This window comes from Rhizobium sp. BK181, from assembly GCF_014193305.1.
Taxonomy (GTDB): domain Bacteria; phylum Pseudomonadota; class Alphaproteobacteria; order Rhizobiales; family Rhizobiaceae; genus Rhizobium.
The window spans coordinates 57,672-173,014 of record NZ_JACHZA010000006.1 but is presented as its reverse complement, the minus strand read 5'-3'; the positions used below and the strand labels follow the sequence as shown (position 1 = coordinate 173,014).

At 59.3% G+C, this 115,343-nt stretch carries 96 protein-coding genes, 1 tRNA gene and 7 pseudogenes (1 of these 104 only partly in view); 36 read left to right on the top strand and 68 right to left on the bottom strand.

Features of this window, described 5'->3' with window-relative positions; all coding sequences use genetic code 11:
• Window positions 1-543: 543 nt before the first annotated feature.
• Both FHT77_RS16945 and FHT77_RS16940 read right to left on the bottom strand, forming a co-directional pair.
• A complete protein-coding gene (locus FHT77_RS16945; RefSeq protein WP_183756103.1) occupies window positions 544-798 on the bottom strand; it encodes a hypothetical protein in 255 nt (84 codons plus the stop codon).
• Between the two features lie 458 nt (window positions 799-1,256).
• Window positions 1,257-1,433 (bottom strand): hypothetical protein, encoded by a 177-nt coding sequence (locus FHT77_RS16940; RefSeq protein WP_183756102.1) that lies wholly within the window; start codon window positions 1,431-1,433, stop codon window positions 1,257-1,259.
• 22 nt (window positions 1,434-1,455) lie between these two features.
• Between FHT77_RS16940 and FHT77_RS16935 the strand changes: the two genes are divergently transcribed.
• Both FHT77_RS16935 and FHT77_RS16930 read left to right on the top strand, forming a co-directional pair.
• Window positions 1,456-1,647 carry a hypothetical protein gene (locus FHT77_RS16935; RefSeq protein ID WP_183756101.1) on the top strand — a complete coding sequence of 64 codons (192 nt, stop codon included), beginning with the start codon at window positions 1,456-1,458 and terminating at the stop codon, window positions 1,645-1,647.
• Window positions 1,631-2,238 (top strand): annotated as a pseudogene (locus tag FHT77_RS16930) (IS5 family transposase); the annotation flags it as partial. The gene FHT77_RS16935 and the pseudogene FHT77_RS16930, both read left to right, overlap by 17 nt.
• Window positions 2,239-2,681: 443 nt before the next feature.
• Here the strand turns inward: FHT77_RS16930 and repC are convergent.
• The 6 genes from repC to FHT77_RS16900 all read right to left on the bottom strand — a co-directional run bounded on the left by repC (window position 2,682) and on the right by FHT77_RS16900 (window position 7,926).
• A complete protein-coding gene (repC, locus tag FHT77_RS16925; protein WP_183756100.1) occupies window positions 2,682-3,914 on the bottom strand; it encodes a plasmid replication protein RepC in 1,233 nt (410 codons plus the stop codon).
• Between the two features lie 155 nt (window positions 3,915-4,069).
• On the bottom strand, window positions 4,070-5,083 hold the full coding sequence (repB, locus tag FHT77_RS16920; RefSeq protein WP_183756099.1) for a plasmid partitioning protein RepB: 1,014 nt from the start codon (window positions 5,081-5,083) through the stop codon (window positions 4,070-4,072).
• Between the two features lie 75 nt (window positions 5,084-5,158).
• Entirely contained in the window at window positions 5,159-6,364 is a 1,206-nt protein-coding gene (gene repA / locus FHT77_RS16915; protein WP_183756098.1) for a plasmid partitioning protein RepA, read from the bottom strand.
• A 446-nt stretch (window positions 6,365-6,810) separates the two neighbouring features.
• Entirely contained in the window at window positions 6,811-7,107 is a 297-nt protein-coding gene (locus FHT77_RS16910; RefSeq protein WP_183756097.1) for a hypothetical protein, read from the bottom strand.
• A gap of 318 nt (window positions 7,108-7,425) precedes the next feature.
• Window positions 7,426-7,701 carry a hypothetical protein gene (locus FHT77_RS31350; protein ID WP_246719884.1) on the bottom strand — a complete coding sequence of 92 codons (276 nt, stop codon included), beginning with the start codon at window positions 7,699-7,701 and terminating at the stop codon, window positions 7,426-7,428.
• A 3-nt stretch (window positions 7,702-7,704) separates the two neighbouring features.
• On the bottom strand, window positions 7,705-7,926 hold the full coding sequence (locus tag FHT77_RS16900; protein WP_183756096.1) for a hypothetical protein: 222 nt from the start codon (window positions 7,924-7,926) through the stop codon (window positions 7,705-7,707).
• An 857-nt stretch (window positions 7,927-8,783) separates the two neighbouring features.
• Between FHT77_RS16900 and FHT77_RS31345 the strand changes: the two genes are divergently transcribed.
• Both FHT77_RS31345 and FHT77_RS31340 read left to right on the top strand, forming a co-directional pair.
• Window positions 8,784-8,969: a hypothetical protein gene (locus FHT77_RS31345; protein ID WP_246719882.1), complete on the top strand. Its 186-nt coding sequence runs from the start codon at window positions 8,784-8,786 to the stop codon at window positions 8,967-8,969.
• Entirely contained in the window at window positions 8,966-9,175 is a 210-nt protein-coding gene (locus FHT77_RS31340; protein WP_246719880.1) for a hypothetical protein, read from the top strand. The genes FHT77_RS31345 and FHT77_RS31340 overlap by 4 nt, the downstream gene beginning before the upstream one ends.
• Before the next feature lie 544 nt (window positions 9,176-9,719).
• Here the strand turns inward: FHT77_RS31340 and FHT77_RS16890 are convergent.
• Window positions 9,720-10,733, bottom strand: a complete 1,014-nt coding sequence (locus FHT77_RS16890) for a methyltransferase (protein WP_183756095.1) — start codon at window positions 10,731-10,733, stop codon at window positions 9,720-9,722.
• A 1,008-nt stretch (window positions 10,734-11,741) separates the two neighbouring features.
• Here FHT77_RS16890 and FHT77_RS16885 point away from each other — a divergent pair.
• Together FHT77_RS16885 and FHT77_RS16880 are read left to right on the top strand one after the other, a co-directional pair.
• Window positions 11,742-12,722, top strand: a complete 981-nt coding sequence (locus tag FHT77_RS16885) for a L,D-transpeptidase (protein WP_183756094.1) — start codon at window positions 11,742-11,744, stop codon at window positions 12,720-12,722.
• A gap of 475 nt (window positions 12,723-13,197) precedes the next feature.
• Complete coding sequence (locus tag FHT77_RS16880) at window positions 13,198-13,611, top strand: response regulator (RefSeq protein WP_183756093.1); 414 nt, start codon at window positions 13,198-13,200, stop codon at window positions 13,609-13,611.
• Between the two features lie 499 nt (window positions 13,612-14,110).
• Here the strand turns inward: FHT77_RS16880 and FHT77_RS16875 are convergent, their stop codons facing one another.
• On the bottom strand, window positions 14,111-14,440 hold the full coding sequence (locus FHT77_RS16875; protein ID WP_183756092.1) for a helix-turn-helix domain-containing protein: 330 nt from the start codon (window positions 14,438-14,440) through the stop codon (window positions 14,111-14,113).
• Between the two features lie 511 nt (window positions 14,441-14,951).
• On the opposite strand from FHT77_RS16875, the pseudogene FHT77_RS16870 reads away from it, so the two are divergent.
• From FHT77_RS16870 to FHT77_RS16860, 3 genes and pseudogenes are all read left to right on the top strand, one after another.
• Window positions 14,952-15,197, top strand: a pseudogene (locus FHT77_RS16870) (amidohydrolase); the annotation flags it as partial.
• 365 nt (window positions 15,198-15,562) lie between these two features.
• Window positions 15,563-16,399, top strand: a complete 837-nt coding sequence (locus tag FHT77_RS16865; RefSeq protein ID WP_183756091.1) for an alpha/beta fold hydrolase — start codon at window positions 15,563-15,565, stop codon at window positions 16,397-16,399.
• Window positions 16,400-16,475: 76 nt separating this feature from the next.
• Window positions 16,476-17,153, top strand: a complete 678-nt coding sequence (locus FHT77_RS16860; protein WP_183756090.1) for a YoaK family protein — start codon at window positions 16,476-16,478, stop codon at window positions 17,151-17,153.
• An 87-nt stretch (window positions 17,154-17,240) separates the two neighbouring features.
• Here the strand turns inward: FHT77_RS16860 and FHT77_RS16855 are convergent, their stop codons facing one another.
• Together FHT77_RS16855 and FHT77_RS16850 are read right to left on the bottom strand one after the other, a co-directional pair.
• Entirely contained in the window at window positions 17,241-17,546 is a 306-nt protein-coding gene (locus tag FHT77_RS16855; protein ID WP_183756089.1) for a BA14K family protein, read from the bottom strand.
• A gap of 1,359 nt (window positions 17,547-18,905) precedes the next feature.
• Window positions 18,906-19,442: a response regulator gene (locus FHT77_RS16850; protein WP_183756088.1), complete on the bottom strand. Its 537-nt coding sequence runs from the start codon at window positions 19,440-19,442 to the stop codon at window positions 18,906-18,908.
• A 281-nt stretch (window positions 19,443-19,723) separates the two neighbouring features.
• Here FHT77_RS16850 and treZ point away from each other — a divergent pair, with 281 nt between their 5' ends.
• The 10 genes from treZ (at window position 19,724) to FHT77_RS16800 (ending at window position 31,120) form a co-directional block, all read left to right on the top strand.
• Window positions 19,724-21,499 carry a malto-oligosyltrehalose trehalohydrolase gene (treZ, locus tag FHT77_RS16845; protein ID WP_183756087.1) on the top strand — a complete coding sequence of 592 codons (1,776 nt, stop codon included), beginning with the start codon at window positions 19,724-19,726 and terminating at the stop codon, window positions 21,497-21,499.
• Entirely contained in the window at window positions 21,496-23,946 is a 2,451-nt protein-coding gene (gene treY, locus FHT77_RS16840; RefSeq protein ID WP_183756086.1) for a malto-oligosyltrehalose synthase, read from the top strand. The genes treZ and treY overlap by 4 nt, the downstream gene beginning before the upstream one ends.
• A gap of 213 nt (window positions 23,947-24,159) precedes the next feature.
• Entirely contained in the window at window positions 24,160-24,306 is a 147-nt protein-coding gene (locus FHT77_RS16835) for a DUF1127 domain-containing protein (RefSeq protein WP_183756085.1), read from the top strand.
• A 271-nt stretch (window positions 24,307-24,577) separates the two neighbouring features.
• The gene (locus FHT77_RS16830; protein WP_183756084.1) at window positions 24,578-25,576 is read left to right on the top strand and encodes an alpha/beta hydrolase family esterase; all 999 of its coding nucleotides are present in this window, start codon (window positions 24,578-24,580) and stop codon (window positions 25,574-25,576) included.
• Between the two features lie 165 nt (window positions 25,577-25,741).
• Window positions 25,742-26,224, top strand: a complete 483-nt coding sequence (msrB, locus tag FHT77_RS16825; RefSeq protein WP_183756083.1) for a peptide-methionine (R)-S-oxide reductase MsrB — start codon at window positions 25,742-25,744, stop codon at window positions 26,222-26,224.
• Window positions 26,225-26,394: 170 nt separating this feature from the next.
• Window positions 26,395-27,114: a peptide-methionine (S)-S-oxide reductase MsrA gene (msrA, locus tag FHT77_RS16820; RefSeq protein ID WP_409527460.1), complete on the top strand. Its 720-nt coding sequence runs from the start codon at window positions 26,395-26,397 to the stop codon at window positions 27,112-27,114.
• A gap of 209 nt (window positions 27,115-27,323) precedes the next feature.
• Window positions 27,324-28,964, top strand: coding sequence for a phosphoethanolamine--lipid A transferase (locus FHT77_RS16815; RefSeq protein ID WP_312859755.1), 1,641 nt, complete (start codon window positions 27,324-27,326; stop codon window positions 28,962-28,964).
• 46 nt (window positions 28,965-29,010) lie between these two features.
• Window positions 29,011-29,364 (top strand): response regulator, encoded by a 354-nt coding sequence (locus FHT77_RS16810; protein ID WP_183756081.1) that lies wholly within the window; start codon window positions 29,011-29,013, stop codon window positions 29,362-29,364.
• 232 nt (window positions 29,365-29,596) lie between these two features.
• Window positions 29,597-30,358 carry a carboxy-S-adenosyl-L-methionine synthase CmoA gene (cmoA, locus tag FHT77_RS16805; protein ID WP_183756080.1) on the top strand — a complete coding sequence of 254 codons (762 nt, stop codon included), beginning with the start codon at window positions 29,597-29,599 and terminating at the stop codon, window positions 30,356-30,358.
• A gap of 12 nt (window positions 30,359-30,370) precedes the next feature.
• Complete coding sequence (locus FHT77_RS16800; protein ID WP_183756079.1) at window positions 30,371-31,120, top strand: isoprenylcysteine carboxylmethyltransferase family protein; 750 nt, start codon at window positions 30,371-30,373, stop codon at window positions 31,118-31,120.
• A 70-nt stretch (window positions 31,121-31,190) separates the two neighbouring features.
• Here FHT77_RS16800 and FHT77_RS16795 read toward each other — a convergent pair whose 3' ends face one another.
• Window positions 31,191-31,715 (bottom strand): dual specificity protein phosphatase family protein, encoded by a 525-nt coding sequence (locus FHT77_RS16795; RefSeq protein ID WP_210280941.1) that lies wholly within the window; start codon window positions 31,713-31,715, stop codon window positions 31,191-31,193.
• A 211-nt stretch (window positions 31,716-31,926) separates the two neighbouring features.
• On the opposite strand from FHT77_RS16795, the pseudogene FHT77_RS16790 reads away from it, so the two are divergent.
• Window positions 31,927-32,467, top strand: a pseudogene (locus tag FHT77_RS16790) (sensor histidine kinase); the annotation flags it as partial.
• A 479-nt stretch (window positions 32,468-32,946) separates the two neighbouring features.
• Here FHT77_RS16790 and FHT77_RS16785 read toward each other — a convergent pair.
• Window positions 32,947-33,210: a GreA/GreB family elongation factor gene (locus FHT77_RS16785; protein WP_246712689.1), complete on the bottom strand. Its 264-nt coding sequence runs from the start codon at window positions 33,208-33,210 to the stop codon at window positions 32,947-32,949.
• A gap of 451 nt (window positions 33,211-33,661) precedes the next feature.
• Window positions 33,662-33,988 (bottom strand): hypothetical protein, encoded by a 327-nt coding sequence (locus FHT77_RS16780; RefSeq protein WP_183756078.1) that lies wholly within the window; start codon window positions 33,986-33,988, stop codon window positions 33,662-33,664.
• A 339-nt stretch (window positions 33,989-34,327) separates the two neighbouring features.
• Here FHT77_RS16780 and FHT77_RS16775 point away from each other — a divergent pair, with 339 nt between their 5' ends.
• The 3 genes and pseudogenes from FHT77_RS16775 to FHT77_RS16765 form a co-directional block, all read left to right on the top strand.
• Window positions 34,328-35,125 (top strand): glycosyltransferase family 25 protein, encoded by a 798-nt coding sequence (locus FHT77_RS16775; RefSeq protein WP_183756077.1) that lies wholly within the window; start codon window positions 34,328-34,330, stop codon window positions 35,123-35,125.
• 1,568 nt (window positions 35,126-36,693) lie between these two features.
• Window positions 36,694-36,919, top strand: a pseudogene (locus FHT77_RS16770) (L-idonate 5-dehydrogenase); the annotation flags it as partial.
• Window positions 36,920-37,003: 84 nt separating this feature from the next.
• Window positions 37,004-37,227 (top strand): annotated as a pseudogene (locus tag FHT77_RS16765) (NAD(P)-binding domain-containing protein); the annotation flags it as partial.
• A 15-nt stretch (window positions 37,228-37,242) separates the two neighbouring features.
• Here the strand turns inward: FHT77_RS16765 and FHT77_RS16760 are convergent.
• The 7 genes from FHT77_RS16760 to ugpB form a co-directional block, all read right to left on the bottom strand.
• Window positions 37,243-38,028: an HAD-IIB family hydrolase gene (locus FHT77_RS16760; RefSeq protein WP_183756194.1), complete on the bottom strand. Its 786-nt coding sequence runs from the start codon at window positions 38,026-38,028 to the stop codon at window positions 37,243-37,245.
• Window positions 38,025-38,798 carry a DeoR/GlpR family DNA-binding transcription regulator gene (locus FHT77_RS16755; RefSeq protein ID WP_183756076.1) on the bottom strand — a complete coding sequence of 258 codons (774 nt, stop codon included), beginning with the start codon at window positions 38,796-38,798 and terminating at the stop codon, window positions 38,025-38,027. The genes FHT77_RS16760 and FHT77_RS16755 overlap by 4 nt, the downstream gene beginning before the upstream one ends.
• 19 nt (window positions 38,799-38,817) lie before the next feature.
• Window positions 38,818-39,567: a glycerophosphodiester phosphodiesterase family protein gene (locus FHT77_RS16750; RefSeq protein ID WP_183756075.1), complete on the bottom strand. Its 750-nt coding sequence runs from the start codon at window positions 39,565-39,567 to the stop codon at window positions 38,818-38,820.
• 32 nt (window positions 39,568-39,599) lie between these two features.
• Complete coding sequence (gene ugpC / locus FHT77_RS16745; RefSeq protein WP_183756074.1) at window positions 39,600-40,661, bottom strand: sn-glycerol-3-phosphate ABC transporter ATP-binding protein UgpC; 1,062 nt, start codon at window positions 40,659-40,661, stop codon at window positions 39,600-39,602.
• A 2-nt stretch (window positions 40,662-40,663) separates the two neighbouring features.
• Entirely contained in the window at window positions 40,664-41,512 is an 849-nt protein-coding gene (gene ugpE / locus FHT77_RS16740) for a sn-glycerol-3-phosphate ABC transporter permease UgpE (protein ID WP_183756073.1), read from the bottom strand.
• 13 nt (window positions 41,513-41,525) lie between these two features.
• Complete coding sequence (gene ugpA / locus FHT77_RS16735; protein WP_183756072.1) at window positions 41,526-42,410, bottom strand: sn-glycerol-3-phosphate ABC transporter permease UgpA; 885 nt, start codon at window positions 42,408-42,410, stop codon at window positions 41,526-41,528.
• Between the two features lie 65 nt (window positions 42,411-42,475).
• Window positions 42,476-43,804 (bottom strand): sn-glycerol-3-phosphate ABC transporter substrate-binding protein UgpB, encoded by a 1,329-nt coding sequence (gene ugpB, locus FHT77_RS16730; protein ID WP_183756071.1) that lies wholly within the window; start codon window positions 43,802-43,804, stop codon window positions 42,476-42,478.
• 305 nt (window positions 43,805-44,109) lie between these two features.
• Here ugpB and FHT77_RS16725 point away from each other — a divergent pair, with 305 nt between their 5' ends.
• Entirely contained in the window at window positions 44,110-44,568 is a 459-nt protein-coding gene (locus FHT77_RS16725) for a hypothetical protein (protein ID WP_183756070.1), read from the top strand.
• Window positions 44,569-44,640: 72 nt separating this feature from the next.
• On the opposite strand, the gene FHT77_RS16720 is transcribed toward FHT77_RS16725, so the two are convergent.
• The 5 genes from FHT77_RS16720 to FHT77_RS16700 form a co-directional block, all read right to left on the bottom strand.
• Entirely contained in the window at window positions 44,641-46,275 is a 1,635-nt protein-coding gene (locus tag FHT77_RS16720; protein ID WP_183756069.1) for an FGGY-family carbohydrate kinase, read from the bottom strand.
• 59 nt (window positions 46,276-46,334) lie between these two features.
• Complete coding sequence (locus FHT77_RS16715) at window positions 46,335-47,063, bottom strand: SDR family oxidoreductase (RefSeq protein WP_183756068.1); 729 nt, start codon at window positions 47,061-47,063, stop codon at window positions 46,335-46,337.
• 18 nt (window positions 47,064-47,081) lie between these two features.
• Window positions 47,082-48,344: a sugar ABC transporter permease gene (locus FHT77_RS16710; RefSeq protein ID WP_183756067.1), complete on the bottom strand. Its 1,263-nt coding sequence runs from the start codon at window positions 48,342-48,344 to the stop codon at window positions 47,082-47,084.
• Window positions 48,341-49,162 carry an ATP-binding cassette domain-containing protein gene (locus tag FHT77_RS16705; RefSeq protein ID WP_210280939.1) on the bottom strand — a complete coding sequence of 274 codons (822 nt, stop codon included), beginning with the start codon at window positions 49,160-49,162 and terminating at the stop codon, window positions 48,341-48,343. Before FHT77_RS16705 ends, FHT77_RS16710 begins: the two co-directional genes overlap by 4 nt.
• Window positions 49,163-49,231: 69 nt before the next feature.
• Entirely contained in the window at window positions 49,232-50,278 is a 1,047-nt protein-coding gene (locus FHT77_RS16700) for a sugar ABC transporter substrate-binding protein (protein ID WP_183756066.1), read from the bottom strand.
• A 261-nt stretch (window positions 50,279-50,539) separates the two neighbouring features.
• Here FHT77_RS16700 and FHT77_RS16695 point away from each other — a divergent pair, with 261 nt between their 5' ends.
• Together FHT77_RS16695 and FHT77_RS16690 are read left to right on the top strand one after the other, a co-directional pair.
• On the top strand, window positions 50,540-51,619 hold the full coding sequence (locus FHT77_RS16695) for a LacI family DNA-binding transcriptional regulator (protein ID WP_183756065.1): 1,080 nt from the start codon (window positions 50,540-50,542) through the stop codon (window positions 51,617-51,619).
• A 187-nt stretch (window positions 51,620-51,806) separates the two neighbouring features.
• Window positions 51,807-51,995 (top strand): annotated as a pseudogene (locus tag FHT77_RS16690) (AIR synthase related protein); the annotation flags it as partial.
• A gap of 335 nt (window positions 51,996-52,330) precedes the next feature.
• On the opposite strand, the gene FHT77_RS16685 reads toward FHT77_RS16690, so the two are convergent.
• Both FHT77_RS16685 and FHT77_RS16680 read right to left on the bottom strand, forming a co-directional pair.
• Window positions 52,331-54,244: a hypothetical protein gene (locus tag FHT77_RS16685; protein WP_183756192.1), complete on the bottom strand. Its 1,914-nt coding sequence runs from the start codon at window positions 54,242-54,244 to the stop codon at window positions 52,331-52,333.
• A gap of 128 nt (window positions 54,245-54,372) precedes the next feature.
• Window positions 54,373-54,467, bottom strand: a tRNA-Sec gene (locus FHT77_RS16680).
• A 233-nt stretch (window positions 54,468-54,700) separates the two neighbouring features.
• On the opposite strand from FHT77_RS16680, the gene FHT77_RS16675 reads away from it, so the two are divergent.
• Window positions 54,701-54,967, top strand: coding sequence for a hypothetical protein (locus tag FHT77_RS16675; protein ID WP_183756064.1), 267 nt, complete (start codon window positions 54,701-54,703; stop codon window positions 54,965-54,967).
• Between the two features lie 209 nt (window positions 54,968-55,176).
• Here the strand turns inward: FHT77_RS16675 and FHT77_RS31330 are convergent.
• The 9 genes and pseudogenes from FHT77_RS31330 to FHT77_RS16635 form a co-directional block, all read right to left on the bottom strand.
• A pseudogene (locus FHT77_RS31330) lies at window positions 55,177-55,547 on the bottom strand (hypothetical protein).
• 127 nt (window positions 55,548-55,674) lie between these two features.
• Window positions 55,675-57,780, bottom strand: a complete 2,106-nt coding sequence (locus FHT77_RS16670) for a beta-galactosidase (RefSeq protein ID WP_183756063.1) — start codon at window positions 57,778-57,780, stop codon at window positions 55,675-55,677.
• Window positions 57,781-57,880: 100 nt separating this feature from the next.
• On the bottom strand, window positions 57,881-58,756 hold the full coding sequence (locus FHT77_RS16665; protein ID WP_183756062.1) for a 2-hydroxy-3-oxopropionate reductase: 876 nt from the start codon (window positions 58,754-58,756) through the stop codon (window positions 57,881-57,883).
• A 7-nt stretch (window positions 58,757-58,763) separates the two neighbouring features.
• Window positions 58,764-59,543: a 2-oxo-tetronate isomerase gene (otnI, locus tag FHT77_RS16660; RefSeq protein ID WP_183756061.1), complete on the bottom strand. Its 780-nt coding sequence runs from the start codon at window positions 59,541-59,543 to the stop codon at window positions 58,764-58,766.
• 28 nt (window positions 59,544-59,571) lie between these two features.
• Complete coding sequence (locus tag FHT77_RS16655; protein ID WP_183756060.1) at window positions 59,572-61,281, bottom strand: ABC transporter ATP-binding protein; 1,710 nt, start codon at window positions 61,279-61,281, stop codon at window positions 59,572-59,574.
• 10 nt (window positions 61,282-61,291) lie between these two features.
• A complete protein-coding gene (locus FHT77_RS16650; protein ID WP_183756059.1) occupies window positions 61,292-62,482 on the bottom strand; it encodes an ABC transporter permease in 1,191 nt (396 codons plus the stop codon).
• A 10-nt stretch (window positions 62,483-62,492) separates the two neighbouring features.
• Window positions 62,493-63,479, bottom strand: a complete 987-nt coding sequence (locus FHT77_RS16645) for an ABC transporter permease (protein ID WP_183756058.1) — start codon at window positions 63,477-63,479, stop codon at window positions 62,493-62,495.
• Window positions 63,480-63,583: 104 nt separating this feature from the next.
• Window positions 63,584-65,692, bottom strand: coding sequence for a family 10 glycosylhydrolase (locus tag FHT77_RS16640; protein WP_183756057.1), 2,109 nt, complete (start codon window positions 65,690-65,692; stop codon window positions 63,584-63,586).
• 84 nt (window positions 65,693-65,776) lie between these two features.
• The gene (locus FHT77_RS16635) at window positions 65,777-67,702 is read right to left on the bottom strand and encodes an ABC transporter substrate-binding protein (protein WP_183756056.1); all 1,926 of its coding nucleotides are present in this window, start codon (window positions 67,700-67,702) and stop codon (window positions 65,777-65,779) included.
• A 144-nt stretch (window positions 67,703-67,846) separates the two neighbouring features.
• On the opposite strand from FHT77_RS16635, the gene FHT77_RS16630 reads away from it, so the two are divergent.
• The gene (locus tag FHT77_RS16630; RefSeq protein WP_183756055.1) at window positions 67,847-68,851 is read left to right on the top strand and encodes a LacI family DNA-binding transcriptional regulator; all 1,005 of its coding nucleotides are present in this window, start codon (window positions 67,847-67,849) and stop codon (window positions 68,849-68,851) included.
• Between the two features lie 977 nt (window positions 68,852-69,828).
• Here FHT77_RS16630 and FHT77_RS16625 read toward each other — a convergent pair.
• From FHT77_RS16625 to FHT77_RS16530, 20 genes are read right to left on the bottom strand one after another with little or no spacing between them, the layout of a single operon-like run.
• Entirely contained in the window at window positions 69,829-70,146 is a 318-nt protein-coding gene (locus FHT77_RS16625) for a hypothetical protein (RefSeq protein WP_183756054.1), read from the bottom strand.
• 10 nt (window positions 70,147-70,156) lie between these two features.
• Window positions 70,157-73,396, bottom strand: coding sequence for a DUF6519 domain-containing protein (locus tag FHT77_RS16620; RefSeq protein ID WP_183756053.1), 3,240 nt, complete (start codon window positions 73,394-73,396; stop codon window positions 70,157-70,159).
• Window positions 73,397-73,408: 12 nt separating this feature from the next.
• Window positions 73,409-75,649, bottom strand: a complete 2,241-nt coding sequence (locus FHT77_RS16615; protein WP_183756052.1) for a hypothetical protein — start codon at window positions 75,647-75,649, stop codon at window positions 73,409-73,411.
• Window positions 75,649-79,143: a baseplate J/gp47 family protein gene (locus tag FHT77_RS16610; protein ID WP_183770323.1), complete on the bottom strand. Its 3,495-nt coding sequence runs from the start codon at window positions 79,141-79,143 to the stop codon at window positions 75,649-75,651. The genes FHT77_RS16615 and FHT77_RS16610 overlap by 1 nt, the downstream gene beginning before the upstream one ends.
• Window positions 79,140-81,563: a hypothetical protein gene (locus tag FHT77_RS16605; RefSeq protein WP_183756050.1), complete on the bottom strand. Its 2,424-nt coding sequence runs from the start codon at window positions 81,561-81,563 to the stop codon at window positions 79,140-79,142. The genes FHT77_RS16610 and FHT77_RS16605 overlap by 4 nt, the downstream gene beginning before the upstream one ends.
• 10 nt (window positions 81,564-81,573) lie before the next feature.
• A complete protein-coding gene (locus tag FHT77_RS16600; RefSeq protein WP_183756049.1) occupies window positions 81,574-81,948 on the bottom strand; it encodes a GPW/gp25 family protein in 375 nt (124 codons plus the stop codon).
• Between the two features lie 2 nt (window positions 81,949-81,950).
• A complete protein-coding gene (locus tag FHT77_RS16595) occupies window positions 81,951-82,238 on the bottom strand; it encodes a hypothetical protein (RefSeq protein ID WP_183756048.1) in 288 nt (95 codons plus the stop codon).
• Between the two features lie 9 nt (window positions 82,239-82,247).
• Window positions 82,248-82,961, bottom strand: coding sequence for a phage baseplate assembly protein V (locus FHT77_RS16590; RefSeq protein WP_183756047.1), 714 nt, complete (start codon window positions 82,959-82,961; stop codon window positions 82,248-82,250).
• A gap of 12 nt (window positions 82,962-82,973) precedes the next feature.
• Entirely contained in the window at window positions 82,974-84,107 is a 1,134-nt protein-coding gene (locus tag FHT77_RS16585; RefSeq protein ID WP_183756046.1) for a hypothetical protein, read from the bottom strand.
• Complete coding sequence (locus FHT77_RS16580) at window positions 84,104-84,391, bottom strand: hypothetical protein (protein ID WP_183756045.1); 288 nt, start codon at window positions 84,389-84,391, stop codon at window positions 84,104-84,106. The genes FHT77_RS16585 and FHT77_RS16580 overlap by 4 nt, the downstream gene beginning before the upstream one ends.
• Window positions 84,392-84,400: 9 nt before the next feature.
• The gene (locus FHT77_RS16575; RefSeq protein WP_183756044.1) at window positions 84,401-85,048 is read right to left on the bottom strand and encodes a hypothetical protein; all 648 of its coding nucleotides are present in this window, start codon (window positions 85,046-85,048) and stop codon (window positions 84,401-84,403) included.
• A gap of 10 nt (window positions 85,049-85,058) precedes the next feature.
• On the bottom strand, window positions 85,059-86,645 hold the full coding sequence (locus FHT77_RS16570) for a DUF4157 domain-containing protein (protein WP_183756043.1): 1,587 nt from the start codon (window positions 86,643-86,645) through the stop codon (window positions 85,059-85,061).
• A gap of 43 nt (window positions 86,646-86,688) precedes the next feature.
• Window positions 86,689-88,518, bottom strand: a complete 1,830-nt coding sequence (locus tag FHT77_RS16565) for a DUF4157 domain-containing protein (RefSeq protein WP_183756042.1) — start codon at window positions 88,516-88,518, stop codon at window positions 86,689-86,691.
• A complete protein-coding gene (locus FHT77_RS16560) occupies window positions 88,515-88,763 on the bottom strand; it encodes a hypothetical protein (protein WP_183756041.1) in 249 nt (82 codons plus the stop codon). The genes FHT77_RS16565 and FHT77_RS16560 overlap by 4 nt, the downstream gene beginning before the upstream one ends.
• The gene (locus FHT77_RS16555; protein WP_183756040.1) at window positions 88,760-90,667 is read right to left on the bottom strand and encodes an ATP-binding protein; all 1,908 of its coding nucleotides are present in this window, start codon (window positions 90,665-90,667) and stop codon (window positions 88,760-88,762) included. The genes FHT77_RS16560 and FHT77_RS16555 overlap by 4 nt, the downstream gene beginning before the upstream one ends.
• Window positions 90,668-90,675: 8 nt before the next feature.
• Window positions 90,676-91,932: a DUF4255 domain-containing protein gene (locus FHT77_RS16550; protein ID WP_183756039.1), complete on the bottom strand. Its 1,257-nt coding sequence runs from the start codon at window positions 91,930-91,932 to the stop codon at window positions 90,676-90,678.
• 2 nt (window positions 91,933-91,934) lie between these two features.
• Window positions 91,935-92,654: a hypothetical protein gene (locus FHT77_RS16545; protein WP_183756038.1), complete on the bottom strand. Its 720-nt coding sequence runs from the start codon at window positions 92,652-92,654 to the stop codon at window positions 91,935-91,937.
• Entirely contained in the window at window positions 92,651-93,499 is an 849-nt protein-coding gene (locus tag FHT77_RS16540) for a hypothetical protein (protein WP_183756037.1), read from the bottom strand. Before FHT77_RS16540 ends, FHT77_RS16545 begins: the two co-directional genes overlap by 4 nt.
• A gap of 29 nt (window positions 93,500-93,528) precedes the next feature.
• Window positions 93,529-94,056, bottom strand: a complete 528-nt coding sequence (locus tag FHT77_RS16535; protein WP_183756036.1) for a phage tail protein — start codon at window positions 94,054-94,056, stop codon at window positions 93,529-93,531.
• 11 nt (window positions 94,057-94,067) lie between these two features.
• Window positions 94,068-96,119, bottom strand: coding sequence for a phage tail sheath C-terminal domain-containing protein (locus FHT77_RS16530; RefSeq protein WP_183756035.1), 2,052 nt, complete (start codon window positions 96,117-96,119; stop codon window positions 94,068-94,070).
• Between the two features lie 1,212 nt (window positions 96,120-97,331).
• On the opposite strand from FHT77_RS16530, the gene FHT77_RS16525 reads away from it, so the two are divergent.
• Complete coding sequence (locus FHT77_RS16525; protein WP_183756034.1) at window positions 97,332-98,624, top strand: NCS2 family permease; 1,293 nt, start codon at window positions 97,332-97,334, stop codon at window positions 98,622-98,624.
• 452 nt (window positions 98,625-99,076) lie between these two features.
• Here FHT77_RS16525 and FHT77_RS16520 read toward each other — a convergent pair whose 3' ends face one another.
• The 7 genes from FHT77_RS16520 to FHT77_RS16490 form a co-directional block, all read right to left on the bottom strand.
• A complete protein-coding gene (locus tag FHT77_RS16520; RefSeq protein WP_183756033.1) occupies window positions 99,077-99,409 on the bottom strand; it encodes a hypothetical protein in 333 nt (110 codons plus the stop codon).
• Window positions 99,410-99,699: 290 nt separating this feature from the next.
• Complete coding sequence (locus tag FHT77_RS31135) at window positions 99,700-99,852, bottom strand: hypothetical protein (protein WP_210280937.1); 153 nt, start codon at window positions 99,850-99,852, stop codon at window positions 99,700-99,702.
• A gap of 63 nt (window positions 99,853-99,915) precedes the next feature.
• Window positions 99,916-100,677: an SDR family NAD(P)-dependent oxidoreductase gene (locus FHT77_RS16510; RefSeq protein ID WP_183756032.1), complete on the bottom strand. Its 762-nt coding sequence runs from the start codon at window positions 100,675-100,677 to the stop codon at window positions 99,916-99,918.
• 19 nt (window positions 100,678-100,696) lie between these two features.
• The gene (locus tag FHT77_RS16505; protein WP_183756031.1) at window positions 100,697-101,503 is read right to left on the bottom strand and encodes an ABC transporter permease; all 807 of its coding nucleotides are present in this window, start codon (window positions 101,501-101,503) and stop codon (window positions 100,697-100,699) included.
• Window positions 101,503-102,369 (bottom strand): ABC transporter permease, encoded by an 867-nt coding sequence (locus FHT77_RS16500; RefSeq protein WP_183756030.1) that lies wholly within the window; start codon window positions 102,367-102,369, stop codon window positions 101,503-101,505. Before FHT77_RS16500 ends, FHT77_RS16505 begins: the two co-directional genes overlap by 1 nt.
• Window positions 102,370-102,443: 74 nt before the next feature.
• On the bottom strand, window positions 102,444-103,607 hold the full coding sequence (locus FHT77_RS16495) for a spermidine/putrescine ABC transporter substrate-binding protein (protein WP_183756029.1): 1,164 nt from the start codon (window positions 103,605-103,607) through the stop codon (window positions 102,444-102,446).
• 22 nt (window positions 103,608-103,629) lie between these two features.
• Window positions 103,630-104,721, bottom strand: a complete 1,092-nt coding sequence (locus FHT77_RS16490; protein WP_183756028.1) for an ABC transporter ATP-binding protein — start codon at window positions 104,719-104,721, stop codon at window positions 103,630-103,632.
• Between the two features lie 191 nt (window positions 104,722-104,912).
• On the opposite strand from FHT77_RS16490, the gene FHT77_RS16485 reads away from it, so the two are divergent.
• The gene (locus FHT77_RS16485) at window positions 104,913-105,725 is read left to right on the top strand and encodes a helix-turn-helix transcriptional regulator (RefSeq protein WP_183756027.1); all 813 of its coding nucleotides are present in this window, start codon (window positions 104,913-104,915) and stop codon (window positions 105,723-105,725) included.
• Between the two features lie 84 nt (window positions 105,726-105,809).
• Here the strand turns inward: FHT77_RS16485 and FHT77_RS16480 are convergent, their stop codons facing one another.
• A complete protein-coding gene (locus tag FHT77_RS16480; RefSeq protein ID WP_183756026.1) occupies window positions 105,810-106,295 on the bottom strand; it encodes an ureidoglycolate lyase in 486 nt (161 codons plus the stop codon).
• A 263-nt stretch (window positions 106,296-106,558) separates the two neighbouring features.
• On the opposite strand from FHT77_RS16480, the gene uraH reads away from it, so the two are divergent.
• From uraH to xdhC, 4 genes are read left to right on the top strand one after another with little or no spacing between them, the layout of a single operon-like run.
• A complete protein-coding gene (gene uraH / locus FHT77_RS16475) occupies window positions 106,559-106,924 on the top strand; it encodes a hydroxyisourate hydrolase (protein WP_183756025.1) in 366 nt (121 codons plus the stop codon).
• Between the two features lie 3 nt (window positions 106,925-106,927).
• Window positions 106,928-108,412, top strand: a complete 1,485-nt coding sequence (xdhA, locus tag FHT77_RS16470) for a xanthine dehydrogenase small subunit (RefSeq protein ID WP_183756024.1) — start codon at window positions 106,928-106,930, stop codon at window positions 108,410-108,412.
• A 4-nt stretch (window positions 108,413-108,416) separates the two neighbouring features.
• Window positions 108,417-110,771 (top strand): xanthine dehydrogenase molybdopterin binding subunit, encoded by a 2,355-nt coding sequence (gene xdhB / locus FHT77_RS16465; protein ID WP_183756023.1) that lies wholly within the window; start codon window positions 108,417-108,419, stop codon window positions 110,769-110,771.
• Window positions 110,772-110,776: 5 nt separating this feature from the next.
• Window positions 110,777-111,658, top strand: coding sequence for a xanthine dehydrogenase accessory protein XdhC (xdhC, locus tag FHT77_RS16460; RefSeq protein ID WP_183756022.1), 882 nt, complete (start codon window positions 110,777-110,779; stop codon window positions 111,656-111,658).
• On the opposite strand, the gene FHT77_RS16455 is transcribed toward xdhC, so the two are convergent.
• Entirely contained in the window at window positions 111,598-112,542 is a 945-nt protein-coding gene (locus FHT77_RS16455) for a LysR family transcriptional regulator (protein ID WP_183756021.1), read from the bottom strand. The two genes, xdhC and FHT77_RS16455, sit on opposite strands and share 61 nt — an antisense overlap.
• A gap of 137 nt (window positions 112,543-112,679) precedes the next feature.
• Here FHT77_RS16455 and FHT77_RS16450 point away from each other — a divergent pair, with 137 nt between their 5' ends.
• Window positions 112,680-113,921 (top strand): urate hydroxylase PuuD, encoded by a 1,242-nt coding sequence (locus FHT77_RS16450; protein WP_183756020.1) that lies wholly within the window; start codon window positions 112,680-112,682, stop codon window positions 113,919-113,921.
• Complete coding sequence (gene guaD / locus FHT77_RS16445; protein WP_183756019.1) at window positions 113,918-115,264, top strand: guanine deaminase; 1,347 nt, start codon at window positions 113,918-113,920, stop codon at window positions 115,262-115,264. The genes FHT77_RS16450 and guaD overlap by 4 nt, the downstream gene beginning before the upstream one ends.
• Before the next feature lie 15 nt (window positions 115,265-115,279).
• On the opposite strand, the gene bhcR is transcribed toward guaD, so the two are convergent.
• A protein-coding gene (bhcR, locus tag FHT77_RS16440) for an HTH-type transcriptional regulator BhcR (RefSeq protein ID WP_183756018.1) crosses the window boundary here: on the bottom strand, window positions 115,280-115,343 show its end. 791 nt of this gene lie beyond the right edge of the window; the window shows 64 of its 855 coding nt (coding positions 792-855); its start codon lies beyond the right edge, outside the window; the stop codon is at window positions 115,280-115,282.

Below are 115,343 nucleotides of genomic sequence, written 5' to 3'. Positions count from 1 at the left end.
GCCTCCAATGTAAGCGCTTACAAAACTGCTAACACGCTATTTTACGAAACGTCAAGGCATCGATTGAAGAAAATTTCGAGGATGACGCCACACTCCCTCTGCGCTTTGTTCGCGGGACTTTGCCTCACTGTAAGCGCTTACATATTCGTAAGCACGCTGTTTGACGGCACGTCAAGGCAAGGCCGAGGGATATCGCCTTTGAATTTCCCGCGTTGGTAAGGTCGTCGAAGGGCTTCACGAGCAAATGCGGAAGTGCGGGAGCATCAAGGTGCCGGCCGCTGCCCATCCACTCGAATAGTGACCAGGAAAGGACGGCAACAGCCGCAAGCGAAAGAAGCGCGACAGGAAGCATGCTGTGCCAAATGGAGGGCTTGTTGGCTGTCTCGGCCAATTTCGGCAGATCCCCATTTTCGAACTTCGGAACATAGCCACCCTTGGGGACAGGAATGACGATTGCATCATACGCCGGCGGTGAGATAGTATCTGTCTAGCGCACGGCGCAGATGTCCGGCCTCGATGCAAACGATTGGGTCCGAGTGGGCGTCAAATGCGGTCCTTTCCGAAGACGGCGGTCGCAATGGCGTAAGCCTTAATGCGGTCGGCACGGCCGGCGATGGCTTCTTCGACGATATAGGTCAGGAAGTCGCGCGTTCGATCTGTCGCGTCGAAATCCTGACTTTCAAGGATGCGACTTATCCGTATGACGTTCAGCGCATACAGGTTTCCCCGCCGAGCAAACGGGTTGGCGGCTGAAGCTAGTCGGCGAAAGGATTGCGAAGAATCCAAGGCACCCGCCATTCGCACGATCCTCCTCGCGCAGCACGCTGTGGGAAACATACGCTAGGCGGGCAATACAATTCGATAGTAGGGAAACTGTGTGATACTGCCCGCCAACCTGCAAGGGAGCGACGCTGTGTTCTCATGCATCACTCAACAAGATGCAAGCGTTAGCGCGAAAGGGCGACCGCTTCTGGACAACTGCGACCCGTGTTGTCACTGCGTCATGTCCGTTTTGCAGTGACAGCGACCGGTGGCCCGATGACCATTATTGGGGCGCTATTCCGACGACAGCCATCGTACGCTGTCGGCCCAAAGTGGCCTTCGTGATGACTTCTATATGGCGAAATGTCTGAGTAAACGGCGAACGATGCTAAGGCGGCGGCACGAACGGCACGACTGGCCGAACACTCCGACGCGACCTGCTCGTGTCCCAAATCAAGGAAGATCACGCTGGTACCGATCGTGTCGCCGGCGTGTCAAGCTGCGGAATCGGACTGATCGGCCGGCAGCGGCTTGACTAATTCCAAGGCCTTCTGCGCCACTGCCGCCGCCGTATCGCCCCCGCCCGCGACCATGACGGTAGGAAAGGCGAACTTTATACCGTTGGCGTCGAACGATTTCTTAATCAATCCATAGGCCTTGCGGCGGATCATTGACTGCTCTCCAGGCGTTGTCATGATGTTCAAGCGGATCTGGATAGCGAAATCGCCGAACTGCTCGACGCCCCTGCATCTTCAGCGTTTCCATTATGTTCTGCGCGAGTTCTTCGTCGGCTACAAGCTCCTTGCCGATTTCCTTGATCCGCTTCAATGGGTTTGCGATCGCAACCAGCGTGATGGATCCGCACACCATGCCGCCGAAGCATAACGCCGCCCGCCGTCATCGTATTGGCAAGATGAATTCAAGGTGACGAACTGGCGGGAACATGAGGCGGGCCTTCGCCGTCGCGGCAGTCTGACGCTGTGGACGCCGGAAGCACTTGCCGGATGGGTTGCGCCAAGACGCACGACACGCGGTGGTCAGCGGCGCTATCCGGATCTCGCCATCGAAACTACCTTGACGCTGAGCATGGTGTTTGCCCTGATGGGATTGGAGCTTCCCGTGCCCGACCACACCACCCTCAGCCGGCGGGCAAGAACCTGGAGGCCACCTGCCAAAGGCAATGACCGTCAGCCCATCGCGGATGGAGCTCTTCACGTTCTGGTCGATAGCACCGGGCTGAAGATCTACGGCGCGGGCCAATGGTTGGAAGAAAAGCATGGCGCAAAATCCCGCCTTGGCTGGCGCAAACTGCATCTGGCGCTTGACGCCGGTAGTGGCGAGATCATTGCGCATGCGCTCACGGATCAGGGCACCGGCGACGCCTCCCAGGTCGAGCCGTTGCTCGATCAGATCGACGCTGCGATCGGGCAGTTCATCGCCGATGGCGCCTATGACGCCGTCCTGCGCTACAGTGCGGCCCAAGAGCGGTATGAAATGTTGCGACGAACTGATGCTCCTGCGTTGGAACCTGCTGCGCCTTTGTTGGCGAAAACAGATCGGATCCGCGCCGGTCTTCTACCTCGCGCGCAGGTGAGTGTGGCCAGTCGCATTCGCTAGCCACTGCTCCGTGGGCACCGATGTTGGCCGAGTTGCGCAATCCGTAACCGCTTCGCTCCGTTGAAGCCGGAAGCGATAACGGAAGTAAACCGGCCGTTCCCTTCCGCTCGTTCGTATAGGCGCTTCTATCGCCTGCAGAACCGTTTGTGAAGATAGTGTTGAGAAGGGCCGCCACCTGGCTTCGGAATGTCGAATCGGGTCAGCAGCTTCCGGCGTTCGACGTGACATTGTTATACGCATTGTGGTCAGAAACGTCCATGGAATTTCGCCGGGATCGCTGAAACAGTGGGTTTAGAGAGACGCTATTCCTCATCAGGTGATGGAGAGATTATCCGTGTTCCGGTCATGCTTTTTCGAACCAGGGCCATGAGCATCGGTCCTGGTGAAAACTGCTTTCGCTGGGCACGGCGTGTCAGATCCCGCAGGTATCCGCCAGCCGAGTTGATACACCGACCTCGCTCCAGGATGCAGGCCACGGCAATAGCCGCGTTCTCCGGGCCCATTGCGTGGCAGGCGTCTTCAAACGTCGCTGAACTCACGCCGAGCATCGATCTGACGACAACAGCCGCATTCATCAGGTCCCTCCAGCTGTTAATCACACCGCGCGGGCCATAGGCGGCGATATCAGGGCATGCTTTCAAAACAAGACTGAGCGGCAGTGCCTGGCTGGACGTGGATGGTGGAGGCTCCTCCCCGATCGAGCTGACCCGAACTGGCCGTTCCGCGGATGCTTCAGATTCAAGATAAGATTCGGTATTAGAACTCTGTGTGTGGTGCTCATTGTGAGCGTCATTGGAGCTCGAATTATCCAAATCTTGGTGGAATTTCAGGATATTGATGATCCTTGCCTGCAAACGGCGCATACCGTCGAGAATGACATGGATACCATCGAGCGATTGTGAGCGGGAAATCCTATCCACGAGGTCCTGATAGGCCACCTCGATCATCTGCCAGTCGCCTTCAATGCCTTCTTCCTTGGCGACGCCGAAGAGCTTTCGCACATCGCGCCGGCAGATGGTCAAACTCTCCCTTGCCCTGCGCGTGGCTGTGCGCTCCGCAACGACCTGCTTGGCAATGCCCGCGAACTCCTCAGCGCGCGACAGCAGGGGCGACAGATCGAAACCATAGGCGCTTTCGATCTCCCCTCCCCTGCCCCTATGGGCGTATCGCTTGCCATTGGCACTGTCCCGACGCAGGATCACGCCCGCCTCAACGAGAAACGCGAGATGCCTGCGAAGTGTGGCGCCCGCTATGCCGTGGGCACGGAGCGAAAGCTGCGCATTTGACGGGAAGACGACGAGTTGGGCGTCTTGGCGAAGCTCATTCTCGGGATAGAAGCTCAACAGCGCGTCAAGCACAGCCAGACTGCGGTCTTTCAGGCCGAGCGACTGCATAGCTTCAGAGACGTCACGAAAGACGCTCCATTTGTTTACCGATTTGCCCTGGCTGATTTCGGATACGGCGGTGTGCCGTTTCACCAGCGCAAGCGTCATCGGCCGCCGCCCAAAGGGCGTCGTCACATGTTCACCTTGCATTTTCCTTCACCTTTCAGAAGGCAAAAGAAATCTGCTCACCAAAACGGTGCCAAAGACTCTTGACTGTGATTCGAGGAAGTGCGATTCTCTGGTTGTCTAGATCAGAGGAAGGCTTCCACGGCGGCAACGTTGAGGGGGCCTTTTTCTTTTGCTGTTCAATCTCCCGTTTGCTGTTTCTCTTCAGAATGCGAATACTGCTCGAATAGGCTTTCTAGGTTGCTGGAGAGCCATTGCCCGAAGGATTTGCCCTTCGGATTTCCAAATTCCATAACGAGGCCGTTGCCCTTTGGCGTTGCCAGGACACTCACGGACTGGTCCGACGGTGTCCATGCGGTACCTGCCCGTGTCTGCTTGCTACGGCGATTCGATTTTCCGGCTGATTTCAATGCGGAAAGAAGAAAGAGAAACTTCGCTTCATCTGTTTCACATGCGAGGAATGCTTGGTCCTGCACAGCCTCGCGCGCGCGCGCGTTGATCGAAGGGTTCAATACCAGCTTTTTCAGCTCTTCCCAGCGGTCTCGTCCAACACCCTTGGCTGCTCCGAGGGCGTCAAGAACTGTGTCCGGAACGATCTCGGCGACAGAAAGCATTCGCGACAACAGGCTGTCATCGACCGTGAGGGCCGTCTTCAAAACCTCCCTCGACATGCCACTTCTCTGGAGCCGGCTCGCAAAAATCGCCTTCTCAATGAAGGTCAGATCTGCGCGAGCCGTGTTCTCCTGGCCCTGGGCGATCACATGTTCGATATCGGCGAGCGGTTTGACGACTGCTCTCACCTTCAACCCCAGCTCCCGGGCTGCACGGGCTCGGCGGTGGCCAAATACGATCATGTATCGGCCCTCATCGCTCGGATGCGGCCGCACCAGGATAGGGGTCGATTGCCCGGACTGACGGATGGCCTCCTTCAGGTTCTCAAAGGCCTCATCGTCGTCACCAATTCGATCGGCAACGAAAGACCCATCGAGATCGCCGGGATCGAGCGAAATGACCGCCTCGCCATCAAGGACGCGCATGGACGTCTCGGCGAGCTCATCCAGCGACTGGATCATCGACCTGGAGGCCCCTCGCCGTGTATAGGACGCCCGGGCCTCGGACGCAGACGGGGCGCCGCGGTCGACATCGTCGCCCAACGTCGCCGTCACGCTCGCAAGAAGGTTTTTTCTAGCCATTTCCGTCTCCGTTGTGAGTGCCCATCCCTCTGAAAGAAAACAATTTTTCCGCGGTTTGCACGGCTGTCAAAAACCTCACTTCCGTCCCCACGCATTATGGATCAAGGAAACAATCTCGCCATTGACCGCATTCAGGCTTTCGACGGCACGTTCATAGGTTGACCGGGTGAACTGAGACTTCTCGATCTCGTACAAGGTCTGCTTGGTGATCCCGGCATCTGAAATTGCCGTCGATTTCAGCATCTGGTTCTTCAGCATGCGCTTGTTGAAAAGGGCTTGAAGGAACCCGACCATCTGCGCCTGCGGCTGATCGGTAGGCTCGTAGCGTGTCACGAGGTAGCGGAACCATTTCAGCTTCACCGAAGCGCCGGCGCTCTTGATCGATTCAAGGATGCCACCAAGCATCAGGAGGAACTGGCTCATCGACATGACGTCAAGCATTTGGGGATGGACGGTGATCAGAACGGCCGTTGACGCCGTGAGTGCCGTCAGGGTGAGGTAGCCAAGCTGCGGGGGGCAGTCGATCACCACAACGTCATAGCGATCGTCGACTTCCTTCAAGGCATTCGAGATCCGCGTGAAAAAGAGCTTGCCTTCCTGAAGGTTCTTGCTGGATGCCGCAAGCGGTGTCTCATACTCGTATTCCTGAAGCTCCAGATTGGCGGGAACAATATCAAGCCCCGGGAAATTGGTAGGACGAATGAGTTCCGTGATCGACTTGCGATCGCTGTCGTAACGCAGTGCTTCGTAAAGTGAGGGATTTCGATCGAGTTCCGGCTGAATCCCATGGAGGGCTGTCATCGATGCCTGCGGGTCAAGATCGATGGCGAGGACACGGTGACCAGTCAGAGCCAGATACTGGGCAAGATGCGCTGCCGAAGTCGTCTTTCCGGAGCCGCCCTTGAAGTTCACGACGGAAATGACCTGCAAGCCTTCACCATTGCGGCGGTGAGGAACATACTTTTTGAAATCCGAACGGCCATGCCTGTCGAGATAGCGGCGCAAATCCATCATCTGTTCGGCAGTGTAAGACCGACGTCCCGAGCCAGAGACCTGGGGAGCAGGGCCCTTGCCTTCGAGGTGAAGCTTCTTGATGTGGTTTTGCGTAACGCCGAGATACTCGGCGACCTCGGCCAACGAAAACTGCCGAAGCCCTTTCATCGCGTTAGGAGGGTACTGCTCTAGCCGAAGCATGTTCAGCTTGTCAGAAATCAGCTCGCCCTGCTCAAGGATTTCCTTGTCAAAATCAAGGTCTTCGATGAAGACTGGTGCCATGTTCATATCTTGCCATCTTCCGGAATAACGCTTTTCTCAAGCGATCTGCATCATAAGCGTGATTTAGATGCGATTCTCTAACGGGCGCAAGAAGTTTTTAGTTAACAAAGGCTTAATATGCCGATTCTTTATCATAGGCTGGCTTCGGACGCTGGCAGGTGTGCCGCGATCCGGCAAATGCGAATCAACTCAATGATTTTCAACGATAATTTTGATGTTTGCACGGCTGTCAAAAATATTAGCCTGTGAATTGCGTCGCCTGGAGCGAAAAAGGCTTCGAAGAGCTTTGCAAAGCGAACCGCAGGTGCGGTGAAGTTGTTGGAAGAACTCCTGAGACATTCAGCATCTCAGTCGCCGGGACGCATAGGTTGTCGCTTGCCCCTGTGAATGAAGAGGAGTGGCAGATGACGGCCCATGGTTCGAGCCGTCACCCGGCGCGAAACAACGAGCTGTCAGTTGTTGTTATCGGCGCACGTATTCTCAACATTCTCGGTGTTGCTGTTGCCGCCCTGCGTCTGCAGCGAGTTCTTGCCCTTCAGCGACTTGCAGTTCTCCTTGTTGACATTCTGAGTCGTGCTGTGGGTCTTCATCGGGTCGACCTTTTTCATCTTCATGGGTTTGGTCGTTTGAGTGGCGGCCCCATGATTCTTGTCCATGGTGGATCCAGCAGGAGCGGGGTTCGACTGCCCGAATGCTGAGCCTGAAAGGCCGATGATCAGAAGTGACGTCGTAACAAGCTTGATGGACATTTCGTCCTCCTTGGTAGCGTTGCGTGATTGCAACCAAATTGGAAACGATGCCGTGGTGCTCTTGTTCCCGGAGCGGTCTGGGGCGGGTCACTGTGTTTGCGCGGCAGGAGGCGGCCGTTGCCTTCTTCGGGCGGGGAGGGCTCCTCGGCCACCAGACCGTTGGGTAGCCGGGGTTCGGACCGCCGAACCTTGGCGGGGTGGCAAACCGCCCGCGCGATTGCATCCGGCATTGGTCTCGTGTGGGCGGACCCGAGTGTGTGCTTCTGCCGGAACTAGGACTTTATATCCCGGAGAACCGAAGAACCGGCGCAGCTTCCCTCAACATTGCCTATGCGGGTCATATGCTGCGACCTGGTAGTGAATGACCGGACGAACATGTTTGGCAATTCTTGCATTCTCCAAAAGAATCTGGGGAGCAAAAAGCAGACCTGAACGGTTCGGCAGCTGAAAGGCGATGTGCTCGATCTCGCCGCTTACTCCCATAATCAGCGAAGCCAGATTGCTTAGCGTGATGAAAGGAAGACTTCCTAGCCGGCCGTCCGGTTCTTCCCAGCCAAGTTTGGGCCAACCCGTCAGGGCAGGCGGCATTTGCATTGGCTAGTCTTCGTCCGCAGGAGTCAATCCGTCATAGACCTCCAGCAAGGCTTGCGTGATCGCGGCACCGAGTGCATTGCCAGTTTCCGCAATTGCCTTTTCGTCCATGTCACGCGCCGCTATCGCCAGATCGCCGCCTTGTTCAGCGACGATTGCCCGAGCCTTTTCGATCGCCCAGAGGGCAAAGTCATTGCGGCTTTCAATTGTTACGGTGTCCGGTTCCATTCGCAGGTCCTTTGAAGAGCGGCTAGTGCGGGGGGTATATGGGGGCTTACGCGCTAGCTCATTCCAGACTCCCGATCAACTCCAATGCCAAAAAGTACCGCCATATATCTGCCTCCAGGTGGCTTGGGTCGACTGAGCAACGTGGAAGCGCAGCGCCGCTTGCACAGTCCGTCACCTGTCTGTCCTCCATCTTTCGTGATGATGTGGAACGCGGTTTGTGGCGACCTTCATCATCAATCTGATGGCGAAGTTCGAGCAATGGCGTATTGATCGGGCTGCTCTATGGGCGCTGCCAGCCTTCAAGGCGCGGGTCTGCGCCGCGCGAAAGACCCCAGGCACAAGATGACGACTGACGTCGTCAGACGCTGCGACGTGACGTATCTCGAAAACCTCAAGATCGGGAGCATGACCGTGTCGGCACGGGGAACCGTGGAGGGGCCAGTTCCGGCGTCGCGACGAAGGCGGGACTGAACCGATCCTCGACGTCTCGCCAGGCAAGGCCCGCATCTAGATCGATACAAGACGCGCCGCTCCGGCGGTAGCCGCACGAATGCCGTGTGGTCAAGAACAGAAGCCGGTTCGTCAGGGCCCGACGAGGTGATATGCTGGCGCGTAGTAACTTGATCTTGCAAAGGGCTTCATTTCTCTCCGCGGCATTCATCCAGACCCATAAAGGGCGAGATTTGGCGGTTATCCACTAACGGAAGAAAATGCTCTAGTGGCTTCCGTTGAGCAGTTTGAGTTCGTTCTTTCAGTAGGTTACAGATTGATGCCCTGCCGGGTTTGTTGAGCACTTCGGGGCAAGCGGGGTAAATTCGGAGGCACCGCCGTACGACAGGGCAAATCGGAGACTGGGGTTGCGTCCTGTCACCGCTCCCTGGCAGGATAGCCTCGTCGACAAAAGCGAGGGGCTGACAATGCGGCGTATCGAAATTGATAGCCTGGACGAGGCGGCGCTCGTCGAACTCAACGCCCGTATCGTCGAGAGGCTGCAGGACATCCGTGTTGGAAGCGGCGTGACCTTCAAGGGCCGGGCGGGGTGACGATCCGGGGCGTTGTCATTCGCCGCAACAAGAAGACAGTGACGGTGCATGCCGATGATGAGCGGCAATGGAATGTGTCGCCGACTTTGCTGACGCTCACCGGCTCCCATGTGCTCGATACGCTGGATGATGTCGTGACGGGCAAGCCAGACAGGACTGGTGCGTCGGACAGGATCGTTGCGTTCCCCAATCCTGATCGCCGTTGATGTGCCGAGGTTCTGGCAGCGACTATCGTGGCCAGCAGAGGAGCGGCCCGCCCGGGTGTGCCTGTGCCTAGCCGACCGCCAAGATAGTGCCAGAACGACAGGCCCAACTTCTGGCAGGTATCGTCTTGAAGCTTTTGGTTTTCGGTCTCGAGTTTTTCGATCCGGATGTCTGCCCGGTCGGCCCGTTCTACCAGACCAGTCACAAGCTCCCGCAGCGCCTTCAGCGGCAGCGTATCGCCATGCTCGGTCATGGGCAGGCGGCGCTTCGTCATGAAAGGAGTGAATGGTGGCTTCCAGAAAACAGGAATGCCCGCTGCCACCGGATTTGCTCCAGTTACACTTCGGGGCAACTTCGCCGAGTGCGGCCGAGCCAAGCGGCTGCGGGGTTCATTGCTGCGCGCTGGCAGCCTGCTTGGTATCTCATCGTCGAGAAGCTTGTTCAGTTCAAGAGCGACGCGAGGCCATCGACCACGTCAGCGCCAGGCGATCGACATCGCATCCTTGGTCGAGATTGCGGAACACCGGCCGCGGTCGCGGTTTCCGCTCAGTCGGGCTTGAAGCCTATCACCATCGAGTCAGGCCCCAGCAACGGCTCGACGTGCGTGGCCACGAAACCGGCGTCGCGCATCCAGGCCTGGCAGTCGCAGCCGGTGTAGTCGAACCCGCCACGGGTCTCGATCAGCATGTTGAGGCTCATCAGCAGGCCGAAAGCGTTCAAGCGGCGCTCGTCATCGATGACGGCATCGTAGACGATCACGGCCCCGCCGTTCGGCAGTGCGGCAAAGGCCTTTTCCAAGAGCATCCTCTTCTCGGCAAGATCCCAGTCGTGCAGGATGTGCCCCATCAAGATCACATCCGCATTCGGCATCGGGCCGTCAAAGAAGTTTCCGCTTTGGAAGCGGATACGGTCAGCGAGACCATGCCGGGCGACGAACTCGTCGAATATAGGCTGCACGGCGGGCAGGTCGAAGCCGATGGCCTGAAGATGCGGATGCGCTTGCGCGATCACCACCGGCACCATGCCCTGCGCCGCGCCCACATCGACGAAGGTCTTGTATTTCGACCAGTCGAACCGGGCGGCGATCGCCTGGGCCGCACCGGCGCTGATTCCACTCATCGCCTCCAGGAACCCGCGCAGCCGCGACGGCTCGGCATAGATCGCGGCGAAGAAGTCTTCGCTTTGCTTGGCTTCATTCTGCGGCTCGCCGGTGCGCAGGGCTTCGGTCAACGAGCCCCAGAAACCGTAGAGCCGGGCATTGGCCATTTCGAGGATGCCGCCGATATAGGAGGACTTGCCCTTGTCGAGGAAGAGGTCTGTATCAGGGGCATTGCGATAGCGGCCATCCTCGCGTTCGAGCAGCTTCAGGGCCACTAGGGTGTCGAAGAAGTCGCGGGCCGAGCGGGGATGCAGTTGCAGCCTGGCCTGCAGGTCGGGCAGGTTGGCCGGGCCGGCTGCGAGCGCGGTGAAGACGCCAAGCTCGACCGCGGTGAGCATGGCTTTGGAGGCCCAGAACCCCATCCCGAGCTGCATGATGTTGTCCGGCGTCATTTCGCCCATCGTACGTCTCCTCCTGGATCGTATCGTCGAGCGGCATCTGGGATTGGTGCGGAAACCGAGGCGGTCCGGCCTGGCAAGCCCGCTCCCGTCTCGTCGAGGCGCCCTGCAAGGGAAAATAGAGCGTTTTGCCATGTCCTGCAATTAATCAAGAAGCACTATGTGAGCAGACGAATGCTCGTGCATCCGACGAGCCAAGCCTCGACCACTTGCCGCCGTGTCTGTCACGTAGCCGCGGTTGCTAACATGTTTTTCTCCGCCGGTACGATTAGTTCGGATGTAGTGCATCCCAACAATCACACCGTCTTCAACGACAAACGTGCTGCCACCGATTTTGCCCCGCTTACACGGCGGTGGGTAAACGGGGCAGTTCTTGTGCCTTTGACCTGTCGATTTCAATTTAAGCTGTCAGCTGAAACCCCGACGCGAAGTTTTCACCTTACGAGGGGTGTAGCGGCAGGCGAGGGCCTTCAAAGGGGACCGACACAGATACTTGCCGGTCGAGCTGCTTCGGTACATAGCGCTCGTCGATCTAGGGCCGACGAGGCGATCTCGGCGCGGAACGAATGGCGGGTGCTGGCCACGCTCGACGCTCCGACATAGCCGCGCCGGATTGCAGTTGCTGGAGATGCGTCGCCGACATGAACGATCCCGTCTGCGTATTAGAGCAGCGGGCGCGACGCTGGCAGGATTGGCATTGATCGCCCCGGCGTCGGCAGGCGAAAAATTGGGCTCTGCATTTCCGACCCTTTCGCAGAATGGCTCATGCCGGCATGTCCCGCGGACCAGCGCCTAGCGCTGACCCCAGAGCGTTGCTCTAGTTGGAAGGTAGTACACGTAAAACTGTCTTGCATGTTTCGCTTGGCTCCAAGCACTAGCTTGTGCGCGACACGCTCTGAGAGCGTTCCCTCGCCAGGCCGTCCGACGGGCATCGTCGACGCGCGCTATCAGGTTGAAAGCGAAATCGCGCGAAGGCTTGGAACAAGTTGGTGCGATGTCAATTTTACTTCTATGATGAAGACTATCGCTCTCGCAACATCCATTGTTCTCATACTGTTTGGGACTGCGGCTGCGGATGAGCTTACGGCGGAGGCGATCAACTCCGCCTCGCTGCAGGCAATACCGCCTGAGCGCCCCGCGCAGAATGCTCCCTCTCAGCCGGACCCCGCCATTGTCCGCCTTCAGGTTCTCCTTGACCGCGCGGGATCGTCGCCCGGGGTCATTGACGGCCATTACGGTGAAAACGTTACAAAGGCGGTCGCCGGGTTCGAAACCTTGCAGAATCTTTCATCGGACGGAAAGCTCGATCCGGACGTCGTTCAACGGCTTTCAGACAAGGCGGCTGTCATCCAACCCTATCGGATTACCGAGGACGATGCCGCTGACTTGCTAGACAAAATTCCCAAGGACTACGCCAAGCAGGCAAAGATGAAACATCTTGGCTACACAAGCATCGCGGAAAAACTGTCCGAACGTTTCCATATGGACATAGACCTGCTGAAGGCACTGAATTCCGGTGTGGACTTTAAAGTCGGAGCGACGGTGCTCGTTGCGATGCCAGGTGGTCCCAAGGCTGGCTCCGTCAAAAAAATAGAAGTTCACAGAAAATCCGGACGGGTACTAGCCTTTGCGGCAGACGGTGCACTAATTGCTGCCTATCCGGCGACCATCGGAAGCGAAGAGACGCCATCACCTACCGGGACGCACAAGGTCAAGGGCGTCGCGCGGATGCCGCCGTATATCTACAATCCGAAAATCAACTTCCAGCAGGGCAAGAACAAGAAGATCCTGAAACTACCCGGCGGTCCCAATGGTCCCGTGGGATCAGTCTGGATTGATTTGACAGAGCCGACCTACGGAATTCACGGAACCCCCGAACCGTCACTCATCGACAAGGTCGGCTCACACGGTTGCGTGCGGCTTACCAACTGGGATGCGCAGGAACTGGCCGGCATGGTCAAGCCCGGCATTGTGGTCGAATTCACCGACTGAACGTGCGCCATTGGATTCTGTCTCGTAAATCGGCCAGGCATTGCCGAGCCACGTCACATCGCGGTTTGATTAGTTGACCTCGGTCTTCTCGTCACCGATAGACCTCGCCACATGATCGGCGACGTCTGAATCCTATATCACACCGAAAATCCCGATCCGACAACAATGACGCTATAGGATGCCTGGCTTCTGGTCGGAGGTCACTGTCTTGTCCTACATGCAAGGGCGGCTGCGGTGTCGTCCTTGTCTTCCGGCGACGGTCGTGGGGATTCCGCCGGTCGGACACCCATTGCAAATTTTCCATGCCATTGTTCACAATTAAACTGATCGCAAGAAGCGGAAAGCCAAAGACATGCCGATTGCTCACTCCGTCATTCGTTTTTTGTTAAGCATGAATCAAAATACTGATGGGGCTACGTGTACCAATTTGATCCACCTTGCGTTTAGCCATCGTCTGACAATGGAGACACCGAGAATGGCAAGAATCCTGATTGTGGAAGACGAACCCTTGATCCGCTTCGCACTCGCCGACGAACTGGCCGATGACGGCCATGTCGTCATCGAATGCCGTAATGTGCTCGAAGCGGTTGCAGCCCTGGGAACGAACGGATGCATCGAGGCTGTGGTCACTGATGTTGACATGCCCGGTGGGTTAAGCGGTCTGGACCTTGCCCGGATGCTGACCGTCACCCGACCGTCCCTTCCGGTCTGGATAACCTCCGGACGCGATGTGGACATTTCAGAATTCGGTGAAAGCGTTGTCTACCTGCCAAAGCCTTACGACCTTGCCGCACTTCGGGACAGGATCTCTGCGCGGTTCAAAGCGAACGAGAAACAGAAAAGCCAAACGCTTGCTCTCGTCCGTTCCCGCTCCACTTCGTTCTCATGAACGCAATATATTGACAAGGCTCGCTGGTTTTGGGGGCCATCTGCAGCAAGGGGCCAATGGAGAATCCTTTTAATCACCACACGAGAGACTGGGAGATGGACATTCCCAAGGGATGGCTCATCCCGGGCCTGAAATCGCACAAGGTGGCCGAACAGGAGGGTTGGGAAGAAGCGGGCGTCAAGGGAGGGCGCGAAAGCGAGTCTTCGGCAAATTCACATACCTGAAAACCCTTGCCGCGGGAGTGAAGTACGCGCGACGGTCGACGTCCATCTTGTGGATGTGCGGCAGACCAGGTCACTCTTTCCAGAGCGCGGCCAGCGAAAGCTTGAATGGTTCCGTCCGCTGGACGCAGCATCGATTGTCAAGGAGACTGAACTCAAGAGCCTCCTGTCGAAGGTCTCAAAGCTTTTTCGTGATACCATTCCAGGGCATGCGACGAACCTCGACGGCACCGACGCGCTGTTCGACGGGCAGGCTTGTATCTGGTGGTTTGTGTGGCTCAGGTGACGATCGACTTGATCTGCCCCAGCCTATCCTCGGCATCCTTCAAGCGCCTCATGAGCAGATCCATCGTGGCGAGACCGTCAACGCCATCGAAATAACCGCCGACGAATTCGAGCGGATGGATGTCCAGTGTCCTGCAGATGATGATCAGGGCCGAAACCGACAACCTGCTTATGCCGCGTTCATACTTCTGTATTTGCTGGAAAGTGACGCCTACTGCGGAGCCAAGCTCTGTCTGGCTGAGTGCCTTCATTTCCCTTAGGAACCTGAGGCGTTCGCCAATCTCCCTATCGATCTGCCCTGCGCGCCTTGCTGCGTGATTCATCAGCCACCCCCGTGGTCCTGACTCCGAGACTGAGCCAAAGCCCGACAGGAAGGCAAGGCCACCATTCGGCGTAGCAATGTCTGTCCTTTGGTACAGTCTATTACCCTCGCAGCAGCCAAATCCCGCCATCAACCTGGCCAAGCGGAAGCATAGGTGCCAAAGGCTCTCAGCCGTCCGGCATGATCGCTACCTGTTTATGGCGGAGCATGGAGAATTTCAAAAAGATGTCGGATCCGTGCCGTCAACGTTGACTGTGTGTCGACTCCGGGGACATGCCTTCGTTGAAAAGATGCTTATCGGTTTCGATCCTCCGCGACAGCAGGAGGCCAAGTTCATCGGCCAGGGGACGCGCTCCTGCATCACGCTCGCAAGCTGGCGCGACCCGAAGAGGATTACCAGTTATAAACTTGCCAGGACCGGCAAATGTCAGGCGCGAATGGTCGAGTTCTCGTGTGCCCCGTCGCGCCCGCATCCCTTGCGAACGCTGCGTCGGGCGTCGAATGACTTCCTTGACGAGATCCCGCCAGCCATGCCTGATTTGTTGCCCGTTCGCGGGTTCGGAGGCTACGCGGCCTGGGGAGAGCCAGATGGTGCAGGGAGGAAATCACTCAGAGAGACTACAATTGCTTCCTGTGGCTGCGCCCGCAATTGCGGCGTCCATGGCCATGACCATGCCGGCGCATGGACCGCAAAACTTCCGATAGCTGATCTGAAGGGTTTCTTTGGCGCCCTCGGCTGCTCTTGCTGGGCTGTCTAGCTCGAGGCGATACGCGGATAAAGGGCTGCTTGCGGTCTTTGTTCGGGACACGGCGCCGGCCGGGCGCCTTGCCGCCTTGCTGTTGCACATTCGGAACCTCACGCGGCAGGGACCGGGGTCATTGCAGAAATGGCAATGAAATGTGAATTATTCTTGCAATTGTATGATCAACCTTTTCCGGCCATTCTTCCTCCACCAAACCGACGAGAGCCGCCTGTCATGCCGCTCGGGAAAGCATAGTAGGAGAAGCGACCGCAGCAATTTCGATACCGGCCCTCTCGCAACGGGGGGCCGACCATTTCCAGCCCCTCCAGATTTCAACCTCTACTTCACCGAATTCCACTTTAAACGAAGGAAACAAGACAATGGGCTTTATCACCACGAAAGACGGTACCGAGATTTTCTACAAGGACTGGGGCGCAAAGGATGCGCAGCCAATCATGTTCCATCACGGCTGGCCGTTGTCATCAGACGACTGGGACGCGCAGATGCTGTTCTTCCTGTCAAATGGCTACCGTGTCATCGCTCACGACCGTCGCGGTCACGGCCGGTCTGGCCAGGTCGCCGATGGCCATGACATGGATCATTACGCCTCGGACGCATTCGCAGTGGTTGAAGCGCTCGATCTTAAAAATGTCGTTCACATCGGCCATTCGACAGGCGGCGGCGAGGTCGCTCGCTACGTGGCCAAATACGGAGAACCCGCTGGCCGCGTTGCCAAGGCGGTCCTGGTTTCGGCGGTACCGCCGTTGATGCTGAAGACTGAAGCCAATCCGGAGGGATTGCCGATCGAGGTCTTCGACGGCTTCCGTGCCGCTCTTGCCTCAAACCGCGCCCAGTTCTTCCGTGATGTACCGGCCGGACCGTTTTATGGTTTCAATCGCGACGGTGCCAAGGTGCAGGAAGGCATCATCCAGAACTGGTGGCGTCAGGGAATGATGGGTGGCGCCAAGGCGCACTATGACGGGATCAAGGCCTTCTCGGAAACCGACCAGACCGCTGACCTCACGGCAATTTCGGTCCCAACCCTTGTCCTGCATGGCGAGGACGATCAGATCGTTCCGATTGCAGACTCCGCTTTGAAAGCCGCGAAGCTTTTGAAAAATGCCACGCTCAAGACCTATCCTGGCCTTTCTCACGGCATGCTGACTGTCAACGCCGATGTGCTGAACGCCGACCTTCTTGCCTTCGTAAAGGCCTGACCAAGGCTCCCTGATCTGCCGACGACGCGTTGGCAGACCAGTCTCCCGAAAAGACTTAAACGGATTGGATAGACAGATGAAGTTCCCGGCTCTTCCGCTGCTCCTGAGTTTCAATGGCGGTTACGTCGACACACTCGGCTTTCTCGCGCTTTCGGGCCTGTTCACCGCACATGTTACCGGCAACTTCGTAACCTTTGGCGCGACCCTTGCCCTCGGCACGGCTGGTGCACTTCCAAAGCTGCTGGCATTGCCGGTCTTTTGTGTCGTGGTATTCTTGACGCGCTGGGCAGGCCTTTGCCTCGAACGTCGGAATTTGCCGGTGCTCAGACCGCTTCTGTTCATAAAGTTGCTCTTGCTGTCGGCGGTTGCTGCTTACGCACTTTGGCATGGTCCTTTCGCAGTAGCCGAGAGTGATGTGATGCTCGGGGTTGGCATGACGCTTGTTGCCGCAATGGCAATCCAGAACGCTGTCCACAGAGTTCATCTTCCCAAGGCACCGCCTTCGACGCTCATGACTGGAACGACGACGCAGATCATGCTCGATCTGGCCGATATCATGGCAGGAGAGAAAGGCGAGCAGAGCGCGGCAGCGTCCGCTCGAATCAAGCGCATGGTTGTCGCAGTGATTGCGTTTGCAGCCGGCTGTGGACTTGGCGCACTTGCTTTCGTTGTTGCACCAGCAGCCGCATTTGTCCTGCCCGCAATCATCGCCGCACTCGGACTGTTCTCGAACGCCGCCGCAACCGAGGCGTAGAAAAAAGGCGGGGAGGGGAGGGCATCATCTGCCGGATGCCGACCACGCGATCAGCAATTCGGTCAACGGCATGGATGGTTTAAGCCGTCAATACGGAGAGCGACATTCGGCTCTGGCCCCCTCGGGCATTTCGTAGGTGTTATCGGTTGCATGGTAGGACGGATAACGTCTGGCGCACCACCTGACGTGGGCGATTTCCTTGCTTGAAAGCAGAAAGCTGTCGCGAGGTTCTCTCTGACCGCTGGAGGCAAAAGCCGACAAAGTGTCTTGGTCATCGGATTTGACCTGCGTTGCTGGAGCAATGACGCTAAGAGCCTGCGCCGGTAGCAGCGATGATACATAAAGCCCGCAAGTAACGCCGAGCACCAGTGCAAGTTTAATCGCCTTGAACATCGAGAAACCCCGTTTGATCGAGATCAGGGCAACGAGTTCTCGATCGGTTTTGTTCCAGACACTTGCTTGAACGCTATGAAATCACGTCCGTTGTGACGTGCGTGGGCCTGGATTTATCGAATTCATCTGGCCGGCAATGCCCGGCTAAAGACTCAACCTTCGCGCAAGTCGGCATTGCAAGTCGATGATACCAACACGGCAGGATAATTATCAAGGATTGCGCCCTTTGGGTGTCGTGCACGTTGAGATTTATTGCCAAGGCTTTTTGAAACGGGCGAACGTGCTCGCATCCGTCTCTGTCGACCGTAACCCCTCGACCTTTGTTGGCCAGGCTCGGGCCGACAAAAAGGGCCGTGTGGCTTTGAACTGGCACGGGCCGGCCCCGCTCATACTTCACTTTCACCTCGACCTTGCCTGGGAGGGAGAGGGCAACGACTTCTCGCCGTACCAGCTTGACCGACTGCGACTCACGCACTATTCCGCTCCCGCCGTGCTCTGACGTGTTGAGGCGGTGCGGGAGGGTCCGGTCACCTGTGAAGACCGGGCCCTTGCCTGTCAGCTTACAGACAAACACGCATCCTGGTTCGATCTCAATTGGCACGACGAGCGTCGTCAGGCCGGAGCCTGTCATTTTAATCAGCTGCCAGTAGGCGGTTATACGTCTATTGAGGTAAGTGCACGCGTCGGCTGGTTGTGCTTATATGAGCTCGGCCCAGAACTGGCCTCTTCTGTCAACAGTGCTAAGGGTCCGCTCTAACACCCCTTGCGGACCCGCACTTTCTCCCCGCCCAATCTAAGTGATAAGCCACTCATCCAAACGACTGGATAACGTTTCCGCCGCAAACGGTTATGCTGTGGTGCGTCCTGAAATCCTCTGCGAGCAGGGCCGCACCGGACCCGGCATGCCCCAGTCGGGGCCTTTGCAACTCTGTTTACAGCCAGGCCGCTGCACATGCCGCGGCCTCGGCTTTTTCAACCCCACGGCTTGGTTCGTCGGGGTATGGGGAAACGCCCGCGATCCGGAAAGTCACCGTCTGTTCGGGTCCGAGAGAAAGGGACGCGTGAGGTCCACGCCTTTCAGTGCCGCCGCTGAAGCCTGGTCCAGAAAACGGGTTGGTAGACGGGTGTTAAGCTTTTCCAGGGTCAGCCGCCCACGACGATCCACCACCCGTGGTGAGGCGCTGGCATTAAGTTTGCAAGCCTCCGCTGCCCCTCATTTTGTGGGACGCAGGATCACACGCAAGGCCGAGTTCAATGCAATCACTGAGTGTCGCCGCTCACGGCATCCTCTGTGCTATCGATAACGCTGTGACCAAGCAGACAGTCGCCAAGCCTCCTTGGGGTTCGCCCTTTCTGCGCTCATACGATCAGCTTCAGCAACTCCCGGCTCGGTGCAGGTTTGGCGATAAAGTGAACGCCGCTCTCCAGGTCCCGATGTGAGAGTTTTATGAGGCCTGACGTGACGATCAATTTCGTGGACGGCCATTTCGACTGGACGGTCTTGACAAGGCCGAGCCCATCCATCGTGCCAGGCATGTCGATATCGGTGAAGAGCGTGTTGACGCAGTTTGTCTTGAGAAGAACCAGGGCCTCGTCGGCGTTGGCGGCCTCCAGGACCCGGTATCCGGCCTGCTCGAGAACATCCACAGTCTCGAAGCGAAGAAAATGCTCGTCCTCGACCACAAGAATGCTCGAAGCGTCCGTGCCTCGCGAACGAGCTGACCGAACACGGCTCATCACCTCCTGTCCATCGGCTGACGCGCGCGTCTGCTCCAGGAGATCGCGCTCAAGAACCGCCTGCTGCCAGTGAGCCTGATCTTGCCACAAGGGTTTTTCTGCCTGCTCCCACAACGCGTAAGCCCGCGCCGCGATCCACTCTTCCCTGTTATCGTTCATGAGCGCGCCTCCAATCTTTACCGCGGATCCCGATCTAAAGCCGGGGCTGATCAACGCAGCTGTTTGACCGCGCTTCGAAACGACAAATCGGCGTCACAGTTCCTGGCCGAGGCAAATATTTTGTGCGTGCCGTCCCCGCAGAAATGGCCGGCGCTCGGAACCAATCCGCGGCAAGGACATTAGGTTGGCTCTGCCTGCGATGAGCTGAAGGGACATGTTGTCAATTGCGTGAATGATGGAGCGTTAAGAAGCTGTCATCGCGGGGTCTCCAGGAGGCGGGATTGAGGGATTTCGATTTTGGTCCGTCCGTCCGGGGCGTTGGTTTGGTTGCCTTTCGGCTGTGGGCGCCACTGCAGGATGTTGTCCGGTTGGATGTGAAAGGAATGGATCGCTTCGAGATGGCGCGACGGGCGGATGGTTGGCACGAATGCGAGGTTGCCAATGTTACGCCCGGATCGCTCTACTCGTTCATCCTGTCGGACGGACTTGCCGTCCCCGATCCGGCATCCCGGTTTCAGCCAGAAGACGTTCATGAGGCCAGTGAGGTGGTCGACCTCGCATCCTACGAGTGGATCACGAAGGGCTGGCATGGCCGACCTTGGGAAGAAATCGTACTTTATGAGCTTCACGTGGGAACGTTCACCGAAGAAGGAACTTTCCTTGCCGCGATCGATCGGCTCGACCATCTGAGAGAGCTCGGCGTCACCGCGATCCAGATCATGCCGGTTGGTGACTTCCCCGGCCGATGGGGATGGGGCTACGATGGGGTGCTGCCCTACGCTCCTGACAGCAACTATGGTCGGCCCGAGGAACTCCAGAAGCTCGTCGATGAAGCACATCGACGCGGGCTCGCAGTCTTTCTTGATGTCGTCTACAACCATTTTGGCCCCGACGGGAACTACCAGGGTGCCTATGCGCCGCTGTTCACGGACCATCACCAAACCCCTTGGGGCAATGGCATCAATTATGATGGAGAACAATCGCGGCTGATCAGGGAGTTCGTAATTCAGAATGCAATCTACTGGATCACCTACTTCAGGCTCGATGGTCTTCGCCTCGACGCCGTCCATGCGATTAAGGACCATTCCGAAGAACACATTCTTGCGGAGTTGGCGCGGCGGGTCCGATTGGCCGCCGGCGAGCGACATATCCACCTGATTGGGGAGAACGAGAGCAATGACAGCGATCTTCTGACACGCGATACTGACGGGCGGGCGTTAATCTTCACCGCGCAATGGAACGACGACATTCATCACGTTCTGCATTCTGCAGCGACCGGTGAAGTGTCCGGCTATTATGCGGATTTCGCCGACGATCTGGAAAAGCTCGGCAGGGCGATCGCAGAAGGCTTTGTCTATCAGGGCGAGTACATGTCCTATCACAGGGCAGCGAGAGGCAAATCCGCGTTGGGGTTACCCCCAACCGCCTTCGTCTCGTTCATTCAAAATCACGATCAGATTGGCAACCGGGCCTTGGGTGACAGACGGATCGCCTCGCTTCCTGCCGATGCGCTCAAGGCCATCGCCGCAATCTATCTCGTTGCTCCGCAAATACCGATGCTTTTCATGGGCGAGGAATGGCGCGCGGTGGAGCCATTCCCCTACTTTTGCGACTTCAATGAAGACTTGAATGAGAAAGTCAGGGTTGGGCGCAGACACGAGCTTTCCAGGCTTCCCGGATTTGATGTCGACGACCTTCCGGATCCGACAGCGGAAGCCTCCTTCAGGTCAGCAAAGCTCGATTGGTTGACGGCTTGCATGCCGGCATCCATCGGGTGGCTTGAGTTCTACAAGGGAGCACTCAAGGCAAGGCGCGAGCATGTCATCCCGCGTCTGACGATGATTTCGAAAAACGGGACCTTCCTGAGATTGCCTGGCGATGCACTGTGCGTCGAATGGCGCGTGTCGGACGGGGAAATATTAAAGCTCCTCTGCAATCTGACCGATGAAAGGGTGTCGCTGGGCGATGTCGGACGGGACCCACCCTTCTTTTCAACCGGATCGCTGACACGCGGCGCACTCGCGCCCTGGTCCGTACTCTGGAGCATCAGTCAATGATTGTTCCGACGTCGACCTACCGCATACAGTTTCGCAACGGGATGACGTTTGACCGGGTGGTCGAGGCGTTGCCTTATCTACGCGATCTTGGCGTAAGCCATCTCTACGCATCGCCGATCTTCACCGCGACGAAAGGATCGTCCCACGGCTACGACGTGACGAACTGCAACGAGCTCGATCCCGATCTTGGCGGGAGACAGGGCTTCGAACGGCTATCGGAGGCCCTGAAACACCATGGTATTGGTCTCATCCTTGATATCGTTCCCAACCATATGGCCGCGTCGGTGAAAAACCCATGGTGGGCGCATGTCCTCAAATTCGGAGAGAGTAGCCGTTTTAGCGATTATTTCGATATCGACTGGAGCGAGCCGCTCACCCTTCCAATTCTCGGCAAAACGTTCGACGACACACTCGCTGACGGAGAGCTTGAGCTGCAGCGGGATCAATCGACCGGCGACTGGAACCTCGCCTATTTTGATACTCGCCTGCCGCTCAATCCGGCAAGCGTCGTCTCCGTTTCCAACCCTGCTGACCCTGCCGAGATCGCAGCCGTTCACAACGCCCAGGCCTGGCGGTTGATCCATTGGAAGGAGGCAGCCTCGCACCTCAGCTACCGCCGGTTCTTCGAGGTGACAGGTCTCGTCGGGCTGCGCGTGGAGGCCGACCATGTGTTCGACGCCAGCCACGCCCTTATCCTCGACCTCGTCCGTTCTGGTAAGGTTCAGGGTCTGCGGCTTGATCATATCGACGGACTGACCGATCCGACCTCATACCTTCACCGGCTTCGAAAGAAGATAGGGGCCGATGTCTTCGTCGTGGTGGAAAAAATCCTCGAAAAGGGGGAGAGCCTGCCCCGGAACTGGCCAGTCCAGGGAACGACTGGCTACGAATTCATCGCGGCTCTTTCAAACCTCTTCATCGATCCGGAGGGGGTGCGTTCGATTGGTGAGACCTACGCCACCATTGCCTCCGCGCCTTCGAACTACCAGCAGGATCTGCGCGAGGCTAAACGCCTGATGGTCGAGCACAATTTCAAAGGCGAAATGCAGAGATTGATAGGGCTCGCAAGCGGCGCGCGCACCGACCTGTCGGAAGCGGCGATTGGGGAGGCCATCAAGGAAATCCTGGTGGCATTTCGGGTCTATCGCACATACGGGCAAGAGGGCGCTCTCGATGAAGAGGATGCGATCGTCCTCCGAAAAGTCCTTGTCGAAGCAGCGCCACATCAAGAACAAAGAGATGCCCTGGATTGGGTCGGATCCGTGCTCCGCGACGGAAGCCAACCGGAGTTCCGTGCCCGTTTGCAGCAGTTAAGCGGCCCGATCATGGCCAAGGCTGTCGAAGACACCCTCTTCTACAGGTTCACCCTGCTTCTCGCGGCCAACGAGGTCGGGGGTGATCCGAGTTCCGTTCCAGGGGGGATCGAGGCGTTCCACGACCTGATGATGGAGAGGCAAAAGAGGCAACCAAAAGGATTGTCGGCGACCTCCACCCACGACACCAAAAGAGGCGAGGATGCACGCGCTCTGTTGTATACGCTGAGCGAAGCGCCCGTTGACTGGACAATCGCCTTCGCGCGCTGGCGCAGCTTGAACGCCAGGTATCTGACCGATCTTTCCGGCAAGACCGTGCCAGAGCCTGATGTCGAATGGATGCTCTATCAGGCTCTGGCCGGAATCTGGCCAGACTCTGACCGTGCTGACGACATCACGCGGCGATTCACCGCGTACGCCGAGAAGGCCGTCCGGGAGGCAAAGCTCACCACAAGTTGGACCGATGTGGACGAAGCCTACGAAGATGCCGTCAAGACTTACGCCGAGGCCCTGACATCGGCCGAAAATTCGGCTTTCCGGCAGGATCTTGTGGCGACGATCGGTCCGTTCGTCGCGGCAGGCGCCGTGAATTCCTTGTCCCAGACCCTTATAAAGCTTACCGCGCCGGGTATTCCCGACATCTACCAGGGAAGCGAGGCGTCCGACTTCAGCCTTGTCGATCCTGATAACAGGCGCCCGGCCGACTTTAAACGGCTGGCCGGGGCGGTCTACCAGGACGGTCGCAAAGATTGCGGCAACGAATTTCAACGTCGAAAGCAGCACATGATCAGAACGGTCCTGCAGTTGCGACGAGCTCATCCGCGCCTTTTCGAACGAGGCAACTACCTGCCAATCAGCGCAAAAGGTTGTCGTGCCAGGAATATTGTCACCTATGCCCGGTCTCTTGGAAATCTTACGCTCATCGTCGTCGCACCCCGTCTTATGCTGGGGCATGTCACGCCGAGGGCCTTCAGCGCTGGTCCCGACTTCTGGGACGATACGGTTCTCGAGCTGTCATCGATCAACGGCAAACTGACCGAGCTCCTGACTGGACGAGATTTTTCTCGAGAATGCCTCTACCTCAGGGAATTGCTTGAAAGCGAGCCGGTAGCCCTTCTGATGACAGGGCATTGACCACGTTTGGCCAAAAGGTGGACACAACGTCATGTGCGGAAAGGGAGGCGCGTGCCGAACGAGTAGCCAGGCGCTATGCACCTAAGGCAGGGCTGGGATCACCCCTTAGCGCTGCACATTCAGATCCAAGATCACTACATAAATTTCAACAAAGCGAACGAAGCGCCACGGACTGGCAGCTGAGCTTTGAAAGCCCAGGAAAGGGGAGTGATTATGAACGTAGCACGCTCTTTCAACAATTGGCGCAAGTACCAGCAGACGGTCTCAGAGCTCGGCCGCATGAGCAATCGCGAACTGCACGATCTCGGTATCGATCGCGCCGAAATTCGTAGCGTTGCCAAGGCAGCCTCGGGCCGTTAATCGGCGCCATCCAGACTTGGAATTTGAAAGCGCTCGTCACATCGTGACGGGCGTTTTTTTCATCTTTGTCTCCCGGGAGAAGCCATCAGCCGTGCGCCTGGTCCCTCCCCATTCCCCCTGCCTCAGTGTTGAGCAGGTATCGGCAGCCTGCGAGGTTTTTTCTCCTGCCGCTTGGATAGCGGTCATCGTCGCCTAGTTAAACTGGCGCATTGTCTATCGATGGCGGCGTGCCGCGGGAGAAGCGTCGAGGACGTCAAAACGGGGCCCGCCAATGACGTTGAAACTCTCCAGGTCACTCTCACGACTCCTGAAAAATCAAAAGAAGGTCCGGCGCCTCTTCGAGACGTCGTTCTTTCGCATACCCAAACAGCCGACCACACGTCGGCGCCGACCGGCAAGTCCAAAGCCCGTGCTCACTGAAGTAACGGATTTCGGCTCAAACCCCGGCCGCCTGAAAATGAAGCTGTTCGTGCCCAGAAGGCATCCCCCAAAGCCGGCGCTCGTCTTGTTCCTTCACGGCTGCCGACAGACACCGGAGAGCCTCGACCTTGCGAGCGGCTTTTCAAAGCTTGCAGCCCAGCGCGGTTTTATCCTTCTCTATCCCGAGCAGAGAGAAGCGAACAACCCGCAGCGTTGCTTCAACTGGTTTCGGCCGAGCGCCATCGCCCGTGACCGGGGCGAACTGATGTCGATCAGGCAAATGATCAATCATGCTGTCAGGCAATACCAAGTCGATCGCGCCCGCGTTTATGTGGCGGGACTTTCGGCCGGTGGTGCGATGACATCGGCTCTCCTTGTCACCTACCCTGATCTGTTCGCTGGCGGGGCGATCTTTGCCGGCATGCCCTATGGGGCGGCACGCGATGCAATTTCGGCGCTTCGAACGATGAAATCCGGTCATTCGCGCTCGCCTCGCGAATGGGGCGATCTGGCACGCACGATCTCCCCGGAGCGGAAGACGTGGCCGCCCATATCGATCTGGCAGGGGAGCGGCGATCGTACGGTCCATCCGGACAACGCTGTCGCAGCCGCCTCACAGTGGCTGGATATCGTTGGCATCGATGTGGCAACGGCAAAGCAATTGCACAAGCCCTGGGGGCACGTGGTGCGATGGGATGGGTTCCACAAGGGGCAGGTGTCGTTCTATTCGCTCAGAGGCTTCGGACACGGGCTACCGGTCAAAAGCCCTCTGAAATCAGACCCGTTCGTCATCGAAGCTGGTATTTCGGGACCGCTCGAGCTTTTGAAACTTTGGAATCTGCGAAGATAGGCCTGTTGTCGTGGATGCCGGTGTTGTTCGGCCTGAACAGGTCGGGAAAAAGGCGGTTTCACTTTTCAGTGTTGCCACTTCCATGTGTGCAACAAAAGGCAGATCTTCCGATACCGCAGCCCGAACACGTCGGACGCGGGTCAGGGAACCGAGGAGGAGAACAAGATGGTGGGCAGGCGTCAAGTTCTGATCGGCGCTGCACTGGGCGCGTTTGGGCTTTGCTTCGGAAGGCAGTCTGCGGTCGCCCGCGAGACCTTCGCCATATCGCATAGTGATGCCGAGTGGAGGAAGCTACTCACCCCGGATCAGTACACCGTCCTCAGGAGGGAAGGCACGGAGCGTCCTTTCTCGAGTGCATTGTTGAAGGAGCATAGAAAAGGCAATTTCGCTTGCGCGGGTTGCGACCAGAATGCCTTTTCGTCCACCACGAAATTTGACAGTGGGACAGGATGGCCGAGCTTCTGGGCGCCGCTCAAGGACGCGGTTGGGACCTCCACGGATGCGACACTTGGAATGGTGCGTACGGAAGTCCATTGCAGTCGTTGCGGCGGCCATCTCGGACATGTCTTCGATGATGGTCCAAAGCCTACCGGCCATCGGTATTGCATGAACGGCGTCGCCATGAAATTCCATCCACTCGCGGGCTGACAGGTCAGGGGTATTCGCATGATTCCGTTTCCGCTCGGCGACATCCTGACCCGGTCGGGCCCGACCGGCCCTCACGCGAAGGCGGCACCGATCAGCGACCTGCACTCGACATCACGTTCCCGAACCTTGGCGTCAGGCCTACCTGTTCCCATCAGACTAAGGAGATCGAAATGACGCGTCATCGGGGTCTTTTGAGACAATTGGCTCTCGTGCCAACCCTGGCCATGGCGGTTGCAGCCGGGTCTGCGTTTCAAATCGCCGTCCTCGCCGCGGAAGAGGCTCATGCCATTCCAGCACCGCTTCAGGATATGGCGTCCCAACAAAAGCTTGAGACCGCCGTCCTTGCCGGTGGCTGCTTCTGGGGAGTGCAGGGGGTCTTCCAGCATGTTGACGGTGTCGTCAGTGCAACGTCGGGCTACGCTGGTGGTGGCAGGTCGACGGCTCAATACGAAGCGGTCGGCACCGGAACGACAGGCCATGCCGAGTCAGTTCGCATCGTCTTTGATCCGAAGAAGGTGAGCTACGGCCATCTGCTCCAGATCTATTTTTCAGTCGCACACGATCCGACGGAGCTCAATCGGCAAGGTCCTGACACGGGGACCCAATACCGCTCGGCAATCTTTCCCACGAACGACATGCAGGCAAAAGTTGCGAGGGCCTATATCGGCCAACTCAATCAGGCGAAGGTTTACAATGAGGCGATCGTCACGACAATTGAACCTGGGAAGGCGTTCTACCCGGCAGAAGACTACCATCAGAACTTTCTGACGAACAATCCGACGTATCCGTATATCGTCATCAACGACCTGCCGAAGATCGAAAGCCTGAAACGGCTTTTCCCAAACGACTACCGGCCGGAAGCGGTGCGGGTATCGGTCGTTGGCCGGTGAACGCTTTGATTGAATGGCGATCGCCTCGGCCGAGAGGTCGATGACCCGTTGGTGTTGGTCCGCACGGCAGATTCGGGCGTGGTTCGACGCAATGTCTTGACAGAATCGACGTCCGGCCGGCGATGAATCTGGACGCCCTTCATTCTCGTCGCTTCAGGTTGGTGTCAGCAATCCTCTTCAAAAGGCCCGTTTGCGTTGGAGAAGTGAAAGTGAAGAACGAGCCCGCAAACGTGAGCGTGCCACGGCCCGTTATCGGCAGCATTCCGCTTTGCATTTTTGTATCTATCTATATTCTTGTCTTCTGCAACAACACGTTTTGGCAGAAGGCCAACGACTATCTCGGAAGTGGGACTGGTCCCCTGTGGGCGCTATATCTTGCAATGGTGGCTCTCTGCGTTGCCGCGATCACTCCCTTCTCGATGAAATACCTCATAAAGCCGTTCCTGATTTTTCTTGTCATCGTCGCTGCCGTGGCAAGCCATTTCATAGACAGATTTGGCGTGGTCGTGGACACCGACATGATCCGCAATGCGATGGAGACAACGCCTGCGGAGGCACAGCACCTGATCACCCGCGACCTCGCCTTTCATCTTGCGATTTTCGGTGTCCTACCGTCCTTGATCATTGCGTGGACGAAGGTCGATCACCGACCGTTCGTCAGCAAGGTCGTATGGAACCTGGCAGCGATCGTGATTTCGCTCGGAATTGTCGCGGTTTGCGGCATCACCTACTCGAAAGAGTATAGTGCCGCTGTCAGAGAACGACGCGACATCACCAAAAGCCTCAATCCCGTTACACCGATCGTAAGCACGGCGCGCTATTTCCTCAGCGCCCGAAAGGAAGCATTGATTGTTGTCCAGCCTGTCGGGACCGACGCTGTTGTGAAACCGCCTCTGGCGCGCATCAACAAGCCGAGAGTGACGATTATTGTTGCTGGGGAGACTGCCCGTGCCGAAAACTTCTCACTCGGGGGTTATGGCCGAGAAACGAACCCGCAGCTCAAGGCACGCAAGGTCGTCTATTTCCCTGATACCGAGAGCTGCGGTACGGCTACCGCAACATCAATTCCCTGCATGTTCTCGCGGTTCACGCGGGCGGAATTCACGCACGCAAAGGCACGCGCCAACGAAAACCTACTCGACGTGCTCTCCCATGCCGGGGTCAACGTTGCCTGGTTCGATAACAACACGGGCAGCAAGGGCGTTGCGGACCGGGTCCTGTACGTTGACCTGGCGAGCTCAAAGGATCCGCGTTTCTGCAAGCAAGGTGAATGTCTGGATGCCATCTTGCTGGAGAAGCTCGACGACTGGCTGGATCACGTCGAAGGCGACAGCGTCCTGGTGCTCCACCAGTTGGGCAGTCACGGTCCTGCTTACTACCTTCGATACCCTGAACACATGGGCGGATTTATTCCGGACTGTCGAACGGCAGAACTCGGGCGGTGCTCGGAAGGCGAAATCACCAACGCCTATGACAATTCCATCCTCTATACCGACTATTTCCTGTCCGCCGTTATCGATCGCCTCAAGGCCCGGTCCAGCCAGATGGCGGCTGGCGTGATCTATATGTCAGACCATGGAGAATCCCTGGGTGAAAAGGGGCTCTATCTGCACGGTGCGCCGTACACTTTCGCTCCATCGCAGCAAACGCACGTGCCTTTCCTGACGTGGCTTGACGACGACTTCACGAAATCAATGGAGCTGGACACCGCCTGCCTTCGCAAGGAGGCTACTCGTCCGACCTCCCACGACAACCTCTTTCACAGCGTGCTTGGAATGATGAACGTGCAGACCTCGGTCTACCAGCGCGAGCTGGACGTGTTTTCACCGTGTAGGGGCGGGAATTCCTGATGGGCGAGACCGCCGACGTTGAGAAGTGGATCAGGGGCCCCGGCCGGTGAATGTTCTTGTCGTCGAAGACAATATAGAGATCGGGGATGCTGTATCAGCTCATATGGTTGGTGAGGGGCACACGGTCGATTGGTGCAGGAACCTGAAGGTAGCCTCCCGTAGGCTCGTATCAGCGAACTACGACCTGGTACTGCTTGATCTGCGTCTGCCGGATGGGAACGGACTTTCACTCCTCCGCGACATTCGGGCGGCAAATAATACGGTTCGGGTCATCATCATGACCGCACAAGACCAGTACAGTGATCGTCTGGCAGGAATAAGGGGAGGAGCGGACGACTTTCTCGTCAAACCCTTCGATCTCCGTGAACTTTCAGCTCGAATGAAGCTCATCCGCCACTAAGTTGCTCTCGCGTGCTGAACGCGACTAGAATTCCGCACCGGTTGCTGACCGAGGAAGTCTCCTTTTTGGCCCATATTTGGCTGGATGAAGGACACCTTCGCCGCTTGTGAAGGCCCCCGGGGGCAGCCCGGTGTTCAGGTTCTCGTCAGGAACATATGGCCAAATCGCTATGCGCCGGGTGTGCCTTGGGGAACGAAGCCGCCCATTTACATTGCTGTGTATTGGAGCGGATATGACCGATCAGTCTAACCGACTTGTCCTGCATACGAATTTGCGTGACGAGGTTTTCGCCGACGAACGTGATGCGGTCGCAGACTTTTCATTCAACTCCACTGTCGCGAATGTTTTCGACGACATGGTCAGCCGCTCTGTACCGTTCTATGACGAGATGCAGCGAATGGTCTGCGAACTGGCAAAGGATTTCGCACAGCCTCAGTCCAATCTCTATGACATTGGCTGTTCGACAGCCACAACACTGCTTGCGCTGGATCATTTCGTTGACAATCAGGTGGATTTTGTCGGCATCGACAATGCCCCGGAGATGCTGAAGAAGGCCGCCGAGAAAATTGAAGCGTCGGGAACGAACCGTTCGATCGATTTGATCACCGGCGATCTCCATCGCGGTTTCTCCCTGGAGAATGCCAGCGTCGTGACCATGCTGCTGACATTGCAGTTCGTGCGACCGCTGTTTCGCGAACGTGTGATGAAGACCATCTACGACGGTATGAACGAACATGGTTGTCTGCTGCTCATCGAAAAGCTGACCAGCGAGGACACGACGTTCAACCGGCTCTTCATCGACCACTACTACGACTTCAAGCGGCGCAACGGATATTCGTCGATCGAGATCTCAAAGAAACGAGAAGCGCTGGAGAACGTGCTCATTCCCTATCGATTGGAGGAAAATATCCAGTTGCTCCGGGAGGTGGGCTTCAAGAGCACGGAGGTGTTCTTCCGTTGGTATAATTTCTGCGGCATCGTCGCGATCAAGTGAGAACCCATTGCCATGAAGTCCCTTATGCTGAAGATCGGAACGTTCTTCTTCAAATACCGAAACCAGGCATTTCCGCTGATTATTGTTGCCCTGTTCATCTCCACGCCGCCGACAACGACGGTGTTCGGAAGTGAAGCGCTCGAGGCGTGGAAGAATATCCTGGCGATTCTCGTCGTGCTTGCCGGATTGCTGTTGCGTGCAACAGTTATCGGATACGCATATATCAAACGGGGCGGCTTGAACAAGCGGGTCTACGCCAAGGATCTGGTCACAGAAGGCATGTTCGGGGTTTGCCGCAATCCATTGTATGTCGGGAATATGCTCGTCTATTCCGGGCTTTTCCTGTTTCACGGAAACCCAGTGGTCGTGGTTGTTGGATGCTTGCTTTTCGCCTTCATTTATCAGTGCATCATCCATGCCGAAGAGGAGTTCCTCGCCAACAAGTTCGGCGATGCCTATAGCGCCTATTGCCGTGACGTACCCCGATGGGCACTCAAGCTCAGTGCATTCTCGACATCGACGGATGGTATGAGCTTCAATATCAGGCGGGTCATCGCCAAAGACTATTCCACCATGTCCTCGACACTTATCGCGCTTCTGGCAACAGAGTTCTACCGGATCGCGGCGGACTCTATTTCAGACCAGGAACTGTCGTACGCGATTGCTCTCGTCGCTTTGTTCGTGGGGGTCATCGCTCTTACGGGGCTCGTCAGTTCCCTCAAGAAGCGTGGGGCTTTTGACAAGATGACCACCGCTCATTGAAGCGCTTTTGATTGAAATCTGGCCCGCGACAGAACCATGTCGCGGGACTGTCGTCGGTCCCTCCGCCCGATTAGCTGGAAGTTCGGGAGCTGTCTTCAAGATCCTCCCAGCTCTCATCCATTGCATATGCTGCGGAGAGGCGCGGGATGCCAACATGTCCGAAGTAGAAGGACAGCTGACGTTCAGCAGCTTCTTCATCCCGGCCTGCAATACGGGTGCTGTAAATCGCAGAGGCGAGACCCGTTCGATCCGCTCCTGCCTGGCAATGGACGAGGATTGGCTTCGGTAGCGAAGCCATCAGTTTCATAAGTTCATCAGCGCGATCCAGCGTCAGCACTTTCGATGCGGACATCGGGAAGTCCACATGTGTTACGCCCAGCCTCTCTGTGGTCCCCACCTCAGCTGCATACCAGCTGCCCTTATCACCCCGTGCCCTCAGATTGATGACCGTCTTGATTCCATAGTCCCGCACATAGGCTTCAAGCTGTTGCGGACTTGGCTGGGCTGATCGATAGAGTTCGCCATCGACAACCGTATGAAAGTTTTCTGACAGTTGCAGATAGGCAGGATACGCACCAGTCGCTATTCCGGTCAAAGCGAGGCATGCAGCGACGATGGCCGCCTTGCGCGTTGCAGTTGGCTCGCACTACGTTTCCGATGCACTCCTCGGCTGGTTGCTGGCCGTGATCGTGTTTATGGGAATGCTCATTGTCGAGAACCGGATCTCGGCGGGGTGGTCAAGCCGGTTGGCGTGATTTGTTGAGTTTTGGGCCTTTTCTTCGCGCACCAACGGCACCAATTCCCGTCGCTTTCAACGGACACAGATATCCAGGCTCGCAAGCCAGCTCTTGACCCTGTCGCGCGCGGAGCCGGGTAGCAGGCGGCTGCGCTGCGACGTCATTGACCTCGCAAAAGCGGCCGAAGACGTTCTCGGAGCCCAAGCCGAGGAAGCGCTTCGCCGCGGCATTGATATCGGATTGAAGGAAGCCAGTCCGATTAGGGTCGCAGGTGACGGCACGATGTTGGGAGAGATGCTTGTAAACCTCGTCGACAACGCAATCCGCTATACTCCCGTGGGCGGCAAGGTCAAGGTATCGGTGACCCGCCTCGACGGTAGGGCATTGTTTACCGTCGAGGACAATGGTCCCGGAATCCATCCGATGGAACGCAAGCACGTTTTCGAGCGATTTTACCGGGTCATGGGAACCCAGGAAGAGGGCGGCGGTCTGGGTCTCGCCATCGTGCGAGAAGTCATACAGGGAGCGGGAGGTACCGCGTATCTCAGCGATGCAGCCGGTGGTGGGCCTGTTGGTTACCCTGCGATTGCCGATCCTGGAGACGCTGTAAGGGCAAGAGAACGAATAGGGTGTCTCCCAGAAACCAGCCTTTGCGCCACGCGGCTGGCATGTAGCGAGCCTCCTCGGCAATGCAACCGTACGATAACGTACAAACAATTGCGCAGGCAGAACGTCGGACCAAAGTCCAGTTGTCGTTGGACTTCCTCGACCTAATCTTGTCATCGTTCTTCCGTCCGGGGGAAGGACATGGAGGCCACAAGGTGTCGCGGAAACCCCCTTGTGGCCTCCCATTACCGCTTGGGGAACAGAGCGCCCAAATTCTTGCGGGCGCCCTACGGAAAGGTATGCTTTCGATTTTAGCGGCGCGGCGCCGGCTGGGCAACGAAACCGATTATAGTCTTGCGCGGGAGCTAACCCCCCTCTCAAAGATCTCTGACCCCTTGGCATTGAATTACGCGCCAGAAGGTGGTGGTGCTCGAACTGCGTTCAGTTCCCCCGGACAGGGCGGGAGATGCCGTCAAACCAAGATCATATCGCCTCTGCTTCTACCGCCTTCACCGTGAGGCGATGAACTTGCCCATCGCGAGCCAGCCAGTCGATCGATTGTCCTTTTGAAACTCCGATGAGGGCCGTTCCAATCGGGGTCAGTATCGAAACCTTGCCCTTTGCGATGTTCGCCTCTCCAGGAAAGAGAGCGTGACCGCACGGTCTTCGCCGAGGTCGCTCACCAATCGCAGCGTGGAACCCATGTAGACGACATCCGTGGCGATAGCCTCGTCGGACACGATGCAAGCGCGTTCGAGTTCGGAAAGCAATTCCCGGCAATATCAGTGCTTTTCGAGCTATGGGTCTCCGCGAGTTTTGACAATCGCGTGTGGTCGGTCTGTGTGAGGGTGATCGAGGATTGTCGAAGCGTCGTCTGGGACGCCATTTCCTACGTCCTAAAAGACCGTGCTGGCAGTAAGGAGCTTATGTCGCGTCAGTGGCAGCGCCAGATCCGTCACGCGGTGCGTTGCCGTCGCCCCGCGGCACGGCGCGACGCACCAAGCCGGGGCAGGATTCTGCGATCGGAAATGCTCGTTCAAGAACGAGATCGTGGCGCGGGATAGGCATGGTCGAAACATGCTGATCGCGGAGGGATTTCAAGTCTTGCGGGCGAGTGTCAGGCAATTGAAACCCGCCAACGTTCGGGCTGACGGGCTAAAAAGTCTCTTTGTCCCACGTCTGTCCCGTAGGACTGTGACTAGAAATTAAAGTACAGGCTCACGCCCGGCCTACGCTGGTAGGAGTAGTAGTCGCGATAGCCGTACCGGGGATATCCATACCGTGGATAGCCGGAATACCGATGACGGTAGCATGAGCCGTAATACCGGCAGTCGCGGTAGGCGTAATTCCGGTTCTTGTAGTGGCCATAAGCATAGCCATTCCCGTGGCCCTTGTGCCTGACAAGCTCGACATCGGTGGTGTGTAATGGCGCTGCTTTCGGCACCGCGATCGGCGCAGCGCTCAGCGGCAGGGCGAACGATGCAGCCAGGACCATGGCTGCGAGAGGTGAAAAAAGCGTCTTCATCGGGGCATCCTTTCAGGCAGTGAGTCTCGGTTACCAAGCATTAACCTGCGATGAACGGCTGCGCGCATGCCGCGGCAATGATTGCAGATATAGCGATTGAATTAAAAAGCCTGCGTGATGAACGCATCAAAGTCTCCTCCGGTACGAGTTACGCATCGCCTTTCATCACGATACAGGTGCTTCCTCCACGATGCAGCTCGTTCGTAGCTTCTCGAAGCTTTCAACTAGCTTTCAGCCTTCCTGACAGATAGCGACCTTACAAAAACGTAAGCAAGCGGACAGAGCAGGGAGATATTCGGTGGGCAAGGTCTGGCAGATGTGATCATCCCCGGGCCTTCAATGAACTACCTTCCCGAGCACGACAATCTAATCGCCCGCCAGGCGCTGCCGCAGCTGCGGACCTTTCTCATCAACCTCGATCGGGCGCCCGATCGCGGAAGGCGCATGACGTTTCTGATCAAAACCTTCGGGTTGAATTTCGAAAGGATTTCGGCCGTGGATGGAGCTGACCTTCGACTGCCGATTTCGGACTTCGATGAGCGCGGCTACCTCCTTCGGCACGGGCGAAGACCAAATCCATACGAAATCGGCTGTTACCTCAGTCATGTCGACTGCGCCCGGCGTCTCATTGCATCACCTGATGAACATGCCCTGATCCTCGAGGACGATCTCAATTTCGACCCGAATTTCATGGCCGTCCTGAAGGAGGTGCTGGCTAATCGAAACCAATGGGACATCGTCAGGCTTTCGACGGTCAACAAGGGAAGGAAGTTCCGGTTTCGCCGGCTGACCTCTCAACATTCGATGGCGATTTCACTGACACGGGAAAAGGGCGCTGGGGCGTACCTGGTAAATCGCCGCGCCGCGGCTTGGATCGTCGATCGCCTGATGCCGATGCGATTGCCATACGATCTGGCATTTGACATGGAACATCTGGTTGGTCTGAGGGCGTTTTTTGTTGATCCCCTGCCAGCCAGGCAGGACGCCGAGCCCAAATCTCAAATCCAGGAGAGACTATCACGCTACAAGCTGGGCTGGCGCAAGCCACCCACAGTGGTGCCGTATCGGGCAGGGGTCGAGATTGCGCGGTTTGTCATCAGGGCGCTTCGACTGTTCAGGTGCAAGGTGATCGCCTAAAATGAAGCCTGGTCATCCCGCATTTATCGCCTATCTCTCCCCGCAGACCACGAAGCGGCGGTCCGGTATTGAATACCACGTAGCCCGGGATGAATGACATGCGGGAACCAGCGCAGTTTAATGGCGATCGGGAGCGCACAGCCTATCAAGGCCGTCGAACGCCTATCTCAGCCAGGAACAAGGGCATCTCCGTCTGGTCCACTGTCGGCCTTGGTCTGCTCCTCGCCCTCGTCGTCCTGCTCGTTGCCAATTCATGGCGAGGAACTCCCACGGTCGCTCCGCTGAGATCGACGTTGTCCTCCAACTTGCCTGCTGCTCCAATTGCGGCTCTTGTGGGCGCGTAGGCAGCGCTCAAATCGAAACGCGGCCGAGTGCCTGTAGCCCTAATTCAAAACCGGCAGATGCCGATCCGTTTCGCTTTCAAAGCGCGATGCGAGGTGGGGAGCATAGCGAAGAACATCTGACCGAAGTCGAAGGAGTTCAAGGTCTTTGGCTTTCCCTTCCAGCATGAGGTCGAAATCAAGATGATCGATCGTGCGCACGAACGTGGAGAAAGGGAATGGGTTGCATGTGCCCGCTTGCCCGGTCATCAAGGGAGCACCAGCGACGCCTTAGAATGGTTATTAGAGGAGGCGTAAAATGTATATTAGGTGTGGCAAAAGACGTACACTAGGCCAAGGCAACGCTCGAATTTCCAACTTTCTAGCCTCGTCTCCGACCGCCTGCTGGGAATATCTCCATAGGTACCGCCGACATGAATGACCAGCACAGCTCACGACCGAGATCGCTGGTCAAGCATCTCTGTCTGACAGAAGTTGTCCACCTCGTCGTGACGATTTGCAAAACTAGTGCCCCGCGGTGTCACAGTATTGGCTGCGTCGCGTCCAACACCTTTGATCGTGTTTGCGCATGAGGCAAGGCTGAGCGTTAGTAGGCAAGTAGCGGCAAGCGCTGAAATGATCTTCATTCTTGAACGTCGAAGCAGGGCGAACGCGCCGCCTTTGCTCGTAATGAACTCGGACTCGTTTGTTCCCGCTGATTCCAAACCTCGCGCTCGAACAAAATCCGCCTGCAGAAAAAGGCCCGGTGCTGGGAGCACCGAGCCCTTTGCGCGCTGGTTTCTCTGAGGGACGGATACCAGCTGACAATGCCGCTGTGAAAGCATTGCGAGCTTCAAACCATTCAGCTTAGGAAAGGTTCCCAGTCGATTCTACTTTAATGGCAAAGATTTGAATCGAAAGCCCGGCGGATCAGGTGACCAGCGCCGGGCCTTGAGCGGACCTGCATAGGGCGATGCTGATCCCGCAGCGTGTTTCAAAAATCGCTGCGTCCTGCAAACAAACGAGGTCGGGGAAAGTTCCCGACCGATTCATTCATTTATGCGACGCGCTGGCGATATTCTGGTCCTTTCCCACAGGCTGCCGAACCAGGCTCCCGAATGGACCGGCGACGGTCGAGTTTGAAGCGTCCGACGAGGCTTGCCAAAAGGGCAGCACCGGCAGCGAGGGCTTCACTGGTCGAACTCATGGTCTTCACCATGGCCGCATTGTGCTGCGTCATCTGATCGAGGGGGTGACGTCTCGATTCCGCAGAACATGGTCGTCGCCAAGGATCGAGATGAAGGGCACGTTCCGGTTCCATGAGGAGTTCGGCGTTGCGGTCGATCTCATCAATAGCCGGCGGGTCGATCTTAAGCCCCTGTTGAGCGGCATTTATCCGCTGACGGAAGCGGTTCAGGCTTTCGAAGCTGCCGGGGATCGGAGCAAATCGATGAAGGTACAGCTGGCCTTCTAGCCGGGCGATAGCGGACAGCTTTGGGGCGCCGCGTACTTGGCGGTGCATCCCGTCATTGCGAGAAACCAAAAAAGCGGATGTATCGTGGAGAAGGCAGAAATCGGGCTGATCGGCTTGCCGTCATGGGTTCCAACCTGGCGCTCAACATTGCGGAAAAAGGCAACAAGATTGCTGTCTTCAACCGCACGCCTGAGAAGACCGACGAATTCTACGAAAGCGCCGGTGATCTGAAGAAGCAGATCATTCCCTGCAAGACGATCGAAGAGTTCGTCGAGGCGATCCGCCCCCCGTGCCCGATCATCATCATTTCGCGAGGCCACATTCTATGCTTTCGCGCGCAAAAGTGTGGTCGCAATATCTCTGAACCCGAGGCCAGCCGGTTCCGACGAAACCCATCGTGGCTTATGCGGAAGTTTGTCCATTATGGGCAAAATGTTGCGCACGCCAAAAGAATTGCGGATGTAGCCGAACATGGGAGCGTCGTTGCGTGAATCACCAACGAAAGCCGTGACTGAAGGCGTCGTCAGGGGATCCACCGCAAAAGCTTCATTGAGCAATCGCTCGCTCATGGCTTTCTTGTCATAGTCTCCGATCCACGTATTGATATGAATGGAGCTGATGGCGACGGTCGCCGCCATCTGCCGAATCTGATCAGCCAGGATATCGACCTCCTCATAGGGTACACCACCGATGTCGATGGCAACATCCGCCAGCCGGAATGCCTGATCATGGGCAATCCGAAATGGCGAGGGCGTGGATCTGATAATCTTCCCGATCGCTTCGAGATGTTCACGCTGGCGTCGCGCCTGCAGGGCGCCGTCTTCCCAATAGTCGAAGACGACCTCGCCATCTCGCCGGAAAACAGCAAAGGCTCCGCTCTCGCCGATGACCGCGGCCACCGGCCAGGCTCGAACGATGTGTTCGCACCAGCCAGCCGATCCTCCGGTGACGGGAATGATTGAAATCCCGGCGCGGTAGAGATCCCAGAGGGCTTGGTAAGTCTGTGGTAACAGCTGACCTTCTGTCGTCAGGGTATCGTCGATATCGGTGAACAGGTAACGCACATTGCGCAGGTCCGCCGGCGATGGGGCAGCGCCTATGAATGTCATGAATACTCCTCGCCGCACAACACGATGTCCATGCTGCTTGCCGCGCAAGCGGCGACAACACCTTGGTCGTCAGGCAGCCGGTCGGTGTAGAACCGGGTCAGTTTGTTGAAGGGGGCGACGCGCACCGAAGCGTTGCGCATCCACTTGCTGGCATCAGCTGCCAGGAAACAGCTCTTGGAATTTTCGATAATGGCGTTGGTGATCTGCGCTTCACTGTAACTGAAGTCCATCAGCCCATGAACGTGACTGAGGGCGCCAGCTCCAACGACGGCGTGCGTGGCATAGAACTTTTCGAAAAACCGGATGACGTCGGCGCCGACCACATCCCGGTCGTCATGGCGCAACAGCCCGCCAGTCAGGTGCACCTCGATGTTTGAGGCGTCGCAAAGGATAAGCGCGACATGGATATTGTTGGTAACGACCGTAAGGCCCTGGTGATCCCGCAACGCCTCGGCAACAAATTGGACGCTGCTGCCGATCCCAAGGAAGACTGTGGAATTCGGACCGATGTCGCTTGCAACGCGTCTCGCGATGCGCCTTTTGGCAGCGCTGTTGAGCTGAGCGCGTGCATTGACGGAGATGTTCCTTCCCTCGACGGGCACATCGACGCCACCATGAAAACGCCTGGCATAACCAAGGTCGCAAAGCGCGTTTATATCGCGCCGGATCGTTTGCGTCGTCAGGCCGAACCGACGCGCCAAATCCTCGATGAACTGCATCCCCTCGTTCTCGATGAGCGCGAGCATGTCGCGCTGTCTGCTCGATATCATTACCGCCCCCTGCACGCTTTCAAGTCAGGAAGAGACTTGGGTCGTCAGTAATGACACCTGTCAAGCCAGCACCCCAGAAAGGACGGAGAAGGTGTGGTGCGTTGCACGTCCATGCCCTGACCTTTATCTCGCGCCGACTTGCCTCCTCGAGGAACCCGAAGCTCAACGACTTGTAATTTAGATGGATCGTGTTTGCCGGGATAGAGGCCAGAACATCGACCCAGTCACGCGGCAGTTCGCTCCACAGCATGGCGAGCTCGTAGTCTGGATCGAGCCGATGCATCGCTTTTAGCGATTCGGCATCAAAGCTTGAAATGACGATTTCAGTATGGGGTGCGCGTTTTCTGAGGTGAGAATGGACGGTTTCCGTCAACTGCGCAAGCGATGTGTGGTGCGCGTGCTGCTTGATCTCGACGTTGAGATTGAGCCCGAGGTCGCCGAGACGTTCGATCGCGAGCGCCAGTGTTGGCAGCGCCTCTCCGCGGTAAGCTTCTGAAAACCACGAGCCGGCATCGATGCTTTCAATATCTGCGGCCACCATGTCACCGAGATTGCCGCGCGAGGAAGAGCATCGATCGACAGAAACGTCGTGAATGACGACAGCCGTTCCATCCTGCAGGAGTGCAACATCGAGCTCGACCCATTTGCAGCCCTGCTCAGCAGCGGCCCGGAAGGCTGCAATCGTATTCTCGGGAGCAACGGCCGAAGCGCCCCGATGTGCATGGACCTCGTTACGCGCCGGACCGATGCGCTGCTGGGAAATCGTCATGTTCTGGCTTTCTGTTGGCTGCTACATTCCGGTTATGATGCCGGTGCGACATCTGTTCGTTTGCCGGTTTCGCGGTTAAACGGATGCATGGCGCTGACACGGGCATAGACTGGAAATTTTGCCGCTTCAGCGACTTCTGGACGTCCGGGGACGCTGAGGATGGCGGTATGGTCGCGATCGCCGAGGCGCACGTGAAGATGGCTTTCTCCACCGATCGGCTCCAGAAGCTCGGCCGTCGCGTTGAGGCGGATTGACGGTTCGGCTGGCTCGACCAGCGACAGCTGATCGGGGCGCACGCCGACGATATCGGTCCCAGTGGGAAACTCAAAGCTATGTTGGCCGTTGGAGCCGGCGATGACCTCAATCGGCATCAGATTCATTGGTGGGGATCCGATGAAGCCAGCGACGAACAGGCTTGCAGGGCGGTCGTAGACTTCGACAGGCGAGCCTATTTGCTCGACGAGCCCGCCATTCATCACCACCAGCCGATCGGCGAGTGTCATTGCTTCAAGCTGATCGTGGGTGACGTAGATGCTCGTCGTCTTCAGCCGACGCTGGAGCCGGCGGATTTCGACACGCATCTGGACACGTAGCTTGGCGTCAAGGTTTGAGAGCGGCTCGTCGAACAGGAACGCTGCTGGCTCGCGCACGATCGCTCTGCCCATCGCGACGCGCTGCCTTTGACCTCCCGACAGCTCGCGTGGTCTTCGTTCAAGCATCGGCCCGATCTCGAGAATCTCGGCCGCCTCATGCACGCGTCGGTCAATTTCGGCGCGGGGCGTTCTCCTGTTTTTCAGCCCGTATTCCAGATTGCCGCGCACCGTCATATGCGGATAGAGCGCATAGTTCTGGAAGACCATTGCAATATCGCGCTCTGCAGGCTCGGCATTGTTGACGTTGCGACCGGCAATTTCGATTTTCCCGTCGCTGACCGTTTCCAAGCCCGCAATCATCCGAAGCAATGTAGACTTGCCGCAGCCAGATGGTCCGACGAGGACGATCAGTTCGCCATCGGCAACAGAAAGGGTGACGCCTTTGACGGCAGGTACGGAGCCGTAATTCTTCTTGAGGTCGACGATTTCGATCGTGGCCATTCTTACTTCTCCGTTTCAACCAGGCCTTTGACGAAAAGGCGTTGCATGGCGAGGATGACGAGGACGGGTGGCAGGGCAGCGAGGATGACCGCCGCCATGACGAGGTTCCAGCGGGGCTCTGCATCAGCAACCGCCGCCATGCGCTGGATGCCCATGACCACCGTGTAAAGGCTTGGATCGGTGGTGATCAAAAGTGGCCAGAGGTATTGGTTCCAACCAAGCACGAACAGAATGATGAAGAGCGCTGCGATGTTGGTCACCGAGAGGGGCAGAAGAATATCGCGAAAGAACTTCATCGGTCCGGCGCCATCGACGCGTGCGGCCTCCATCAGTTCTTCCGGCACGGTCAGAAAGAACTGGCGGAACAGGAACGTTGCTGTTGCCGAAGCAATCAACGGAATGATCAGTCCACCATAATTATTGAGGAGCCCTAGGTCGGCAACAACCTTGAAGGTCGGTACAATGCGCACCTCGACCGGGAGCATCAAGGTGATGAAGATCATCCAAAAGGCAAGGGTTCGGAATGGGAAACGGAAATAGACGATCGCAAATGCCGACAGGATGGAGATGACGATCTTCCCGACTGCGACACCAACGGCCATGACGAGTGAGTTGAGCATCATCGGCCCGATTGGCGGCGCGCCCGAACTCGTCATCCCGGCCGACAGCATCGTTGCATAGTTCTCGATAAGGTGGGGACCTGGAACAAGGGGCACGACGTCGGAAAGGAAGTCGGTGCCGCCATGGGTTGAGGCGATGAAAGCGACGTAGACAGGAAAAACGACGATGGCAACACCGACAATCAGAACAAGGTGGGCCAGGAGGTTCAGGAATGGACGGTTCTCAACCATGGGCGGAGCGCTTTCAATATTGGACACGCCGCTCGATGAAGCGGAACTGGATTGCGGTAAGGCCACAGACAATCAGCATCAGGATGACGGACTGGGCGGCCGAGGAGCCAAGGTTGAGGCCAATGAAGCCGTCGAAATAGACCTTGTAGACAAGGATCTCAGTTGCGCGTGCCGGACCGCCCTGTGTCGTTGCGTGGATGATCCCGAACGTGTCGAACATTGCGTAGACGATGTTGATGACCATCAGATAGAAGGTCGTCGGAGAAATGAGCGGGAAGACGATTGTCCAGAAGCGCTTGACGGGACCGGCTCCGTCGATTGCACCAGCCTCCTGCAGGGATCGCGGGACGGACTGCAAGCCCGCAAGGAAAAACAGGAAGTTATAGGAGATCTGCTTCCACGTGGCCGCAATGACAATGAGCACCATTGCATCGGTTGCGTTGACCAGATGGTTCCAGTTGATCCCGATTGCGCGCAGCATGTAGGCCACGATGCCGATCGATGGATTGAACATGAACCACCACAGAATGCCAGCAATCGCGGGTGCGACGGCATAGGGCCAGACCAGCAGTGTCGAGTAGGTCCGCGATCCCCGCAGAACGCGCATTGCGGCAACCGCCAGCAGCAGCGAGATCGACAGCGAAAGAAAGGTGACGAGCACGGCAAACACAATGGTATTGCCAAAGGCGCTTATGTAGATCGGGTCGGCAAACAGCTTTCGGTAGTTCGAGAACCACACGAAAGTGGTCTTGAAGCCAAATGCGTCATTACGCAAAAACGACTGCCAGAACGCAGTTCCGGCCGGCCAGAGAAAGAATACAATGGTTACCAGCATCTGCGGCGCAATCAACAGATAGGGCAGTACCTTGTTCGGAAAGACGGTTCGCTTGGTCTGCATGGTCCCCTCACGCAAGAACAGATGGCAAGGAGAGAGCCGGCTTGACCGGCTCTCGGCCTCGGGGACTATTCGTTGGCCGATTGGAAATCGCGCAGTTGCTCGTTGCCACGGCTAACCACCGAGTCCAGCGCTTCCTTGGCTGATTTCTTGCCGCCAAGAAGAGCTGCGAACTCGTCATCGATGATGCCGCGTACCTGCACGTAGTTACCGAAGCGGATACCCTTGGAATTTTCCGTCGGGGCGACCCGTGTCAGTTGCTTGATGCCAACGTCCGAACCAGGGTTCTTTTCATAATAGCCCTGGTCCTGGCCGAGCTTGTAGGCTGCTTCGGTAATGGGAAGGTAGCCGGAGAACTGGTGCCAGTCAGCCTGGACTTCGGGCTTCTGGAGATAGGTGTAGAACTTTGCCACTCCCTTGTACTCGTCTGCCGGTCTGCCTTGCAGGGTCCAGAGTGTTGCACCGCCGATGATGGAATTCATCGGTTCCTTGATCACGTCGTTGTAGTAGGGCAGGGGCGCGAAGCCGACCTTGAAGCTCTTGGCGTTGTTGACGACGCCCGCGCGCCCTGCCGAGGAGTTCATGTACATGGCGCATTCCTGCGAGTAGAACATCGGGGGAGCATTGTCACCGCCACCTGGTCCACCGTATTTGAAAAGGCCCTCGTCCTGCCACTTCTTGAGGTTGTCCCAGTGGTGCACCGTGAGGTCGTTGTTGAAGGTGAATTCGGCGTCCACTCCGCCGAACCCGTTGGCCTTCGTTGAATAAGGCTTGTCGTGCAGGGCGTTCAGATTTTCTGTCTGGATCCACGAGATCCACGCGCTGGTGAACCCGCATTTGGCAGCGCCTGACGTGACTATCTTCCGCGAGAAGGATTCGACGTCCGCCCACGTCTTTGGCGGGGTTTCCGGATCGAGGCCGGCTTTCTGAAAGACGTCCTTGTTGTAATACATGATTGGCGTCGAGGAATTAAAAGGCAAGGACAGCACGTTCCCGTCCGTATCGGAGTAGTAGCCGACTACCGGAGTGAGAAACTTGCTCTGATCCCAGGCTTCGCCCTGGTCCTTCATCAACTGGTAGATCGGGTAGATGGCGCCCTTTGCTGCCATCATCGTGCCCGTCCCGACTTCATAGACCTGTACGATTGCGGGTTGCTGGTTGGCTCTGAACGCCGCGATAGCGCCGGTCAGTGTTTCATCATAGGTGCCCTTGAAGACAGGCACGATTTCATAGTCGCTCTGCGAAGCATTGAAATTCTTGGCGATCTCTTCGAGCTTGGCGCCGTTTTCGCCTCCCATGGCATGCCACCACTGGATCTTGGTCGCCGCGGACGCAGCCTGCGACGCCAGAAGAACTGCCGCTACACCTGCGGACAGGAACAAAGCCGTCTTTTTCATGCTCACTCCCTTTTTGGTTCAGAGCCTCCCGCTCCAAACTTGTCCGGGACCGTATCAGGCAAAGTTCATTTTGCAAGAACAAATGTTCATATGAACATTTGTTCTGACCTTTCAGGGAAGGGATGCAGCGTGCCCGTTCGAGCGAGAGCGATAGGCCGAAGGTTTCGCCCGCCCCGACGTCAATTCGACTGTAAATTAGGTAAAGCTAATTAACTTTAAAACAAACAGAGAACGGCAGTGGAACATTAAAAGTTGCATTTGCTCTGATAGTATTGCAACTTCCTCTTCATCGAAGGTGGAGCGCGATGAGGTACCTGTTCCATAGCCATGTCAGAACCTCTCTCCTTGCCGTGGTCCTCTACGGCGTGATTGGTATTGCTCTTGTCCAGCCCGACCTGTCGACCGATGCGAAAGCCCTTATTGCGCTTGCAGTGCTTGGGGCATTGTTGGCCCTTGCGATGCTCACGATGGAGCCCGGTGTCGTCGCGTCCCCTGAGCCCTCCGAAACCGTGTCGCCTGCGACACTCACCGCAAATGAGATTGCCACGCTTCTATGGCTGATGCGGCGAGGCAAACAGCGTTTCTCGGAAACATCCGAGAGCATATGGTCGATGCATCAGATGGGCGTTGTCGTCCGCCCATGGCAGGGATGCAACGCATGGATGGTCAGCAACGAGATATGGAACGAACGGGAAGACTTCATGTCCGCGAGGCTGCTGCTCTACACACCGGGTAGGTTCCCCCAAGACGGCGCGTTCATATGAGCGACGACCTCGCCGGTCCTGCCAGGTTAAAAACGCCTTTTTGTCTTTTCCCATCTCGGGTGACGAGATTGATCAGACGTCCCGCAGACCCTGTGCCAATCGCTGCAACTCCTTGAATGCACCATAGCGTCTTGCGTGAATATCAGCGACGCCTCCCGGGGAAGGAATGTACGTCTTGTCAACCGTCGTCAGCCTGTTCATGGCTTCGCGGACGTTGGCAAAACAGCCGCCTGCTACGGCTCCCAGGATCGCAGCCCCCAACAGGACCGGCTCTTCAGCCTTCGTCGCCACGACGGGCTTGCCGCTTGCGTCTGCGAGGAGCTGACGGACGAAGGCATGCTGGCCGGCGCCGCCGCTGATGACGACGTTTTCGAACTCAACACCAGCATCTGCCTGTGCATCGATGATCTGTCGCAGCCCGTATCCAATGCCGTAGAGGCCTGCGACATAGAACTGGACAAGATTATCGATGTCACGCTCCATTCCAAGTCCTGCTATGATCGCTCGGGCGTGCGGGTCGGCGAGTGGCGCGCGGTTTCCGAGAAACTCGGGCACGACATGCATGCCGGTTACAAGTGAGACCGCATCCGAGGGCGTTGCGGCCTTTTCGGCGGCAAGTTCGGCGAGCATGACGGGAAGCGCCATGCTCTTTGCCTTGGCAAGATCGGTTGCCTCGGCGGCGGCAGGATGGAAGGAAAGGAGCTGATCGATCGCTGCTCCGGCGGCACTTTGACCACCTTCGTTCAGCCACAGACCGGGTACCATCGCCGAGTAGTAGGGTCCCCACACTCCCTGCACGAAGGCCCGTTCGTTCGTCGATGTCATGGTACAGGATGAGGTGCCAAAGACGTAGGCGAGGTTTGAGGTCGGTCCGCCACCAAACCCGACCGTTCCGATCCCTCCGGCATGGGCGTCGATAAGACCGGCAGCGACTGCCGTACCCGGAACTAGCCCCAGTTCCTCGGCTGCAAGTGCAGTCAGTCCCTGGCCCAGAGCTGAGCCAGGCTCGACAATTGCCTGGCCGATGCGAGAAAATCCCTCGTCTGCAAGCGACCCCAGGCCGATGTCCTGGAAATAGCTGGCATCCCAACGGCTTTCGTGGGCGAGATATGTCCACTTGCAGGTGACCGTGCAGGTGGATCGGGAGAGATCGCCGGTCGCGCGCCAGGTCAGGAAATCCGCGAGGTCGAAGAATTGCCATGCCGCGTCGAACACCTGTGGCTTGTTCTCCTTAAGCCAGAGCAGCTTCGGCGTTTCCATTTCCGGCGAGATGCGGCCGCCAACGTAACGCAAGACCTGGTGACCGAGTTCGTTGATGCGTTCGGCCTGCGGCACTGCCCGGTGATCCATCCAGACGATGATGTTTCGATCGGGATCCTCGGACGGCCCGACGGGCAGGGGCGCACCCCCGTCTCCCAGCACCACGAGCGAGCAGGTCGCATCAAATCCCATGCCGACAACATTGGCTGGATCAATAGCTGCGATGCGAACGGCTTCGCGGACGGAATTGCAGACCGCCTGCCATATTTCGCTGGTTGACTGCTCCACGATTGAGCCCGCTTCACGGTAGAGGGTGATGTCCCTTTTGGCCGAGGATAGCATCTGTCCTGAAAGGTCGAACACCCCTGCGCGAGCGCTTCCGGTGCCAACGTCAACTCCGATGACGTAGCTGGCGTCGGTTGGCGGGATTTGGGTTAAGTCGCTCATGGTCTCTGGTGTCTCCGGGCACGAATGGCTCGTCTCCGCGTGGTCGCGGAGATCGCCCCTTAAAGGTCGACGCTGTTCGGAAGTATCACCAGATCGCGCACAGTCACGTTGCGCGGTCTGGAAAGCATGAACAGCACGCAGTCGGCGACTTCCTTCGGCTGCATAAGGCTTCCATTCGCGAGCGCCTCGTCCATCTTCGCCTTCGGCCAGTCATCGAGAAGGGCGGTGACCACCGGACCCGGGAGTACAGCGCCAACCCTTACGCCGTGTTGGGCAACCTGACGACGTGTCGAATGCACGAAGGCCTGGACCGCGAACTTTGACGCCGTATAGATCGGTTCCCATACAACCGGCACCATGCCGGCGATCGAGCTGGTGAACAGGATGTCTCCGGATTTCTGGGCAATCATGTGCGGCAGGACTGCGTGAACCGAGCGGAAGGCCGCGTTGATGTTCAGATTGAGCATCCGGTCCCAGGCATCTGGGTCGCCTTCGGCTACTTGCCCGCCGATGTAAGCACCGGCATTGGCATGGAAAATGTCGAGTCTGCCCGCTATGTCCAGGATGCGGGGCAATATTCCCGACAGCTGCTTGCCGTCGAGAAGGTCGACGACCAGCGGGAAGGCTCGTTCGCCCAACTCCTCACAGATCGCCTCAAGCCTGTCCTTGGCGCGGTCGATAAGGACGACGGTGGCACCCTCGGCGTGAAGCGTGCGGGCACATTCCAAGCCTATGCCGGACGCCGAACCGGTGATGGCAGCAACTTTGCCTTTCATGAGGTCGGTCATGCTGAAACTCCAATGATATTAGGCGCGTCCATGGCTGACGCGGGAACGACGGGCAAGCGAGTCAACGATCACGGCGGTCGCAAGAACGCCTCCGGTAATCATGTAACGCAGCGAGGAACTGAGGTTGAGCAGGGTAAGGCCGTTGGAGATCGCCTGGATGACGATGATCCCGAGCAGGGCCGAATAGGCGCTGCCACGGCCACCGAAGAGGCTGGTTCCGCCGATCACGGCTGCCGCGATGGCATTCAGGTTCACATCGCCGGTACCAGCCTGCTGACTGGACGATGCCAGGCGCGAGGCGGACAGGATCCCGCCGATGGTCGCAAGTGTCGAGCAGAGCACGAAGGCGCTCAGGTAGATACGGCGGACGTTGATGCCGGCGCGCCTTGCGGCTTCGCGATTGCCGCCAACCGCAAACATCGAGCGTCCCCACTTTGTACGGGTCAGTGCGTAGTTGAGTACAACGGCAATCGCCACGAACAGACCGAACATCCACGGGATGCCTCTGCCGAGATTGAGGTAGTATGTCGCAAATTCGAGCGCGGCCGTGAGAACGATGGCCTTGATGGCCGTTGCTGCGAACGGTTGCGACGACAGGTTGACCGCGGCGCGATGCTGACGCGTTCTGATGCCTTTCGCGATGATGGCGGCACCAGGGATCAGGGCGAGCATATAGGACAGCCAGTCCGGCATCACGAGAATCTGGCCGAAGCGGACGAGGGACGATGCGTAAGGCAGGTTGATGCTGCCGGTCGGGCCAAGGATATAGAGCTGCATTCCAAGGAGCGCCAACAGACCAGCCAGGGTGGCGACGAAACTCGGCATACCAAGCCGGTTGAACAGAACGGCATAGATGGTTCCGACCAGCGCACCGGCGACAATCGCGGCAACGATCGCGACGGCAAATGGCAAGCCGTTGTTCACCCAGAGAACACCGAGAATGGCTGACGACAATCCACTCATGGAACCGACCGACAGGTCGATCTCGCCAAGCATCAGGACGCAGACAATGCCGAGCGAGATGACGCCGACAGTCGCACAGTCAAACAGAAGGTTCACGAGGTTGTTGGGTGCCAGGAATACCGGGTTCAGAATCGAAAAGACCAGCGAGATGACGATCAATCCGACAGCGACAGGCAGCATGCCGAGGTCACCGGATTTCACGCGGTCGATGAAGGCACCGACCATCGCCATGACGCTGTCGTCATGCCGGACACGCTCATCGCCTCGGTCGAGTGCTGCGGCCGGCGCATTGATGGGGGTGGTTGGTTTCTGGCTCATGCCGGTCTCCCGCTGGTTTCCTGGGGCCCACCGGCTTTCCGCTCGATGCGGCGGGAGACGGAGTTTTCGGTCGCACCGGTGATGGCCGCCACGAGTTCATGATTGGACGCGTCGGGTGTAAAGACGCCATTGTTCCTGCCGAGCCGCAGCACGACAATCCGGTCAGCGACCGCGCGGACATCTTCCATGTTGTGGCTGATGATGATGACGCCGAGGCCACGGTCGCGGACGCGCTCGATGAGATTGAGCACCTCTGCGGTCTGCGCGACGCCGAGTGCGGCGGTCGGCTCGTCAAGCATGATGATCTTTGGATTGAGGAGGAGCGAGCGGGCGATCGCCACCGTCTGGCGCTGTCCACCCGAAAGGGATGCAATCGGTTCCCTCACCGAAGGAATGCGTGCCGCAAGCTCCCTGAGCAACGTCCAGGCGCGGACTTCCATCGCAACCTCATCGAGGCCCCAGGGTGAAAGCTCATGGCCAAGGAAGAGGTTTGCCACGACATCGAGGTTTTCGCACAGGGCGAGATCCTGAAACACGGTCGCGATGCCGAGTTCAAGCGCCGTGCCAGGGCTGTCGAGCGTAACACTCTGTCCGCAGAACTCGATCGACCCGGCGGAGGGCTGATGAACCCCGGCAAGGACCTTGACCAGCGTCGACTTGCCCGCACCGTTGTCGCCAACAAGGGCGACGACCTCACCGGCCTTCACTTCCAGTTCGATGTCGGTCAGCGCCGAGACGGCACCAAAGTGTTTCGACACGTTCTTGAGCCGGAGGATGGGTTGTCCTCGCTCCGGCATATTGCTTGCTGTGGTGCTCATGGCTGAAGCCCTTTGTGCTTCCAGAAAAGTCCGGCCGCACATCGTGCGACCGGAATGACAAGGCGGTTCTTACTTGAGGATGCCGAGCTTCTTGCAGCCTTCCGCATATTCACCGGTGCAGATCTGCTCTGGTGTCTGGATCTTCTTGTCGAAGATCTCGGCCTTGATGTTCTCGGCGGTTACGACCGCTGGAATGAAGAGCTGCGACGGCGTGTTATAAAGCGTGGTCTTGGCTTCCGGCTTTTCACCCTTGAGCATCTGGACTGCGACGTTGGCTGCTGCCGCGGCAACCACTTCGGAAGGCTTGGAGATCGTATTATACTGGTCACCGGAGATGACGAGCTGCAGTGCTGCGATCGTCGCGTCGTTGCCTGTCACCGGCGGTACAGGATTGACACCAGCTGCCTTGAATGCGGCAATGGCGCCGCCGGCGGTGCCGTCATTTGCTGCCACAACACCCTTGATGTCGCCACCGAAGCGGGTGATCTGGCCTGCGGCCCATTCCTGAGCCTTCGGCGGAGCCCATTCCGGGGTGTCGTACTCAGCCAGCGTCTTGTAGGTAGATTCCTTCAGGCCACGGTGAATGCCGTCGCGGATCAGACCCGCTGCCGCATCGGTCGGCGATCCGTTGATTTCAAGGACCCCCGCGCCATCTGCCACGCCAGTTGCCTTAAGATGTTCGACGAGAGACTTGGCGATTGCATAACCGATACCTTCGTTGTCGAAGGAGACGTAGAAGTCGGCAGGCTTGTCAGGAACCGGGCGGTCGTAGGCGATTACCTTGACACCCTGGGACTGGGCGAGTTCGACGAGGCCAGCCGCGGCGGCTGAATCGACCGGGTCAAGAACGACGACCTTGGCTCCCTGGGCGATTACCGAGTTGAACTGCTGCTGCTGGAGCGACGCATCGGCATTGGCATTCTGGTAGACGACCGTGCACTTGGGGCAAAGCTTCTCCATCTCCGCCTTGAAGCCCGGGAAATCGTGCTGCTCGTAGCGCGTCGACGCCTGGTCCGGCATCAGGAACGCCACAGTTGACGCTTCCTGCGCTGATGCTGCAGCGGCAGTGCCAAGGGCAATGGCGGCCGAGGCCAAAAGCAAATTAAAAGACTTCATTCTCTCCTCCTACGTTTAAATGACGACAAAAACAGGCTGAGGCATTGTCGACGGTCGCCGCGAATTCACCATGGGGCGCACGGCAGGCCATGGACGCCAGATCACGAGATTCGATGTTGCGGCTTCTTTAGAGCATTACCCTCCCGCGCCGGACTCCCGCCGGCTTGCTTCATCGATTGCACCTCTTTGCTCAATCGATGAAGCAACAATTGCCACCTCTTCATAAAGGTGTCAAGGTGGCGGCGAAATGGAGATTGAAATTTGACTCGCCCAAAGCAGGCCAAGCGCACCACCATCTACGATCTTGCGAGCCTCGCAGGAACGTCGGCGAGCGCTGTCAGTGCGGTTCTTAACGGGAACTGGAAGAAGCGGCGTATCAGCAGTCAACTCGCCGAGAAAATTACACGCCTGGCCGAGGAGCAGGGTTATGCGACCAACATGCAGGCAAGCCTTCTTCGGCGTGACAAGTCGCACATCATTGGAATGATCGTTCCGAAATACGACAATCGGTACTTCGGTTCGATCGTCGAAAGTTTTGAGGACATGGCGCGTGCTCGCGGGCTGTTTCCGATTATTACCTGCACGCGGCGCGATCCGCAGCTCGAGGTCGAGGCAGCGCGCACCATGCTCTCCTATCAGGTGGACTGCCTGATCTCGACGGGTGCGACGGATCCAGACCGGATCACCGAAATGTGTTCGGCGGCGGGTGTTCGCAGCATCAACCTCGATCTGCCCGGCACTCTGGCGCCATCCGTGATATCGGACAATTTTGAAGGCGCACGGGAACTGACCCGAAAAATCCTGCTGAACTGCGAGCGCCAGCTAAACGAGAAGAACCCGCTCCTGTTCATCGGCGGCCGTGGCAGCGATCACAATACGGCCGAACGTATTCGAGGCTTCCGACAGGCCCATTCCGAAATGGGTGTTTCCGTCAGCGAGGAGAATATCCTGCCTTGCGGATATGCGCCCGAGAAGGCGGAAAAGGCGCTTGATGAGCTAGTCGCCCGCGGCGTTTTGCCGGCTAAAGGCATGTTCGTCAATTCTACGATCTCGCTCGAAGGCGTGATGCGGTGGCTGCGACGGGCCGGGCCGATCGACCGCCAGGATGTCGTCATCGGCTGCTTCGACTGGGATCCGTTTGCAGCCCTTCTCGGGCATCACATCGAAATGGTGCGGCAAAACGTGCCGGCCATGCTCGAAAAAATGTTCGAAATGATCGAGGCGGGGCAAACGAAGCCGGTTGTGGTGCAAGTGCCGCCGATCATGCCGGACGAAGAGGGGCCGCTGGTTTCGCGGGAAGAGGCGTTGAAGGCGCAGACGGCCTATAGGAACGCTGGCTAACGCCACGCAGCTCCGGATTTGGTTCTCGCCTCCTTTGATTAATCCCTTTGAAAACGGCATTCCGACCGATTCTGGCCCGAAGAGGCAGATCGCCTGAAGGTCGGGCGCGCAAAAAAGACGGACTGGGCTTTTTCGTCCGTTTTCGGCGCTACGTCCTTTTGTAACGCAGCCATTCGCCCAGTTCCCGGTCGGCGATGGAATGGCGGATGATGCTGCCGTATGGCAGGTCGACGAGGACACCTGCATCGTCACGACGACCGATTTCTTCATGCCGGTTGTCGATGATCCTTGTTGATTTCGGACGCATGCAGCGACGACCGCAATTTCCGACGTTTATGCCATGGGCGGCAAGCCCATCCTCGCACTGGCAATCCTCGAGATTGCATGGGCGGTCCGAAATTTACAGTCCTCCAGCGTCATGACCTTCGTTGGGCGCCGTCCTGATCCATCTCGATGCGCCCGTCGAGGAACGTAACGCTGCGGCGATGCCATGGCCTCGAATATCGGCAACCGTGAACAGGACCTCTCTTGAAGAGAGACTTGGCCGTGAAGCGAATACGGTAGCAGTTTTCAAATGCGGCGTGATCAAGAGACCACCAGAACTTTGGTCCGTCAGGGAGGAAGACGTCACTGCTTCCAATCCTCAGCGACGTTAAAGCGGCTAAACAAGCACCTCCTGTCGCGCAAACTGCCATTCTGAAGGTTTTGCTATTAGAATCCCGCCTTCTTCAGGCCCTCACGATAGAGATCCTTGTGCCATTGCTCCTTGCTCGGGACCGCAGAAAGCCATCGGTCGACATCAAAGTCTGGATTGGCTTCGCGAAATCTCCGTACGTGGAGCCGCGCCTTTTCCTGATTGTCCAACATCGCCCAGCTTGCGGCAGAAAGCCTGTCAGCCAGGTTGGGGTCGGCCATTTGACCGATGTAATCCAGTGCCCGGTTGAAATCGGCGAGGGCATAACTCGCCCCTGCAGCCGTCCAGAGGTAGGTGTCGGGGCTGAGGGGGTTGAGCTCGATTGCTCGCTCGATCTTCTGCAACGCCATCGCAGGTAGGGAGCAATGGACGAGCGTGTCAGCGTAGTCGGCGATGACGTCGGCATAGTGCGGCCCACAGGTTTCCGCCAATTCCATTGCTTCGGCGCTTTCGTCGAACTGCCCCTTTAGCAATCTGGCGACGCCCAACTCGCGGTAAGCGTCAGCGAAGTCGGAACGCGTCCGGCCTGCTTGCTTCGCTAATGTTTCGGCCGTGTTCAGCAGTTCGATATCACCTCGCGCTGTCAACAGCCATTCCTTCGAATAGGTCCGCGCCATTGAACTTAGCGCTGGCGCGAAGTTCGGGCTCACGTTCAGCGCCGCTTTCATCTCTGCACGCGCACGCCGCAAGTTCGGAAGCGTCAAGCGCACCAGGTGGCGCCTGCCAACCAGATATCGATGATAGGCTACTGGACTGAGATTGTCTCGCAGGCTTTCATATCGTTCTATTTCTCTGCAAACAGACAGCGCAACCTGTCGGGTAACCGCCCTTCTGTCCTTGGCAAGAGCCATGTGGTGGAGGCTGAAACGCTCCGCCCATATGACCTGGTGCTGGTCAAAGTAGATGAGCTGGACGAACAGTGTGGCGTCGTCCGTGTCGCCGCTGGTGCTGGTGTCAAGGACGTAGTTAACGCGATGTCGCGCACAAAAATCTGACTGTGTCCTTGCATCCTTGCCCACTTGAGCTGCTGAGTAAGGCGCAATCACCTGAACGCTGTCGAAGGCGCAGAAACCAATCGTGATGTCCTCGATGAGTGATCCAGCAAGTTGCCACGCAGTTGACTGCACGGATTGACTCCGGGGTGGCAGCAACATCAGGCGGGGGACCGCGGCTACCACGTCTTCGCTCGCAGATGTAACGTCGTCTGAAGGCACGGCCGGTTGAGTTGACGATGTCAACACGTCGCCGTCAGATCTCAGGCGGCTACTCTTCAATGAAAGGGCAATCTGACGACGTTCGACATCCTTTCTAAGGGATGCCACGTGTTCTTCAGCGTCGAGGATCTGTAAAATAAAGCGCTTTGTCTCTGGATTGTGTGGATCCAGCCAGGAGAGTGTCGTCGCCGCTCGTCGCAAGATATCGGGCGCTTCTTTTCCTTTTGGCAGCTTTGAGGCGTCTCTCAACGTCTCCTTGAGAAGGCATGCATGATAATTCTCCCGCTCGGCGAACCACCTTCTAAATTCCTGGCTCGCACTTTGAGAGGTCCCCAAAAATGGCTGGCTGAGAAGTTTCAAAAGGTCCTGGAGGAACGCGACTGGCTCGCGCTCCGCTCCACCGGCTTCGAGGAGGAGGTCCGAGCACAAAGCCTGTCGGTTAATCGAGAGCAGTCCGTTTTCAGAGGACAGTATTACGGTGCCCAGTTCATTCTGACGCGCCATAATTCTGGAGACCGCCTTTCTCAGCGTAGTACGCGCGACGTCGTCATCTGCGTCGCCCCATAGAAAGCGTGCTATTGCCGGACGATCTGCCTGGCCCTGATCGGACGTGAGCAAGTATACGAAGAGCAGCAATCCTTTTTCGGGAAACACGACGGTATCGCCATTTCGGTCGAGTAGCTGCAGCCGGCCAAAAGTCCTCAAAAAAAACGTCATGCCGCCGACCTTCATATTGGATTCATTTGCTTTACAACAGACTGTCCGAATGTTCTGTGCGGATCAACACGCATCTCTACTTGCCGGAAGAGCCTGTTGTCGCCCGCAAGGTGTCCCCGCATCTGCGATGGCGGAACAGGATGGAGTCGAGCCCACCCGAGACAGCCTCGCTGCCCCACCCGGATTTGAAGTCCGGACGCCCCACCGAGGACGGTTCTCGTCCTTAACTGCTGACTGACCGAGCTTCTGGAGGTCGAGCCTGTGCGGGGCGGCCCTCTCATGGAAGACGCCATCATGGAAAGCTGCGACTTCCTGACCGCATAGGCGGTTCCCTCACACGGGATCTAATTCCAGAAATCTCCGGTGGACGAGCGAATGATCACGGTGGAATATATGACGCGTGATCGAACGAGCTTTAGCGAACGAATGCCGGTGTCCGCATGAAAGGAGCGAATCATGAAACTGATCATCCGTACCACCATATTATCGGTGTTGGCATGGGCCGCTCACGGTGCGGAGCCATACACCTTGACTTCGGCAGAAAGCAAGATCGCCGAACTCGGCGCGACAAACTTTGCCCAAGCATCGAACTCCTCTTTCATTTCATGTTCCAATCTCTGCACAAGCGATGACCATCACGTCGCGTGTACCATAGCCGACAAGGCCGGTGCACGGTCCGAAGTGCAATGCTCATACAAGTCAGAGGGCTGCAAGAAGCAGTGAAAAACCACGGGCCATTTGGGGGCATTTACGGCTACTCGTTCGCTGCTACGTCTTTGGACATACGCCATAACCAACGCGGTCCGGCAAGGCGGCGTCGGGCGCGACTGATCGTGACGGACGAACGCACTGCCGCTGGTCTCCTAAAGCAGGGCGATCATTCCCGCAAACACCGTTCCTGCGCCGATCCACGCACCAAATGCGGGTCTCTCTCATGTGACTGCCCATATCATCGGAAGCACGGGGACTGGCGTCGTCGCCGGTGTGCCCAACAGATCGACCGGGCGTCGCTGCTCCAGCCTGTCGACGATCTTTCCAGCCATCGTTCGGCTTCGCCAAGTGATCCGAAAACATCCATTGCCTTTGCAAGAATCTTGGCAAACCTCCATGCCCGCCCGCGTTTCTCCCGGCTTAGCAGCTGCGGAGGGGCGTCCCTTCGGGGGTGCCTTACAGCCCGTCAAGGAGAAGATCGTGTGCGTCGAGGGCGTTGCGAAACTTTCGCGGCAGAATCCTCGCTGCCACAAAGAAGCCTCACGACTTTCTGCAGGGCCCCGTAATCGTTATTTCGAGCGATCCTTGCCATGAATGATCGACCTCCGCGTCATCGTCGGCATGTGTCGTCTGCCCTTTTTCAAGAAATCGAGCCGGCAACAGGCGAAGAGAACGGGGCGAGCCGCTGGCTACCGGTTCGCCCCGCATCCGTTCGATGACTAGCCGATCTGCAGGATGACGACGTCACGGGCCGGGACTTCGACCTTGCCGCCCTGGTAGTGATGGCCGGGCGGCCAGGATGCAGCCTTTGCGCCTTGAATGCACCCATGGGCCTCGGCAAGCCTGACCTCCGTCATTTGTGTTTCCCGCGTGGGGTTGACGAGCCACACGAAGCTGCCGTTTTCGCCCTTGTGTACCCGGGCGAAAAGGGCGGTATTGGACAATGCGGCGTGACGCTCGATGCTCGTCCAGTCGATCAGCGCCCCGAAGAACGCCCGGTTGGCCTTTCCGTTGGTCGTGAAGTAACCAACCGACGGATTTGTGCCGATCAGGAGTGTGCGCCCTTCGCCATAGCCATTCTCGACAACCGCCAGGCGGCCGTCGTCGAACGTCCCGCGTGCTTTTCCCCTGGTTACTTCATAGGACTGGAGCATGCCCCCGCCCTGGACGTCGCGGCCGCCAAAATTGAAGCGGATCCGGTCACCGATGTCGGGCATGTATTCGACATCGACCTGACGGGCCCCGAACATCACATCGAGCCCGAGGTTCGGCTGTTGCTGACCGACATGGCCGCGGTCGCCGAAATATCCGGGGCATGCCTCGCAGATCAACGTTCCGCCATTTTCGACCCAGGTCTTCAACCGGTCCGCCTGTTCCGACGTAAACATGATCGGGTAGGGGAAGTAGAGCACACGATAGCTGTCGATGTCATCGATATGCACCCAGTCAGGCTGAACGCCCTGGTCAAGGAACGCCCTGTAGGCACCCCACATGGCATCCTTGTAGGGTTTCTCCTTTCGGTCGTGGTTGAGAAGATAGTCCCATTCCTGCGTCTCGCGCACGACGATGATCCCGATTTCTCCGCGAACGGGCTTTGCCGCCCAGAGGTTTGCCTGGGCAGGATCATTGGCCCACTTGCCGAGCGACGCCTGCATCTCCGATCGCGGCGTACGCGAGCCGTCCATGCCGTACGCACCAAAGGCCCCAAACAGAGGTCCGTCGAGCAATGGCCTGTAGCGCAGGTTCATCATCCCGCGTGCGCCCCCGGCAAGCGACATCAGGCTCCAGATCCGGATGTCTTCCGGCTCGGCGACACGTCCGTCCTCCTTGTCACGCCCGATCACCTGGGGCTGCAGCCAAAGAGGGCCTGCCTGACGTTCTGCATGCCAGAATGGTTTTCCGCGTGCCGCAGCACGATTGATGTCGACGCCGTACCAAGTTTTCCACGGCTCCGTGCCTTTCCGTGCCTGGATCCATGTATAGCCGTAGAGCTCAACCTTTGACGCTGCCAGCCAATCGTCGCAGCCATGCGCGGCCATGTCGGGTATGGCACCCGAGACGCCGTGCGCGGCAATCAGGCACTTGCTGTCGACTGACCGGATCGTGTCGATGCGCCACTGCATCTGCTCATAGAAGTTCTCACGCTTGAACTGCAGCCAGTCGATGCACTCAGGATAGGCTGCCATCTGGACGGGGGGCTCGATATCGTCCCATTCCGCATAGCTGTAGCGATACCATGCCTTGGCCAATGCCTTTAGGTTCCCGTACTTCGCCTTGAGCCACGTCCTGAAGGCAGCCTTCGTATAGCTGCTATAGTCGACGTCCTCTGCGTAGTTGCATTCGTTCCAGATATCATAGCCGTAGAGCGCCGGATGATCCTTGTAGCGCTTGGCCATTGCCGTCAGAAACCGGCCGGCCGCCTCGCGCACCTCCGGGCAGTTCAGGGTCAGAACGCCACCACCATTCTTGCCAAAACCGCCTGTCGCTGACGACACACCCATGTTTGAACTGAGCTTCCTGCCATCTGACGTGATCTGGATCGCATGGGCATATTTGCGGACCGCCCAGTCAGGAACGGTCTGTGTCATCTCGGCAATGATGGTCCTTATTCCTTTTTTTGCGGCAAGATCGAGCTGCCGGTCATATTCTTCCCAGTCGTAGACGCCGGGTGCCGTCTCGATCGCGCCCCACATGAACCAGTGGCGGAAAACGTTCAGGCCGTCTTCGGCCGCGACGCCATAGTCGCGGTCCCAATGCTCCTGCGGGGGATTTGATTTTCGGAAGTAAACGGCCCCGTAGGGAAACTGTATGTCATCACGTACCATTCTATGGTCCTCCAAGATTTGGGAAATACCAGACATGGCTTCGCCGTCCGACGTGTCGGCGCCGGTTGTTGAGGCATCAGCCGAGCGTCAGGGGATAAGGTTAGCGGGCGCCTCCGGAGAGCCGTTCGAGTGTCTTGATCAGCGCGGAATGGTCACGCTCGCCGTCTCCCGAGGCAACCGCGGCATTCATGAGCTGCTGCGTCGCCGCAGTGTTTGGCAGAGCGAGATCCAGCGCACGCGCAGCGTCCACCGCCAGCGTCATGTCCTTTCGGTGCAAGCGGATCCGAAAGCCTGGATCGAATGTCTCCTTGACCATGCGCTCGCCGTGCACTTCGAGGATCCGGGAAGAGGCAAATCCGCCCATCAGCGCCTCGCGCACCTTGGCGGGATCTGCGCCTGCTCGTTTCGAAAACAGGAGCGCTTCCGATACGGCCTCGATTGTCAGCCCGACAATGATCTGGTTGGCGACCTTTGCGGTTTGACCGTCACCGACACCGCCGACAAGGGTGATGTTCTTGCCCATCTTCTCGAGAAGTGGTCTTGCCCGTCCGAAGGCCTGTTCCTTGCCGCCGACCATGATCGTCAACGAGGCCGCCCGGGCGCCAACTTCGCCTCCCGATACCGGCGCGTCCAGATAGTCACAGTCGAGCGCTTCAACGCGCCTGGTAAAATCCTTCGTGGCGACCGGCGAAATCGAACTCATGTCGATGACCAGCTTGCCCGCCGAAAGACCCGAGGCGACGCCATTCTCGCCAAAAAGGACGGCTTCGACATCCGGGGTATCCGGCAGCATCAGAATGACGATGTCTGAGGTCTCGGCCACTGCCTTGGCGCTGTCGATCGCTTTGCCGCCCTTCTTGACGAGATACTCCGAGGCCTCCTTTACACGGCTGAGGTTGAGCTGATGGCCCGCGTCGATCAGGTGTTCTGCCATCGGACGTCCCATGACGCCCAGTCCGATAAAACCAATGTTCATGTCACGCTCACCTCCGATAGGGGTTCATCCAGCCGAGGCCTTTGCTGGTGCTGGATTTCGGTTTGTATTCGCAGCCGACCCAGCCGTCGTAGCCAAGCCGGTCAAGCTCGGAGAAGATGAAGGGGTAGTTGATCTCGCCGGTGCCGGGCTCGTTTCGTCCCGGATTGTCTGCGATCTGCACATGGGCAATCCTGTCCTCCAGTCGCGCGAAGGTCTCGATCAGGTCGCCCTGCATGATCTGCATGTGGTAGAAGTCGTACTGGATGTAGAGATTGTCCGAACCGACCTTGTCGAGGATCTGTTCGGCGTGATCCGTCGTCGACAGGAAGAAGCCCGGGATGTCACGCAGATTGACCGGCTCGATCAGCAACCGGATCCCTGCATCCGCTGATCGAGCCGACGCGTATTTGAGATTTTCGACGAGAACCTCCTCCAGGCTGCCGAGGTCGGCACCTGGTGGGACAAGGCCGGAAATGACGTTCAGCTGTTGGCAGGAAAGCGCCGTCGCATAGTCGATCGCCTGGGCGACACCGGCCCGAAATTCCTCGACGCGATCGGGCAGGCAGGCAATCCCGCGTTCGCCGCCCGCCCAATCGCCGGAAGGGACATTGAAGAGCGCCTGTTTCAGTCCGCTTGATGTCAGCGCCTCGGCCACCTTCTCCTTGGGTTCAGCGTAGGGGCCGAGATATTCGAGTGCACCGAACCCGTCCTTGGCGGCTGCCTCGAACCGATCGAGGAAAGGCAGCTCCTGGTATAGAAATGAAAGATTGGCAGAGAATTTTGGCACGTGTTTTCCTTCCTGTGCATTGGCCGGCCTATGCATTGGCCGGCGCAACGAAACGCTGACGGTGCATGAGACGCTTGTCGCGCGGATCGGGGTTGGGAACGGCTGAGATCAGGCTTCTCGTGTAGGCCTCGCGCGGGGCCGTGCAGATCTGGGCGGCGTCACCCAGTTCGACGATCTTGCCGCGATGCATGACTGCGACCCGGTCGCAGAAATATCGGACCACCGAGATGTCGTGCGAGATGAAAAGGAAACTCAAGCCAAGGCGCTGGCGGATGTCGAGCAGGAGATCGAGGATCTGGCTGCGGATCGATACGTCGAGCGCAGCGGTCGCCTCGTCGGCAATGATGATCTTCGGATCAAGAGCCAGCGCCCGGGCAATGCAGATCCTCTGGCGCTGCCCGCCCGAAAACGCATGCGGATAGCGCTCCATCGCCAGTGGATCGAGGCCGACGAGGCGCATCAGTTCGGCAACGCGCTCCTCCAGGGCCTTGCCCTTTGCAAGGCCATTGAGGACGAGCGGGTCGCCGATCACCTCTTTTACGGTCATGCGCGGATTGAGCGAGGCGAACGGGTCCTGAAAGACCAGCCGCACCTCGCGATGGAAGGCACGGAGATCCCTTTTCCCGAGCGTTGTGACATCGGTTTCCTGGCCGTCCTTTCCCCGGAAGATCACGGAGCCGGTCGTCGGCTCCACTGTCCTCAGGATCAGCCGTCCGAGTGTTGTCTTGCCGGAGCCACTTTCACCAACAATGCCGAGGTTTTCCCCGGGATAGAGGTCAAAGCTCGCATCGTCGACCGCCTTGAGAGTATTGGTCGTACCGTGCCAGCCGAAGACCTTGCTCAGATTGCGCACGGAAAGGACGGGGGCGGGCGATGCGTTGGCTGCGGCCGTGGCAGGCACGACGCCTTCGACGTGATGTGTGAGCTTTACCGTCGAGGCAAGAAGCTGGCGGGTATAGGAATGCTGCGGATCATGAAAGATCGCATCGACGGTGCCAGCCTCAACGACCCGCCCGAAGCGCATCACGGCCACCTCATCGGCCACCTCCGCCACAACGCCCATGTCGTGTGTGATGAGAAGCATCGCCATTCCGCGTTCGATCTGAAGGCGCTTGATGAGGTCGAGGATCTCTGCCTGGGTGGTCACGTCGAGCGCTGTCGTCGGCTCATCGGCAATCAGGATGTCCGGGTTTGCCGCCAGCGCCATAGCGATCATCGCCCGCTGTCGCATGCCGCCTGAGAATTCGAAGGTGTAGCGATCGCCCATGGTCTCGGGACTTGGAATCTCGACCTGGCGCAAAAGGTCGATCATGCGCGCTCGCGCTGCCTTCCTGTCGAGATCGCTGTGCAGTCTTATCGCCTCCACGATCTGCGAGCCGATGGTGTGGACGGGTGACAGGGAACTCATAGGCTCCTGGAAGATCAGGCCGATGCGCTTGCCGCGAATGGCACGCATTGCCCGGCTGGTCGGTGAAAGTGCGGCGATATCGGTCTCGCCAGATGCTTGCTTGAGGACGATGCGACCCGCGACAATGCGACCGGGCCGGTCGACGATCTGGAGAAGCGACCGCGCTGTCACGCTCTTGCCCGATCCGCTTTCTCCCACAAGGCACAGTGTCTTGCCACGGCGCAGCTGAAAGCTGACCCTTTCGACGGCATGCAGGATATGGGTGCGAAGGCTGAAGTCGATCGACAGGTTTTCGACACTGAGGACGACGTCGTCGGTTTTGTCGGTCATGGCTTCCTCCTCAATTGTCGTAGGGATCGGCCGCATCACGCAGTCCGTCGCCGAAGAAGTTGAACGAAAGAACGGCGACCACCACCGCCAGCGAGGGCCAGATCAGCAGCCACGGAGCAGTCGCTACCGTGCGGATGTTCTGTGCATCCTGGAGCAGGACACCCCAACTGACGACCGGTGCCTTCAAACCGATACCAAGGAACGACAGGGATGTCTCGGCAACGATCATCGTTGGCACCGCCAGCGTGACGACCGCAAGAATGTGGCTCGTCAGCGAGGGAAGGATATGCCGAAAGATCAGCCGCATCTCGCTGGAGCCATCGAGTTTGGCCGCCGTTACGAAATCCTCGCTTCGAAGCGCCAGAAAACGGCCACGCACCTCGCGGGCAAGTGACGTCCAACCGAGCAGGGAGACGATGACGGTGATGACGAAATAGACGCTGATAGGTGACCATGTCAGAGGGATGGCAGCGGCCAGCCCCAGCCACAGCGGGATCGTCGGCATTGCGCTGATGACTTCGATGACCCGCTGGATCGCCGTGTCCACCCATCCGCCGTAAAAGCCGGATATCGAACCGATAACAACCCCGAGGACGAGGGACATTGCCACGCCGACAAGACCGATCGACATCGAGATGCGCGTGCCATAGACGAGCCTGGAGAAGACATCGCGGCCGAGACGGTCCGCTCCCAGCAGATACATCGGGTCGTTCGGATTGATCGGTCCGATGAAATGCGTGGTGGACGGAATGAGGTTCCAGAGCCTGTAGGCCGGACCTTTCACGAAGAACCCGATCGGGACAACCTTGGTGTCATCGGTCACAAAGGTACGACGCAGTGCCACCTTGTCGATTTCGATCTTGTAGCCCTTCACGTGGAGATTGAAATCGGAACTGCCGTCGGGATTGGTGACGAAGAACCGGATCGCTTGCGGTGGAGCATAGGTGTACTGGGGCTTTGCGGTCGCCGGCAACGCCGGCGCCAGGAACTCTGCGAAGACGGCGACCAGATAAAGCAGCGCAATGATCGCGCCCGCGACCATGGCAACCTTCTGACGGACCAGTTTGCCGAAGACCAGCCGCCACGGGCCGACCGTCGCGGTCGACACGGCACGCCCCTGTTTGAGCGGGCTGATCGAGGGACCCTCCAGAGCGGCCTGCGGGTGAACCTCGTTCACGGAAATATTCTTGTTCGCGGTCATGGCAGCCTCCTCAGTTGAACCGGATGCGTGGATCGAGGAGAGCAAGCAGCAAATCGGAGAGCAGGACGCCCACCAATGTCAGCGCCGACAAAAGCAATATGAAGCTACCTGCGAGGTACATGTCCTGCGAGACGAGGGCGCGGAACAGGAGCGGGCCTGCCGTCGGCAAGTTGAGCACGATCGCAATGATCGTGACGCCGGAGACAAGATGCGGCAGGACCCATCCGATCGCCGAGACGAACGGGTTCAACGCGATGCGGACGGGATATTTCAAAATGACCTTGTATTCGGGAAGACCCTTGGCGCGCGCCGTCACGACGTAGGGTTTGTGCAACTCGTCGGTCAGGTTTGCGCGCAGGATACGGATCAGGGCGGCGGTACCGGAGGCGCCGATGATGATGATGGGAATCCACAGGTGATTGAGGAAGTCGATGGCCTTTGCAAATGACCATGGCGCCTCGGCAAATTCAGGGGAATTCAGTCCTCCGACGCTCTGGCCGAGGAAACGGTAAGCGACATACATCAATGCCAAGGCAAGGATGAAGTTGGGGATCGCCAGGCCGATGAAGCCGAGAAAGGTGAAGACGTGGTCGCCGACGGAGTGACGACGGACCGCCGAATATATCCCGATTGGCAGGGCAACGATCCACACGAAGATGAGGCTGAGCAGCGAAATCACCAGCGTGGAGCCCATCCGCGCCCAGATCAGTCCTGAAACGGGCTGGTTCCATTCGAAGGACCATCCGAAGTCACCGCGGCTCACGATCCCCCACATCCACTTGAGGTATTGGATGTAGAACGGGTCATCAAAGCCGTAGATTTCCTTCAACCTGGCGATCTGGCCCGGATCGACGGCCTGGCCGCTTTCGCTCATGGTGGCGATCATCGAGGTCAGGTAGTCGCCCGGCGGCAGCTGGATGATCATGAAGGAGATCAGGGACATGCCGATCAAGGTCGGGATCATGTAAAGGATGCGCTTCAAAATGTAGGCAAGCATGAGATTGTCTCTCCTCCCTCGAGACAGGCGTCTACAGGCGCCTGTTGCCAGGTCTTCTCTTCGCTCCGGCTTCCTCCAAGCCGGGGCGAAGAATCGTACTGCCATTATTTCCAGGTGACGTGCAGCACTTCTAGCCGGTCGATCGCCGCAACATCGATTTCTGCGCGACCTTCCTTGATGTTGAAGGGTGCAGCGCGATCGGCCAGGACGAGCCACGCCTTCGCAACAGACTTTCCATCCGGGATCTCCAACGAAACCGTCTGCGCGGGGAGCGGGTAGTTCTCACGAACCGGCCCCTTCATCATCATCGGATTTGTCAGGTTGAGCATGGACAGCGCCACGCCGTCAGCGTTCTCTCTCAGTGCAAGATCAAGGATCCCTGGACCTTTCACGGTGACGCGCGGGGCCTTGCCGAGCGCCCAGCGGACGGCATTTGCGATCAGCCGTCCGTGGTCGGCAGCCATGACCTCCCAGAAGATCTCGCCAATGTTCCATGGGACGAAAACCGCGCGGCCGCCCGTGCCGGTCTCGCGTGCGATGACGCCGGCACCCTTTGGCTCGTGCCTCGGATAGACTTCCTCCATCGGAAGATCCGGGAAGTCAGGCACATAGAGGAAGGGCGTAGTGGCATCGCCCTTGACATCGACATCGATGAGGCGCGTTCCCCCCATGATCCGTTCGGCGCCATCATAGCCTTCATTGAGCGGATGACTTGCCGACAGTGCGACATAGGTGTTCTTGACGATGCCGCGAGGTCCGGCAACGAATGTCGCTCCAAACACGTCAGAAAGTCCGAAGTTCTTTCGCAGCTTGCCGTTCTCGTCCCTGAGCGAGGTCTCAAAGGCGCCAACGACGCTGCCACCGCGACCGACATATTGCCGGATAGCCTCGATCTGCGCGTCGGACAGGCATGCCGCGTTGGCAAGCACAATGACCTTGAAGCGATCAAGGTTCTCTTTTGTCAGGACCTGGTCGGACAGGAGCTCGAAGGGCAGGCGCGCCTCGACGAGCGCGTGGTAGAAGCCGAGATCGTGTTTCTCGCCGTTGTTTCGCTCTTCGGGAGCCCAGTGGCGAAGCGTCGTCGACGGATCGATCACCGCGATCTCGGCGGTCGGCGTCGTCGCCTCGAAAACCGGTTCGACGGCAGCCTGAAGGTGGAAGGAGTCTGCGATCGGCTCCACCCAGCGCTTGTCCGGCACGACGCCGTTGAACTTGGTGAACCAGGCATAGAGCCCATGCGCCGTGCCGTCGTTCACCCAGAGCTGCATTTCCTCCGGGGCTGTCACGGCATCCTTCCAGCGATATTCCTCCTCCGGTCCGATCGAGGTAATGAGCACGACGGGGCGGTCGGGGAAGGTGGCGCGGATCCGCTTGCCATTGCGGCCGGCCGACCAGCCAAGTTCGACGCCGCGGCGCCCCTGATGGTCGACGACGAGGAACGGGCAATGCTTCTTGATGACCTCGAGATCGAATTCCATCAGTGACGATCCCGCCATGTTCGGAATGAAGCTCGCATGGGGCTTGATCGCCTTCACGGCATCATCCCACTGGGCGATGATATCCGTCAGGACGCGTCTGCGCCATTGCAGCCATGCCTGCCAGGCCGGATCCTGGGCGTCTGCCTTGACGGGCAGGGCGTGGCCGAACATGTTCTTGAAGCTGCGGGCGCTGTCCTGGCTGTAATCGACCCCATGCCCCTGCCAGCGATTGGCGAAGATCGCGTCGATATCATATTTGCGGACAATCTCCTTGACGACCTCGGGCATGAAGACGGTGTTGTATTCGCCGTAGGCGTTGGTGACCCAGATGCCGGGATAGGCCCAGTGCTCGCGGGGCGTCCCATCGGCGTTGACCATCACCCATTCCGGATGCGCCTTGGCCGCGTCAGCGTGGATTGCGTGCGGGTCGACGCGGGCCATGACATGCATGTCGAGCTTGCGCGCGGCATCGACAAGGGCACCGAAAATGTCGCTGTCTCCGAGGTGCTGCGAGACGTAGTGGTAGGGGATTTCGCTCGGATAAAAGGCGATGTAGCCGCCAGCGCTAAGGCAGACTGCATTGGACTTGGTACGCTTGAACACGTCTATCCAGAACGCCGGGTCGTAGCGGACGGGGTCGTCTTCAACGAAGGTCAACTGCGTCCAGCGTGTCGCGGTCTTGTACCACTCCGGCGTTCTCAGAGTGTCTATGTTCTGTCGTCTTGCTTCAAGCATATCCAAGATCCGAATTGTTGACAAAGAGGTAGCGCTCGGCGCCTGCCTTGCAGGCGCCTCGGCAGATCTGATTGGTGTGGCCTGTCAGGCCTTGTAGAACTGTTCCGGCATGGTCGGAGCCGGGGTCGGCCAGCCGAACGAGCTCGGCATGGTCTTCGTGGTGTTCTTCATCTCGTTCTTGACGATCCCGTAGCTGTCCGGAGGCTGCGAAACCCCGAAGACGTAGAAGTTCTCGGCCGCACCTTGAAGCAACTGCTTCATGATCTCCTGCTGCCCCGCCTTGTCGGGCTTCGCCTTGAGCTGGTTGTAGAGCTCCAGCTGCTTCTTGGTCTCTGCGGGCGGCTCTTCTGCATTGGCATTCGTCGGGTCGACATACCAGAGGGCCCAGGCCGGCGCATAAAACGCGTTGCTGTCGGTCGGTGCATAATAGCGCGGGTCGAGCATGGCCGCGACGCCGCCGTTTGCACCGAACTGGTGGGCTGTTGCGTCGAAGCTTCGTCCCTGCCTGACCCGTGTCTCCCACAGGGACCTGTCCATCGTGCGCATTTGCGCGTCGATACCGACGGCCTGGAACATGGGAATAACAAGCTGGAACAGATCGAGGAAGATCGCGCGCGCCTGGTCGATTTCGAAGATGATCGTAAGGCGGCGGCCCTTGTCGTCCAGTCGGAAATTCTGATCATCCCGTTTCGGGATGATTTCGTCGAGCATGGCGTTTGCCTTTTCGACATCATAGGCGGTGAACTGCGTGGCAAGCTGCTCGTTGTAGAGAGGGTCGCCCTGCTTGATGGATGGCTGCGCCGGCGCTCCTTGCCCGACGAGTACTGCGTCGATCAATGTCTGGCGATCGAGTGCAGTCGACATTGCCGCACGGAAAGTCTTGTTGCGGAAGAGCGCCCGCTTTGTCTCGTCCTCGTGATTGAGATTGAAGATGAACGTCATCACGTTCGCCTCTGTCGAGGTCAGCGTATAGAAGTCGTATCCGCCCTGCTGGCGTGCATCATATAGGACCGCCTTGTTGTTAGGCGTGGCGATGTAGAGGTCCATCATGTCGATTTCGCCCTGCATCGTCTTCAGCAACAAGACCTGCGGATCGGCGACCATCTGGTAGACGATGCGGTCCATGTACGGGAGCTGGTTCCCTTCCGTATCGACCTTGAAGTAGTAGGGATTGCGCTCGGCGACCGCCCTTTCGGTGTTTTCTCCAGGCGCAACCGAGAACTTCCAGGCGAACAGACAGGGTTTTGCCGACGAGTTCAGGAAGAAGGAATTGTCGTCCTGGAAACCCGACATCGACTGGAACGCAGCTATCCAGCTCTGGAAACCGCGCTGCTTGGCCACCTCATCGGCCTTCGGATTGAAGTCGATGTGAAACTGTTCCAGATAGTGCTTGGGACAGCGTGTCGTGTGGTCATTGTTCGACCAGGCCATCTGAAGGGGGAACAGGCCATTTGGCCTCGGGAACGTCACCTTGAATGTCTGTTCGTCGACAATGTCGAGTTTGGCCGGCTTGCCGTCGGTTTTCCAGTGGCCTTGCCCGGTAATAGCAACGCGCTTGTCGGTCAGAACCGTGTCGTACCAGAATTTGACGTCGGCCGTCGTATAGGGCTGGCCGTCCGACCACTTCATGCCCTTGCGAAGGCGGATGGTATAGACTGTGGCATCCTCGTTGCCGTCAAATGCCTCGGCAACGTTGAGAGTAATACCGGACCAATCAGGAGTGTATCGCACCAGCGGCTCATATGCCTGGTAGCGGAAAAGGTGTGACAGCGAGCCGCCGCCGACGAGGGCGAGCTTCCAGTCGCCGCCATACTTGCCGACGCTCTCAACCGGCTTGATTACGAGCGGGTTCTCAGGCAGCCGGTCCTTGACCGGTGGCAGCGTGCCCTTGGCTGACTGTTCCTTGAGGCTGACAGCCTCATTGTAGCCGCCAGCGAAGCTTGGCAGGGCTGGAAGAATGAAAACGGCCGAAGTCCCGGCCAGAAACGCGCGGCGTTTCAGCTTAAGCATGGGTTTCTCCTCCTAAAAGCGTCCATAGTTTTTGTTATTGTTTGGACGTAAGTGAGGTTTACATAGGAGTTTTGTTAGGTAAAGCGTTATGTTAGATTAATTTCTGCGGGCGCCATATGGGCTGCGGCGAGAAAAGAGGCGGATATGAAGACCAGGACAAAAGTGACAATCCAGGCCATCGCCGACGAGGTCGGACTTTCCAAATATGCCGTTTCGCGATCGCTCGCCGGCAAGTCTGGTGTCAGTGAAGAGACGCGAAAGCGCATTTCCGGGGTCGCGGAAAGACTGGGCTATACAAAGCCCGTCATTCGCACCAAGGCGTCGGACAGCGAGGAGATCGCTGTCGTCTTCCATGACATCGACCCCGTCAACAGCGAGCTCAACTTTCAGATCCAGACGGGGGTACAGGAGGAGGCTGAGCGGCTTGGCGTTGGCATCCGAATTCGCTGGACACATAGCGAACTTGCACTGGAGGAATTGAGTGCCAATTTCGCGGGTCTCATCCTTGTCGGCCCTCATACACCGGAAGGCATAGCGCGTGCCGCCGCGGCTGGCGGCGCCACGATTGTACGTCTCGGCTGGACCGATCCCCTCCAGCAGATCGACAGCGTCAGCGGGTCGGACCATGAGGCCGGGCAGGCGGTGGCGCGGTACCTGACGAGCCTTGGCCATAGGTCGATTGCATATGTTTATGGCTTGCCGATCTACCGGGGTCGCCACGAGCGCTACTACGGCATGCGCGAGATCCTGGAACAGAACAGTGATTATCAACTGCATGTCATGCAGTTCGAGGAGCAATCGGGGTTTGCGACGGCGCTCGGTGAACTGCGAGGAAAGGGCGTGCATCCGACGGCTTTCTTCTGCGCCCACGATGGACTTGCCGTGACTGTCGTTTCCGAACTGCTTGGACAGGGCTTTCGTATTCCAGACGACGTTTCCGTCGTAGGCTTCGGGGACTTTTCCGCGGCAATGCAGATTTCGCCAGGACTGACAACGGTCAGGCAAGAGGGAAGAGAGACAGGTGCTGCGGCACTGCAGCTGCTCCTGGAACGCATCAGACGGCCACGCTTGCCGGAACAGCCGCCACGCAGCATCCGTGTGGTGTCCCGAATTGTAGAGCGACGCTCTGCCGGACCCGTGAAAAATTGAGGCTGGTTCAAGAAACTGCCGCGCTAGCCAGCTGGCATAGCAGGCGACGACCGCGATGCGACCTGAAGAAACCATCGCCTTTCGGGTGCCCAGACGCGCCGTCCGCATGAGGCAGATGCAGGCCGTGATATTCCAGGACGTCACGAAGCAGAAACGCTCGCGGGCAGGGTGGAGGAAAGCGAGGCGCGGTTGCGCGCGTTTGTCACGACCGCCGCGTCAGCCGTTATGATGTCCATGGCAAAAATTTTTACTTCGAGATGATCCGTAAGGCAGTCCTTACATGCGCTTCCTGACTCGAGGGCCGGAAAATGTTCAAACTAGCCGGGGCAAAGTACCCACAAGGGCTTTTTCGAAGACCATCTGGAGCAGGCAGGGCCAGTTTTCGGCAGTGATGGCCTGCATCCTATAATTTGAACGGATTTTGGAATGGAAATTGGAAGAGTTTTGATGGGCTCGGCAAGCAGCCTTGGCTGCTATCCCGAGCGCATAGGCGGATGAGGCCATCGCTGCTGGCGAGCTGGAGCCGGTCGAATACGTCCGCTTCCAACGCCGGCCCGAACGCCAGTGCCACACCGGCAACGGCACCTTGGCGACAATGACAATAACGACGCCTTGAAGGCCGGCCTGGCGGTGGTGCTAAGGCGTCGCTTCAACACCTCGACCCGGACAGGGAGACGACGTCACGACGGGCTTCTTCCGCCTCCAGCGCATTCTAATCGAGAACAGCGTCCTCGTTTCCAATTCTGCTTGGCAGCGCGACGCAACATAGCCTCTGGTTACTCGACCGCCGACCAGTTGCTAGGGGCGGCGTCAGGTTCCCCGGCCTGCCGCACCTCGGGTGTGACTTCGCCCCCCTCAGCCCTGTCGCGACCCCCCCGGTTGGTGCTGCCGGCAGCATGAGCGGTTTGACTTGTCTCGCGCCCGCCGGCGGGAGCGAACGCTTCAACAATACCTTCACCGACGGTCTGACGAATGACCTATTTCTTGCGCGACCTTGTCGTCGACGCGGTTGGTTTTCTTGACGTCGTCGGGGGAGCACTTCTCGGACGAGTTGATTGGATGTCGGAGATGGTCTTGCGAGCGGCGTCGATGGCTGTATCGAAGGCCTTCACCGTGGCTTCCCGACGCGTCTCCAGACTTCTGATCCGGATTTCCAAATCGCGGATCGTGCGATCCTGTTCGAGGCCAGCTTCGTCAGGCGTGGTGCCGGCGCCGCGTCGCGTGATTTCCATCGCCATCTCGACAGACCGGTCGACCCAGGTCGATTGCTGTTTGAGCAGTTCCTCGATGTCCATGGCCTTCTCCTCAAAGGTCTATGTTGGTTGCAAGCATTGCGGCCGGGATCGGCGCAGGGCTAATGGGAGCCCGAACGAAATAATTGGCAACAAAGATCGGCCGCGTCATCTGCTGAAAGTCGACGCAGGCGGGCTGCCCAGGGAAGGCCCGAAAGGCATTGGCCGAGACAAGCGCGAGACGTCCCTTCAAAAGCAGCGTAACGGCTGCCTCAGCCTCGCGAGGCACGCGATGCATGCAGTCGTTATCTGAAAAGCTTATGCGCTCGAACCGCAGGAGCGGATCGTTGCGGTCACGCTCCAGGAACTGTACGAGGGCGGAAAAGCCAATGCCTTCGAAGCGGTTGCCCTGCACAAGGGCGGGATAGCCAGTGGTGCCATCGGTCTGCAGGATGCCCGGCAGGCTCATCCCTTGCATCAGAAGGGCTCGGTCTTCGACGTTGAGGCCACGTTTCTCGAGAATGCCGTCCCAGCCGCCGCTGTAGTTGACGATATTATCCCTGATCGCCGCCTCGAGGCAAAGGATGGCAGCAATGCCGATGGCAACGCCCGGAGAGGGGTTGAGATCCACATCGATGCCCGTGTCAATCACCTCGTTTCGCTCGACACTCGCCTGTCCTGATACCCCAAGCAGAAAGACGCCGATCTTGGGAAGCTCATCGGTTCTGGTTCCCGTTCTGGCAATACTGTTGCCGTGAACAACCATGCGCCCACGGCTGTCGAAGCAGAAGATGCCGAAGCGTTCCTGAGCATCAATATCATTCGAAGACAGGGACGCATTGATCTCGCGAACCATCCCGATCCCGACAATGCCGCCCGCGACGGTGTTGCGCTCGATAGTGTTGTTCTCGCCTGAGACTGCAACGATACCGAAACTCGTGCCTTCGATCCTGTTGCCGTCAAACAGGTTGCCATGGGCATTGAAGATCAGCAGGCCGGCTGCCAGCGCTGCGCGTTCCCGGGCACGATAGCTGATTACATTGCCCGACAGCGCACTGGATTGCGTCGCCTCCGCAAAAAGCCCGACCTCTGCATCCCTGATCTGATTGCCCGCGACCAGTCCGTCGATCGTGATGACATTTCCCTGTTGGCCGTTCCAGCCGAAATGCATACCGATGCTCGGCGGGCCGTTGCCTCGGGGCGACGCGATGCTGACCTCGTTATCCTCGACCCTCAGACCGAGGCCGCCGAGAGCGATTGCGGTAACCGGCGCAAATTCTGGCGATCGCTCCATGGTCACCGAGTTGCAGGAGACAGTAGTACTCTCGGCTATCACGCCGATACCCATGTTGCGTGTCGAAAGGACCGGTCGAGACGCGACGCATTCGATCCTGTTGCCGGTAACGGTAAGCCCCTCGAGCGGAACGTCCATCTGCCTCTCCAGGCAGACGATTCCGTTTGCGGTTCCACCGATGACACAGTCTTCGATCCGACTGAAGTCTCCGCCATCCTGCAGGAGTATTCCCGCAGTAGCGGGTAACCCTCCATCCTCGGCACCATCGCGCCTGATGCCCGCAAGGAAGCAATCGGCAATGGTCAGCAGGCGCGTGCGGCTGCCTGTGATCTGCACATTCACATCCGTACCCGAGATCGTGCAGCGCCTGATATCAACCCGTTGGGCACTGGCAATCGCAATGCCGATGCCACCGTCTTCCCCGCCCCCCCCTGAAATGAGGCAATCGTCGACAATGCAGTCCTCGACGCGCACCAAGCTTATCATGGCCGGACCGCCGCGCCGTCGTCGGAACTGCAGCTCGTGGATCCGGTGGCGACGGCCGGAAACCGTCAGGAGTGGCCCTTCGCCGGTCTCGATGATTGCTCCTGTGCTTTCGCCATGGAGACTGACATCATTGCGGCTGATGAAGAGTGGTGCACGAAGCCTGTGGATGCCGGTCTTGAGGCAGACACATCCCCCCGAAGCGGGCAGCTGGTCGATCGCAAGCTGGATGTCGTCGCCGGGGTTCAGGACGAACGTGCAGCATCCCTGGCTGGTTTCGGGTTGCGGCCGGCAATCGCTGACATCGGGTCCGTTCACCGCGGCAAGCTGTACGTAGGAATGGATGATGCCGCGCGGCGGTGCCGCGGTAAATTCCTCCACCGAAGCATCTGCGGTGCGCGATGAAAAGAGCCAGTAGTCTCCGACATGGAAACCTTCACTACCCACCGTCGAAAAGCTGACCTCGATGCCCTCCTCGATGGCGACCGGTCCTGCGGCCGTCGGGATCGTGCCGTCTGCGCCGACGAGGGGATCGGATGAGGACTGATCCCATTTTCGGACGCGGGTGTGGCGTGCTAGCAGGTCCGCGGGCGCGGTTGCGAATGGCCGTCCTGTCGCGCCAATCGTCCGGTCGAGTCTGAGGATGGCGTTCGCCTCGTCTATATCTTCGATCTGCGCCATCTCGCCGGCTTCACCATGAAGGTCCCGGTGATCATCGGTGACGCATACCCAGTCGCCGATCGCAAAGCGTGTCACACGATCCCGGCCGATCCGGTGAACGGTAAGCGAAGACCTACCAGACGCGGTCGCTATCTCGGCGACGGTCGTGACCAGGGAAGCATTGTCCCTGGACCAGGTGAATGATGCAGTGCCAAGTGGGCCGGCGGTCTGGATCTCGATCCGGTAAAGCCGGTTCTCGAGGCCGCGATAGCCGGTCAGTGGCGGAACAATGCATGGGTCCTCCGGCGCAGGAGGCGCAACAGCCGCCACGGACATGCGTCCACCTGAAGGCGGAGTTCCGGTAAACGCGCCACATGCAGCAGGTGTCTGTGCGGCGGCCGGTTCAGTCTTCACCTGCCATACCTGCTGGACGCGCGTTGCCGTGTCCACGCCGCCAAGCGCCTTGTCGAGGAGGTCGTTGTCCTCGATATAGGTGACTTCCCGCTCCCAGAGATCCAGGTAGACATTGTAGTTGACGCCGCCAATCGCCGGTGGGTCAGGAAGGAATGGCTGCGCCTGGTAGCTGACGTTCTCGCCTTGCAAGATCTCGGCGAGGTGACCATCCACGTAAAGGCGCCCCTCGCCAAGTTTGAAATCGTCGGCAACCGGTGCCGTCACCTTGAATGCATCAGGGGTCGTGGCATGTGGCACACCGACAGGACCGAAGGTGTCGAGTGCCTGAACCCTCAACCTTTCCCGGGCAATGTCGGCCGCCTCGTTCCAGTCGGCATCGAGCTGCACGCGACCCTGCTGGATGAGCACACTTGAAAAGCGCTTTCTGACATCGTGCGTAAACCGTGAATAGTCGCCGGACATTAGTCACTCTCCTCAGGTCACGTAGATGAAGCCGTAGTCGAGGCCGAAGGGCAGGTATTCTTCGAGACGCGTGCGCAGATTGCGCTCGCGCTGCGGCTGCTTGAGATGGCAGTAGGCACCCATCTCGGATCCGTCTTCGCCACCTGTTGCAATTTCCGGCGGCCCATCGAGCGCCAGCTGCAGGTATGCGGGTTGGCCGTAGGGTTCGGCGGTGTATTCGGGCTTCAGCCGCAATCGCACACGATCTCGGATCTGCTGACGATCAGCCGCAGTGAGCGCGGTCGCTTGCCCGGCAACCTCGATCTCCAGGGCTTCGGCAAGATCGGGTTGGCAGCGATAGCGACGAGGCACCCGCGACAGAGGATGGACATAGGAAAACCGGACACAGCCCTCCTGCACCCGCTCTGAGATAACCGGGCTCTCGAAGATGGAGGTTGAAGCGTACTCGATACCGCGCAGGTTTGCCGTGCCGCGCACGGTGCTCCGCTCGGCATAAAGCATCGGACCGGTGGCATCGGGTGCTGCATAATCGGGCGCTGGCATAAGCGCTCCGTCGACAATGCTGTCGAGCAGGATCAGATGCCGCGAAAGGCGGGGCATTGCGATCGATCCGCTGATCGAAAAGACGAGCTCGACCGAAAGCCCTACGTTGAGAGGGGTCGCCGGCGATCCCGCCAGCGCCACGATGCTGGGGTCGCCAGACGGCGACGATCCGTCGACGATGCCAAGACCCGGCACCAGCGTAGTGTGGATAAGACGAAGCCGCGAAATTGTGTCTTCAACACGGACCTGCCCCTCGATCAGTAGCCCGCCGAGCGTCAGGACAAAGTCAGGATGATTGCCTGTGACCGTCATTGCTCCATCCAGCTGGAGATGCGGGCGCATTCCGTCTGCCGCTTCAATCGCCAGGAATTCACCTCGCTGCGACACGTCAAGATCAATGGCAATGGCTTCCACATAGCTTCGGTTGTCGCCGATGCGGATCAGCGCACGCGGGCGCGCGTCGTCCCTCCATTGCTGCAGGGCAGCACCGATCGTGGAGAAGGTGCCGGGCAGTCCGCTGGTATCCACCAGATAGGTTGCGGCAAGCTCCGCCCGGACAGGATCCGTCAGCCATGCCTGACGTTGGTATGGTCCGCCCCCAAGGTCCGTCGGGAACCCGTAGTGGTAGCTGATCTCAACCACGGGATCGGTCGCAAACAGGGCGCCGAGGGCAAAGCGGCCACGCGTCACGTCAATGAGGACCGTGGCGTCTGCAGGCTGCCTGAAGGTCGACAGGTCGGCGCAACGGATAGAGGTGGCCGGCACCTCGATGCCATCGACCACCATGAATATGCTCTGATCCGGAGCAGCGGTATGACCTGGTGTCCTGTCGAAAGGTCCGTAGAACTCGGTGTGACTGGGTGGCGAGGGCATTGCTGCACTATCGGCGAGGTCCTTGTGGAAGCGTGCCGGATCGATTGGCTGCGGCACGTCGAGTTCAGTCGCAAGCTCGGTCTCGACGGCTTCGCGTCGCCTTGCTGAAAACAAGGGTGCCTGGTTGCCGAGCGGACTGAAGTGATAGCGAAAGTCGCCGAGGCGTCTCGGCGTGGCCCTGCTCAGCGGATAGGCGCCAAGACGCCAGAGGAAAAAGCCGACATTGCGGACGTTGTGCCAGCCTTCGCTGCGGGATGGGGGGCGCACATCGACGGTGTGGCTCATGCCGTCGAACGCGGTATTCAGGCGTCTGCAGCTTTCGACCTTGCGCACGTCAGGCGTGAGCGCTTCCGGACGAAGCCGGTTGCGGACAGCTTGCGTCCAGACGAGCCTCTCGAAGAATTCGACGGCGTGGGCAGGCCAGCCGGTAATGTCGCGAGCGAGCTCCTCGAGCATCGGCAACGTGCCCTTGCGCCGGCGATAGTAGATCGTCTTGGCGACATCCGCCCTTGTTCGAAGCGCTGGAAGGGGCTCGAGCCGCGGTCCGCGCAAATCCGGAAAAATCTCACGCGCCGCGCTCGAAACAGGCTCGGCTTCGGTCGAGGAAAGCCTGATATTGCCGACAAGCTCGCCGATATAGGGAACGACCCAGGGCTCGCAGGTCTCGATGAAGGCATTGGCATGGAGCTGGCGAATGTCGTCCTCGATGTCGTTTGCAGCCGTTTCGACCACAGCAAGAAGCGCCTTCAGCGCGCCGCCGTTTCGGGCATCCTCATCGCGCAGATAGGCCGGAAGCAGGTTGAAGAGTTTGTCGGTGGCGGCATTCGAGTATGCCATCAGAGCGCCTCCACAGCAGTCAGCGTCACGTCGCGCGGGTCTTCGATGAAGGCCTGTTCTGCCGCAAGCACCGGCGGCACGACGCCATTGTCGAAGCCGCGCCTTGCGAACCGATCGATGAGCAACGGGTTCGTCGGCAGCGGACGGGCGAGAAACAGGCGGATGTGTTTTTGCAGCGGCCCGGAACTGACGGCGCGGATCTTCTGCTCCGCGGGCGTCATTGCCTCGTGTCCCTTGAGATGAAAGAGGTCCACGTCGGCGGCGACGACGCCTTCGGCCTGTTGCAGGGCCGCGTAGACGTGGCTGAGATGAACTGGCATTCCGGGGGTGATCCTGTCATGCCGGAAGGCTGCCATCAGCGCGGCATGGGCATTCTCCATGACGGCGGCGCGCTCGAAACGGGGATCGGAAACAATCCGCGCCGAAACGGTAAGAGGCACCTGGGTCAGACTGGCAAGATAGAGCGGCCAGTTTGGATCGCGGGCATTCGACAGGGCAGAAGCCAGTTGCGCCAGCTGATCGGCGGGCACGCGTATACCTCCTTCGCCGAGCACGCTGACATGAACCGACTTTCCAAGCCCGAGCCAGACCCATGAGGCGGTTGCGCGAATGACGAGGCGCGTCGACAGTGCCAGCCATTCGAAATCCTGAATGGAAACGACCCTTCCGAACGTCCTGACGCCGTTCGGGGCGTTCCTGCGCGCATCGTCGCGGTCTTCGGGATCGGCGCCGCCAATCGAGGCCATCGGGTTGGCAACGGCGCGAAGGCCGACTGGCGTTTCCAGCGGCAAGGCGAGTTGGCCGGGACGCATGCGACCCGCAAGGCCAAGACCCTTTCGGTACCGCGCAGTAACGGCAAGGACCCCAGTCGGCAGCCTGCGACCCGTACGCCCGTCACCGAAGCCGACGGTTGAGATGCCGTCATCGCCTGTCTTCACCGTATAAACCTCTTCGGAAGGCTTGCGGCCAAAGAGGTCGGGGACCGGCGACCAGAGCACGCCGTTGACCCTGACCTCAAGATTCGCGCGACCAAAAAGATTGCCCGGCTCCGGCAGATATGTCAGCGGCATGCGCTGCAGCTTGAATTCCGCAAAGCTCCTGGACGCATCTCCATGGCCAAGCTGTTCCTCGGGCTGGGTTTCGCCGTGGCTGGCATTGGCAATATTTGCCTTGACGGTTACTGCCGTCAGCGGTCGTGGAAGAGAAGGTGTAAACGATACGAGCACATGGTCGGGTGCCTCTCCCGCGATCGCCGAAACCGGCGATGCCGAGGTGACGGTCGCGGCATGTTGCACCTCGCCAGACTCGATCAGGATCCGTCTGCCTTTGCCGAGTTCGACGGTCCCAGGCGTCGCGCGAAGGACGAGCTGGTTGCCGGCGAGCTCTTTCGGATAGTCAAAGCTTCGCGGTTCGATCGCCTGTGCGCCGACCTGGACAATGCGGCTTTTTCGACGGTCAAGCGCAATGTTGACCGGAGCCTCGCGTTTCGACCAGCCAGCCCATCCGCCTGACTGGCGTGCATTCTCGACGATGACGTCATCGTCGTTTCGGGCGACGATCGTAAGCATCCCCGAGGCGGGTGTGACCACCGGGTCCGACGCAAGTTGGGCGTCGATTACCTGCCATTCGGACCATGCGTTTGCGCGCCGGCCAATGACACCGAGCGTGTTGTCGAGACGCCGAACCGCAATGGCGACCTCGTCTCCCGGAAGTGCAGCAATTGCGGGTTGACCGGCGAGATTGCCACCGAGATTGAACCAGTCCGTCCAGGTCGTTCCTGTCCATCGTCGATGCAGAAGTCCTCCATCGTCGGCGCGGGCAACCACATCGATGCGGCCGGGGAGAGTGGAGACGGCAGCCGGCGCCGATGCAAGGCTTCCGGCAAGGCTGGTCCAGGAAGACCATGTCGCCTCCCTTGATCGCGTCCACAAGGCCCGGTCGGCGCCACGCACGAAGACATCGACCCGCCCTCCACCCCAGCTCGTCGCGCAGGGCGCCGACGTCAGGAAGCCGCCAAGTGATGTCCATGCGGATGTTGGCGCCCCAACACCGATGACCCAGAGGCGCTGGTCGGTTCCGCGCCCGAAGACAAGGAGTTCGCCACTGGCGAGCGAGAGGGCTGCCGGATCACTGGTCAGGATGCCTCCATAGTCGACCAGTGCCTCAAAGCGCACGCCGGCGCGCGTCAGTCCGATCAGCGCCCGTTCGGCGTTCCGGACGAAAAGCCTGCTGGAGGAGGAGCTCGCCACGAGGACGGGGTTGCCGGTGACTGCCACGGCATCGATCGACTGTGTCGCTGCGGCAAAGCCCGCCATCGGCAGGAAGGCGGTGAGCCTGTTTGCGCCGTCGCGACTGACGATCTCGGTCTGTGATCCAGAGGCCGTAACGGCCGGCCGGCCGGCAAATGTCCGCGTAAAGCGGGCATGCGTCACCGTCTGGGCCAGCTGCGAAACATCGAGGCCATCGGTGGTGGAAACGGTAGCGCTCCCCTCACGCGTCGTGTCGACAGCTGCAGTGAGCCGGCGCGGGGTGGCGTCCCCTGTGTCGATGAGGACACGCGTGCCCGACGACAGGCCCTGTATACTGGTTTCGAGCGCATAGAACCCATCGCCCGAGGGCGTCAGTACATCGCTGATGGTATGCGTTGACCAGCGCTTGTCGGGCTCGATCGACGGACTGGTGGAATAGAGCTGTACGGTCGCAGGGGCATTGCATCCGAACAACGCCAGGCGTCGCTCGAACTTGCGCAGCTGGGTGCGCTCAGTGGCAAATCCATTGACCTGGATCGGCGGAGTGAAGCGCAGCGCAAGACCGCCCCATTCGTCTTCGATCGCCTGGACGCGTTTTTCCTCGAACCGTTCGCCGTCTGACATGACGAGAATATCACCGATCCTCAGATCGGTCGGCCGCGCGGCAAGTGCAAATCCTACGCGGCCGACAGCAAATGCAGCAAGCGCCACAGGCGCGGCGAAGGCGCGCGCCGCATTGAGATCACCATGCGCAACCAGTTCCTCGATTGTCTCGTATGTCTGCGGGACCTCGTCCTGTCCCGGGATCGACATCACAGGCAGGCCCTTGCGGATGCGCACACGCGCGCCGTCCTCAAGGTCGAATGCAAGCATTGCGGTGGCGGCAAGCCCTGGAGACAGCTCATGCCCGATCAGCCGCACGAGTTGCTCGACCGAGGCTCTTTCCCGGGCCGTACCAAGGAAATATTCGTTGGCGATCCGTTCGCTGTAGAAGGTCATGACGTCGGCCATCGCCGAGAACATCTCGATCAGCGAAACCGCGTAGTCGTCCGGCTCGCGGGATGTCAGCTGCGACAAAGCAGGGTCCTTCGCAAGGCCCTCGAGCATCTTCAGGCGAAAGCTCGCAAAGGTTCCTATGCGATAGGAGAGTGCACTGAGACCCGGGCGGTTGAAGACGTCGAGCGGCACAAGCGCAGCGTCGCTGCCGCAGCCACAGAAGGGATCGGAACAGGCGTTGCCCATCATCGTGCTCCCGCCGTTTCGAGGACGAGCACGCCGAATTCGGGAGCGCTCAGATTGTTGTCGAGCCGCGCTATCTCAAAGGCGCCGATATCGATGACACCGCGATCGAGCCAGTCGCGCTGCGGCTCCCAGTAGCGTTTGAAGCGCGTCACGTCGGCCGATTCCAGTCCCTCGACCAGTTCGATCGCGGCGTAGATCTTTGACAGATAGACCGGTTTTCCGAAGCGGGCGCCGAGCTGGTCAAAGAAGCCCTCCAGGGTTTTCTTGACGGCAGCCGCAACGTCGCCGGGAAAATATCCACGGGCGACGCATAGTGTCACGGCAATTTCGATCGGAACGTAGACCGCGCTTGTTATGGCAAGGTCATAGCCCGCGAGCTTGAACCGGCGGAGGTGACCGTCAATCCGTCCGGCAAACCGGCTTTCCAGAGCAAAGCCACCACCAGCCGTTTGCAGGAGATTGCGTTCGTCGCGCGGATGAATGGCGACGAAGATGGTGTGCCAGCTGCCCGTCCAGCGGAAGACGGCGCGCGCATCCAGAACCTCGATCTGCCTGAGCGCGGCGTTGCGCCAGTCGTCCTCGGTGACGGCACGAAACTGTTCAGCGCGGAATGCCGCCGGAGCCAGTCGTTTCACCTCGGCCGTCAATCGTGGTGCCGTTCCGCCAGTTGCCGAAACTGGCTGATATACGGCATCGACCACGCCGGTCGCGGCGGCAATATGGAAAAGCGAGCCGCTACCAATGTTGCCGTCACTGCCGTTGCCAATGCGCATGGTCAACCGCGCTCGCTCAGCTCCGCGTGGCATGCGTCCATAGATGTCGTCACCGAAGCGTAGCGTTGGTGCGCCATCATCGCCCACCTCGGCGACGAAGTTGCGGTCGTAGGGGGTGCAGTCGAAAAGATCAGGGACTGCTGACCAGATCTGGTCTTCCTGCCCGGCAAGCGAGAGAACGAGCTCGATGGCAGGCCCATATTTCGTCTGCGTCAGCGGCGTTGCGGGCACGGCCAACGTTGCGAGAGGGTAGCGGCTGCCTGATTCCACAGGCAGGTCCAGTTCACCGCGGGCCGAATCCAGAAAGATCGTGAGACCGTGATCGGCGGCGACGACATTGCCCCGCGCGACCGTCACGGGATCGATTGGAAGAAGATCGGCCCCGACAGCTGATATCTGCACGGCTTCGGGGAGCGCCTCTGCTGTGCTCCATCGGACCCGTAGCAGTGGCAGGGCGGGGTCCGCGACACTGAGGCGTGGTGCAAGCTGATCCGTCAGTGCCTCGTCCGTCGTCTCTGATGCCTCGACGAGCTGCACAACCCATCGGTGCGACGGGTTTCGATCAACGGCCTCTCCGGTCCTGGCGCTTCTGACCTCTTCCAGAAGGAGAAGATCGCCAGGACCCAGCGACGGTCGTGTCGCGTGGCCATCGCCCGACAGGTGGTAGAGATGAACTTCTGTGCAGCCGGCGCCAAGGCAGCAATCGCCGTTGCCTGATGTGTGGATGCGCAGCTCGTTGTGCTCGGGCCGTACCTCAAGCACTGTTTCCGTCTCGAAGATGACGACCTCTGACAAGGCCGGGTCTTTCGCAAAACCGGTATCAATCGGGATCACGGTTCCGGGCAGGTCGGTCGCGCCGGCCAGGGGACGTGCCATCCGTGTGCACACCCTTGTCCCGGCATCGACAGTGCCTGCCGAAACGGCGTTGAAATGCACAAGGGTTCGCGCATTGGCGCCGTCATGCACCGGGTAGTCGATGAGGCGTGTGTGCCGCTTGACCGAGACACGGTGCAAGGCGGTATCAAGATAAGCTTCCGTTGCAGCCGCATCCTGGAAATAGCTCAGATAGTCGCCGGCATAGGCGAAGAGTTCGACGAGCGAAACGCCGAGGTCGGGGGGCAGGCGCTCCGTCCAGTCGCGATTGCGGGCGCTCATAAAGTCGAGAAGCATCCGCCTGAAGCTCTGATAGTCACGCGCGAGATAGTCGAGGGCGGGTTCCTCCAGGGCGCCTTCACCACAGTCGCAATCGCTTCGGCAATCGAAGGGCGAGGGGCAGGATGCCTTGAAGCCGAAGCTCACCTCGCTGAGCTCCATGTCCACTTGCGGATGCTGCACGCGAACGACATAGGTCGAGAAATCGCCCTCGGCGCTCAGCATCAGGATCACCGACTTCTGTGACGCCGCGGGCAGCACGATCGACTCCACATCGATTCCGGTGATGCGTAGGCCACCCGCAATGCTAAAATGGCTTTTGTCGAGAGCCGGTGAAGCGGGCCTCGCCTTTACGAAAGTCACCGTGAGCTGATGCGTGCTCGGCGTGCGCGTGTATTCGACGAAGTCAATGCCATTCAGCGGATGGGCAGCGCTCGCAAGCATTCCGCGGCGCTTGTCTTCACCGCAATCGATCAAACCCTGACGCAAGCGTGTCATTGCCACCTCCTCAGCCGATCTGCCGCACGAACAGGTCGAGATGGCGCGCGCCGGTGTCGATCCTGGCATAGGTGATTTCGATATCGAGCGTGGACTCGTCTGCACGAACCGCGACGGATTCGATCGTGATGACCGAATCGAGCCAGCGGATCAGCGAGCCGTGAACGAGAGCCTCGACGGCCGCAACCAGGGCATCGGAAGAAGGAGCAAACACGAGCTGCTTCAGCCCGCAGCCAAAATCCGGCCTGTTGACGCGCTCGCCAGGCTCGGTGAAGAGGACAAGCTTGATCATGTCCCTGACATGATCATCGTCGCCGGTCGTTCGCGTCCGCCCCTGTGCGTCGATGCCGAATGGAACGTCGAGATGGCGGGAAATTGCGTTCATTGTCATACCACCTCTATGGCGTCGACACGGATCGTGGCCCCGCCGATGGCGGGAACTAGCCTGAATGCTTCCGGATGGTCAGAAAGATGCAGCGCAACCCCACGGGCAATCGCGACGAACATGCGCCGCCGCGCGCGTACGTCGCGGTCGGTGTTCGACGTTGAAAGGGGCTCAAGGCCATCGAGCACCAGGAGCTTGTTCAGCTCCTTCTCCATCGCTTCGGCCATCGAATTGACGAAGCTCATGGCATCGTCTGGATCGGATGAGAAATTGCCTGGTTTGATCGCCATCGTAAGCCCCTAATCCAGTGTGACCTTGGTCGAGAGAAGAGACGGTGGTGGCGGCATCATCTGAACCACAGAGGGCGCCGGCGTCACCGGGAGGATCCCTGCCGCCATCTGCCCCACATGCAGGTGTGTGTTGAAGATCGTCACCAGCGTGTTGAGATAGGTCATCAGCTGGTCGCCATGGACCGCCGGATGAAATGCGACCGCGCTTCCCTCGAAGATCTTGCTGCTTTCGAAGACAACCTTGGCGAGCCCGCGCAGGGTCACAGTCGACTGCTTGACGTCGAGCACGATCTGGTTGGCACCGGCCGGATCGGAGAGCGTGATCGTCTGTTGCTTGTCGTCAAGCGCGATCGTCAGCCCAAGGTCGCTGCGCCAGACCTTGGTCATGGGATCGGGTGGAGAGGCTGGCGGCGCCATCGGGGCCTCGGCAAGGCCCCAATAACAGCCGGCAAAGATCGGTCGCGAAATGTCCCCGCCTTCAAACTCGATCCACACGCCCGCACCGACCGGCGGCAGCGAGAAGAAGCCTGATGTCGTTCCGGCGTAGGGCGCACAGGGTGTCGCCCATCCCGTCTCGAAATCCTCGAGCAGCGAGGGAATGCGCGCCTTGATGCGGCCAAGCCTGCTTGGGTCATTCACATCGGTCGCAATCCCGCGATACTTGCCATAGAAGCGTTCATAGTGCGCCTGGCTTTGGTCGGCTGCGGCTAGGAGATCGTTCACGTCCTGCTCCTTTCATGCAATCGCGGCAAAGGGGTCGATGAAGATTTCGGCGCCGGTCAGCCCGACAGCATTGCGCCAACCGGAAAAACTCTGGGCGTAATCGTCGCGTGATATCCGGTGGGTGACGGAATCGACGTAGTAGAGGCCGCTGTTTTCCCGACCTGCGCCGCGTACCAGCACGGTTTGCCCGCATCGCAACGCCCTGGCGAACTTGATCCCGTCGACTTCGCCGCGGCAGCTGACCGAACGGCTCGAGGCGGTCGCCCTGGCAAGGGCCGACGACTGTGCCTCCTGCGGGCTTGCCGCATCCGTCGCAGATATCCGGTCGACAGGCGGAGGCAGGATGCGCAGGAGATTGGGTTCCATGCCCATCGGCAGTTCGCTCGCAGCCGGTGCAATGTAGGGCAGCGGCAGGCGTGTCTTCGGCTCCGAGGTGAAGCCAAGCATCGAGACCGGTCGCTGCATGTCGTTGAAGGCATTGAAGGAGCGCAGGTTGGTCTGGCGTCCGAAGTCGATCGACAGCACACCCTGCGGCACCGGCAGGCTCAGTGGCGCTCGGAAGTGTCCGATGTCGAGGCCGCTGAACGGTTCGGGGGCAACATACAGATCGAAGCCGTTTCGATAGGCGAGCTGGCTGAGGTAGACGGAATCCGAACTGCGCTGGGTGGTTGTCGTATCGAGCGTCGTGCGCTGCGGCGGGGTCGGCAACACGTCGGGAATGATGCCATAGCTGCCGAAGATCACCGTGGCGACGACGCTGTCCGGGCAGTTGGGCCATGTCTTGGGTGCGCGACGCTGCCCCATCAGTGTCCCAAGCGCGTCGGCGCCGACAACCTCGAGAATGGAGCGGCCGGGATCATTGCCGGCAAGAAGCCGTGTCTCCGTGACATAGGCGTTGACAAGCGCGAAGGGAACGGGAACGCCAAGGGCCAGCCGAATGGTCAGGGGCGTGTTTGGCCGGAAGATCGGAAGTGCTGCCGCGTCATAGTCGCCCATGAAGTTGCGGCTGAGGTCGAAACTCAGCCGTACCATCGACGCACGGCCGACTGCCGTTTCCACCTCGATCGAGCTTAGTGCTTCGATCAGCAAGCGCGGCAGCGGCGCCTTGGCGATCTGGACCAGGAAGAATGACGGCAGGATCGTCATGCGAGATCTCCCGGTGAGGGGACCGATATGATCGTGCCGGGCTGATCGGTCAGATCGACCGGGCGCATCACCCGGTTGATGTCGCAGAGTTGCCAGAAGCGTTCAGGATCCCCGAGCGTCGAGGCGCTTGCCAGATCCGGCCTGTCGCCGCTGCCGACGACGTAGCTGCGGCTTCCCGAGGTTGCTGGAATGAACCGCATGCGCTTGTAGCGGATGACCCGCCCGTCGGCACCTTTGTACTGCGCCTCGGGAATGGATTCGTAACGGCTGCCTCGGAAGAACATCCTATCCTCCTATGGAACAAGGGCCTGAAGGCCGGAGCGGGCGCCGAAGGTCTCCTGTGCGGCCATCGCCTGCTTCTGCGTCAGTGCCGCGAGATAGACGAAGTAGCCAGGGTCGACGATGCTGAGATCGCGATAGGTGAGCACCTTCAGCGTCAAATCTGCGCGGGCCCTGATCGGGTTGAGCGACTGGTCAAAGGCCTCCTCGCGCACCGACAGGCTTTCGAGGCGCACAGGCAGGACGCGGTGTGCCCCCCAGACGAGGAAGGCCATGGGAGCGTTTTCCGCCAGGATGAAAGCACCGCCCGCAAGCGCGATGACCTCGTTGGCCAGCACCATGGAATAGGCGGGGTAGACCAGCTTTTCGAGCGCGGCGAGCGCCGGATGGAGACCATTTGCGACGGTGACGCCGTTCTGCCCCGGCTTCTCGAGCTGGTCGGCAGCATCGATCTCGACCGAAAACGTCAGCGTTTCGTCGGGCGGGCCGTTGAGGCGGCGGGCGTCGCCGCGTCCACCGCCCGAGGCCGAACGCCCGGCGATCTGGCGCGTCACCTCGTCAGGATTGTACTGGAATGCAACTACAATTGGCAGCGGATCAGGCGGCTGAAACGCGACGATTCCGCCTTTCTGCACCTTTGGCCATCGTGGCGATGCGGTCATGATCCTGCTCCTATGGTGCGGCGGGTTGTTTCTTTAAGCCGAGCGATGCGATCAGCATCCGAGCAAGGTTAGGCACCTGCTTCGGCCAATAAACATTCTCGAAGTGGGCGATGGCTTGGGTGGCCACCCCGGCCGATGCGGTTGGTGCCTGTTCGGCCGGCTTGACCGGCAATGACTTGTCCCAATGCATCTCGGCATAGGCGAGGTAGATCCCGTTCGCGGCAAGCCGTCCGGCCTCAGCCTTGAACGCGGGGTTCGACGTGTCGACCGCAAATCCCTGTCGGGCAATTTCTGCAGCCAGCACCGTAACTGCCGCCGCAATGACCGGCTCGATTGCCAGAAAGGATGCAACGAAGCCTCTTCCTGGCGATCCCTTGCCGGTGGCGCCGGTGAAGAATCGGAGCGACCAGTTTTCTGTCGGGTGGCCGGCACCCGTATGGCCCCATACGCTGACATTGCCGACACCGGCGTCGACCAGGGTGTCGCGGACAACGGCGGCAAGCGAATCCTTGCCACCGGGCTCGAACGAGCCCCTGCGGTAGACGTCATCCTTGTTCGACCCGAGATTTTCCGTGACACCCTTTGCGGAGCTGCAGGTGTAGAGGATGATCCGGGCCGTATTCGACAGGAATGGTGCAATCGTCTTGAAGATGCCAGGCGCGTTTGACGACGTTACATTGAGGCTGCACCAGCTGGGCGTGCCATGCGCGAAAATCGCAAGTGACTTGATCCTGCCGGGCGTCGCACTTGTCGCTGCGCCTGCCGCAGGGACCTTCCGAAGTGCTCCTTCGATCACGCCGGCAAGGCGTGGAACGACGTCCTGGATGCGGCTGGTGCCGTCCGTCTTCGTGCCGCGAATGGCCTTGCCGAAGACCAGCGACGTCGCATCAAATCGTTCGTCCTTGATGCCTATTCCCTGTTCGCGCGTAGCAAATGCATCGGCAAGTGCCTGCGACATTGGCTGCGCCTTCTTGATGAGGTCGAAGTCAGGATCGAAGAAGGCGAGGCTGTAGCCGTCATTGAATTCTTCCGATCTCAGCTTCTTGCCGAGTTCGATGTCCGGGTCGCCAGTGACACTGTCGCGGCGCACCACGCCATCGGCCTGCTGCACGGTATGCGCCAGTTCATGCGCCATCAGCCGGCGACCCTCGAGACTTGTCGGACGATATTGACCGGACGCAAATCCGATGTGGTGTCCGACGGTATAGGCCCTGGCCCCTATATGGTCGGCTGCACGGGCAGCAGCCCCGTCAGCATGCAGGCGCACCGCTGACAGGTCGCGGCCGAACCGAGGCTCGAAATAGGACCGCTCTGATGGGCTGAGCGGCATGCCTGGCCGGGAGGTGACTGCACGCTCGGCCGCCTCCGCACCCGCACTTGCGGCGTCACTCGAGGCCGATCGCCGGACTGTAGAACCGGCCGATGACGGAGTAATGCTGGCACAGCGACCGGAAATCACCCGCTCGGCGGCGGCGTCGGCCTCGTGCTCCATCGCGTCGTTGACCGCACCGAGTTTTGCCTTGCGCTGAACGACCGGGTGCCGTGCAGGGGCAGTGTGGCAACGACTGGCGCAAAGTGGGGCGTGCGTCGTCGTCATTTTTCCCTCCCTTTGCCTGTCTCCGATCTCATCCTCATGATCGCTACCTGCTGTAGACAAAATTCAGCCCGATCCGGGCGAAGTGCAGCTTTTCCGTGTCGTCGCTGAAGGCCTTGCCGAGTGCCGCCTCGACTTCGACTCCGATCCGGCGGCCCTTTTTCATGTCGTCGAAAATCCCGATCCTGGCGCCGACCTCGCCGTAGGGCGTCTTGTCGGGCCAGACGATGCCCCCGACGCCGCCAAAGACGCCGACCTTGGCGCCCCAGGTCGCTGGGTGGGTCTGTGCTGAAAGCCCTAGTCGCGCTCCGAAGAGCAGCGCGTCACGATGTTTCTCCGGGGCATTCAGATAAAGGGCGTGCAGTCCAGCCTCGAGGTTGAAACGTCGGCTCGTATCGAGCGGCAATGCGGCGTCGACGCCCCCCTCCACCGCGTAGCCCTCGCCGAGATTGCCAGAAAATCCGCCGCCACCCAGCGTGAATCGTGCCTCGACCGGAAGAGCCCGGGCCCGTGCAAGGTCGACCTTGCAGCTCGCACCGAGCGCTGCCTGCACAAAGACTTGCGCAAACTGGAAATGCCGCTCATGGAAGGCTGCAAGCCTGCCGTAGGTGTGTTGAGACCCCATGCGGGTGAAGTCTGTCCGGACCCGCTCATCGCGCGCCCAGGCCGGCGTGCGGGTTCGGTAGGCCTGATTGGTCTCGCGATATTCGTCGCCGACGCCGAGCCGCTGGTGGCCGCCTTCGTGCACCGTCGTCCCGGGGTTGAAGTCCGGCGCGCAGATCGTTGCCGCATCGGCGCGTCCGCCGCGATTGACGACATTGATGGTCACATCGGGACTGGTGGCCGTCTGGCTGACCTCCACCCGGATCGGAATGTCTCGGCCAGCACACGGGTTCTTGCAGCCTGAGACCCTCAGTTTGAACCAGCCGTTCAGGCCATCCTGCGCCGTTTGAACGACTTCGTTGGCGATCTCCGCAAGCCGGGCCGGGCTGACGGGAGGCGCGGGGCCGGCACCCCCGCTCGTGCAAATGCCGGCGGTTCCAGATGTCGGTGCCGCGACAAAATTCATGCGAAACGGCAGGCGCACGACGCAGTTCTTGGGATCGTAGATGACGTTGACGGTTTCATCGCTGATGGTCATCTGAGCCTGGGTCGCCGTGGCCGGTGAAATCTCCTGCCGCCTGACACTTCCGGTAAAGGTTCCGTCAGCCTGCAGGGTCGGTCCGCCGGTAACGGTATTCAGGAACGCCGTGCCTCCGCCGCCGCTGGTATCGATCGGCGCGAGACCAGCCGGTTGCCGCCTGATCGTCCCGCCGGATTGCTGCACGACATGGGCAAGCTCATGGGCAAGCAGGGCATTGCCGCCCTCGGCGCTGGCAAATGCAATCGAGGAGCCAAGCGTGTAGGCTCTCGCGCCAATGCCCTCGGCGGCGCGCTCGGCTGCGGCACTGCGGTGGAGGCGCACCTCGGAGAAATCATGGCCGAAACGCGGTTCGAAATAGGCGCGCTGCTGAGGAGTGAGCGCCGTGCCGCCGCTACTGATGGCTGACGCTGCGCGGTCGACGGCTGACTGTTCGGCTGCCGCGCCGCCCTTGCGGCGAAGCATCGCGTCGTTGGCCTCGCAATGGGCGCACTTGCGGCGAATGGCGTGCCGTTCCTCGTCCTCGCAGGCGCTGCACTTGCGCTGGGCAAGCGAAGTCGAACGCGAGAGGTTGGAAACACGGGCACCCGAGAGGATCTCAGCTGCGGCGCGATCGGCTTCGTGCTCGAGCGGATCGTTCTCTGAACCGAGCTTGACCTTTCGCTGAACCATCGGTTTTGCGCCCGGCTGGGGCGTCTTGCCTGCAGTCTGCGGGACAGGATATGCCTGCATCATGACGTCACCCTCCGCAGCGCACGGGCAATCTCTCGCCTGACCGCATCGGTCAATTGCGGCATGCCCGTGTCGCTGGTGATGCGGATGGTGAGTGCGTCGATGCGGATCCGGCCCCCGTCGGCAGCCCCAGCTCCAGCAGTGTCCCCCGCTTGCGAAATACCGTCGACCACGGCGCGGGTGATGCCGTGTGCGTTGGCACCATTACCGTTGACCGCTCCGACATGACGCTGCAGTGTCCTTGTCATGCCCACCCCCCAAAGTCGCGGTCGAGCTTGCGGAATTCTGCCCGGGCCGCCCGTTCAATGTGTCTCATGCCGACCGCGCAATCTTCTGCTGCGGACAGATAGGCCGCATTGACGGCAACAACGCTGATGTTGCCTCCTGTGAAGTCGAGCCTGGAGAGCTTCTGATAGTCGAGGTCGTCCGTGAGCGTGCCTGCCGGGAAGGCGCGCCGCCACATGGCTTCGCGCTCGGCGGCATCGGGAAAGGGGATGTCGACCACGTAGCGAAGCCTGCGAAGAAAGGCGGGGTCGAGATTGTTCTTCAGGTTGGTGGCAAGGATTGCGAGGCCGGAGAAGGCCTCCATCCGCTGCAGGAGGTAGCTGATCTCGAGGTTGGCATAGCGGTCATGGCTGTCCTTGACCTCCGTCCGCTTGCCGAACAGTGCATCCGCCTCGTCGAAGAAGAGGACGCAGCCACCGGCTTCGGCGGCGTCGAAGACCTGCCGCAGATTACGTTCGGTCTCGCCGATATATTTCGAGACCACGGAGGACAGGTCGATCCGGAAAAGATCAAGCTTCAGCGAATGGGCAAGGACCTCTGCGGCCATGGTCTTGCCGACACCGCTCGGACCGGCAAAGAGTGCTGTCGTGCCGTGGCCGCGGGCGAGCTGCCCTGCAAAGCCGCCTGGGCCAAGGACCCGGCTCTTGAAGCGAACCTGCGCCTCGATGGCGTGCAACAAGGCAAGAACCCTCGGTGGAAGGACGATATCCGCAAAGCCGAACCGGGGCACGATCCGCTCGCTGAGCCCGAGCAGATCCCGGCTGGTGACTGAGCGGCAGGCGTCCCAAAGCGCGGAAGCAGCATCGACAGCTTCGCGGGCGAGCCGGGCAATCTCCCGCGGTCCCAGCGCAAAATGCTCGGCAATTTCAAGGAGATCGTTTTCAGGGACGGTTGCCTTCCCATCAAGGGCGGTTTTCCAGAGGAAAAGACGGTCAGGCGCCGCAAGCGGACGGCAGTCACCGGTCGGCACATGACGCGCCGTCTCGAGAGGCCGTTTGCCAATGATAATGATGAAGCCGGAAAAGCCGCGCAGCATGTCCTCGCCGGCAAGCCTGCCGTCGGCCTCGTCAATGTCGACAAGCAACGAGAAGCGGCCGATGGCGGCTTCGCGTTCAAGCAGCGCAATGAAGTCGCGTCGTTCGCCAGGATCGGAAGGAAGGAAGCGCGGAAGCAGGGTACGAATGCCAAGCCCGAAGCGGCGGGCAAGGGCTGCGGCCGTGGCGCGACGCGCGCTTCTTGCCGCGCCGACCAGCGCTGCCGCCGGGCGCGCGATGTCCACGCTCGCGCAAAGGTAGTCGACGATCTTTAGATTTTGCTCTGGAAGAGGACCGTAGTCGTCCGCCTCTAGCGCCTGGTCGATCGCGGCGACGCGCTGGTCCTCTCCGAGCAACAGCCGCAAGACGCGCTCATCCACGGCAAACCGCGATTGCAGCAGGACAGCGCTGTCTGATATCTCGATCAGCCGAAAGCGTCTGAGTGGCGCGTCCGGGCTGAACCGGGCGAGGGCAAGGAAGCGGGCCTCTGGCGGCTCGATCGTTTCGCACACCGCAAAGGCCATCTGAAGGTCCGCCCTGCCAATGCCTTGCACCAGCTGCGCTGCACAGCCAAGCAACAGAACGTCGAGATCGAAAGGTGCCAGCGAGAAGAGATCGCCAAGCCGGTCGATGCTGGCGGGCTCACCTGCGTTGATCTGCCGTCTCCGTGCTGCATCATAGGCATCACGGATCGCCCCGGTGTCATCGGCCCCGGCAAGGCGCGCCGAGATCCAGGAGAGACCGAGCGCCATCGTTGCGGCATTGGTGCTAAACCAGTGCGCTGGTCGGTCTTCCCAGATGCTCTCCTGCGCATTGATGACCGTATTCAGCATGATCCTCCTCACGGTTGGTGGTAGACGAGTTCTGGTCCAATGCTGCGCACACCGTCCACCAGCACTGCCACCGGGTAGTCGCCTGCGGATGGCAGCTCGAAGCTTTCAACCGGCACCTCGATGCGTGTCGGCGTCGGCGGATCACCCGGTGCGGCATCCGCTGCCTTGACGATCCGGCGTGAACGGTCGCCGATCACGACCTCGACGATCTTCGCGCCGCGGTGCCAGAGCCGTTTGCCCTCGAGCCTAAGGACCCGATCGCCAGCAGGGGAAAGGACGGTCAGGCCTTCGAGAGACGGCACGAGCTGAAGAAGAACGGTGTTTGATCGAAGCCTCCGTGTCGTGTTGCCGGTCGTGCCCCGGTCCAACCCGCCGGTGACCGTGTCCGTTGCGATGTCGGTGAGAATGTGAAACTCGAGTGGGCCCGGCTGGAGCTTGATGTCATCAGGCACGATCATCTCGAAGCGCCCGTTCGGGGAGGCGGGAAGCGAAGCGGGAAGAAGCGTTCCGAGGACAGCAGATACCGGGACGCCAATCGTGCCTTCCGTCTCGATGACAACAGTCCCCCCGATCGGGACGCGGATGTCGCCGATCGGTTCGTTTGGTGGTTTTAGGACAAAAGCCGAAAGGATCACCGGTGCCCGACGCACGGTCGCGGATATCGATCGTATTTCCACGGGTGCCGGCCGCAGGCGCGGAGACACGGTCTCGATCTGCACGACCGTCACTTCGTAGACTACCGATCGGCGGAAATTCGCCTGCGGCATCGCCGACCAGATGCGACTGAGATCGTCGATCGACATCGGATTCAGCACCACTTTCAGGCGCTCGAATTCGTCGGCAAGCACCGGATCGATCACCGGATCGCCAATCCGTTTGCTGCCGACATTCCGGGTCATGACAAGCTCGTCGATGTGGACCCCGAACTCATGCAGGACGGCCATTGCGTCGCCGAGCAGGATTTGCGCGTTGAGGTCGGAATCAGCGGCGTCTTCAGTTGCGCTGTAGCTCGACAGCAGGAAGCGAAGGTCCAAGGACAGCGGCGGGCGACCCGGGCTGCCAGGATGTGCCCGACCTGGAATGTCCTGGTTCTTGAGAACCCCATTTTCGATCACCTGGTAGAGGTAGAGGTTCACACGTCGATCTGCGACCTGCGGCGTCACGTCGGGCGGCGACAATGTCACCTCGGCTGCCGTTGCCATGCGATCGAGAAGCAGATGGCGTAGGGTCCGGCTGACAGCAGCGATCGCTTCGTGTGTTGCCATGGCTATCGCCTCGGTCCAAGGCGCCGCTGCTCATGCGTGGCAAAGCCGCTGGCGCGATCAGGCCCCCGGTCGACCGCGGCTGCCGGAGACGGCGTGACGACGATGTCGATGCGCCCGATCTCGATCGTCGTGCCGCTGTCGGACCGCGTTGCGATGGCTGCCGGCGCACGCGCTCTGGCCAGCTGTTCCGGACGGATGGCCCGTTCCGGCAGGGAAGGATCCATCGCTTGAGGATCACGTTCCCGTGACATGCCCGCCGGATCGATTGCGGACTGGGGCGTCCCTCTTGGTTCTCTGAGATTTGGGTCGAGCCCTACGACAGGTCTGGTCGTCAGCACCTCCTCGCCGGCGGGCTGTGCCGCAACAGGCTGGTCGGCAGGGGCAGGCTGGTGCCGGCTCGGCTCAACAGGCGCAGCAGCATCGGGCACGCGCGCACGCGTCCGCTCATGGCCATCCCTCGTAGCCGCAGCCGGCGTCGGTTGGGCAGGTGTCGCAAGTCGAAGGGGCTGCTGTTCCGGCTGCAATGTGCCGGGGCGTCGGACGGTCACTTGCGGTGGCTGTCCACGGTCCGATTTAGGTGCTTCGGCCATGCCCGGGTCGGCGTAAGCAGCGACCTGGCGCGGGGAAAAATGCGATCGGGCAGGAACGGTCGCAAACTGTGCCTTTCCGGCCGCGGAAGGTCCGATACCTCTGATGAGCACCGATCGAAGAAAGCCTGTCATGCCTCCAGCTCCTCCTCGATCATGGCCAGGTAGTCGGCGCGGCGGTCACGGGTAAGGGCGAGGATATCAGGCTCCGTCCAGTGGTAGACAGAGGCCAACCGATGCACGTCGCGAAGGACATGTCGACCGTCCATCAATGTGCCCCGGAGGAGCGTCGTTGCATCGACAACGACCTCCACCGTCTTTCCGCAGCCCGGGCAGACGAATTCGGCCTCGCTCTCTGCCGCCGGGTCGGCGTGGCGCATGGCGTCTTCGACGGCTGCAAGGATCTCGGCGTCTGGATCGACGATCGATACCGGCCACCCGTTCCGGGTCGCCTCGACCACACAATCGCGCAGGAGGCGCACGTCCGCATCCCCACCTGCCTCCGGGGCGGCCAGGGCAAGCCTTGCCTGGTCGCCGCCTGTCGGGAGCCGAAACGAAATCTGCCACAGAGCGCCATCGCATTCGCACTCAACTTTATAGATCGCCGTTTGTCTGGCGGGAGGCGGTTCTGCGACGCGGGCAGGGATATCGAGTTCGACGATTTCCTCGCAATCAGGGCATCGCGCGATGACGTCGACATTGGCTCCGAAGGTCAGTCGATAAAGCGCAAACAGCAGCCGCTCCCGGTCTCCGACCGTCAGTTCGGCGGCATCGGCAGGGAGAAGGCCGGACAGTGTCCCGATTCTAACGACCGACGATGCGAGAAGCCTTGAAACAAGATCCGCGTTGGGCCAGCCGGCCCTGACGCCATCGCGCAGGTCAAATTCCGCCCGGCCCGTCAACGGCACCAACGTTGCCGACCGATGGACGGCGCCGTCGCGAAACAGGCCCTGTGCGAGTTCGATCGCGATGGTGTCCATCGGAACTCTCCCTGGAACTCAGCTGGTTGTTAGCCCGGCGGGAACGTGAACGACGGCTCGGTTGGCTCGGTCACGGCGGTATCGCGTTCCCAGCCTTCGTTTTCGAGTTTGAGTGTCTGGATCGCGACCGCATTGGCGTTGGCGTCGAGATCTGGAAGTGCCTGGTATTCCGAAACCCAGCAACGGAATACGTTGTAGGAAATGACCTTTTGCCCGGCCTCGTTGAACAGGTCGATGATGATGTCCTTGCGAAAGTCTGCGAGTGACAGCTCCGCCCCGGGGCCGGCCCCGAAATTCCAGAGCTTGTTTGCCCATTGCTCGAATTCGAGGTCGTGGGTGACGCCCCGTTCCAGCGTTACCGCTTCGTATTTCGTGCGGCCTGGCGACTTCCGGCTGGTGGAGGGGTCTCCCCCCTCCCGATGCTCCACAACTTCCGTCGAACGCTTCAGTGCGCCGACCTTGCTGACCCCGGCCACATAGCGACCGTCCCATTTCACCCGGAACTTGAAGTTCTTATAGGGGTCGAACCGGCGGGGATTGACTGTGAACTGTGCCATCTCGGTTATCCTCAGGCTTCAGGTCGCCGCACGATCTGGTGTATCTTGATGATGACGAATTCCGCAGGCTTCAGGGGCGCAAAGCCCACCTCGATGTTGACGATGCCGTTGTCGATGTCCGATTGCGTCGTCGTCTCCCTGTCGCATTTGACAAAGAAGGCATCCCGCGCCGTCGACCCCTGAAACGCGCCCTGCCGGAACAGGTCGTACATGAAGGAACCGACATTCATCCGGATCTGTGCCCACAGAGGCTCGTCGTTCGGTTCGAACACCACCCATTTGGTGCCGCGGTAGAGACTTTCCTCGATAAAGAGAGTGATGCGGCGGACCGGGATGTACTTGAAGTCCGACGCAATGAGGTCCGCCCCATCGAGGGTGCGTGCTCCCCAGCAAATGTTCGAGTAGATCGGGAAGGAGCGAAGCGCATTGACGCCGAGCGGGTTCAGGGTGCCGTTCTCGAGATCCGTCATCTGGTAGGCGAGGCTGTCGACGTTGCGAAGCCGCGCGTCGGTGCCGGCCGGCGCCTTCCAGACGCCACGCGCTGCATCGGTGCGGGCCCACAGTCCGGCGATCGTTCCGGATGAGGCAACCGAACGGGCGCGACCCTGGTTCAATGGATCAGCAAGGATCGTCCGTGGATAATAGACCGCACCGTTAGGATGACGCAGCGGCTCGTTGTCCGAGAGCCAGGCATGCATCTGATCGACCAGCCTGACATTTTCGGGGATGTCGACGATGATCATCGCGCGCCGATCACCGACATAGGCCTCTGCCGCAGCATAGAGCGACCGGGCATTGGCGGCGGTAAGACGTGGAGCATCGGGTAGGCAAAGGATGTTGAAGAGATCGACATCCTCGAGTGCCCACAGGCCGGTGCGATCGGCAGCGTTTCCCTGGTAGACCGCAAGCGGAACCGCATAGGTCTCCCCGTCCAGAACGGTGCCGTCATCACCGCCGTCGAGTGCAAAGGCAGCACCTGGCGTCGGAAGGTGCTCGGTGGCGTTGGCAGCACCTGTTGCCGGCTGCAATGCGTAATTGGCGACATCGGCACCGGAAAAGACAAACAGCGCGTCGGCTGCAAATGTTCGCGGCCCAAACCCCGGCGTGACGACAAACCGGCGCGGCCGCCCCGTCGCCCCGTCGCCAATGATGGCGACGGTCGCTGACGAGAAGTAGGTCTGCAGTTCCGGAGCAAAGCGAGGCGCGACGGCGCGGATTGCGGCCTGCAGGCGCTGCGCCCAGCTGTTGAAGCTCGCCTGTGTCTGTCTTATGGCCGAGGACGGGTTTGCGGGGACGTCGGCCGCGATCGTGAGCGGCTGCGCGGCCGCACCCGAGCCGGCAAGCGTGATCGAGATGGTGTCGATGTCGGCAAAGACCGGCCGCGTTCCGGCAAGTTCGCCGCTCACCATCCCGGTCGCGCGCGGGCGCGGGAAGGGTGCTGAAAGGGTCACGCCCGTCGCAAGCGCAAGCTGGATCAGCCTCGAGCCCTGATTGACGACGTCGATGACGTTGTTCGCGGTATTGGGTTCGGTCGTCAGGTTGTTGAAGGCTTCGGAGGAGGCGATGCTTGCCGTTACCCCGCTGGTTCTGAGCTCGCTGACCACCAGATTGAAGGTCGCATCGTCACCGGTTCCATTGTTGGTGATGGCGATGCGCAGGTTGTCGCCCCATCCACCGGGATTGACCGCCGACTGACCGCGAATGCGCCGCCCAGCAGTCGCAACCAGTAGGTTCGAACCGTCTAGCGCAGGCAAGGTTACCGTAGAGGCTGCGATCGCTGTTGCACTGTCGCTGCCGTCGTGGCCGACCCTGACGACATAGGCTTCGGTTCCGCCATTGAGGAAGAACTGCTGGACGGCGTAGGAGGTCTCGCTGTTGCGTTCGAGACCACCATATTCGCGCTCGAAGTCGGACTGGCTGAGCAACTGCACCGCCTCGTCGAGAAGGCCACGGCTGAACGTGCCGATGAATGCGGTCGTCGAGGTGGCGACGCCTGTGACAGGGCGAAGGCCACTCGGAATTTCTTCAACATACACGCCTGGGTAAGTGGGACGTACGGGCATCGTCAGACTCCGAATCGTTCGTTGAACACGCGATACGTGTCATTGCGACGGAACATTCCGGCATTCGGGAGTATAAACGGGGAGCTGCTGATTACCGGTACAATATGAGAGCAAATCAACCGATGGTCAATACTGTAGTGGGCCCGTGAAATCCGTCGACGGGAAAGTAAAAATGATTCAACGGGATGCGCGTGAGTCGCGACCCAATATCGCCGGAGAACGTTTCCTGTAAGGGAAGTGCCTCGGGTCGTAACGCCGGGCACTGGGCGTCGGGACATCGAACAGAGAGTAACAATTCGACAATCATGACGGGCGATTTTGATGCGCGGTTCACACCCGGAATAATCACCGAAAAGTTGTGAAATCCGAGGAGGAAGGATCTGGCCTTTGATCTGTGTCAACGCGTTTCGATGGAGACACGGTTCGCGGTCGTCAGCACGACAGGAAAGTTCCCTCCGAGGCTATGGAAATGGCGGCGGGCCACGGCGGCCGTCACACGGGTTATGACAGCCCCTGCGACCGCACGAACCTTGGCGAAAACTGGACCAGATGCCCGCATGCGGCGATGCGCCGCCCATCGCGTAATTCCCATTCCGGAAGATCGCGACGCGCATCACACAGATGTCTGGTGATGGATTGACCTGCGGCGGACAACCCAAAACCCTGGGTTTGGATCATCAAGCTCGCTGTTACTTCCGGCTGAAATTTTAGGGTTCGCAACGGTCGCATCGCGATTCCCAAGGCTTTTTCGTGATGCGATCCCCTTCGATGAAAAAGCTCACCCCGTGACACGAACGAAGGCAATGGTGCACGCCGAACAGGACGATTGGACGTCGCTGGCATTGCCGGCGAAATCCGGTTTTTGCGTGAGAGAGACCGGGACGGAGCGGGGGATCAATGCGCCAAGGATTGGCTGGCGATGAAGGTTGCCACTCGCATTTCGAACGCGACTGGGCCACCCTTCAGGAGTGCTTCGACCTCACGCGATGAGGGATGGCAGGAAAGCTGAGCCCCGGAACCACGGGCAAAATTTGAAAGTCTTTCGCGTTTTTACAGGGGAATCCACCCCTAGCGCCTCGCGCCTCGACAACGCACAATCCCAATCTGCAAGGAAGTTGCTCGACGGCCGCGTTCCTTGTGCCTGGATCTGGAGGAGATTCTGGCTGACCCACGACAACAGGCGGAGCCGGAATGCTTGCCTTGGGAGGAACCATGTTTCAACGGCTTTTCAAATTGAGTGAACACGGCACCAGCGTGCGCACCGAACTCATCGCAGGCGTGACGACGTTCCTGACGATGTCCTACATCATCTTCGTGAACCCGGATATCCTGTCGACCACAGGCATGGATCGTGACGCTGTGTTCGTCGCAACTTGTCTTGCCGCGGCTTTGGGATCAATCATCATGGCATTGGTTGCCAACTGGCCGATCGGCATGGCGCCAGGCATGGGGCTGAACGCATTCTTTGCCTTCACCGTGGTTGCGGCCCTCGGCTTTACCTGGCAGCAGGCGCTTGGCGCGGTTTTCATCTCGGGCATGATCTTTGTCCTGCTGACGGTAACAGGCGTGCGCCGGTGGCTGATCGACGGCATCCCGCATTCATTGAGAAGCGCGATCGCGACCGGTATCGGCCTCTTCCTCGCCATCATCGCACTGAAGAACGCCGGCATCGTCGTCGACAACCCAGCAACACTCGTCGGCCTAGGAAACCTCAAGGAGACCGGACCGCTTCTTGCGATCTTCGGCTTCTTCGTCATTGCCGTGCTCGATGCGCTGAAGGTAAGAGGTTCGATCCTCATAGGGATTCTCGCTGTGACCGTCCTATCCTGGATCTTTGGCGTCAGCGAGTTCAAGGGCATCGTCTCCATGCCGCCGTCGATCATGCCGACCTTCATGCAGCTCGATATTTTCGGTGCTCTCCACGGCGGTCTGATCCAGGTAATCCTCGTCTTCGTTCTTGTCGAAGTCTTCGATGCGACCGGTACGTTGATCGGCGTTGCCAAGCGCGCGAAGCTTGTCGAGGAGGGACGTCCTAACAACCTGAGCCGGGCACTGCTTGCAGACAGTGCGGCTATCGTCGCCGGCTCTCTGATGGGGACCAGCAGCACGACGGCCTATGTCGAAAGTGCCTCTGGCGTGCAGGCAGGCGGCCGGACCGGTCTGACAGCGCTTGCGATCGCTGTCCTCTTCCTGGCAGCTCTCTTCATCTCTCCTCTCGCTGCCTCGGTTCCCACCTATGCGACCGCTCCGGCTCTTCTCTACGTTGCAGGCCTGATGATGCGCGAGATGACCGAGATCGATTGGGACGATTTGACGGAAGCGGCGCCGGCAGCGCTCACCGCACTCGCCATGCCCTTCACCTATTCCATCGCCAACGGTCTTGCCTTTGGTTTCGTAAGCTATGTCGTCATGAAGATCTTCACCGGCCGGTGGTCGATCCTGCATCCGGCGACGCAGATCGTGGCCGCGCTGTTTGTTGTGCGCTTCGCCTTCTTTGCCCCGTAAGGCACGTCGCGAAAAAGGTCGGCTTGTCCGACCAGCCACTCACCTGAATCTGGAGTCGCGGAATTTTTCGCGGCTCCAGATTTTCTGAGCCATGCCACTGATGGGCCGAGAACAATCGACAGTGGGTGGGAGGTGAAGCCTCTCAGCCAAGCCTGCCGACAAGCCCGGGTCCCGTCTGTCTCGTAGTCGTCCGGGTGAATTGCCAGAGTGCTCCATCGCAAAATTGCAATTATGTATATAATACAAACGCCTGTGCGAGGTAAGAAACCAATGGGGCTGGCGCATACAAGTCTTAAGATGTCGTCCGGTCTTCCATCCGGGTGGCTTACCGTCCACTTGTCTGACACTTTCTCATCCACCGCCAGGGCGCTCTCGATGACCGCTGCGCGCGAAGGGGCGGGACTCGTCGCCAATCTCCCAGTAGCAACGAGTGGTATTTCTCCTTTACGAGACTAGTAGCCCGCCTTTCGCCAGCCAGCGGCACGAGCTTCTTGCTCGGAACAGAACCAGCGTTCTCCATACTGCGGCGATATTTTCGTAGCCTCGTAATAGTGCTGGCCTGGTACGTGATAAATTCGTTCGCCGGAATCGATGCTGACATTACCCTTAATGTTGCAGGCTGTGCCTCGTTGGACGATCACTCCGTTGTCGATGATCATCGGTTGCGACTGTGCGGTAAACGAAGACTTGATCGGAGCGGACATGAATTCCGGCAATAAGGTATAGCCACCGGCTCCCAGGAATGCTGCTGCCGAACTCAACACTACCATCGTTGGAAACTTCATGTCTTTCCCCTGAAAAACCTCTCAGGGTTGTAACACGGCGAGGTTTATCGGAGCGTATATCACATTGCTAAAATGCCGAATGTTGGCGACGTCGCGCATATCTGGGCGCCCCGGGCTGACTTTCAGGCCTTCCCCGCCGGACGCGGCTTCGCAATGATCGCTCTCGGAGCCTTACAGCGGACCGACCTGCCGCTCAGCCAATAAATCTGCCGAAGGCTCATGGTCATGGCCGGCGATCACGCCTGTCGACACCAAGGTCTCAAAGAACGCGACCTTGAGATCAAAGGACTTCAGCAGTTTTTGCGGCTCGGCTTCACCACAGCATCGTCGAACTCACCCGGCCGCTCCGCCATTTCCACGAAGGTGGTCGTCTTGAGGTGATATGCATAGGCGTCGAGGACTTCCGCTGACCCGGCAGCGGTCCGCCATGAACGGATGATCATTTCCCAATTCTCCAACTGTGTGTTTTCAACCTGCCAGTCGCATTGGGTTAGCTGGCGAGGATTTCAGACAACAGTTTCGCCACCGTCGACGATCAGGATTTGGCCAGTCATATAAGAAGACCGATCGGATACCAGAAAAAGTATCGGCTCGGCAATTTCGGACACGTCAGCCCAACGTCCGAGTGGCACTTGCGCGCCGATATAGGATTCGATGGCATTTCGCCCGCCCATCTGAGCGATAAACGGTTCGTTGAAGGGTGTGTCGACCCAGCCTGGGCAGAGCGCGTTGACGCGGATTCCAAACTTTGCGTAATCGCCCGCCATCTGCCGCGTCATGGCGATGACGGCATGCTTCGTCGTCGTATAGGCGATCATTTCGCGGTCGTAGAGCACGCCGGATGACGACGAGGTGTTGAGAATAACGCCTTTGCCGGCCTTCTTCATAAGCGGCATCACGAAGCGTGAGGCCATGAAATGCGCCCGCACATTCAGGCTCCACGACCTGTCGAAACCGTCGACGGCAACTTGCTCCAGGTCGCCAGCCACCTGCGCACCTGCGTGATTATGAAGGATGTCGATGCGGCCGTGGCGTGAGGCAACCGCCGCAATTCCAGCCTCCAGTGCCTTATCGTCGGTCACATCGACCACGAGGCTTTCGGCACTGCCGCCTGCCGCCGTGATCTGGCTGACGGACTCCGCGGCGTTCTTGAGATCAAGATCGGCGATGATCACATGGGCGCCTTCTCGTGCCATGATGAGCGCCCCGGCGCGCCCGATGCCCGAGCCTGCTCCGGTGACGATTGCAATGCGGTCCTTGAGTATCATGCATTTCCCCCGGACGGTTTTAGGTTGTCTTTTTGCGCATGAGGAAGCGCGCGATGAGAATGAGGGCCAGCGAGGCAACGAGCACCATCGTCGCAATCGCATTGATCTCAGGCGTCACGCCCCGGCGGATCGAAGCGAAGACATAGATTGGCAGCGTCGTATTCGATCCGGCGACGAAGAAGGCGATGATGAAATCATCGAATGAGAAGGTAAAGGCGAGCAGAAAACCCGCCAGGATCGACGGCATGATCTGCGGAAGCACGATCTGCCGGAATGTTGTCAGCGGCGTCGCGTAGAGATCGCTGGAAGCTTCAACGATGTCGCGCCCCAAACCGGCGATCCGTGCCTTCACGATCATTGTCACCAGCGCCATGGTGAAGAGGCCGTGCGCGGCAATGATCGAACCGTATCCGAGCGCGAGCTTCGGCGGCTGATTACCCGGCCAGACGACTGCGATCAACGGGTTGATGAAGCCGAACACCTCGACCAGCGCCACCAGCGTCGCGATGCCGATAACGACGCCGGGAACAACGATCGCCGCAGCAAAGAGGCCGTCGAAAACAGCGCGCATGCGCGTCCCCAGCCGCTCCATGCCGATGGCCGCCATTGTCCCGAAGATCGCGGCAAGCACGGCACTTGTTAAAGCGACGATCAGGCTGTTGCGCAGCGCTTCCATCAGGAAGACGTTGGAAAGCGCTTTCCCATACCACTGCGTCGAGAAGCCGACGAACTCACTCGCATTGCGTCCAGAATTGAAGGAGAACAAGACGACCAGCGCGATCGGCGTGTAGAGAAACAGATAGACGGAGCTGACGAGGACGCGCATCAAACGAGATCCACCTGACGGGTACCCGCAACACGCCAGGCGATGCGCATGGCGACGAGAAGCACCACGACGACGACCGCGACCAGAGTAACCGCAATCGCCGATCCGAACGGCCAGTTGCGTGACTGCAGGAAAAGATCGACCAGTGCATTGCCAATGAAGAATACCTTGCCGCCGCCGAGCAACTGCGGGATCAGATACTCGCCGAGCAGGAGGATTGTCACCAGCGCCACGCCCGTCATGACACCCGGCAGCGATAATGGCAACGTGATGCCGAGGAACGTCGAGACGGGTTTTGCGCCGAGGTCGGCGGATGCCTCCAGGAGGCGGTGATCGAGCTTTTCGAGGCTGACATAGATCGGCATGATCATCAAAGGCAGGTAGCCATAGATGATCCCGAGCAGAACCGCGCCCGGCGTGTTGATGAGCCGGACATTCTCGATACCGAAGAGCTCCAGAAGATGCGGAATTCCGCGTGCACCCAGCAAATACATCCAGGCGTAGGTGCGGACGAGAAGACTGGTCCAGAACGGCACGACGACCAGCGACACGAGGAGCAGCCGGCGCTGCGGACTCGCCTTGACAGCGAGATAATAGGCAACCGGGTAGGCGACCAGCAGACAGGCCGCCGCCCCGATCGGCGCCAGGATCAGCGTATTGACGAAAGCCGTCGCCCGAGAGCCGAGATTGGCAAACTGTGCGAAGGTGAATGCCGCCTGATATCCGCCTTCTGGCGCGCGCTCCCCGAACGCAAAGACAATGATGGCGATAAAAGGCAGCACCAGGAAGACGAACAGCCAGATGCTCGCTGGCCCAACGAGGGCAGCAGTCACAAGGCGCCGCTTGGTGGCAAGTGTCAGAGGCATTGCGTCTTCTTGTCCGCGGATTGAAGGAGGCAAACCGGTCCCCATCGGTGCGGGGACGGAATTGCCTGGTTGGATCAGGCTGACTTGAAGCGCGCCATGAGTTCGGCACGGCTCGGATCGGTCAGCGTGACGGCGGCACCAAACTCCAGTGGGGTAAGCGCAGCTTCGTCCGGATAGACGATCTTGTTTGACGTGACGTCCTTCGGCAGGAGCGACATGACGCGACTGTCGGTCGTCGGCGCGCCGTTTGCGATGTGCTCCTTCACCGCGTTCTGCGGGTCCATCAGATAGTTGAGCAGGGCGTAGCCCGCGGCCTTGTTGGGCGCATCCTTGGGGATCGCGTAGTAGTCCGTCCAGATCTCGCCTCCGTCCGTGCCGAGCACATAGGCCAGTTCAGGCATGTCGCGGTTAAGCTGCGCGCCGTCGTTCGTCCAGCACATCGTCAGCCACGCATCTGTCGACCGCATCGACGGCTGATAGTCCGAGTTGATTGCGAACAGATGTGGCTTGACCTTGATCAGCAGCTCCTCGGCCTTCGCAAGCTCTTCCGGCTTGATCGAATTGAAATCGTAGCCGAGCGAAACCAGCGCGCTGCCAATCGTCGTCAGCTGATAATCATGCACCATGGCCCGGCCATCGGCCTCTGTCTGGGCGATTTCGAAGAAGTCTTTCCAGCTCGAGAGCTTCGTCTTGAGCTTCGAGGTGTTAACCGAGAAGCCGGTTGTGCCCCAGTTCTTCGGCAACGCGTATGTCTTGCCGTCGATTTGGCCCTCCTTGGTAAAGCGCGGGCTCTCGTCCTTCTGGCTGAAATTCGAAACCTTCGAAAGATCGAGTTCGTCGATCAGGCCGAGCTTATGGTAGGTCGAGATCGTATAGTTGGTCGGCACGAATAGCGACCAGCCAGAAGCACCGGCCTGCAGCTTCGCGAGCATCTCCTCGTTCGAGCCAAAGACGTTCACCTCGACCGCAACGCCCGTTGCAGCCTTGAAGTTCTCGAAGGTCGCGGGATCATGATAGTTAGGCCATGTCGCGATCGACATCTGCGTGCCGAGGTCTTCTGCGGCATAGGCGGGCGTCGAGAGTGCGCCGGGCAAGCGCGACAGAACGGCAGTCGCAAGACCGAGGCCGGTGACGCCGAGAAAATGGCGGCGGCTGATCGAGCCACGCTTCAGCCGCATGAACTCGTCCATGAAGGCCTCGGCGGAAATGGGAAGATTGTCCTTGTAATCCTTGCTCATGATGCTGCTCCCGTGTTTTGGTCTATGCATTCGATGCTGGAAAAACATGTACGGCAGTGGGGTCGAAGCCGAGGAAAACCTCTTCGCCCGGCTCCACGAGATCGCTCTCGTTCATGCTGCGCCGGTCGGCAGTGATCAGAAAGTCGCCAAGCTGAGGCACGCTCACCGCATATTCGACCGATGAGCCGAGAAAGATGCGATGCGTCACCATGCCCTTGAGCGAAGTCGCGGTTGCCGCCTTGCCGCGGGTCAGATGGATTGCCTCCGGACGGAGGGCCGCTATCGCCTTGCCCGGCGCAAGGCGCGTGCCAGGCATGATTGCCGAGCCATCCGCCAGCCGGAGTGTCTTGCCGTCGGCTTCCATCGTCGCGGACATACGGTTCGTCTTGCCGACGAAATCGGCAACGAAGAGATCGGCCGGGCGATCGTAGACTTCCTGGGGCGTCCCGAGCTGGCGAATCTGTCCCGCGCTCATCACACATACGACGTCGGCCATCGATAGAGCCTCCTCCTGGTCATGCGTGACGAGTACGAACGTGATGCCAAGCTCGCGCTGCAGCGTCTGCAGCTCGATCTGCATGGCAGAGCGCAGCTTCTTGTCGAGTGCTGCAAGCGGCTCGTCGAGCAGCAGAACCGACGGGCGGTTGACGATGGCGCGGGCTAGCGCCACACGCTGTTGTTGGCCGCCCGACATCTCGTGGATGCGCCGCTTGGCAAAGCCTCCCAGTCGCACCATCTCCAATGCCTCGGCAACGCGGCGATCGATTTCGGCGGCTGCGATCTTCGGGCGCATCTGCTTCAGCCCGTAAGCGACATTCTGTTCGACATTGAAATGCGGAAACAGCGCATAGTGCTGGAACACCATGTTGACTGGACGGCGATAGGCTGGAATGCCATTCATTTCGCGCCCGTCGATCAGGACCGCGCCATCGCTCGGCTGTTCGAAGCCGCCGATCATGCGCAAGCATGTCGTCTTGCCGCAGCCGGAAGGGCCGAGGAGCGCGAGAAACGCTCCCTTGGGCACATTGAGGTTGATGTCCGTCACGGCGGTCACAGCGCCATAGTTCTTTGTGACCGAACGGAATTCGATATCGTTCGTCGAAGCGGATGCCACGTCTGTTCCCTGCGGTTGGTTTGAATCTGGCAGTCTGCGCTGCCTTAATGCCACCGTCGTTAAGGAAAGAGTAAGCCTGAGCGCCTCGCAAGGTATATACCCCGAAAGGGGTATTTAAGCACGCATGGCTTCGTGGAAGGTGTATATGAGATAATGCGCAGTTCCGCGTGGGCGGCAAAGGGAATCCGTCAATGAGCACCGACCTTGAGGCACTGTTCGGCGCCTTCAACGCAACGATCGGAAAGCCGGCTATGGCGGATGTCGAGTTCGGCGACACGCTCCGCCAGATGATGGGCTCACTTGTACGCTTCGACTATGTGGTTGTCTTCGCCTACCGCGGGAAAGAACGGCCGATCGATCTCTATAACACGTTCGACACACAGGAGCATGTCGTCTTCGTAACCCTCTATCAGGCGGGTCCCTACCTGCTCGACCCGTTTTACCACACCGCGCGCGAACGCCGCGAAGGCGTGCTGAGGATGCGCGAGCTGGCGCCCGACCGCTTTTACTCGAGCGAGTACTATCGCACCTACTACGTCCAGACCGGACTTGCCGAGGAAATTGGCTTCTTCGTCAACGCCGACGACGACATCACGATCGTCTTGTCGCTGATGCGCCGCGAGGAGACCGGTGTCTTCCCGCCACGAGAATTCGAGACGCTGAAAAAAGCCAGGCCACTCGTTGCGAGCATGGTCAGACACTATTGGGCGGGGCTTGCACCACGCTTCGATGCTCAATTGGCCAAGCGCGGCAAACGCCGACGCAAGCGGGGCCAAAGCGAGCATATCTCGCCCGCCGATGCCGTATGGGGGGACCTCAACCTGACAAGTCGCGAGGCATCGATCGTCGAGCTCGTCTTGCAGGGCCATTCCTCGGAATCGATCGGCCTGAAGCTGAATATCTCGACTGGCACCGTGAAAGTTCACCGACGCAATGTCTATCGCAAGCTTGGCATTTCCTCACAGACTCAACTGCTGTCCTTATATCTCAGCAATTTTGGATAAGCTGCAGGAACAAGTCAGCCCATAGCATAGACGAGACGGGCGACAGTGGCACGGCAGGCCAACGATAAAACATCGCGGCCGTGATCAGCGTACAAGGAAGGGCTCACTGTAAACATGTTCTTCCACATTGATGCCGTCGCCGCCCCGGTCCACCACCGCGAAATCCGAGCGGGCATCAAGCGGCGTGAGGACGCCGTGCCAGACGTTGCGGGCGATATTGATCCCCTGTCCGGGTCCTGTTCGAAACGCCAGCGGTTCACCGGGCCCATTTCCCGTTTCCTCGGCGACGATGACCAGAAACGACCTGTCAGTCAAAGGGATGAAGGCCTGGCTTCCGAGAGGATGGCGCTCCACCAGCTCAAGGACCAGGGGTAGTTGGCAGGGTTCGGCGCGGAACAGACTGATCATCGGACGCGCGTTCTCGCCCGTAGTCTCGATCCTGGCGAGGTCGTGGTACCGGATGCACCGTCCCGCATTGATCAGGAAATTGTCGGCGCCTTCTATCTCGATCACCTCCCCGAACGGGGAAAATGCCGCCCGGCTCAGAGGCCTTATCTCAATATCTTTCATTCCTCTTCTCTCTCGTTCGTCCTGCCGCCCTTACTGCTCGGCCGGCGCAACGCGCCGCCCGGTTGACCTCGGCGAACAGGCTCACGGCGCGATCTGCTCCGCTTCGCCGCATCGTCAGTCCTCTGGTCCATGCTGGTTTGTAAACTCAAATCATGCATGCCATTCCCCCTGGAAAATTTGAAAGTCTTCAAGGATCTCGCTGCTTTTCAGGGAAATCGTCCTGTCGGATAGTGGAAGAGGAGTGTTCTGTTCTGGGAGAAAACATGCAGTCAGATTCGCAAGGTGCCGGGCGCCTCACGACCCACGTGCTGGACACGGCCAATGGCAAGCCCGCCGATCGGCTGCGGATCGACCTCTACAGGGTCGAGGACGATGCGCTGCATCATCTCAAGACCACTGAGACGAATGACGACGGCCGTTGTGACGAGCCGCTCCTGTCGGGCGAGGCGCTGAAGACTGGCACCTATGAGATGCGGTTTCATGCCGGGGACTATTTCCGAAGCATCGCCGCCGCATCCGGCTTTCTCGATCTCATCCCCCTCCGCTTTGGCGTGACCGACGAGGACGCGCACTATCACGTTCCCTTGCTCGTCTCGCCCTACAGCTATTCCACCTACCGCGGGAGCTAAACAATGACGGGACCTGCAATCCGCCACGAGCTGCGCTTCATTCTGAACGGACAGGACATTGCACTGACGGGGGTCGCGCCGGACCAGACGCTGCTTGACTGGCTGCGCCTCTCTTGTCAGCTCAAAGGCACCAAGGAAGGCTGTGCCGAGGGCGACTGTGGAGCCTGCACTGTGCTCGTTGGCCGCCTGACCACCGGGGGCAGCCTTGTCTACGAGGGCGTTAATGCCTGCATCCGCTTTGTCGGGTCCCTGGACGGCTGCCACGTCGTCACCGTCGAGCACCTGTCCGGCAGCGAGGGCAACCTGCATCCCGTGCAACAGGCGATGGTCGATTATCACGGTTCACAATGCGGCTTCTGCACTCCCGGTTTCATCATGTCGCTCTACGGGCTGTGGATGCAAACCCCATCCCCGAGCGACCAGCAGATCGAGACGGCATTGCAGGGCAATCTTTGTCGTTGCACCGGCTACGAGCCGATCCTGCGTGCGGCGAGGGCGATTTCCGCCTATGGCGGGACGGATAATGATCCGCTCCTCCTCGAACGCGAAACGATGATCGCGCGGCTGAAGGGTTTGCGCGACGGTGCGCGCGTCGAGATTGGCGAAGGGAAGGATCGCCTGGTTGTCCCGGCAAATCTCGACGACTTCGCGTCCATTCTCGAGGCCTCACCCAATGCCACGATCGTCGCCGGATCCACCGATGTCGGCTTGTGGGTGACAAAGCAGATGCGGGACATCACGCCGGTCGTCTTCATCGCCGGGCTCGATGAGATGAAGTCCATGACCATGAAGGATGGCCTGATCTCCATCGGTGCTGGTGTGACCTACAGCGAAGCGGTGGCGGTCTTGTCGCAGCAAATTTCGCCGCTCGCTGAGCTCATTGCCAGGATAGGTGGCCAGCAGGTGCGCAACATGGGCACGATCGGGGGCAATATTGCCAACGGCTCGCCGATCGGCGACATGCCGCCGGCGCTCATTGCTCTTGGTGCCACGCTGACCTTGCGCAGGGGCGCAACACGACGCACCATTGCCCTTCAGGACTTTTTCATCGCCTACGGAAAGCAGGATCGTCAGCCCGGCGAGTTCGTCGAGGCGGTGCATGTGCCAGTCCCGCAGGCAGACGAAAAATTTGCCATCCATAAAGTAACCAAGCGCCGCGACGAGGACATCACCGCGACGCTGGCCGCGTTCCGTCTGGCGCTTGCCGACGATGGTACTGTTACATCTGTCTGCATCGCCTATGGGGGCATGGCTGCCACGCCAAAGCGCGCCCATGCCGTCGAGGCGGCGCTCATCGGTCAACCCTGGACCGAGGCGACGGTGGAGGCTGCGATGGAGAAATACGCAGAAGACTACACGCCGCTATCAGACATGCGCGCCACAGCAGAGTATCGCGCGCTCGTTGCAAAAAACCTCCTGCTCCGTTTCTACATGGAAACAACCTTGAGCCCGACATCGGTCAAGGTGCACAGATACGAGGCCGCATAAGCCGATGAACAAGCACACTACCGAACTCAAGCTCGAAACGATCACGGGCGGCGTCCATTCCAGCCCAAGGCACGATTCCGCTCACAAGCATGTCTCGGGAACCGCTGTCTACATCGATGACATCGCCGAACCCTTTGGTACCCTGCATGCCGGCCTCGGTCTTTCGAGCGTGGCGCACGGCATCCTGACGTCGGTGGATCTTTCCGCCGTGCGTGCTGCCGCGGGCGTGGTCGCTGTCCTGACCCATGCGGATGTACCCGGGGTCAACGACATCTCCCCCTCCTACATGAATGACGATCCGGTGCTTGCATCAGGCAAGGTCGAGTTTTATGGCCAGCCGATTTTCTGCGTGATTGCCGAAACACGCGAACAGGCGCGTCGCGCCGCCCGTCTGGCAAAAATCGAGTATGAGGAACTGCCGGCCGAAATCGATATCTGGGATCTGGACGTGTCGAGCCATCGCCAGGTCGTCACGCCGCTGACCCTTGAACGCGGTGATGCAACGACTGTCCTCACTGGCGCCCCACGACGAGTGACCGGTCGCATGCGCCTCGGCGGTCAGGACCATTTCTACCTCGAGGGCCAGGTATCGCTTGCCGTTCCCGGTGAAGACGACGACGTCATCGTCTATTGCTCAACCCAGGGGCCGAGCGAGACGCAGCATATGATCGCTCATGCACTTGGCGTGCCGAGCAACGCAGTGACCGTCGAGGTACGACGCATGGGTGGTGGCTTCGGGGGCAAGGAAACCCAGGCCAACCAATGCGCCGCGATCGCCGCCATTGCTGCCAAGAAGCTGAAGCGCGCCGTCAAGATCCGCCTCGATCGCGATGAAGACATGGTTGCCACCGGCAAGCGGCATGATTTCGCGATCGACTACGATATCGGCTTTGATGACGAGGGTCGCATCCTTGCCGTCGATTACACCTTTGCGCTCCGGGCGGGTTTTTCCGCGGATCTTTCCGGGCCGGTCGGGGACCGTGCCCTGTTCCATTGCGACAATGCCTACTTCCTGCCGCACGTTCGCGCGAAGTCGGCCCCGCTCTACACCAACACCGTTTCCAACACGGCTTTCCGCGGCTTCGGCGGCCCGCAGGGCATGGTGGGCGCAGAGCGGGTCATCGATGAGATCGCATTTGCGGTTGGCAAGGACCCGCTTGAGATCCGCAAGCTGAATTTTTACGACCCGATGGGCGCTAAGGGCGAACGCAACCTCACCCCCTACCACCAGAAGGTGGAGGATTGCATCATCCAGCGCATCGTCGCGGAACTGGAGGAGAGTGCTGACTATGCCGGACGCCGGCAGGCAATCCAGGAGTTCAATGCCAGGAGCCGCTTTGTCAAACGCGGCATGGCTCTCACTCCGGTGAAATTCGGGATCTCCTTTACCAAGACGGAGTCGAACCAGGCAGGAGCTCTGGTCCACGTGTATACCGATGGCTCGGTGCACATGAACCACGGCGGCACGGAAATGGGGCAGGGCCTCCATCTGAAAGTGGCGCAGGTCGTGGCGGAGGAATTCCAGATCGACCTCGACCGGGTGAAGATCACGGCAACGACGACCGCCAAGGTACCGAACACCTCTCCAACCGCCGCTTCGTCAGGCGCGGACCTCAACGGTATGGCGGCGCAGGACGCCGCACGCCAGATCAAGGAGCGGCTGATCGCGTTTGCGGCGGAGACTTACAAGGTTTCGCGCGACGAGGTGCTGTTCCTTCCCAACCGCGTGCGCATCGGCGCTGAGGAAATTCCCTTCCCGGTGCTCGTCAAGAAAGCCTATATGGCGCGCGTCCAGCTCTCTGCAGCCGGTTTCTACAAGACGCCCAAGATAAATTGGGACCGCTCCAAGGGTCGTGGTCACGCGTTCTACTATTATGCCTACGGCGCTTCCTGCTCCGAGGTCTCCGTCGACACGCTGACCGGTGAATATATCGTCGAGCGCACCGACATCCTTCACGATACCGGGCGCTCGCTGAACCCGGTCATCGATATCGGCCAGATCGAGGGCGGCTTCATCCAGGGCATGGGGTGGCTCACGACGGAGGAACTCTGGTGGGACGGAAAGGGGCGCCTGAGAACCCATGCGCCATCGACCTACAAGATTCCACTTGCATCCGATCGGCCCAAGGTCTTCAACGTAGAACTGACAGACTGGTCACAGGCCTACGAGCCGACCATCCATCGTTCGAAGGCGGTCGGTGAGCCGCCGCTGCCGCTCGGGCTTTCCGTGCTTCATGCGCTTTCGGACGCGGTGGCAAGCGTTGCCGACCACCGGATCTGCCCGCGCCTCGATGCGCCTGCAACGCCTGAGCGGGTGCTGATGGCGATCGAGCGCGTCAAGGCAGGGAAAAAGGGATAGGACCGATGCTTGGAGCGCGCGAAAATATCCGGGATTTTATCCGACGCGAACCGGCATCTATCCTCATCGAGGTGGCAGGCGCTGCAGGCTCCACGCCGCGCGACACCGATGCCTGGATGCTCGTTTCGGAACGGGCAACCTTTGCGACCATCGGCGGTGGCCAGCTCGAACATATGGCCATCGATCAGGCACGCCGGGCATTGCGCCTCGGGATCCCGGCTGCGGCGATGAATGTGCCGCTTGGGCCGGAGATCGGCCAGTGCTGCGGTGGTCGCGTCAACCTTGTCTTCACAGTGCTCAACCCTGATGTCGCCAGGGACCTCATCGCACGCAACGACCGTGACATCGCAACACGCCCTCATGTGTATGTGTTCGGCGCCGGCCATGTCGGCGATGCACTCGCCTATGTGCTGTCGCTGGCACCGCTTCGCGTCGTTCTCGTGGATACGCGGGAAGACGAGCTCAGTGCCTCGACCGCCCCTCACATCGAAACCTGCCTGACGGCCGTGCCAGAAGCCGTGGTGCGTGATGCACCTGCCGGCAGCAGTTTCGTGATCCTCACACATGATCACGCCCTGGATTTCCTGATTGCTGCCGAAGCGCTCCAGCGCCCGGACGCCGCCTATGTCGGCATGATTGGCTCGAAGACGAAGAAGGCAACATTTCGCAACTGGCTGTCACGCGAGGTCGGTGCCCCAGAACTGCTTGCCAACCTCGTCTGCCCGATTGGCGGAACGGCAGTTAAGGACAAACGTCCGGCCGTTATTGCGACCCTTGCCGCCGCAGAAATCACGACTGCGGCGCTCACCTGGTCGGCGTCGCGAAATCAGCCGGCAACTGCCTCAACAGCCGGTTCCTCTTCGAGCAGCTTTCCGATCAAGCGCTGACAACGATCAGCCATGAAATCGATCATCAGCCGGACCTTCGGGTCCTGAAAGCGTTTGTGCGGATAGATTGCCGCGAGTTGGACAGAGGCTGGCGGGCTATCCTTGAGGATCTCCACCAGGCGGCCTGCATTGAGATCGGCCTTTACCTCGAAGAGCGGCTTGTTGATGATGCCGCGACCCTCCAGTGCCCATTGCGTCAGCACATCGCCGTCGTCACTGTCATAGGGGCCAGCCACATCGAACTTGCGCGGGCCGTCGGCGGTCACCAGCATCCAGAAATATTCCTTCGAACCCGGATAGCGCAGCAAGAGACAGTCGTGCTTGTCGGCGATCAGCGCATCGGCGTTTTCGGGCAGGCCGCGCCGCGCGATATAGGCCGGAGAGGCACACAAGACGCGCTGGCAGTTGAGGATGCCGCGCATGTGCAGGTTCGAATCCTCGAGCACGCCAAGCTTGAAGGCAACATCAACACCTTCGGCAAGGATGTCGACATTATGGTCCGAAAGGCGCACCCGCACTTCGATATCCGGGTACTTGTCATGGAATTCCGGGATGCCGGATGCGATCAGCCTGCGGCCAATGCCGAGCGGCGCGGTAATTCTGAGCGAGCCTTTGGGATTGCGCGACAGATCCGCGATTGCTGCCTCTGCCTCATTCACCGCTTCGATGATCTTGACCGCCCCTTCGTAGAATACGCGGCCATGCTCGGTCGGCGACAGCTTACGGGTCGTACGGTTGAACAGCCTGACGCCGAGGTGGATCTCCAGTTCCTTGATGCGATTGCTGGCGACCGCAGGGGTCACGCGCTGGTCGCGTCCCGCGGCTGAAAGTGTACCGAGTTCGATCACCCGGACGAAGACACGCACATTGTCGAGATAGGACATGAGAGTTTTTACCACACCGTTGCGCGAGGGGCACCGGCGCGATCTTATAGATTTTTTTGAAAGTGTTCGAGGATTAACCGGGATTTTCGGGGAAGTCGCGCGATGGCAGAACCGTACTCAAGAACTGGGAGGTCCCTATGTACGAATATGCTATCGCGTGGGATTGGCTGACGTTCGCCGTCCGCTGGCTGCATGTGATCACGGCGATCGCCTGGATCGGATCGTCTTTCTATTTCGTCGCGCTCGATCTTGGCCTGAAAAAGCGGCCCGATCTTCCACCGGGCGCGTTCGGGGAGGAATGGCAGGTTCACGGCGGAGGCTTCTACCAGATCCAGAAGTATCTCGTTGCGCCCGCCAACATGCCGGACCACCTGGGCTGGTTCAAATGGGAAAGCTATGTCACCTGGCTTTCCGGCTTCGGCATGCTCTGTCTCGTCTATTATGCCGGCGCCGACCTCTACATGATCGACCCCAACGTCCTTGATGTATCAAAGCCTGTCGCGATCGCGATATCGCTCGGTTCGATCGTGCTTGGCTGGATCACCTACAATGTTATCTGCAAGTCGCCCTTCGGCAATGACAATACACGACTGATGGTGGCGCTGTACTTCATCCTGGTCGGCGTTGCCTGGGGTTACACCCATCTCTTCACGGGTCGCGCTGCGTTCCTGCATCTCGGGGCCTTCACCGCGACGATCATGTCCGCGAACGTCTTCTTCATCATCATTCCGAACCAGAAGATCGTCGTCGCCGACCTCATCGCCGGCCGCAAGGCCGACCCTAAGTACGGGAAGATCGCCAAGCAGCGCTCGACGCACAACAATTACCTGACCCTGCCTGTGCTGTTCCTGATGCTGTCCAACCACTATCCGTTGGCATTCGGCACCCAGTTCAACTGGATCATTGCTTCTCTCGTCTTCCTGATGGGCGTTACGATCCGCCATTATTTCAATACCCGCCACGCCAATGCAGGCAATCCGACATGGACATGGCTTGTCACAGTGCTCCTGTTCATTGCCATCATGTGGCTCTCGACGGTCCCGAAGGTGCTGACGGGTCAGTCGGAAGATGCCAGGATCTCGGCCAACCAGCAGCCATTCATCGCCGCTCAAGCCTTTCCCAAGGTCCGCGACACCGTGATGGGACGCTGCTCGATGTGCCACGCGAAGGAGCCGGGTTGGGAGGGCATCATCGCGCCGCCAAAGGGCGTCGTGCTTGATACGGACAGGGACATTGCCGCCCATGCTCGCGAGATCTACCTGCAGGCTGGCCGCTCGCATGCCATGCCCCCGGCCAATGTCACGCAGATCTCCGACGAGGAGCGTCGCCTCCTTGTCTCTTGGTACGAAAGCGCCATCAGCGCGGAGAAAGTTCAATGAACGACATTCTTATCCGCGGCCGCGTGCTGACATTCGTCGCCGAACCCAAGGGCATCGATGACACATCGTCCTACCGCTATATCGAGGATGGCGCAGTTCTTGTGCGAGGCGGCAAGGTGGCAGCGCTCGGCTCCTACATCGAAATCAGCAGAGAGGCAGGCGCCAATCTTTCGGTTGTGGATCACCGGCCGAACCTCATTCTGCCAGGCTTTATCGATACGCATCTGCACTTTCCGCAGACCCAGGCAATAGCCTCCTATGGTGCGCAGCTGCTCGAATGGCTGAACACCTATATTTTCGTCGAGGAGCAAAAGTTCGCGCGTGCCGCTCACGCAGCAGAGGTGGCCGACCGTTTCATGGACGAACTGCTTTCAAACGGCACCACCACTGCTGTCGCCTACTGCTCGGTTCATCCGGAAAGCGTCGACGCTTATTTTGCAGCAGCTGAAGCGCGTGGCATGTGCGTGATCGGCGGCAAGGTGATGATGGATCGCAACGCGCCGGACGAACTCCGCGATACACCGCAGCGCGGATATGACGAGACGAAGCAGCTCATCGGGAAATGGCATGGCCGCGGCCGCGCACGCTACGCAATCAGTCCGCGGTTTGCCATCACCTCCACACCTGAGCAGATGGACATGAGCAGGGCGCTGGTTGCCGAGCACCCTGATTGCTACGTCCAGACGCATCTCTCCGAAAATCGTGATGAAATCACCTTTGCCACGTCCCTTTATCCCGAAGCGAAGGATTATACGGATATTTACGCGCGGTACGGCCTGCTGAATGATCGCATGCTGCTAGGCCATTGCATCCACATGAGTGATCGGGAGGTCGGCGCTCTTTGCGAAACAGGTGCGGTCGCCGTCTTTTGCCCGACATCGAACCTCTTTCTTGGATCAGGGCTGTTTGACGCTGCGCGTTTCGACAAGCTTGGTGGGCGATGGTCCGTCGCAACCGATGTCGGGGCGGGCACAAGCTTCTCTATGCTGGAGACAATGGATGAGGCCTACAAGGTGCTGCACCTGCAGGGTCAGCGGCTCACTCCGCTGAATTCCTTCTACCGCATGACGCGGGGCAACGCTCTCGCACTCGGGCTTGAACGATCAATCGGCTCGCTCGAGGCTGGCGCCGATGCCGATATCGTCATCCTTGATTCCAGGGCGAAGTCAGCGATGGAATATCGCATGCATACCGTGACATCGCTTGCCGAAGAACTCTTCATTCTCCAGACAATGGGTGACGACCGCTGCATCGCCGAAGTCTACGTCGGCGGCAGGCCGATGAAGGCAAAGGTCCGAAAGGAAAATGCGTCGAAAGCACCCCGGACGCTGGAAACGGCCTGATAGTCCGGTTTCGGCTCAGCCCTGGCTGGCGACATCTATCGACAACAGGGGCCGCGATCGGCCCCCCATTGCTTTGGTC

Excerpts from the sequence above, each read along its gene's own strand:
- FHT77_RS16910 (WP_183756097.1), bottom strand. The coding sequence starts at position 7,107 with ATGTCCATCAAGCTTGTTACGACGTCACTTCTGATCATCGGCCTTTCA.
- FHT77_RS16755 (WP_183756076.1), bottom strand. The coding sequence starts at position 38,798 with ATGATATCGAGCAGACAGCGCGACATGCTCGCGCTCATCGAGAACGAG.
- ugpA (WP_183756072.1), bottom strand. The coding sequence starts at position 42,410 with ATGCAGACCAAGCGAACCGTCTTTCCGAACAAGGTACTGCCCTATCTG.
- FHT77_RS16505 (WP_183756031.1), bottom strand. The coding sequence starts at position 101,503 with ATGCGCGTCCTCGTCAGCTCCGTCTATCTGTTTCTCTACACGCCGATC.
- FHT77_RS16860 (WP_183756090.1), top strand. The coding sequence starts at position 16,476 with ATGAAGTTCCCGGCTCTTCCGCTGCTCCTGAGTTTCAATGGCGGTTAC.
- FHT77_RS16850 (WP_183756088.1), bottom strand. The coding sequence starts at position 19,442 with ATGAACGATAACAGGGAAGAGTGGATCGCGGCGCGGGCTTACGCGTTG.
- guaD (WP_183756019.1), top strand. The coding sequence starts at position 113,918 with ATGAACGACATTCTTATCCGCGGCCGCGTGCTGACATTCGTCGCCGAA.
- FHT77_RS16550 (WP_183756039.1), bottom strand. The coding sequence starts at position 91,932 with ATGGCAACACACGAAGCGATCGCTGCTGTCAGCCGGACCCTACGCCAT.
- FHT77_RS16855 (WP_183756089.1), bottom strand. The coding sequence starts at position 17,546 with ATGTTCAAGGCGATTAAACTTGCACTGGTGCTCGGCGTTACTTGCGGG.
- FHT77_RS16780 (WP_183756078.1), bottom strand. The coding sequence starts at position 33,988 with ATGAAGACGCTTTTTTCACCTCTCGCAGCCATGGTCCTGGCTGCATCG.
- FHT77_RS16940 (WP_183756102.1), bottom strand. The coding sequence starts at position 1,433 with ATGATCCGCCGCAAGGCCTATGGATTGATTAAGAAATCGTTCGACGCC.
- FHT77_RS16635 (WP_183756056.1), bottom strand. The coding sequence starts at position 67,702 with ATGCTTAAGCTGAAACGCCGCGCGTTTCTGGCCGGGACTTCGGCCGTT.
- FHT77_RS16670 (WP_183756063.1), bottom strand. The coding sequence starts at position 57,780 with ATGGTACGTGATGACATACAGTTTCCCTACGGGGCCGTTTACTTCCGA.
- FHT77_RS16495 (WP_183756029.1), bottom strand. The coding sequence starts at position 103,607 with ATGAGCAAGGATTACAAGGACAATCTTCCCATTTCCGCCGAGGCCTTC.
- FHT77_RS16480 (WP_183756026.1), bottom strand. The coding sequence starts at position 106,295 with ATGAAAGATATTGAGATAAGGCCTCTGAGCCGGGCGGCATTTTCCCCG.
- FHT77_RS16720 (WP_183756069.1), bottom strand. The coding sequence starts at position 46,275 with ATGAGCGACTTAACCCAAATCCCGCCAACCGACGCCAGCTACGTCATC.
- FHT77_RS16865 (WP_183756091.1), top strand. The coding sequence starts at position 15,563 with ATGGGCTTTATCACCACGAAAGACGGTACCGAGATTTTCTACAAGGAC.
- FHT77_RS16500 (WP_183756030.1), bottom strand. The coding sequence starts at position 102,369 with ATGCCTCTGACACTTGCCACCAAGCGGCGCCTTGTGACTGCTGCCCTC.
- FHT77_RS16580 (WP_183756045.1), bottom strand. The coding sequence starts at position 84,391 with ATGTTCTTCCGAGGCAGCCGTTACGAATCCATTCCCGAGGCGCAGTAC.
- FHT77_RS16450 (WP_183756020.1), top strand. The coding sequence starts at position 112,680 with ATGTACGAATATGCTATCGCGTGGGATTGGCTGACGTTCGCCGTCCGC.
- FHT77_RS16800 (WP_183756079.1), top strand. The coding sequence starts at position 30,371 with ATGAAGTCCCTTATGCTGAAGATCGGAACGTTCTTCTTCAAATACCGA.
- FHT77_RS16685 (WP_183756192.1), bottom strand. The coding sequence starts at position 54,244 with ATGACGTTTTTTTTGAGGACTTTTGGCCGGCTGCAGCTACTCGACCGA.
- FHT77_RS16710 (WP_183756067.1), bottom strand. The coding sequence starts at position 48,344 with ATGAGCCAGAAACCAACCACCCCCATCAATGCGCCGGCCGCAGCACTC.
- FHT77_RS16605 (WP_183756050.1), bottom strand. The coding sequence starts at position 81,563 with ATGACACGCTTGCGTCAGGGTTTGATCGATTGCGGTGAAGACAAGCGC.
- FHT77_RS16715 (WP_183756068.1), bottom strand. The coding sequence starts at position 47,063 with ATGACCGACCTCATGAAAGGCAAAGTTGCTGCCATCACCGGTTCGGCG.
- FHT77_RS16535 (WP_183756036.1), bottom strand. The coding sequence starts at position 94,056 with ATGGCACAGTTCACAGTCAATCCCCGCCGGTTCGACCCCTATAAGAAC.
- repB (WP_183756099.1), bottom strand. The coding sequence starts at position 5,083 with ATGGCTAGAAAAAACCTTCTTGCGAGCGTGACGGCGACGTTGGGCGAC.
- uraH (WP_183756025.1), top strand. The coding sequence starts at position 106,559 with ATGCAGTCAGATTCGCAAGGTGCCGGGCGCCTCACGACCCACGTGCTG.
- FHT77_RS16665 (WP_183756062.1), bottom strand. The coding sequence starts at position 58,756 with ATGAACATTGGTTTTATCGGACTGGGCGTCATGGGACGTCCGATGGCA.
- FHT77_RS16705 (WP_210280939.1), bottom strand. The coding sequence starts at position 49,162 with ATGAGCACCACAGCAAGCAATATGCCGGAGCGAGGACAACCCATCCTC.
- FHT77_RS16560 (WP_183756041.1), bottom strand. The coding sequence starts at position 88,763 with ATGACAAGGACACTGCAGCGTCATGTCGGAGCGGTCAACGGTAATGGT.
- msrA (WP_409527460.1), top strand. The coding sequence starts at position 26,395 with ATGACGCGTCATCGGGGTCTTTTGAGACAATTGGCTCTCGTGCCAACC.
- FHT77_RS16545 (WP_183756038.1), bottom strand. The coding sequence starts at position 92,654 with ATGACAGGCTTTCTTCGATCGGTGCTCATCAGAGGTATCGGACCTTCC.
- FHT77_RS16555 (WP_183756040.1), bottom strand. The coding sequence starts at position 90,667 with ATGCTGAATACGGTCATCAATGCGCAGGAGAGCATCTGGGAAGACCGA.
- xdhB (WP_183756023.1), top strand. The coding sequence starts at position 108,417 with ATGAACAAGCACACTACCGAACTCAAGCTCGAAACGATCACGGGCGGC.
- FHT77_RS16700 (WP_183756066.1), bottom strand. The coding sequence starts at position 50,278 with ATGAAGTCTTTTAATTTGCTTTTGGCCTCGGCCGCCATTGCCCTTGGC.
- FHT77_RS16640 (WP_183756057.1), bottom strand. The coding sequence starts at position 65,692 with ATGCTTGAAGCAAGACGACAGAACATAGACACTCTGAGAACGCCGGAG.
- FHT77_RS16830 (WP_183756084.1), top strand. The coding sequence starts at position 24,578 with ATGACGTTGAAACTCTCCAGGTCACTCTCACGACTCCTGAAAAATCAA.
- FHT77_RS16620 (WP_183756053.1), bottom strand. The coding sequence starts at position 73,396 with ATGTCCGGCGACTATTCACGGTTTACGCACGATGTCAGAAAGCGCTTT.
- cmoA (WP_183756080.1), top strand. The coding sequence starts at position 29,597 with ATGACCGATCAGTCTAACCGACTTGTCCTGCATACGAATTTGCGTGAC.
- FHT77_RS16575 (WP_183756044.1), bottom strand. The coding sequence starts at position 85,048 with ATGACCGCATCGCCACGATGGCCAAAGGTGCAGAAAGGCGGAATCGTC.
- FHT77_RS16900 (WP_183756096.1), bottom strand. The coding sequence starts at position 7,926 with ATGGAACCGGACACCGTAACAATTGAAAGCCGCAATGACTTTGCCCTC.
- FHT77_RS16875 (WP_183756092.1), bottom strand. The coding sequence starts at position 14,440 with ATGAATCACGCAGCAAGGCGCGCAGGGCAGATCGATAGGGAGATTGGC.
- FHT77_RS16655 (WP_183756060.1), bottom strand. The coding sequence starts at position 61,281 with ATGACCGACAAAACCGACGACGTCGTCCTCAGTGTCGAAAACCTGTCG.
- FHT77_RS16485 (WP_183756027.1), top strand. The coding sequence starts at position 104,913 with ATGAGCACCGACCTTGAGGCACTGTTCGGCGCCTTCAACGCAACGATC.
- repA (WP_183756098.1), bottom strand. The coding sequence starts at position 6,364 with ATGAACATGGCACCAGTCTTCATCGAAGACCTTGATTTTGACAAGGAA.
- FHT77_RS16675 (WP_183756064.1), top strand. The coding sequence starts at position 54,701 with ATGAAACTGATCATCCGTACCACCATATTATCGGTGTTGGCATGGGCC.
- ugpE (WP_183756073.1), bottom strand. The coding sequence starts at position 41,512 with ATGGTTGAGAACCGTCCATTCCTGAACCTCCTGGCCCACCTTGTTCTG.
- FHT77_RS16935 (WP_183756101.1), top strand. The coding sequence starts at position 1,456 with ATGATGTTCAAGCGGATCTGGATAGCGAAATCGCCGAACTGCTCGACG.
- FHT77_RS16540 (WP_183756037.1), bottom strand. The coding sequence starts at position 93,499 with ATGGACACCATCGCGATCGAACTCGCACAGGGCCTGTTTCGCGACGGC.
- FHT77_RS31135 (WP_210280937.1), bottom strand. The coding sequence starts at position 99,852 with ATGATCATCCGTTCATGGCGGACCGCTGCCGGGTCAGCGGAAGTCCTC.
- FHT77_RS16600 (WP_183756049.1), bottom strand. The coding sequence starts at position 81,948 with ATGAACGCAATTTCCCGCCATCTCGACGTTCCATTCGGCATCGACGCA.
- FHT77_RS16880 (WP_183756093.1), top strand. The coding sequence starts at position 13,198 with ATGGCAAGAATCCTGATTGTGGAAGACGAACCCTTGATCCGCTTCGCA.
- FHT77_RS16615 (WP_183756052.1), bottom strand. The coding sequence starts at position 75,649 with ATGGCATACTCGAATGCCGCCACCGACAAACTCTTCAACCTGCTTCCG.
- FHT77_RS16885 (WP_183756094.1), top strand. The coding sequence starts at position 11,742 with ATGATGAAGACTATCGCTCTCGCAACATCCATTGTTCTCATACTGTTT.
- xdhC (WP_183756022.1), top strand. The coding sequence starts at position 110,777 with ATGCTTGGAGCGCGCGAAAATATCCGGGATTTTATCCGACGCGAACCG.
- FHT77_RS16585 (WP_183756046.1), bottom strand. The coding sequence starts at position 84,107 with ATGACGATCCTGCCGTCATTCTTCCTGGTCCAGATCGCCAAGGCGCCG.
- ugpC (WP_183756074.1), bottom strand. The coding sequence starts at position 40,661 with ATGGCCACGATCGAAATCGTCGACCTCAAGAAGAATTACGGCTCCGTA.
- FHT77_RS16630 (WP_183756055.1), top strand. The coding sequence starts at position 67,847 with ATGAAGACCAGGACAAAAGTGACAATCCAGGCCATCGCCGACGAGGTC.
- FHT77_RS16525 (WP_183756034.1), top strand. The coding sequence starts at position 97,332 with ATGTTTCAACGGCTTTTCAAATTGAGTGAACACGGCACCAGCGTGCGC.
- xdhA (WP_183756024.1), top strand. The coding sequence starts at position 106,928 with ATGACGGGACCTGCAATCCGCCACGAGCTGCGCTTCATTCTGAACGGA.
- FHT77_RS16760 (WP_183756194.1), bottom strand. The coding sequence starts at position 38,028 with ATGACATTCATAGGCGCTGCCCCATCGCCGGCGGACCTGCGCAATGTG.
- FHT77_RS16725 (WP_183756070.1), top strand. The coding sequence starts at position 44,110 with ATGAGGTACCTGTTCCATAGCCATGTCAGAACCTCTCTCCTTGCCGTG.
- FHT77_RS16650 (WP_183756059.1), bottom strand. The coding sequence starts at position 62,482 with ATGACCGCGAACAAGAATATTTCCGTGAACGAGGTTCACCCGCAGGCC.
- FHT77_RS16750 (WP_183756075.1), bottom strand. The coding sequence starts at position 39,567 with ATGACGATTTCCCAGCAGCGCATCGGTCCGGCGCGTAACGAGGTCCAT.
- FHT77_RS16455 (WP_183756021.1), bottom strand. The coding sequence starts at position 112,542 with ATGTCCTATCTCGACAATGTGCGTGTCTTCGTCCGGGTGATCGAACTC.
- FHT77_RS16595 (WP_183756048.1), bottom strand. The coding sequence starts at position 82,238 with ATGGCGATCAAACCAGGCAATTTCTCATCCGATCCAGACGATGCCATG.
- msrB (WP_183756083.1), top strand. The coding sequence starts at position 25,742 with ATGGTGGGCAGGCGTCAAGTTCTGATCGGCGCTGCACTGGGCGCGTTT.
- FHT77_RS16775 (WP_183756077.1), top strand. The coding sequence starts at position 34,328 with ATGAACTACCTTCCCGAGCACGACAATCTAATCGCCCGCCAGGCGCTG.
- FHT77_RS16570 (WP_183756043.1), bottom strand. The coding sequence starts at position 86,645 with ATGACGACGACGCACGCCCCACTTTGCGCCAGTCGTTGCCACACTGCC.
- FHT77_RS16510 (WP_183756032.1), bottom strand. The coding sequence starts at position 100,677 with ATGATACTCAAGGACCGCATTGCAATCGTCACCGGAGCAGGCTCGGGC.
- FHT77_RS16565 (WP_183756042.1), bottom strand. The coding sequence starts at position 88,518 with ATGATGCAGGCATATCCTGTCCCGCAGACTGCAGGCAAGACGCCCCAG.
- FHT77_RS16530 (WP_183756035.1), bottom strand. The coding sequence starts at position 96,119 with ATGCCCGTACGTCCCACTTACCCAGGCGTGTATGTTGAAGAAATTCCG.
- FHT77_RS16835 (WP_183756085.1), top strand. The coding sequence starts at position 24,160 with ATGAACGTAGCACGCTCTTTCAACAATTGGCGCAAGTACCAGCAGACG.
- FHT77_RS16945 (WP_183756103.1), bottom strand. The coding sequence starts at position 798 with ATGGCGGGTGCCTTGGATTCTTCGCAATCCTTTCGCCGACTAGCTTCA.
- FHT77_RS16645 (WP_183756058.1), bottom strand. The coding sequence starts at position 63,479 with ATGCTTGCCTACATTTTGAAGCGCATCCTTTACATGATCCCGACCTTG.
- FHT77_RS16520 (WP_183756033.1), bottom strand. The coding sequence starts at position 99,409 with ATGAAGTTTCCAACGATGGTAGTGTTGAGTTCGGCAGCAGCATTCCTG.
- FHT77_RS16625 (WP_183756054.1), bottom strand. The coding sequence starts at position 70,146 with ATGGACATCGAGGAACTGCTCAAACAGCAATCGACCTGGGTCGACCGG.
- treY (WP_183756086.1), top strand. The coding sequence starts at position 21,496 with ATGATTGTTCCGACGTCGACCTACCGCATACAGTTTCGCAACGGGATG.
- repC (WP_183756100.1), bottom strand. The coding sequence starts at position 3,914 with ATGCAAGGTGAACATGTGACGACGCCCTTTGGGCGGCGGCCGATGACG.
- ugpB (WP_183756071.1), bottom strand. The coding sequence starts at position 43,804 with ATGAAAAAGACGGCTTTGTTCCTGTCCGCAGGTGTAGCGGCAGTTCTT.
- FHT77_RS16610 (WP_183770323.1), bottom strand. The coding sequence starts at position 79,143 with ATGATGGGCAACGCCTGTTCCGATCCCTTCTGTGGCTGCGGCAGCGAC.
- FHT77_RS31350 (WP_246719884.1), bottom strand. The coding sequence starts at position 7,701 with ATGCAAATGCCGCCTGCCCTGACGGGTTGGCCCAAACTTGGCTGGGAA.
- FHT77_RS16890 (WP_183756095.1), bottom strand. The coding sequence starts at position 10,733 with ATGGGCGAAATGACGCCGGACAACATCATGCAGCTCGGGATGGGGTTC.